General features: G+C 38.7%; 133 protein-coding genes, 8 tRNA genes, 1 other RNA gene and 2 pseudogenes. 91 read left to right on the forward strand and 53 right to left on the reverse strand.

Annotation, left to right across the window (positions count from 1 at the left end; all coding sequences use genetic code 11):
* Genes dnaA through CDOMF_RS00035 form a run of 7 tightly spaced genes read left to right on the forward strand, consistent with a single transcriptional unit; the run spans position 1 to position 8,156 of the window.
* Entirely contained in the window at positions 1 to 1,308 is a 1,308-nt protein-coding gene (dnaA, locus tag CDOMF_RS00005; protein ID WP_260951897.1) for a chromosomal replication initiator protein DnaA, read from the forward strand.
* An 11-nt stretch (positions 1,309 to 1,319) separates the two neighbouring features.
* Entirely contained in the window at positions 1,320 to 1,469 is a 150-nt protein-coding gene (locus CDOMF_RS00010) for a hypothetical protein (RefSeq protein ID WP_260951898.1), read from the forward strand.
* Complete coding sequence (gene dnaN, locus CDOMF_RS00015; RefSeq protein ID WP_260951899.1) at positions 1,466 to 2,533, forward strand: DNA polymerase III subunit beta; 1,068 nt, start codon at positions 1,466 to 1,468, stop codon at positions 2,531 to 2,533. The genes CDOMF_RS00010 and dnaN overlap by 4 nt, the downstream gene beginning before the upstream one ends.
* Positions 2,534 to 2,546: 13 nt before the next feature.
* The gene (gene gyrB, locus CDOMF_RS00020) at positions 2,547 to 4,856 is read left to right on the forward strand and encodes a DNA topoisomerase (ATP-hydrolyzing) subunit B (RefSeq protein WP_260951900.1); all 2,310 of its coding nucleotides are present in this window, start codon (positions 2,547 to 2,549) and stop codon (positions 4,854 to 4,856) included.
* A complete protein-coding gene (locus CDOMF_RS00025) occupies positions 4,856 to 6,244 on the forward strand; it encodes a GGDEF domain-containing protein (RefSeq protein ID WP_260951901.1) in 1,389 nt (462 codons plus the stop codon). The genes gyrB and CDOMF_RS00025 overlap by 1 nt, the downstream gene beginning before the upstream one ends.
* Positions 6,245 to 6,252: 8 nt before the next feature.
* Entirely contained in the window at positions 6,253 to 6,921 is a 669-nt protein-coding gene (queF, locus tag CDOMF_RS00030; protein ID WP_260951902.1) for a preQ(1) synthase, read from the forward strand.
* Entirely contained in the window at positions 6,921 to 8,156 is a 1,236-nt protein-coding gene (locus CDOMF_RS00035; RefSeq protein ID WP_260951903.1) for an HD domain-containing protein, read from the forward strand. Before queF ends, CDOMF_RS00035 begins: the two co-directional genes overlap by 1 nt.
* Positions 8,157 to 8,194: 38 nt before the next feature.
* Here CDOMF_RS00035 and ffs read toward each other — a convergent pair.
* Positions 8,195 to 8,292, reverse strand: an RNA gene (gene ffs, locus CDOMF_RS00040) — signal recognition particle sRNA small type.
* A gap of 52 nt (positions 8,293 to 8,344) precedes the next feature.
* On the opposite strand from ffs, the gene CDOMF_RS00045 reads away from it, so the two are divergent.
* Entirely contained in the window at positions 8,345 to 8,779 is a 435-nt protein-coding gene (locus tag CDOMF_RS00045; RefSeq protein WP_260951904.1) for a hypothetical protein, read from the forward strand.
* On the opposite strand, the gene CDOMF_RS00050 is transcribed toward CDOMF_RS00045, so the two are convergent.
* Together CDOMF_RS00050 and nrdD are read right to left on the reverse strand one after the other, a co-directional pair.
* Entirely contained in the window at positions 8,769 to 9,461 is a 693-nt protein-coding gene (locus CDOMF_RS00050; RefSeq protein ID WP_260951905.1) for an anaerobic ribonucleoside-triphosphate reductase activating protein, read from the reverse strand. The genes CDOMF_RS00045 and CDOMF_RS00050 overlap by 11 nt on opposite strands.
* Entirely contained in the window at positions 9,445 to 9,603 is a 159-nt protein-coding gene (nrdD, locus tag CDOMF_RS00055) for an anaerobic ribonucleoside-triphosphate reductase (RefSeq protein WP_260951906.1), read from the reverse strand. Before nrdD ends, CDOMF_RS00050 begins: the two co-directional genes overlap by 17 nt.
* 97 nt (positions 9,604 to 9,700) lie before the next feature.
* Here nrdD and tpx point away from each other — a divergent pair, with 97 nt between their 5' ends.
* From tpx to CDOMF_RS00070, 3 genes are all read left to right on the forward strand, one after another.
* A complete protein-coding gene (gene tpx / locus CDOMF_RS00060) occupies positions 9,701 to 10,231 on the forward strand; it encodes a thiol peroxidase (RefSeq protein ID WP_260951907.1) in 531 nt (176 codons plus the stop codon).
* 100 nt (positions 10,232 to 10,331) lie between these two features.
* The gene (locus CDOMF_RS00065; RefSeq protein WP_260951908.1) at positions 10,332 to 10,943 is read left to right on the forward strand and encodes a cyclase family protein; all 612 of its coding nucleotides are present in this window, start codon (positions 10,332 to 10,334) and stop codon (positions 10,941 to 10,943) included.
* Between the two features lie 86 nt (positions 10,944 to 11,029).
* Complete coding sequence (locus CDOMF_RS00070; RefSeq protein WP_260951909.1) at positions 11,030 to 11,917, forward strand: EamA family transporter; 888 nt, start codon at positions 11,030 to 11,032, stop codon at positions 11,915 to 11,917.
* Positions 11,918 to 11,966: 49 nt separating this feature from the next.
* On the opposite strand, the gene CDOMF_RS00075 is transcribed toward CDOMF_RS00070, so the two are convergent.
* The 4 genes from CDOMF_RS00075 to CDOMF_RS00090 all read right to left on the reverse strand — a co-directional run bounded on the left by CDOMF_RS00075 (position 11,967) and on the right by CDOMF_RS00090 (position 15,552).
* A complete protein-coding gene (locus tag CDOMF_RS00075; protein WP_260951910.1) occupies positions 11,967 to 12,869 on the reverse strand; it encodes a bile acid:sodium symporter family protein in 903 nt (300 codons plus the stop codon).
* A gap of 130 nt (positions 12,870 to 12,999) precedes the next feature.
* Entirely contained in the window at positions 13,000 to 13,560 is a 561-nt protein-coding gene (locus tag CDOMF_RS00080; protein ID WP_260951911.1) for a ribonuclease HII, read from the reverse strand.
* A complete protein-coding gene (locus tag CDOMF_RS00085; RefSeq protein ID WP_260951912.1) occupies positions 13,560 to 14,435 on the reverse strand; it encodes a hypothetical protein in 876 nt (291 codons plus the stop codon). Before CDOMF_RS00085 ends, CDOMF_RS00080 begins: the two co-directional genes overlap by 1 nt.
* Before the next feature lie 19 nt (positions 14,436 to 14,454).
* Positions 14,455 to 15,552, reverse strand: coding sequence for an ATP-binding protein (locus CDOMF_RS00090; RefSeq protein ID WP_260951913.1), 1,098 nt, complete (start codon positions 15,550 to 15,552; stop codon positions 14,455 to 14,457).
* A gap of 272 nt (positions 15,553 to 15,824) precedes the next feature.
* Between CDOMF_RS00090 and rpsJ the strand changes: the two genes are divergently transcribed.
* The 38 genes from rpsJ (at position 15,825) to CDOMF_RS00280 (ending at position 37,639) form a co-directional block, all read left to right on the forward strand.
* Complete coding sequence (gene rpsJ / locus CDOMF_RS00095; protein ID WP_002947121.1) at positions 15,825 to 16,136, forward strand: 30S ribosomal protein S10; 312 nt, start codon at positions 15,825 to 15,827, stop codon at positions 16,134 to 16,136.
* A gap of 19 nt (positions 16,137 to 16,155) precedes the next feature.
* Positions 16,156 to 16,734 carry a 50S ribosomal protein L3 gene (gene rplC, locus CDOMF_RS00100; RefSeq protein WP_172126833.1) on the forward strand — a complete coding sequence of 193 codons (579 nt, stop codon included), beginning with the start codon at positions 16,156 to 16,158 and terminating at the stop codon, positions 16,732 to 16,734.
* The gene (rplD, locus tag CDOMF_RS00105) at positions 16,731 to 17,345 is read left to right on the forward strand and encodes a 50S ribosomal protein L4 (RefSeq protein WP_260951914.1); all 615 of its coding nucleotides are present in this window, start codon (positions 16,731 to 16,733) and stop codon (positions 17,343 to 17,345) included. Before rplC ends, rplD begins: the two co-directional genes overlap by 4 nt.
* 1 nt (position 17,346) lies before the next feature.
* Positions 17,347 to 17,628 carry a 50S ribosomal protein L23 gene (locus tag CDOMF_RS00110; protein WP_260951915.1) on the forward strand — a complete coding sequence of 94 codons (282 nt, stop codon included), beginning with the start codon at positions 17,347 to 17,349 and terminating at the stop codon, positions 17,626 to 17,628.
* A gap of 1 nt (position 17,629) precedes the next feature.
* The gene (rplB, locus tag CDOMF_RS00115) at positions 17,630 to 18,460 is read left to right on the forward strand and encodes a 50S ribosomal protein L2 (protein WP_260951916.1); all 831 of its coding nucleotides are present in this window, start codon (positions 17,630 to 17,632) and stop codon (positions 18,458 to 18,460) included.
* A gap of 2 nt (positions 18,461 to 18,462) precedes the next feature.
* Complete coding sequence (gene rpsS / locus CDOMF_RS00120) at positions 18,463 to 18,744, forward strand: 30S ribosomal protein S19 (protein ID WP_169941760.1); 282 nt, start codon at positions 18,463 to 18,465, stop codon at positions 18,742 to 18,744.
* A gap of 10 nt (positions 18,745 to 18,754) precedes the next feature.
* Positions 18,755 to 19,087, forward strand: coding sequence for a 50S ribosomal protein L22 (gene rplV / locus CDOMF_RS00125; protein ID WP_260951917.1), 333 nt, complete (start codon positions 18,755 to 18,757; stop codon positions 19,085 to 19,087).
* Between the two features lies 1 nt (position 19,088).
* Positions 19,089 to 19,787, forward strand: coding sequence for a 30S ribosomal protein S3 (rpsC, locus tag CDOMF_RS00130; protein WP_260951918.1), 699 nt, complete (start codon positions 19,089 to 19,091; stop codon positions 19,785 to 19,787).
* A gap of 2 nt (positions 19,788 to 19,789) precedes the next feature.
* Complete coding sequence (gene rplP, locus CDOMF_RS00135; RefSeq protein ID WP_260951919.1) at positions 19,790 to 20,215, forward strand: 50S ribosomal protein L16; 426 nt, start codon at positions 19,790 to 19,792, stop codon at positions 20,213 to 20,215.
* Complete coding sequence (rpmC, locus tag CDOMF_RS00140) at positions 20,202 to 20,387, forward strand: 50S ribosomal protein L29 (protein WP_169941752.1); 186 nt, start codon at positions 20,202 to 20,204, stop codon at positions 20,385 to 20,387. Before rplP ends, rpmC begins: the two co-directional genes overlap by 14 nt.
* A gap of 10 nt (positions 20,388 to 20,397) precedes the next feature.
* A complete protein-coding gene (gene rpsQ / locus CDOMF_RS00145) occupies positions 20,398 to 20,649 on the forward strand; it encodes a 30S ribosomal protein S17 (protein ID WP_170019531.1) in 252 nt (83 codons plus the stop codon).
* Positions 20,649 to 21,017 (forward strand): 50S ribosomal protein L14, encoded by a 369-nt coding sequence (gene rplN, locus CDOMF_RS00150; RefSeq protein ID WP_260951920.1) that lies wholly within the window; start codon positions 20,649 to 20,651, stop codon positions 21,015 to 21,017. The genes rpsQ and rplN overlap by 1 nt, the downstream gene beginning before the upstream one ends.
* Positions 21,017 to 21,253 (forward strand): 50S ribosomal protein L24, encoded by a 237-nt coding sequence (rplX, locus tag CDOMF_RS00155; protein WP_260951921.1) that lies wholly within the window; start codon positions 21,017 to 21,019, stop codon positions 21,251 to 21,253. The genes rplN and rplX overlap by 1 nt, the downstream gene beginning before the upstream one ends.
* Before the next feature lie 2 nt (positions 21,254 to 21,255).
* Positions 21,256 to 21,801, forward strand: a complete 546-nt coding sequence (rplE, locus tag CDOMF_RS00160) for a 50S ribosomal protein L5 (RefSeq protein ID WP_260951922.1) — start codon at positions 21,256 to 21,258, stop codon at positions 21,799 to 21,801.
* A 1-nt stretch (position 21,802) separates the two neighbouring features.
* The gene (locus CDOMF_RS00165; protein WP_169941742.1) at positions 21,803 to 21,988 is read left to right on the forward strand and encodes a type Z 30S ribosomal protein S14; all 186 of its coding nucleotides are present in this window, start codon (positions 21,803 to 21,805) and stop codon (positions 21,986 to 21,988) included.
* A 9-nt stretch (positions 21,989 to 21,997) separates the two neighbouring features.
* Entirely contained in the window at positions 21,998 to 22,393 is a 396-nt protein-coding gene (gene rpsH, locus CDOMF_RS00170) for a 30S ribosomal protein S8 (protein WP_169975250.1), read from the forward strand.
* A 304-nt stretch (positions 22,394 to 22,697) separates the two neighbouring features.
* Positions 22,698 to 23,234, forward strand: a complete 537-nt coding sequence (gene rplF, locus CDOMF_RS00175) for a 50S ribosomal protein L6 (RefSeq protein ID WP_260951923.1) — start codon at positions 22,698 to 22,700, stop codon at positions 23,232 to 23,234.
* Positions 23,235 to 23,244: 10 nt separating this feature from the next.
* Positions 23,245 to 23,601, forward strand: a complete 357-nt coding sequence (gene rplR, locus CDOMF_RS00180; RefSeq protein WP_260951924.1) for a 50S ribosomal protein L18 — start codon at positions 23,245 to 23,247, stop codon at positions 23,599 to 23,601.
* Positions 23,602 to 23,616: 15 nt separating this feature from the next.
* Entirely contained in the window at positions 23,617 to 24,060 is a 444-nt protein-coding gene (gene rpsE, locus CDOMF_RS00185; RefSeq protein ID WP_169975256.1) for a 30S ribosomal protein S5, read from the forward strand.
* An 11-nt stretch (positions 24,061 to 24,071) separates the two neighbouring features.
* Positions 24,072 to 24,473 (forward strand): 50S ribosomal protein L15, encoded by a 402-nt coding sequence (gene rplO / locus CDOMF_RS00190; protein WP_260951925.1) that lies wholly within the window; start codon positions 24,072 to 24,074, stop codon positions 24,471 to 24,473.
* On the forward strand, positions 24,473 to 25,735 hold the full coding sequence (secY, locus tag CDOMF_RS00195; protein ID WP_260951926.1) for a preprotein translocase subunit SecY: 1,263 nt from the start codon (positions 24,473 to 24,475) through the stop codon (positions 25,733 to 25,735). The genes rplO and secY overlap by 1 nt, the downstream gene beginning before the upstream one ends.
* A gap of 1 nt (position 25,736) precedes the next feature.
* Positions 25,737 to 26,495 carry a type I methionyl aminopeptidase gene (gene map / locus CDOMF_RS00200; RefSeq protein ID WP_260951927.1) on the forward strand — a complete coding sequence of 253 codons (759 nt, stop codon included), beginning with the start codon at positions 25,737 to 25,739 and terminating at the stop codon, positions 26,493 to 26,495.
* A 133-nt stretch (positions 26,496 to 26,628) separates the two neighbouring features.
* A complete protein-coding gene (infA, locus tag CDOMF_RS00205; RefSeq protein WP_002943098.1) occupies positions 26,629 to 26,847 on the forward strand; it encodes a translation initiation factor IF-1 in 219 nt (72 codons plus the stop codon).
* Between the two features lie 159 nt (positions 26,848 to 27,006).
* Positions 27,007 to 27,120, forward strand: coding sequence for a 50S ribosomal protein L36 (rpmJ, locus tag CDOMF_RS00210; RefSeq protein WP_170019511.1), 114 nt, complete (start codon positions 27,007 to 27,009; stop codon positions 27,118 to 27,120).
* Positions 27,121 to 27,123: 3 nt separating this feature from the next.
* Complete coding sequence (gene rpsM / locus CDOMF_RS00215; protein WP_170019509.1) at positions 27,124 to 27,492, forward strand: 30S ribosomal protein S13; 369 nt, start codon at positions 27,124 to 27,126, stop codon at positions 27,490 to 27,492.
* 9 nt (positions 27,493 to 27,501) lie between these two features.
* A complete protein-coding gene (rpsK, locus tag CDOMF_RS00220; RefSeq protein WP_170019507.1) occupies positions 27,502 to 27,894 on the forward strand; it encodes a 30S ribosomal protein S11 in 393 nt (130 codons plus the stop codon).
* Between the two features lie 22 nt (positions 27,895 to 27,916).
* Positions 27,917 to 28,543: a 30S ribosomal protein S4 gene (gene rpsD, locus CDOMF_RS00225; protein WP_260951928.1), complete on the forward strand. Its 627-nt coding sequence runs from the start codon at positions 27,917 to 27,919 to the stop codon at positions 28,541 to 28,543.
* A 14-nt stretch (positions 28,544 to 28,557) separates the two neighbouring features.
* Positions 28,558 to 29,574: a DNA-directed RNA polymerase subunit alpha gene (locus tag CDOMF_RS00230; RefSeq protein WP_260951929.1), complete on the forward strand. Its 1,017-nt coding sequence runs from the start codon at positions 28,558 to 28,560 to the stop codon at positions 29,572 to 29,574.
* A gap of 11 nt (positions 29,575 to 29,585) precedes the next feature.
* Positions 29,586 to 29,942 (forward strand): 50S ribosomal protein L17, encoded by a 357-nt coding sequence (gene rplQ, locus CDOMF_RS00235; protein WP_170019501.1) that lies wholly within the window; start codon positions 29,586 to 29,588, stop codon positions 29,940 to 29,942.
* A 176-nt stretch (positions 29,943 to 30,118) separates the two neighbouring features.
* Complete coding sequence (locus tag CDOMF_RS00240; protein WP_170019499.1) at positions 30,119 to 30,388, forward strand: NifU family protein; 270 nt, start codon at positions 30,119 to 30,121, stop codon at positions 30,386 to 30,388.
* Positions 30,385 to 30,933: a histidine kinase gene (locus tag CDOMF_RS00245; protein ID WP_260951930.1), complete on the forward strand. Its 549-nt coding sequence runs from the start codon at positions 30,385 to 30,387 to the stop codon at positions 30,931 to 30,933. Before CDOMF_RS00240 ends, CDOMF_RS00245 begins: the two co-directional genes overlap by 4 nt.
* Positions 30,917 to 32,200 carry a UDP-N-acetylmuramoyl-L-alanyl-D-glutamate--2,6-diaminopimelate ligase gene (locus CDOMF_RS00250; RefSeq protein WP_260951931.1) on the forward strand — a complete coding sequence of 428 codons (1,284 nt, stop codon included), beginning with the start codon at positions 30,917 to 30,919 and terminating at the stop codon, positions 32,198 to 32,200. Before CDOMF_RS00245 ends, CDOMF_RS00250 begins: the two co-directional genes overlap by 17 nt.
* 42 nt (positions 32,201 to 32,242) lie before the next feature.
* Positions 32,243 to 32,590, forward strand: coding sequence for an aspartate 1-decarboxylase (gene panD / locus CDOMF_RS00255; protein ID WP_169975282.1), 348 nt, complete (start codon positions 32,243 to 32,245; stop codon positions 32,588 to 32,590).
* 91 nt (positions 32,591 to 32,681) lie between these two features.
* Complete coding sequence (locus CDOMF_RS00260; RefSeq protein WP_260951932.1) at positions 32,682 to 32,990, forward strand: YbaB/EbfC family nucleoid-associated protein; 309 nt, start codon at positions 32,682 to 32,684, stop codon at positions 32,988 to 32,990.
* Positions 32,991 to 34,067, forward strand: a complete 1,077-nt coding sequence (locus CDOMF_RS00265) for a DUF7488 domain-containing protein (protein WP_260951933.1) — start codon at positions 32,991 to 32,993, stop codon at positions 34,065 to 34,067.
* Complete coding sequence (locus CDOMF_RS00270) at positions 34,068 to 34,922, forward strand: polyprenyl synthetase family protein (protein WP_260951934.1); 855 nt, start codon at positions 34,068 to 34,070, stop codon at positions 34,920 to 34,922.
* Between the two features lie 9 nt (positions 34,923 to 34,931).
* Entirely contained in the window at positions 34,932 to 36,845 is a 1,914-nt protein-coding gene (gene tkt / locus CDOMF_RS00275) for a transketolase (protein ID WP_260951935.1), read from the forward strand.
* Entirely contained in the window at positions 36,845 to 37,639 is a 795-nt protein-coding gene (locus tag CDOMF_RS00280; RefSeq protein ID WP_260951936.1) for an undecaprenyl-diphosphate phosphatase, read from the forward strand. The genes tkt and CDOMF_RS00280 overlap by 1 nt, the downstream gene beginning before the upstream one ends.
* A gap of 25 nt (positions 37,640 to 37,664) precedes the next feature.
* On the opposite strand, the gene CDOMF_RS10820 is transcribed toward CDOMF_RS00280, so the two are convergent.
* The 3 genes and pseudogenes from CDOMF_RS10820 to CDOMF_RS00295 form a co-directional block, all read right to left on the reverse strand.
* Positions 37,665 to 38,183, reverse strand: coding sequence for a CZB domain-containing protein (locus CDOMF_RS10820; RefSeq protein ID WP_442863525.1), 519 nt, complete (start codon positions 38,181 to 38,183; stop codon positions 37,665 to 37,667).
* 3 nt (positions 38,184 to 38,186) lie between these two features.
* Positions 38,187 to 38,360 (reverse strand): annotated as a pseudogene (locus tag CDOMF_RS10825) (methyl-accepting chemotaxis protein); the annotation flags it as partial.
* A gap of 546 nt (positions 38,361 to 38,906) precedes the next feature.
* Positions 38,907 to 38,995 (reverse strand) — tRNA-Ser (locus CDOMF_RS00295).
* A gap of 155 nt (positions 38,996 to 39,150) precedes the next feature.
* Here CDOMF_RS00295 and CDOMF_RS00300 point away from each other — a divergent pair.
* A tRNA-Met gene (locus tag CDOMF_RS00300) sits at positions 39,151 to 39,227 on the forward strand.
* A gap of 900 nt (positions 39,228 to 40,127) precedes the next feature.
* On the opposite strand, the gene CDOMF_RS00305 is transcribed toward CDOMF_RS00300, so the two are convergent.
* The 7 genes from CDOMF_RS00305 to CDOMF_RS00335 all read right to left on the reverse strand — a co-directional run bounded on the left by CDOMF_RS00305 (position 40,128) and on the right by CDOMF_RS00335 (position 41,861).
* Complete coding sequence (locus tag CDOMF_RS00305) at positions 40,128 to 40,523, reverse strand: hypothetical protein (protein WP_260951937.1); 396 nt, start codon at positions 40,521 to 40,523, stop codon at positions 40,128 to 40,130.
* Between the two features lie 67 nt (positions 40,524 to 40,590).
* Positions 40,591 to 41,130, reverse strand: coding sequence for a hypothetical protein (locus tag CDOMF_RS00310; protein ID WP_260951938.1), 540 nt, complete (start codon positions 41,128 to 41,130; stop codon positions 40,591 to 40,593).
* Between the two features lie 156 nt (positions 41,131 to 41,286).
* Positions 41,287 to 41,376 (reverse strand) — tRNA-Ser (locus tag CDOMF_RS00315).
* 46 nt (positions 41,377 to 41,422) lie between these two features.
* Entirely contained in the window at positions 41,423 to 41,578 is a 156-nt protein-coding gene (locus CDOMF_RS00320; RefSeq protein ID WP_169975297.1) for a hypothetical protein, read from the reverse strand.
* Between the two features lie 19 nt (positions 41,579 to 41,597).
* Positions 41,598 to 41,671: transfer RNA gene (locus CDOMF_RS00325), tRNA-Cys, on the reverse strand.
* A 9-nt stretch (positions 41,672 to 41,680) separates the two neighbouring features.
* Positions 41,681 to 41,767 (reverse strand) — tRNA-Leu (locus CDOMF_RS00330).
* A gap of 19 nt (positions 41,768 to 41,786) precedes the next feature.
* Positions 41,787 to 41,861 (reverse strand) — tRNA-Gly (locus CDOMF_RS00335).
* Between the two features lie 108 nt (positions 41,862 to 41,969).
* On the opposite strand from CDOMF_RS00335, the gene CDOMF_RS00340 reads away from it, so the two are divergent.
* The 7 genes from CDOMF_RS00340 (at position 41,970) to CDOMF_RS00370 (ending at position 45,356) form a co-directional block, all read left to right on the forward strand.
* Positions 41,970 to 42,045: transfer RNA gene (locus tag CDOMF_RS00340), tRNA-Ala, on the forward strand.
* Positions 42,046 to 42,257: 212 nt separating this feature from the next.
* Positions 42,258 to 42,884: an Arm DNA-binding domain-containing protein gene (locus tag CDOMF_RS00345; protein ID WP_260951449.1), complete on the forward strand. Its 627-nt coding sequence runs from the start codon at positions 42,258 to 42,260 to the stop codon at positions 42,882 to 42,884.
* A complete protein-coding gene (locus CDOMF_RS00350) occupies positions 42,850 to 43,509 on the forward strand; it encodes a tyrosine-type recombinase/integrase (protein WP_260951448.1) in 660 nt (219 codons plus the stop codon). The genes CDOMF_RS00345 and CDOMF_RS00350 overlap by 35 nt, the downstream gene beginning before the upstream one ends.
* A 277-nt stretch (positions 43,510 to 43,786) precedes the next feature.
* Positions 43,787 to 44,014 carry a helix-turn-helix domain-containing protein gene (locus tag CDOMF_RS00355; protein WP_260951447.1) on the forward strand — a complete coding sequence of 76 codons (228 nt, stop codon included), beginning with the start codon at positions 43,787 to 43,789 and terminating at the stop codon, positions 44,012 to 44,014.
* On the forward strand, positions 44,011 to 44,337 hold the full coding sequence (locus CDOMF_RS00360) for a hypothetical protein (RefSeq protein WP_260951446.1): 327 nt from the start codon (positions 44,011 to 44,013) through the stop codon (positions 44,335 to 44,337). The genes CDOMF_RS00355 and CDOMF_RS00360 overlap by 4 nt, the downstream gene beginning before the upstream one ends.
* Entirely contained in the window at positions 44,325 to 44,861 is a 537-nt protein-coding gene (locus CDOMF_RS00365; protein WP_260951445.1) for a hypothetical protein, read from the forward strand. The genes CDOMF_RS00360 and CDOMF_RS00365 overlap by 13 nt, the downstream gene beginning before the upstream one ends.
* A gap of 264 nt (positions 44,862 to 45,125) precedes the next feature.
* Positions 45,126 to 45,356, forward strand: a complete 231-nt coding sequence (locus CDOMF_RS00370) for a ribbon-helix-helix protein, CopG family (RefSeq protein ID WP_260951444.1) — start codon at positions 45,126 to 45,128, stop codon at positions 45,354 to 45,356.
* Positions 45,357 to 45,936: 580 nt separating this feature from the next.
* Here CDOMF_RS00370 and CDOMF_RS00375 read toward each other — a convergent pair.
* The 9 genes from CDOMF_RS00375 to CDOMF_RS00415 all read right to left on the reverse strand — a co-directional run bounded on the left by CDOMF_RS00375 (position 45,937) and on the right by CDOMF_RS00415 (position 55,748).
* Positions 45,937 to 47,610 carry an ABC transporter ATP-binding protein gene (locus CDOMF_RS00375; RefSeq protein WP_260951939.1) on the reverse strand — a complete coding sequence of 558 codons (1,674 nt, stop codon included), beginning with the start codon at positions 47,608 to 47,610 and terminating at the stop codon, positions 45,937 to 45,939.
* A 124-nt stretch (positions 47,611 to 47,734) separates the two neighbouring features.
* Positions 47,735 to 49,852: a heavy metal translocating P-type ATPase gene (locus CDOMF_RS00380; protein WP_260951940.1), complete on the reverse strand. Its 2,118-nt coding sequence runs from the start codon at positions 49,850 to 49,852 to the stop codon at positions 47,735 to 47,737.
* Between the two features lies 1 nt (position 49,853).
* Positions 49,854 to 50,231, reverse strand: coding sequence for an ArsR/SmtB family transcription factor (locus CDOMF_RS00385; protein WP_260951941.1), 378 nt, complete (start codon positions 50,229 to 50,231; stop codon positions 49,854 to 49,856).
* A 153-nt stretch (positions 50,232 to 50,384) separates the two neighbouring features.
* Positions 50,385 to 50,828 carry a YkgB family protein gene (locus CDOMF_RS00390; protein WP_260951942.1) on the reverse strand — a complete coding sequence of 148 codons (444 nt, stop codon included), beginning with the start codon at positions 50,826 to 50,828 and terminating at the stop codon, positions 50,385 to 50,387.
* 90 nt (positions 50,829 to 50,918) lie between these two features.
* Positions 50,919 to 51,698 carry a pseudouridine synthase gene (locus tag CDOMF_RS00395; protein WP_260951943.1) on the reverse strand — a complete coding sequence of 260 codons (780 nt, stop codon included), beginning with the start codon at positions 51,696 to 51,698 and terminating at the stop codon, positions 50,919 to 50,921.
* Complete coding sequence (locus CDOMF_RS00400) at positions 51,698 to 52,660, reverse strand: KpsF/GutQ family sugar-phosphate isomerase (protein WP_260951944.1); 963 nt, start codon at positions 52,658 to 52,660, stop codon at positions 51,698 to 51,700. The genes CDOMF_RS00395 and CDOMF_RS00400 overlap by 1 nt, the downstream gene beginning before the upstream one ends.
* 8 nt (positions 52,661 to 52,668) lie before the next feature.
* A complete protein-coding gene (locus CDOMF_RS00405) occupies positions 52,669 to 54,825 on the reverse strand; it encodes a ribonuclease J (RefSeq protein WP_260951945.1) in 2,157 nt (718 codons plus the stop codon).
* Positions 54,785 to 55,633 (reverse strand): 16S rRNA (adenine(1518)-N(6)/adenine(1519)-N(6))-dimethyltransferase RsmA, encoded by an 849-nt coding sequence (gene rsmA / locus CDOMF_RS00410; protein WP_260951946.1) that lies wholly within the window; start codon positions 55,631 to 55,633, stop codon positions 54,785 to 54,787. Before rsmA ends, CDOMF_RS00405 begins: the two co-directional genes overlap by 41 nt.
* Entirely contained in the window at positions 55,590 to 55,748 is a 159-nt protein-coding gene (locus tag CDOMF_RS00415; RefSeq protein ID WP_260951947.1) for a hypothetical protein, read from the reverse strand. Before CDOMF_RS00415 ends, rsmA begins: the two co-directional genes overlap by 44 nt.
* A 79-nt stretch (positions 55,749 to 55,827) precedes the next feature.
* On the opposite strand from CDOMF_RS00415, the gene CDOMF_RS00420 reads away from it, so the two are divergent.
* The 7 genes from CDOMF_RS00420 (at position 55,828) to CDOMF_RS10830 (ending at position 61,476) form a co-directional block, all read left to right on the forward strand.
* Positions 55,828 to 56,661 (forward strand): ABC transporter ATP-binding protein, encoded by an 834-nt coding sequence (locus CDOMF_RS00420; RefSeq protein ID WP_260951948.1) that lies wholly within the window; start codon positions 55,828 to 55,830, stop codon positions 56,659 to 56,661.
* A 10-nt stretch (positions 56,662 to 56,671) separates the two neighbouring features.
* Complete coding sequence (locus CDOMF_RS00425; RefSeq protein WP_260951949.1) at positions 56,672 to 58,267, forward strand: DUF4857 domain-containing protein; 1,596 nt, start codon at positions 56,672 to 56,674, stop codon at positions 58,265 to 58,267.
* A gap of 60 nt (positions 58,268 to 58,327) precedes the next feature.
* Positions 58,328 to 58,795: a cupin domain-containing protein gene (locus tag CDOMF_RS00430; protein ID WP_260951950.1), complete on the forward strand. Its 468-nt coding sequence runs from the start codon at positions 58,328 to 58,330 to the stop codon at positions 58,793 to 58,795.
* 120 nt (positions 58,796 to 58,915) lie between these two features.
* Positions 58,916 to 59,671 (forward strand): imidazole glycerol phosphate synthase subunit HisF, encoded by a 756-nt coding sequence (hisF, locus tag CDOMF_RS00435; protein WP_260951951.1) that lies wholly within the window; start codon positions 58,916 to 58,918, stop codon positions 59,669 to 59,671.
* 79 nt (positions 59,672 to 59,750) lie between these two features.
* Positions 59,751 to 60,317 (forward strand): phosphorylase family protein, encoded by a 567-nt coding sequence (locus CDOMF_RS00440; RefSeq protein ID WP_260951952.1) that lies wholly within the window; start codon positions 59,751 to 59,753, stop codon positions 60,315 to 60,317.
* On the forward strand, positions 60,314 to 61,375 hold the full coding sequence (rlmN, locus tag CDOMF_RS00445; RefSeq protein WP_260951953.1) for a 23S rRNA (adenine(2503)-C(2))-methyltransferase RlmN: 1,062 nt from the start codon (positions 60,314 to 60,316) through the stop codon (positions 61,373 to 61,375). The genes CDOMF_RS00440 and rlmN overlap by 4 nt, the downstream gene beginning before the upstream one ends.
* A complete protein-coding gene (locus tag CDOMF_RS10830) occupies positions 61,372 to 61,476 on the forward strand; it encodes a hypothetical protein (RefSeq protein WP_442863512.1) in 105 nt (34 codons plus the stop codon). Before rlmN ends, CDOMF_RS10830 begins: the two co-directional genes overlap by 4 nt.
* A 168-nt stretch (positions 61,477 to 61,644) precedes the next feature.
* On the opposite strand, the gene CDOMF_RS00450 is transcribed toward CDOMF_RS10830, so the two are convergent.
* Positions 61,645 to 62,565, reverse strand: coding sequence for a pseudouridine synthase family protein (locus CDOMF_RS00450; RefSeq protein ID WP_260951954.1), 921 nt, complete (start codon positions 62,563 to 62,565; stop codon positions 61,645 to 61,647).
* Positions 62,566 to 62,620: 55 nt separating this feature from the next.
* Between CDOMF_RS00450 and purB the strand changes: the two genes are divergently transcribed.
* The 4 genes and pseudogenes from purB (at position 62,621) to CDOMF_RS00470 (ending at position 68,174) form a co-directional block, all read left to right on the forward strand.
* Positions 62,621 to 63,952, forward strand: a complete 1,332-nt coding sequence (gene purB / locus CDOMF_RS00455; protein WP_260951955.1) for an adenylosuccinate lyase — start codon at positions 62,621 to 62,623, stop codon at positions 63,950 to 63,952.
* Between the two features lie 30 nt (positions 63,953 to 63,982).
* Positions 63,983 to 66,355 (forward strand): ribonucleoside-diphosphate reductase subunit alpha, encoded by a 2,373-nt coding sequence (locus tag CDOMF_RS00460; protein WP_260951956.1) that lies wholly within the window; start codon positions 63,983 to 63,985, stop codon positions 66,353 to 66,355.
* Positions 66,352 to 67,185 (forward strand): annotated as a pseudogene (locus tag CDOMF_RS00465) (NgoPII family restriction endonuclease). The gene CDOMF_RS00460 and the pseudogene CDOMF_RS00465 overlap by 4 nt, the downstream one beginning before the upstream one ends.
* Positions 67,182 to 68,174, forward strand: coding sequence for a DNA cytosine methyltransferase (locus tag CDOMF_RS00470; protein WP_260951957.1), 993 nt, complete (start codon positions 67,182 to 67,184; stop codon positions 68,172 to 68,174). Before CDOMF_RS00465 ends, CDOMF_RS00470 begins: the two are co-directional and overlap by 4 nt.
* A 1-nt stretch (position 68,175) precedes the next feature.
* Here the strand turns inward: CDOMF_RS00470 and aroC are convergent, their stop codons facing one another.
* From aroC to CDOMF_RS00490, 4 genes are read right to left on the reverse strand one after another with little or no spacing between them, the layout of a single operon-like run.
* On the reverse strand, positions 68,176 to 69,243 hold the full coding sequence (gene aroC / locus CDOMF_RS00475; protein WP_260951958.1) for a chorismate synthase: 1,068 nt from the start codon (positions 69,241 to 69,243) through the stop codon (positions 68,176 to 68,178).
* Positions 69,240 to 69,917: a ribonuclease III gene (gene rnc / locus CDOMF_RS00480; RefSeq protein ID WP_260951959.1), complete on the reverse strand. Its 678-nt coding sequence runs from the start codon at positions 69,915 to 69,917 to the stop codon at positions 69,240 to 69,242. The genes aroC and rnc overlap by 4 nt, the downstream gene beginning before the upstream one ends.
* Positions 69,918 to 70,352, reverse strand: a complete 435-nt coding sequence (gene rnhA / locus CDOMF_RS00485) for a ribonuclease HI (protein WP_260951960.1) — start codon at positions 70,350 to 70,352, stop codon at positions 69,918 to 69,920.
* A complete protein-coding gene (locus CDOMF_RS00490; RefSeq protein WP_260951961.1) occupies positions 70,330 to 71,355 on the reverse strand; it encodes a hypothetical protein in 1,026 nt (341 codons plus the stop codon). Before CDOMF_RS00490 ends, rnhA begins: the two co-directional genes overlap by 23 nt.
* 60 nt (positions 71,356 to 71,415) lie before the next feature.
* On the opposite strand from CDOMF_RS00490, the gene dnaG reads away from it, so the two are divergent.
* The 3 genes from dnaG to CDOMF_RS00505 are packed head-to-tail and all read left to right on the forward strand — an operon-like array spanning position 71,416 to position 74,978.
* The gene (gene dnaG, locus CDOMF_RS00495) at positions 71,416 to 73,059 is read left to right on the forward strand and encodes a DNA primase (RefSeq protein ID WP_260951962.1); all 1,644 of its coding nucleotides are present in this window, start codon (positions 71,416 to 71,418) and stop codon (positions 73,057 to 73,059) included.
* A complete protein-coding gene (locus tag CDOMF_RS00500) occupies positions 73,056 to 74,042 on the forward strand; it encodes an argininosuccinate synthase domain-containing protein (RefSeq protein ID WP_260951963.1) in 987 nt (328 codons plus the stop codon). The genes dnaG and CDOMF_RS00500 overlap by 4 nt, the downstream gene beginning before the upstream one ends.
* Positions 74,043 to 74,054: 12 nt before the next feature.
* A complete protein-coding gene (locus tag CDOMF_RS00505) occupies positions 74,055 to 74,978 on the forward strand; it encodes a restriction endonuclease (protein WP_260951964.1) in 924 nt (307 codons plus the stop codon).
* Here CDOMF_RS00505 and CDOMF_RS00510 read toward each other — a convergent pair whose 3' ends face one another.
* Genes CDOMF_RS00510 through CDOMF_RS00520 form a run of 3 tightly spaced genes read right to left on the reverse strand, consistent with a single transcriptional unit; the run spans position 74,979 to position 77,301 of the window.
* Complete coding sequence (locus CDOMF_RS00510) at positions 74,979 to 75,533, reverse strand: flavin reductase family protein (protein WP_260951965.1); 555 nt, start codon at positions 75,531 to 75,533, stop codon at positions 74,979 to 74,981.
* A 41-nt stretch (positions 75,534 to 75,574) separates the two neighbouring features.
* On the reverse strand, positions 75,575 to 76,720 hold the full coding sequence (locus tag CDOMF_RS00515) for an iron-containing alcohol dehydrogenase (RefSeq protein WP_260951966.1): 1,146 nt from the start codon (positions 76,718 to 76,720) through the stop codon (positions 75,575 to 75,577).
* Between the two features lie 26 nt (positions 76,721 to 76,746).
* On the reverse strand, positions 76,747 to 77,301 hold the full coding sequence (locus CDOMF_RS00520) for a YbaK/EbsC family protein (RefSeq protein ID WP_260951967.1): 555 nt from the start codon (positions 77,299 to 77,301) through the stop codon (positions 76,747 to 76,749).
* 103 nt (positions 77,302 to 77,404) lie between these two features.
* Here CDOMF_RS00520 and CDOMF_RS00525 point away from each other — a divergent pair, with 103 nt between their 5' ends.
* The 5 genes from CDOMF_RS00525 (at position 77,405) to CDOMF_RS00545 (ending at position 82,192) form a co-directional block, all read left to right on the forward strand.
* Entirely contained in the window at positions 77,405 to 78,076 is a 672-nt protein-coding gene (locus tag CDOMF_RS00525) for a DUF2625 domain-containing protein (RefSeq protein ID WP_260951968.1), read from the forward strand.
* 1 nt (position 78,077) lies between these two features.
* Entirely contained in the window at positions 78,078 to 78,779 is a 702-nt protein-coding gene (gene ung / locus CDOMF_RS00530; RefSeq protein ID WP_260951969.1) for a uracil-DNA glycosylase, read from the forward strand.
* Between the two features lie 51 nt (positions 78,780 to 78,830).
* Complete coding sequence (locus tag CDOMF_RS00535; protein ID WP_260951970.1) at positions 78,831 to 79,343, forward strand: pyridoxamine 5'-phosphate oxidase family protein; 513 nt, start codon at positions 78,831 to 78,833, stop codon at positions 79,341 to 79,343.
* 152 nt (positions 79,344 to 79,495) lie between these two features.
* Positions 79,496 to 81,607: a TonB-dependent receptor domain-containing protein gene (locus CDOMF_RS00540; RefSeq protein ID WP_260951971.1), complete on the forward strand. Its 2,112-nt coding sequence runs from the start codon at positions 79,496 to 79,498 to the stop codon at positions 81,605 to 81,607.
* Positions 81,608 to 81,718: 111 nt separating this feature from the next.
* Positions 81,719 to 82,192: a GNAT family N-acetyltransferase gene (locus CDOMF_RS00545; protein WP_260951972.1), complete on the forward strand. Its 474-nt coding sequence runs from the start codon at positions 81,719 to 81,721 to the stop codon at positions 82,190 to 82,192.
* Between the two features lie 19 nt (positions 82,193 to 82,211).
* Here CDOMF_RS00545 and CDOMF_RS00550 read toward each other — a convergent pair whose 3' ends face one another.
* Positions 82,212 to 83,261, reverse strand: coding sequence for a tellurite resistance TerB family protein (locus CDOMF_RS00550; RefSeq protein WP_260951973.1), 1,050 nt, complete (start codon positions 83,259 to 83,261; stop codon positions 82,212 to 82,214).
* Between the two features lie 122 nt (positions 83,262 to 83,383).
* Here CDOMF_RS00550 and CDOMF_RS00555 point away from each other — a divergent pair, with 122 nt between their 5' ends.
* From CDOMF_RS00555 to CDOMF_RS00570, 4 genes are all read left to right on the forward strand, one after another.
* A complete protein-coding gene (locus CDOMF_RS00555; protein WP_260951974.1) occupies positions 83,384 to 84,571 on the forward strand; it encodes a replication-associated recombination protein A in 1,188 nt (395 codons plus the stop codon).
* A gap of 63 nt (positions 84,572 to 84,634) precedes the next feature.
* Entirely contained in the window at positions 84,635 to 84,895 is a 261-nt protein-coding gene (locus tag CDOMF_RS00560; protein WP_260951975.1) for an HvfA family oxazolone/thioamide-modified RiPP metallophore, read from the forward strand.
* Positions 84,896 to 84,901: 6 nt separating this feature from the next.
* Positions 84,902 to 85,714 carry a DUF692 domain-containing protein gene (locus CDOMF_RS00565; protein WP_260951976.1) on the forward strand — a complete coding sequence of 271 codons (813 nt, stop codon included), beginning with the start codon at positions 84,902 to 84,904 and terminating at the stop codon, positions 85,712 to 85,714.
* Positions 85,711 to 86,394 (forward strand): DNA-binding domain-containing protein, encoded by a 684-nt coding sequence (locus tag CDOMF_RS00570; RefSeq protein WP_260951977.1) that lies wholly within the window; start codon positions 85,711 to 85,713, stop codon positions 86,392 to 86,394. Before CDOMF_RS00565 ends, CDOMF_RS00570 begins: the two co-directional genes overlap by 4 nt.
* A 19-nt stretch (positions 86,395 to 86,413) precedes the next feature.
* Here CDOMF_RS00570 and purM read toward each other — a convergent pair whose 3' ends face one another.
* Positions 86,414 to 87,397: a phosphoribosylformylglycinamidine cyclo-ligase gene (gene purM, locus CDOMF_RS00575; RefSeq protein ID WP_260951978.1), complete on the reverse strand. Its 984-nt coding sequence runs from the start codon at positions 87,395 to 87,397 to the stop codon at positions 86,414 to 86,416.
* A 73-nt stretch (positions 87,398 to 87,470) separates the two neighbouring features.
* On the opposite strand from purM, the gene coaE reads away from it, so the two are divergent.
* The 3 genes from coaE to CDOMF_RS00590 are packed head-to-tail and all read left to right on the forward strand — an operon-like array spanning position 87,471 to position 89,497.
* Positions 87,471 to 88,082, forward strand: a complete 612-nt coding sequence (coaE, locus tag CDOMF_RS00580) for a dephospho-CoA kinase (RefSeq protein ID WP_260951979.1) — start codon at positions 87,471 to 87,473, stop codon at positions 88,080 to 88,082.
* On the forward strand, positions 88,063 to 88,806 hold the full coding sequence (gene dapF / locus CDOMF_RS00585) for a diaminopimelate epimerase (RefSeq protein ID WP_260951980.1): 744 nt from the start codon (positions 88,063 to 88,065) through the stop codon (positions 88,804 to 88,806). The genes coaE and dapF overlap by 20 nt, the downstream gene beginning before the upstream one ends.
* Complete coding sequence (locus CDOMF_RS00590; RefSeq protein WP_260951981.1) at positions 88,787 to 89,497, forward strand: glucosaminidase domain-containing protein; 711 nt, start codon at positions 88,787 to 88,789, stop codon at positions 89,495 to 89,497. The genes dapF and CDOMF_RS00590 overlap by 20 nt, the downstream gene beginning before the upstream one ends.
* A 296-nt stretch (positions 89,498 to 89,793) precedes the next feature.
* On the opposite strand, the gene rplT is transcribed toward CDOMF_RS00590, so the two are convergent.
* The gene (rplT, locus tag CDOMF_RS00595; protein ID WP_169975410.1) at positions 89,794 to 90,150 is read right to left on the reverse strand and encodes a 50S ribosomal protein L20; all 357 of its coding nucleotides are present in this window, start codon (positions 90,148 to 90,150) and stop codon (positions 89,794 to 89,796) included.
* A 90-nt stretch (positions 90,151 to 90,240) separates the two neighbouring features.
* Positions 90,241 to 90,432, reverse strand: coding sequence for a 50S ribosomal protein L35 (rpmI, locus tag CDOMF_RS00600; RefSeq protein WP_169975412.1), 192 nt, complete (start codon positions 90,430 to 90,432; stop codon positions 90,241 to 90,243).
* A gap of 187 nt (positions 90,433 to 90,619) precedes the next feature.
* Between rpmI and CDOMF_RS00605 the strand changes: the two genes are divergently transcribed.
* Positions 90,620 to 91,150, forward strand: a complete 531-nt coding sequence (locus CDOMF_RS00605; protein WP_260951983.1) for an isoprenylcysteine carboxyl methyltransferase family protein — start codon at positions 90,620 to 90,622, stop codon at positions 91,148 to 91,150.
* A gap of 98 nt (positions 91,151 to 91,248) precedes the next feature.
* On the opposite strand, the gene infC is transcribed toward CDOMF_RS00605, so the two are convergent.
* The 8 genes from infC to nhaA form a co-directional block, all read right to left on the reverse strand.
* On the reverse strand, positions 91,249 to 91,764 hold the full coding sequence (infC, locus tag CDOMF_RS00610) for a translation initiation factor IF-3 (protein ID WP_260951984.1): 516 nt from the start codon (positions 91,762 to 91,764) through the stop codon (positions 91,249 to 91,251).
* Complete coding sequence (gene thrS / locus CDOMF_RS00615; protein WP_260951985.1) at positions 91,761 to 93,581, reverse strand: threonine--tRNA ligase; 1,821 nt, start codon at positions 93,579 to 93,581, stop codon at positions 91,761 to 91,763. The genes infC and thrS overlap by 4 nt, the downstream gene beginning before the upstream one ends.
* A 471-nt stretch (positions 93,582 to 94,052) precedes the next feature.
* A tRNA-Val gene (locus CDOMF_RS00620) sits at positions 94,053 to 94,128 on the reverse strand.
* Positions 94,129 to 94,395: 267 nt separating this feature from the next.
* Positions 94,396 to 94,854, reverse strand: a complete 459-nt coding sequence (locus CDOMF_RS00625) for a DUF523 domain-containing protein (RefSeq protein ID WP_442863513.1) — start codon at positions 94,852 to 94,854, stop codon at positions 94,396 to 94,398.
* A 2-nt stretch (positions 94,855 to 94,856) separates the two neighbouring features.
* The gene (locus CDOMF_RS00630; RefSeq protein ID WP_260951987.1) at positions 94,857 to 95,630 is read right to left on the reverse strand and encodes an ABC transporter ATP-binding protein; all 774 of its coding nucleotides are present in this window, start codon (positions 95,628 to 95,630) and stop codon (positions 94,857 to 94,859) included.
* Positions 95,627 to 96,667, reverse strand: a complete 1,041-nt coding sequence (locus CDOMF_RS00635; protein ID WP_260951988.1) for a FecCD family ABC transporter permease — start codon at positions 96,665 to 96,667, stop codon at positions 95,627 to 95,629. Before CDOMF_RS00635 ends, CDOMF_RS00630 begins: the two co-directional genes overlap by 4 nt.
* Positions 96,657 to 97,811 (reverse strand): ABC transporter substrate-binding protein, encoded by a 1,155-nt coding sequence (locus CDOMF_RS00640; protein ID WP_260951989.1) that lies wholly within the window; start codon positions 97,809 to 97,811, stop codon positions 96,657 to 96,659. The genes CDOMF_RS00635 and CDOMF_RS00640 overlap by 11 nt, the downstream gene beginning before the upstream one ends.
* Before the next feature lie 140 nt (positions 97,812 to 97,951).
* Positions 97,952 to 99,142, reverse strand: a complete 1,191-nt coding sequence (nhaA, locus tag CDOMF_RS00645; RefSeq protein ID WP_260951990.1) for a Na+/H+ antiporter NhaA — start codon at positions 99,140 to 99,142, stop codon at positions 97,952 to 97,954.
* A gap of 94 nt (positions 99,143 to 99,236) precedes the next feature.
* Between nhaA and proB the strand changes: the two genes are divergently transcribed.
* The 3 genes from proB to proC are packed head-to-tail and all read left to right on the forward strand — an operon-like array spanning position 99,237 to position 102,438.
* Positions 99,237 to 100,355, forward strand: coding sequence for a glutamate 5-kinase (gene proB, locus CDOMF_RS00650; protein ID WP_260951991.1), 1,119 nt, complete (start codon positions 99,237 to 99,239; stop codon positions 100,353 to 100,355).
* Positions 100,356 to 100,364: 9 nt separating this feature from the next.
* A complete protein-coding gene (locus tag CDOMF_RS00655) occupies positions 100,365 to 101,612 on the forward strand; it encodes a glutamate-5-semialdehyde dehydrogenase (protein WP_260951992.1) in 1,248 nt (415 codons plus the stop codon).
* Between the two features lie 43 nt (positions 101,613 to 101,655).
* The gene (proC, locus tag CDOMF_RS00660; RefSeq protein ID WP_260951993.1) at positions 101,656 to 102,438 is read left to right on the forward strand and encodes a pyrroline-5-carboxylate reductase; all 783 of its coding nucleotides are present in this window, start codon (positions 101,656 to 101,658) and stop codon (positions 102,436 to 102,438) included.
* 33 nt (positions 102,439 to 102,471) lie between these two features.
* Here the strand turns inward: proC and hemJ are convergent, their stop codons facing one another.
* The 4 genes from hemJ to glmM form a co-directional block, all read right to left on the reverse strand.
* Complete coding sequence (gene hemJ, locus CDOMF_RS00665) at positions 102,472 to 102,906, reverse strand: protoporphyrinogen oxidase HemJ (protein ID WP_260951994.1); 435 nt, start codon at positions 102,904 to 102,906, stop codon at positions 102,472 to 102,474.
* A 12-nt stretch (positions 102,907 to 102,918) separates the two neighbouring features.
* Positions 102,919 to 103,281, reverse strand: a complete 363-nt coding sequence (locus CDOMF_RS00670; RefSeq protein ID WP_260951995.1) for an NINE protein — start codon at positions 103,279 to 103,281, stop codon at positions 102,919 to 102,921.
* Positions 103,282 to 103,390: 109 nt separating this feature from the next.
* On the reverse strand, positions 103,391 to 103,834 hold the full coding sequence (gene lspA / locus CDOMF_RS00675; RefSeq protein ID WP_260951996.1) for a signal peptidase II: 444 nt from the start codon (positions 103,832 to 103,834) through the stop codon (positions 103,391 to 103,393).
* Entirely contained in the window at positions 103,827 to 105,170 is a 1,344-nt protein-coding gene (gene glmM / locus CDOMF_RS00680; RefSeq protein ID WP_260951997.1) for a phosphoglucosamine mutase, read from the reverse strand. The genes lspA and glmM overlap by 8 nt, the downstream gene beginning before the upstream one ends.
* Before the next feature lie 181 nt (positions 105,171 to 105,351).
* Between glmM and rpsT the strand changes: the two genes are divergently transcribed.
* Together rpsT and prfA are read left to right on the forward strand one after the other, a co-directional pair.
* The gene (gene rpsT / locus CDOMF_RS00685) at positions 105,352 to 105,624 is read left to right on the forward strand and encodes a 30S ribosomal protein S20 (protein WP_260951998.1); all 273 of its coding nucleotides are present in this window, start codon (positions 105,352 to 105,354) and stop codon (positions 105,622 to 105,624) included.
* Between the two features lie 15 nt (positions 105,625 to 105,639).
* Positions 105,640 to 106,707 (forward strand): peptide chain release factor 1, encoded by a 1,068-nt coding sequence (gene prfA, locus CDOMF_RS00690; RefSeq protein ID WP_260951999.1) that lies wholly within the window; start codon positions 105,640 to 105,642, stop codon positions 106,705 to 106,707.
* A 9-nt stretch (positions 106,708 to 106,716) separates the two neighbouring features.
* On the opposite strand, the gene CDOMF_RS00695 is transcribed toward prfA, so the two are convergent.
* Positions 106,717 to 106,968 (reverse strand): replication/maintenance protein RepL, encoded by a 252-nt coding sequence (locus CDOMF_RS00695; protein ID WP_260952000.1) that lies wholly within the window; start codon positions 106,966 to 106,968, stop codon positions 106,717 to 106,719.
* Positions 106,965 to 107,324, reverse strand: a complete 360-nt coding sequence (locus CDOMF_RS00700) for a diacylglycerol kinase (RefSeq protein WP_260952001.1) — start codon at positions 107,322 to 107,324, stop codon at positions 106,965 to 106,967. The genes CDOMF_RS00695 and CDOMF_RS00700 overlap by 4 nt, the downstream gene beginning before the upstream one ends.
* A 90-nt stretch (positions 107,325 to 107,414) precedes the next feature.
* Here CDOMF_RS00700 and CDOMF_RS00705 point away from each other — a divergent pair, with 90 nt between their 5' ends.
* Positions 107,415 to 108,173 (forward strand): exodeoxyribonuclease III, encoded by a 759-nt coding sequence (locus tag CDOMF_RS00705; RefSeq protein ID WP_260952002.1) that lies wholly within the window; start codon positions 107,415 to 107,417, stop codon positions 108,171 to 108,173.
* 25 nt (positions 108,174 to 108,198) lie between these two features.
* Positions 108,199 to 109,071, forward strand: a complete 873-nt coding sequence (locus CDOMF_RS00710) for a pirin family protein (RefSeq protein ID WP_260952003.1) — start codon at positions 108,199 to 108,201, stop codon at positions 109,069 to 109,071.
* Between the two features lie 27 nt (positions 109,072 to 109,098).
* Here CDOMF_RS00710 and CDOMF_RS00715 read toward each other — a convergent pair whose 3' ends face one another.
* A complete protein-coding gene (locus CDOMF_RS00715) occupies positions 109,099 to 109,677 on the reverse strand; it encodes a manganese efflux pump MntP (RefSeq protein WP_260952004.1) in 579 nt (192 codons plus the stop codon).
* Between the last annotated feature and the right edge of the window lie 75 nt (positions 109,678 to 109,752).

Here is a 109,752-nt window from a genome sequence, read left to right on the forward strand (position 1 = left end):
TTGCTTGCAAACGAAGTTTTAGAGCTACTTGGACACGAAATTTTAAAATCAGAATATGAGTGTTACATAAAGCAGCTTAAATTTAACGAAAAAGCTTCAAATTCAGAAGTTATCGTATTTAACGCTCCAAACGAGCTTATAGCAAAATTTATCCAAACCAAATACGCAGGCAAAATAGCTCATCTTTTTGAAGTAAAAACAGGTGCAAAACCTCATATAAACATCACTTCTCAAAAGAGCAAGCCACAGATAAAAAACGCAAAAGTAGATGTAAATCAGATAAAGGCTCAAAGCAGCCTTTTAAATCCAAGCTATACCTTTGAAAATTTCGTTGTAGGCGATTCAAACCAATACGCTTATATCACTTCAAAATCAGCCGCCGAGCAGCTTGGAAAAGCGTATAATCCGCTATTTATCTACGGTCCAACTGGTCTTGGTAAAACTCACTTGCTTCAATCGGTCGGAAATTTCTGCTTAAATAACGGCAAAGTCGTAATTTGTATCACAAGTGAGCAGTTTATAACTGATTTTACATATCATATCAACAACCACTCAATGGAGAGATTTCGCGAGAAGTACCGAAACTGCGACGTTTTACTTATAGATGATGTGCAGTTTTTAGGAAAAACGGATAAAATTCAAGAAGAGTTTTTTCACACATTTAACGAACTTCATTCAAAAAACGGCCAGATCGTAATGACTTCAGATCGTCAGCCAAAGCACTTAAAAGGTTTTGAAGATAGGCTTAGAACGCGCTTTGAATGGGGAATTATAGCTGATATCACTCCTCCTGAGCTTGATACGAAGATAGCAATTATCAAGAAAAAATGTGAATTTGATAAAATTTATCTAACTAAAGATGTGATCGAATACATCGCAACTAACATGGGCGATAATATCCGCGAAATTGAAAGCGCGATTATAAATTTAAACGCTTACGCAACGCTTATGAGACAAGAGATAAGCCTTGAATTTGCTAAAAATATCTTAAGAGATCAGATAAAAGAGAAGCGTGAAAATATAAATTTAGAAAGCATAATCGAAATAGTAAGCAAAGAGCTAAATATAAAACCAAGCGAGATAAAAAGCAAATCACGCGTGAAAAATATCGTTGAAGCAAGGCGAATCGTAATCTATCTAGCTAAAAATTTAACACCAAATTCAATGCCTCAGATAGCAAGTTACTTTAACATGAAAGATCACTCGGCAGTTAGTCACAATATCAAAAAAATAAATGAAATGATAAATGAAGATGAGTATTTTAAGATAAAAGTTGAAGAGATCAAAAACAAAATTTTGACAAAGTGATAAAATTTAAGATGAAATATGTGAATAAATGTGAAAAATCAGATTTAGTTTTTAACTATCTAAATGCTGAAATTTCAAGCTTTGAAACTGTTTTTCACATATTCATGATACCTACTACTGATACTAAAATAAATTTAAAAAATAAAGGAAGAAAACTATGAAGGCGGTAATTAACAAAAATGCTCTTGAAAGCATAGTTACAAACACAAATCCTTACTTAGAAAAAAAGGATTTAAGCGCTATAACTTCTCACATATATATCTGCGCTAAAGATGGAATTTTAAATATAAAAGCCACAGATCATGAGATAGGTCTTGCATATAAACTAAGCAATGTAAAGATAATGGATGAAGGAAATGCAACCGCAAACGGTAAAAAACTACTTGACATCATAAGAAGCCTAAAAGATGAAGAGGTAACCCTTGAAACGGTAAATAACTACCTTTACATCAAGCAAAAAAACTCAAAATACAAACTTCCTATGTATAAATTTGAAGATTTTCCTAAATTTCCAACTGTAGAAGGAAAGAGTAAATTTGACATAGATGCGATAATGCTTGGACGAAGCCTTAAAAAGATATTTCCTAACATAGACACAAATAACCCAAAATACGAGCTAAACGGAGCTCTTATAGATATCAAACAAAACTACATCAATATCGTTGGAACCGATACAAAAAGGCTAAGTGTATTTAGATTTGAAACTCCAACTCAAAATGAATTTTCGCTGATAATCCCAAAAAAAGCGATAAGTGAAATTCAAAAGCTGTTTTACGATAAGATCGAAATTTACTACGATGAAAATATCTTAATAGCTCAAAGTGCAAATTTTGAGTTCTTTACAAAGCTTATCAACGGTAAATTTCCTGATTACGACAGAGTAATTCCAAAAGAGATCAAAAAACGCCTAAAACTAAGCAGAGATAAGATGATAGAAGGTATTAAAACTATCTCGATATTATCAGACAGTATGAAGATCATTTTTGCTCCTCAAACGATAACTTTTGAAAGCATTATCGAGGATAATTCAGAAGCTAGAACTGTGATTGATTTTCAAACCGGACTTGACGAGGAGTTTTTCGTAGGAGTTAGAAATAGATATTTGATAGACTTTTTAACAAATATCGAAGAAGATAGCTTCGAGCTTGGGTTTAACGACTCAAATATGGCATTTACAGTTAGTTCAAACGAGCTAAAAACGATAATAATGCCGATAAATTTATAATTAAGGTTAATTTATGCAACAAAATTACGGTGCGGAAAATATTAAAGTTTTAAAGGGGCTTGAAGCGGTTAGAAAACGCCCCGGAATGTATATCGGAGATACTCATATAAACGGACTTCATCATATGATTTATGAGGTTGTGGATAACTCGATAGATGAAGCGATGGCAGGATATTGTGATACGATAAACATTGAGATCACAAATGAAGGCTCGGCGATAATCAGCGATAACGGTCGTGGAATCCCTGTAGATATGCACCCGACCGAAAAAATTTCGGCGGCTACGGTTGTTTTAACTGTGCTTCACGCAGGCGGAAAATTTGATAAAGATACTTATAAGGTTTCAGGCGGTCTTCACGGTGTTGGTGTATCTGTCGTAAACGCTCTTTCAAAAAAACTTGTAGTAAATATCAAGCGTGACGGAAAACTTCATAGACAAGAGTTTGCCAAAGGAATTCCAACAAGTGAGATGGAGGTCATAAAAACTACTAATAGAACAGGAACTATGGTTGAATTTTGGCCTGATGATAGTATATTTGAAGTAACCGAATTTGATGATGAAATTTTAACTAAGAGATTTCGCGAACTTGCATATCTAAACCCAAAAATAACTATAAATTTTAAAGATCAACGCACGGGTAGAACTGAAAGCTATCACTTTGAAGGCGGACTTGAGAGCTTTGTAACCGATATGAATAAATCAAATCCGGTTAGTAAAGCAGTATCATTTAGCGGCGGCGAAGAGGATGTTATAGTTGATTTTGCTTTGATGTATAACGAAACATATAGCGAAAATTTACTAAGCTTTGTAAATAACATCAAAACTCCTGACGGCGGAACTCACGAAGCCGGATTTAGAGCGGGTCTTACTAGAGCCATCACAAATTACATCGCAGCAAACGCAGCAGTTCGTGAAAAAGATACGAAAATAACAGGCGATGATATAAGAGAAGGACTTATCGCTGTTGTAAGCGTGAAAGTGCCTGAGCCGCAGTTTGAGGGTCAAACTAAGGGCAAACTTGGCTCAAGCTATGTAAAACCTATCGTTCAAAAGATGACTTTTGAGGTTTTGGTTAAGTATTTTGAAGAAAATCCTATCGAAGCAAAAGCTATAATGAACAAGGCTTTGATGGCTGCAAGAGGAAGAGAGGCAGCTAAAAAAGCAAGAGATCTAACCCGTAAAAAAGAGGGTCTTAGCGTAGGAACTCTGCCTGGAAAATTGGCTGATTGTCAAAGTAAGGATGCAAGTATAAGCGAGCTTTACTTAGTGGAGGGTGACTCTGCGGGAGGCTCTGCAAAACAGGGTCGCGATAGAGTTTTTCAAGCTATTTTGCCTTTGAAAGGTAAAATTTTAAACGTTGAGAAATCACGACTTGATAAAATTTTAAAATCAGACGAGATTAAAAACATGATAACGGCTCTTGGTTGTGGTATCGGGGATGAATTTGATGCCGAAAAACTTCGCTATCATAAGATCATCATAATGACCGATGCCGACGTTGACGGAAGCCACATTCAAACTCTGCTTTTAACATTTTTCTTTAGATTTTTAAATCCAGTGGTTGAAAACGGCTACATCTATCTTGCTCAACCGCCACTTTACCGATACAAAAAGGGTAAAAAAGAAATTTATCTTAAAGATGAAAAAGCTCTAAATGAATTTTTGATCGAAACTGGAATCGAAGGGGTTGAATTTGAAGGAATCGGCAATAATGATCTGATTGAATTTCTAAAAATTGTAGCTGCTTATAGAAGCGTGTTAAAAGAGCTTGAGAAACGATTTAACGTGCTAAGTGCGATTAGATATATGATAGAAAATCCTGATATAGTTTCAAAAGAGTATGCTGAAATTTTTCAAATTTTAAAAAAATATCTTGAAAATGAAGGACACAATATCTTAAATTCATACGTAAATGAAGATGAAATTCGCATCTATGTCCAAACCAAAAGCGGTCTTGAAGAGCTTATCGTAAATGAAAATTTATTTACAAATCCTCTTTATGAAGAGGCGCTTTTCATCAGTAATAAGATAAAAGAGCGTGAATTTAACTTTGGAAAAGATGTGGTTGAAATTCTTGATGAAGTAGAGAAAAACGCTAAAAAAGGCGCATATATCCAAAGATATAAAGGTCTTGGCGAGATGAATCCAGAGCAGCTTTGGGAGACTACGATGAACCCTGAAAATCGTCGTCTGCTTCAAATAAGTATAAACGATGCTATGAGTGCGAGCGATACCTTTAACCTCTTCATGGGCGATGAGGTAGAGCCAAGAAGAAACTACATACAAGAGCACGCAAAAGACGTCAAACACTTGGATGTGTGATGTTGGATTCTGAAATAAAAGAAAGATCAAGAAGATTTATATCTGCTCTTGAAATATCTATTCCGTTTTTTGCAGTTATACTATTTTTTGCATACGTCTTTATAAAAAGAGACGAAGTAAATTTAGAAAATGATGAAATAGTACTTTTAATAGTTTTAATAATATGTCAAGTATATTTTACTACTTATAAAATATATCAAAGTTTCAATAATACAGTATTAGACGGCACTACCGGCTCTTTTAATAGAAGTGAAGTTTTAAAAGTAATTTCAAAAAAAGCAGATCAGTTTAAAAATCGACAAGATGGCAATATAGTAATGCTAAAAATACTAAATTTAAACGATATAAATGAGCGTTATAGCTTTGATATTACAGATGTTTTACTTAGAAAACTTATTGAGAGGTTAGATTTTTTTCTAAATAAAGAAGTATCAAAAAAAACTTTAATAGGCAGATATACTAACGATTGCTTTTTAATGTTTTGTGAGGGTAAAAGCTCTCAGTTAATACATTTTTTAAATATTTTTGAAAAAAGTGTTTTATCTCATGGAATAGATGATATAGAGCTTAAGATTAAATTCGAGTTAGTTAATATTAATTATTCTAAAAATATTGAAAATTCAATATCTGTTTTAATAGAGAGATTAAGCTTAGAAGAAAATGCAAAATTTGCAATTACAGATGAATTTGAACAATCTGTTTGTAAATCTATAAAAGATAAACAATTTTCGTTTCAATCTCAGCTAGTAAGTAGTCTAAAAGATGAAGAAAATTTAAAAAATATTCTTATCAAAATTGATACTAAAGAATTCGGACTTATATCAAAACAAAAAGCCCAAAATATAGCAAATAAAAATGGATATGAGATATTATTTGATATAAATGCCATTAAGAAATTTTCTGAGTCAAAATTTAATGATGAAAGTTCTTATATTATTGAAGTTTCATCAGTCTCGATTAGAAATTTACAATTTATAAATTTTATAAAAGAATTCGTAGAGTCTGGTCAAATTAATCCAAATAAAGTTATTTTAGAATTTAGTGAAAAGATCGTTTATAATGAGATAAATAGATTTAAAGAAATTCTAAATCAATATAAAAATTTAGGTTTTAGATTTGCGTTTAATAAATTTGGTGGAAATAACGCAGGATTTGAGTATTTTAAACACCTGCCTATAGATTTTTTTATCTATGATATTGAGTTTAATAAAAATTTAAATGATGAAAGATTTGAGAGTTTATTTGCTAATCTTAATAAAACTGCTAAAAAAATAGGAGTAAAAACAGCTGTTAGATTTGTAGATAAGGCTGATTTTTTTGAAATCGTAAGAAGTGGCGGAATCGACTATGCACAAGGGTTTTATATAGAAAAACCAAAAGAAATTTAAGGAAAAATATGCAAGAAATTAATGAAAATGATTTAGGACAAGAGTTAAAATACGGTGAGAAAATTTTAAAAGAGTTTGATGTCGAGCGCGACCTTGAAATTTGGGAAAACAAGCAAAGCAGAGATTATAAGATCAAGATCACTTTGCCTGAGTTTTGCTGCCTTTGTCCACGTTCCGGTTATCCTGATTTTGCGACGATTTATCTTGAGTATGTGCCGAACAAATTTGTAGTAGAGCTAAAGGCGATTAAGCTTTATATAAATAGTTTTATGAACAAAAATATAAGCCACGAAGATAGCATAAACGAAATTTACTCTGTTCTTGAAAGAAAGCTTGAGCCAAAATGGATGAAGATCGTGGGCGACTTTAACCCGCGCGGCAACGTTCATACGGTTATTGAGATAAGCTCTGATGAGATCATTAAAAAACCGGAAATCAAAGAACCTGCAAGCACTCTCATAACTCCAAGCTATGAAAAACGCGAAAGAAGCGGTGATAGAAGCGATAGAAAACCTGCTGCGCGGACAAATTCAAGAGGTTGCTCAAGAACAAAAGAATTTGATAAAAAACCAAGCAGAGAAAGATCAGGATCTGCTAAAAAACCTGCTAAAGAAGGGTTTAAAAAGCCTGAATTTTTAGGCGAAAAACGTGCAAGAGTAGTTAAAAAAGATAAATGATGATAAATGCAAATTTGATCGAACATATCTTCAAAGCCGCGTCCATATCGCGCTGGAACGACTATCCGAAGATGACAAATTTAGTCGAGCTTGACAAACAGGCGCATAAATTTGTCATTGCTTATTTTATAGCTAAACTTGAAAAAGATATCGATATGAACTACATCATCGAGGCGGGAATTTTTGAGTTTTTCGCACGCGTGGTGGTTACCGATATCCGTCCGGATGTATTTCATCAGATGCAAAAGCAAAAGAGCGAGCAGATAAACGGCTGGGTGCTAAGCATACTTGAAAATTTGATCCGCGATATCGACGGGGGCAAATTTTTAGAGCGGCTTAGAAACTACTTGCTCAAAAAAGATAAAAAGCACGCTAAAGAACGGCTTATCCTAAAGGCGGCAAGCTATCTTGCGACTCGCTGGGAGTTTTCTATCGTCTATCAGACAAGCCAGTTTTTAAGCGATATCGACGAGCTTAAGAGTAAGGTTGAAGAGGAGCTTGAGGATTATTACGAGCTAATCGGCGTGCGAAAAATCGTGATGAATCAAAAGCTAGCAAAGCTTGTGGATCTAAGCGGACGACTTCGCTTTCAAAAGCGCTGGGCTCAAACTCCGCGCATCCCTGAAACTGCGGTACTTGGACATATGCTTGTGGTTGCGATTTTAAGTTATTTTTACTCGCTTGAGGTTAAAGCTTGTGCAAAAAGACTCGAAAACAACTTCTTTTGCGCACTCTTTCACGACCTTCCTGAAAGCCTTACACGCGACATAATAAGCCCGGTTAAATACGGTGTCGAAGGGTTAAATGAGATCATAACCGAATACGAAATGAGACTCATTGATGAGCGAATTTTGCCGTTTGTGCCGGATAGCTTTAGAGATGAGTTTAGCTACATTTTAGGCATAAGAGAGCAGGGCGGAAAGTTCATAAAAAACGAGTTTGAAAATAGAATTTGCGAAAAGAAACCGGCCTATCACGAAGGCACGATGGAAAATGTAAATGAGGATAAATTTAACGCGATTGATGGCAAAGCTCTTAAATACTGCGACAAGCTTGCGGCGTTTATCGAAGCAGGCATTTCCATAAGCTATGGCGTAAAGTCAAAAGAGCTCATTGACGGGTTTAATAATATGGATAGTTTTTTTAGCAATAAACCAAGCGTTGATGGTGTAAATTTCGCTAAAATTTGCGAGGAATTTAAAGAGCATTTTTCTCTTTTGCAAGTAAAAATTTAAAAATTTGTGCGATAATCTGAGGAGTAAAATTTAAAAACCCCTTCTCAGATGACTGCGGCACACACCAAATTCAAGTGCTCTGCTGTGTTCCCACCCTGAAGCGGTGCCTGAAAGAGGCATTGCACAGGTCTAAGAAGAGGCGAGTGCAATTTTACTAAAGTATAACTTAAAACTAATTGAGGCATTTTATGGGAGTTGGGATAAAATCTAGGTTTTTGTCGTTTTTTCGCGAATTTTTTGTATACCATCATAGATCTTTGGAATTTCGTGCGAAAATTTTTGCCGCTATTATAGCTGCTAAACTTGATCCTGATGAAGATGATTTCATAATACTATATGAAATTTCAAAAGAGATTTACGATAATGACGAGGATAGAAAAGCTGTTTTAATACAGATTACAAAAGAGTATATATCAAAGGTAAAATGTAAGGATCATCTCACTCTTGATGCCCTACTTTTAAGTATAGATCAATCTATGAAAAGCCATAAAAGATATGCTTCTAAAATAGATTTTTCACACCTTAGAAGACTTATTAACGGAGAAGAGGAAGAGACATTAATTCAGCAAAGAGTTTATGATTTTTTACTTTATGAAGTAAAGCAATATTCATCTATTGGTTAAAATTCCTAAACTCTATTTTTAAATTGGATTCTATCTTACCAGAGTCAAATTCTCTTTGTGGAGTAGTTAAATTTCCGAAATTTTCGCCTGTGTTTAAAAAATTTTGCAGGTAGTAAGTTCTATTATAGCCATGATTTTCAAGTACTTTGCTCATATTTGATATATCATCTTCACAGAGCAGATCAGCATGCACGGTCGTTCGAACTTCGAATTTAAAGTTTATGGATATCAAAAACTCAAGCGTTTGGATGAAATTTTCATATAAATTTGACTTCGTTATATCATAAAATTTTTGGCTCGGAGCTTTAAAATCAAGCGCGATATAATCGATCAAATTTTCGCTTAAAGCCATTTTTAAAGCATTCAAATTTGAGCCGTTAGTATCAACCTTAAGCAAAAATCCTCGTTTTTTCACTTCACGTGCAAGAGGCAAAAAACTGCTTCTGATAGTGCACTCCCCACCGCTAAATACAACTCCGCTTAGCTTGCCTATGCGCCTATCTAAAAACTGCAAAAACTCATCTTCGCTCACAAAGCCTTCGCCAAGCACGACAGCTGTGTTGTAGCAGTAGGCACAGCGCATATTACACCCCGTAAACCACGCCACGCACGCGGTTTTATCGGGAAAATCAAGAGTGGTAAATGGAGTTATCGAGTGAAGCGGCTTATTTTGCGCACTCACAAAATTTCACTCGTTCTTTGTGTTCACCTTTTTTACCGAGATTAAAGCTTTCAACCGGTCTGTGATAGCCCATTACACGAGTATAAACCACGCATTTTGTGCGTTTTTCTTGCAATTTTTCTAAGATCTCTTTTTCGCTCATATTTACTCCTTAACTATTTATATTGTAGCCTATGCGAGGTTAATTGTTTGTAAAAATATAGTAATATTTGCGTTATATTTCAACCAAAAGGATAAAAATGGCAAAAGTAAATTTCAAAGGCTCGCCTGTAAATTTAAGAGGCGATGAGGTATGTGTAGGGCAGCGCGCTCCTGAGGTGACACTTGTGGGTGGCGATCTTGGTGAGTTTAAGGTGGGTGCAGACAACGCTAAAATCGAAGTTCTAGTCACAGTTCCTTCACTTGATACAGGAGTTTGCGCGACTGAAACTCGCAAATTTAACGAAAAAATGGCCGGCAAAAATGCGATAAAACTAAGCGTTATTTCGGCTGATTTGCCGTTTGCGATGGGTAGATTTTGCTCTACTGAAGGCATAGCAAATTTGCGCGTGGGAAGCGACTTTAGAGCTAAAGAATTTGGCGAGAAATATGGCGTCTTAATCGATGAAGGAGCGCTTAAAGGTTTGCTAGCTCGCGCGGTTTTTGTAGTAAAAGATGGAGTTATCATCCATAAGCAAATCGTGCCTGAAATCGCAGATGAGCCAAACTATGATGCCGTGTTTGACGCGATTAAGTCAAGCGGCGGTTGTGGCTGCGGTTGCGGACATTAATTAAAATTTTGGCTTTGAAATTTACCTCAAAGCCAAAACTCCCCTCTTTTTAATTTTAAGAAATTTTAGCTACACTTCTTAAAATCTCAAAAGGCAAAATTTGAAAATCATAGATCTAAGCCCGGTTTTAAGCTCTAAAATGCAAATTTATCCAGGCGACGCACCGCTTTTGATAGAGCAAAATTTAGACGGCGGATTTTGCACGGGAAACCTCTCTATGTCGCTTCATGTAGGCTCGCATACCGATTTTGCTATGCATTGCGGCATGAACACAGCAGCAAGCGAAGAAATTTCTCTTAGCTATTTTGTGGGCGAAGCGGTTTGTATCGGAGTGAAGGCAAATTTAAACGAAGCTATCAAATTTCAAATTCAGCCACATCCAAAAAACGCTCAAATTTTGCTTTTAAATGTGCATTGTGAATTTAAAGATGAGCAAGATTTTTTTATAAATTCTCCTTTTTTGGATGAGGATTTTTTAAATTTAGCTCAGCAAAACGGCTTTAAAACCATCGCTACAAATTTATCTACGATTGATGCTCACGGGTCAAATTTGCGTCACAAAGAGGCTTTTGAAAGAGGAGTTCAAATCATCGAATGCCTTGTAAATTTAAAGCCTTTGGAGGATAAAACTTTCTTTTTCTCGGCAGCTCCTTTAAAGATAGCAAACGCCGACGCAGCGCCTCTTAGAGCTTACGCGATTTTGCAAAGCTAATTTGCAAAAATAGCAAGCTAAAATTTGTTGCTCTAACCGTCTTTACGGCCATTTATTTAAATTTACTTTTTGGTTATAATCGCTCTATGGGTAAAAATAGTCAAAATTTCGGCATAGTTTTAACTCTTCTTGGCGGGATTTTCTGGGGATTTTCGGGAGCTTGTGGACAGTATCTTTTTGAGCACAAAGGCATAAGTGCCGAGTATCTCACCTCGCTTCGCTTGATACTTTCAGGTGTGATAATGCTTGCGATTTTATACGCAAAAAGCGGCAAATTTATCTTTAGTATCTTTAGCTCAAAGAAAAATATCTACGATCTGCTCTTTTACGCGCTATTTGGCATTATGGCGTGTCAATACACCTACTTTGTTACGATCGAGCTTTCAAATGCGGCGATTGCGACTATTTTACAGTATCTTGCGCCTGTTTTAGTGCTGTTTGTGCTTTGCATAGAAGAGAAAAGATTTCCTTATAAAAAAGAAAGTTTAAGCGTATTTTGCGCCATTTTTGGAGTATTTTTGCTTGCTACTCATGGAAATTTTACAAGTCTTGTTATCCCGACAAAGACGCTTATTATCGGCATAATATCGGCATGCACCATCGTTATATACACGCTTTCTCCGCGCCGACTAATGAGGAGCTATCCCGTCACGCTTATACTTGCGTGGGCGATGCTGATTGGCGGAGTGGTGCTAAGCCTTTATGCCAAACCTTGGCAGCTTAAAGGTGTAAGCGATATGAGCGGAATTTTAGCGCTTTGCGGTGTTGTCGTTTTTGGGACTATCTTTGCGTTTAGCCTTTACATGCAAGGAGTTAAAATTCTAGGCGGCGGCAAAGCTAGTGTGATATCTGCTATCGAGCCGGTTTCTGCTGCTTTATTTGCGGCGTTTTGGCTTGGAAGTAAGTTTGTAATGATCGATATAATCGGGTTTGCACTGATTATCGTTGCGATTATAATATTAAGAAAGAGCTAACTAAGTGCGAGTAAAACCGATAAATTTAAGTATTTATCGGTTTAAATATCTATTTTTGACTTTTTGAGCCCCAAATTCCAGCCAAAATCGAGCCTGATAAGTTATGCCACACGCTAAATAGCGCGCCAGGAAGTGCCGCAAGCGAGCCGAAGTATTTAACCGCAAGAGCAACGCTTAAGCCTGAATTTTGCATGCCAACTTCGATAGCAACGGTTCTTGCCGTCTTTTCATCAAAGCCAAAGAGTTTGGATAAAAAGTATCCGCAAAATAGCCCCGAGCTGTTGTGAAGTATCACGCCGATAGCTACTAGCGCGCCTACTGTTTGGATGTTTTTCGCGTTTAGCGCCACGACGATGGCTATGATCGTGATGATGGCTGCCATTGAGATGATAGGAAGCGCAGGCAGGATCTTTTTAACGAATTTATGAAAAAATGTATTTAAAAGCACGCCGACCACTATCGGTACAAGCATGATTTTAACTAAATTTAAGAGCATACTCATGGCAGGGACTAGAACCTCTTGTCCGATGTAAAGCCAGGTTAAAAACGGCATCAGCACTATGGAAAGCAAGGTCGAAAATAGCGTCATACTAACGCTTAGTGCGACATCGCCCTTGGCTAGATAGGTCATCACGTTTGAAGCAGTACCGCCTGCACTTGTGCCTACTAGCATCATGCCTGCGGTGATTTCGTTGCTAAAGCCAAACGCTTTTGAGATCACAAATGCAGCAAGCGGCATGATGAGAAATTGGATGAAAATTCCAAGTCCAAGTGCTTTTTTCTTGTGTAAAATTTGCTTAAAATCATCGATACTAAGCGTGATACCCATGCCAAGCATGATGACGACAAGAAGTGGAACGATGTAGCCTTTGATAGCTACAAAACCTGTCGGAAACGTGTAAGCGATAAATGATAAAACTATCGCTACTATAGGAAAAAGTAGTGCTTTCATGAGTTGATTGTATCTAAAAATTAAGATTTTTTATAAAAATAGAGCAAATTTTAGTGAAAATTTTATGAAACTGTTAAATTTCTACAAGGCTACTGCTAAAATTCTCAAATTTTTAGAGTGTTTTTGAAATTTAAGCTTCAAAAAGTGTCGGCTGAAACGACTTAACTATAAAGCTTTTTCGCGTTAGCTCGCACTCGCCTAAATTTCTGATTGCTGCAAGGTGCGCCTTTGTGCCGTAACCCTTGTGCGAGGCGTATCCGTAGGCGGGATAAATTTCGCCCCATGCGCTCATCAGCTCGTCTCTGCTTACTTTGGCTAATATGCTTGCCGCGCTTACTTGCGCTACCTTGCCGTCTGCTTTTATCATAGTTTTTACACCTGTGCCGTAGTTTGCGTTGCCGTCATAAAGCAGCTCATAGCCTGCAAAATGTTGCTTAAACAGCTTTAAAGCCCGCCTTAAACACTCGCTAAGTCCTAGTTCGTCGATTTGGTGATTTGAAAAATATACGATTAAAAATTGCGAATTTACAGCGATTTCATTAAAAAGCTCTTTTCGCCTTTTTGCGCTTAGTTTTTTAGAGTCGTTAAGTCCCTTTATCTCTTTTTTAAGCACGCAAGCAGCGACCGCCAAAGGGCCTGCAAGCGCTCCTCGGCCAGCCTCATCGATACCGCAAATTTTAACTTCACTCATCAAAAAAGCCCGAAACTATCTTTCATAAAAGGCTTTATTTCTTCTAGCAAAATGCTCTTTTCTGCGTCTTTGCTTTGAAATGAAATTCCAGCCGGAGTTAGCACGAAATTTTCACTTATCTTTATATCTTTGCTTTCAAAAAGTGCTTTTAAATTTTCATCATCTAAGTTTATAAAGAGATCCTCAGGCGAGATATCTTTGCCGGTTTTAAGAAATTTTGAACTGCAAATTTTGCCCTCCTTGCCAAGATTTCTGCAAGTGGTTTTAAAAATTTCGTTGCTAAACTCAAGCGTTAAAATGTCGTTTTTAAATAAATTTTGCTCGCTATCTTTAAATTCCTGCTTGAAATTTTCCAGTTTTTCTTTTAGATTATTTTTGTTTTTAGTAACAAAATCAGCCGAGAAGAAGTCGCTTACTATCGCTTCAAACTTCATATCGCCAGTTTTTATAACCTGCAAGCCAAGAGATAAAATTTCATAGCTGAGTTCCTCGGTTACCTCGGCTTTGTGAGCTTTGCCTTTTATGGCTAGCTTGCCGCTTAATTTGCCATCTTCATCAAATTTTACATCTAAATTTAGCCAGTCGGAGAGCGCGTTTAGGGCTGTTATGTTACTATCTGTTTTTTCGATCTTGCCTTTTGAAAACTCAAATTTTTCACCCTTGAAAAAGACGTGTCCGTAAATTTTAGTAGGGAGCTCAAAGCCTTTTTCGCCTTTGAAATTTTCAAATTCGTTATCAAAGGAGTTTAGATAAAGCTCAAATTTTTCTTCGTCCGCTAGACCTGTGAATTTATAAAATTTGCCCCAGTTTTCGTGATTTATCTCATATCCAAAGCTAAGTAAAACAGCAACTAAAAACGTTAAAATTACTCTCATGTACTCTCCTAAAATTTAGTTAAAAACTAAGTGCCCATCTTGAAAAAGGCAAAATTTCACACTTTATGCCTTCTACGCTAAGCTCGGCTTGATTTGCCACGCTGATAACTTGAAGTCTGTTTACTCCAAGAGCTTTTAAATTCGCGTGAAGTTTTTTAAATTTTAAAAATATCAGATCGCTATCGCTAAATGGTATGCAAAGTATAGCAAGTTTCCTTTTAGCAAGGAAAAAATCAAACTCTTTAGTGTAAAAAATCTCCTCTTTAAATTTAAAAAGCTCGCAAAAGATGATATTTGAAAAAAGTTTTACGAAATCTTTCTTTAGACTCAGCGCATTTCGCATCACAAAATCATTAAAATAAAGCCTCTTTGCCGCGCTTGGCTGCTCAAATTTCGCTACAAGACTTATAAAGCCTCTATTTTCTAGCTCAACAAGTCCTGCATAGACGCGGTCTTTTGAGGTTTTAGAGTGTGTTTTTAAATTTTTATATAGCTCATGCGCGCTTAAATTTGCCCCTTGAAAAGCGGCGCACTCTTTTATCAAATTTATATCGGCTTCATTTAGCTTGCTCTTAAGCCTTGCTTGGAGATTTTCTACGACTTCGCTTTGGTCAAGAAAGGCTGAATTTAGGCTGTTGCCGTGCGTAACAAAATGGCTAAATAGCTGATCTTGATCTAAATTTTTAGGGAAAAACGCTATAAACTCTTCGTAGTCCAAGTAGCTTAAATTTAGTTTTTTAAAGCCGATTAAATTTATGTTTTTTGACTCGCTAGTTACGACTATGTTTTGAAGGCCTAAACTTGAAAATTTTTCTATAGCAACTGTCTGCTCGTTTGAATTTACTCCTTCTATTGCTAGAGCTTTTATGGCTCTGTTATCTTTTAAAAACTGCTCTAAATCATCTAAAATTTTAGCCTCGCTTATCCTTATATCTTGCAGGTTTATATATAAAATTTCCTCATCTTTAAACTGCTTTAGATGATCTATCACGAGTGAAGTTTTACCGCTTCCATCGCTTCCTATGATGAGAGTTTTAGGCGAAGTTATGCTAAATTTTCTATCTATAAATTTAAGTGATTTTAAAGGAGTGTTGTAAAGCGATAGCAGTTCTTTCAAATTTAGCCTTTTAAAATTTGAAAGAATTATAACATTTTTTCCTTTTAATAAGGAAAAAACTAAAATTAAATATCAAATTTTTCAAATTTCGGATAAAAACTCTTTTGAACTATTAAAATTTTTCCTTACAAAAAGGAAATAAATTTCAAAAATTCTTACTAAAACAGCTCAAAACATTGACTTTAAAAGCTCATTTTAGTAAAATCTCAGTCTTTTATGTAAGTCATAAAAGGTCGTATGTTTGCGACAAGTTCTATTTTAAAGGAAATCAAATGGAGAGAATCAGGCTTAAGCTCAAAGCTTATGACCATAGAGTTCTAGACCGCACAGTTGCAGCAATCGTAGAAGCTGTCAAAAGAACTGGTGCTGACGTAAGAGGTCCAGTGCCAATGCCTACTAAGATCAAACGCTACACAGTCTTAAAATCACCACACATCAACAAAGATTCACGTGAGCAGTTTGAGATGAGAATTCATGCACGTATGCTTGACATCGTAGCAGCTACACCTGACACAGTCGATTCGCTAACAAAACTTGACTTGGCTCCTGAAGTTAACGTCGAAGTTCGTGCGATGGGCAAGTAATCAGGCGAAAGGTTAGATAATGGAATATATCGTAGAAAAAATAGGCATGAGTAGGACGATTTCGGTTCCTAGTACACCAGTTACACTTCTAAAACTTGTAGAGACTAAAGTTTGCGAAGTAGGTGAAAACAACCGCGCAATCGTTGCTTATGCAAAAGGTAAAGCAAAAAACAAAGCTATAGCAGGTCAGCAAAAGAAATACAATCTTTCAGCTGAGTACAACAAATTTGCCACTTTAACAGTTGCAAATAGCGAAGCAGGCGATCTTGACGTAAGCCCGCTAAGTTCAGCTGCTGTTATCAAAGTTAGCTTTGATTCAAAGGGTAGAGGTTATCAAGGTGTTGTTAAAAGACACGGATTTGGTGGCGGACCAAAAAGTCACGGTTCACGTTTCCACAGACGCCACGGATCAATCGGTAACTGCGAATGGCCGGGACGTGTTCAACCTGGTATGAAAATGGCCGGACACATGGGCGATGTGAAAGTAACTGTTAAAAACGAAGTTGTAAGTTTTGATAGCGAGAACGGAATTTTGGTTTTAAAAGGCTCAGTTCCTGGACACAACGGCGCAATGGGTAGAGTAAGGATAGTAAAATGAGTAAAGTTTGCGTATTAAACGAGAAATTTGAAAAGGCTGGAGATTTAGATCTTCCTGCAAATTATGCAGAGGTAAATCCACACAACCTTTATCTATATGTTAAATCTTACCTTGCAGGTATCCGCGCAAATACAGCTCACACTAAGACTCGTGCTTTTGTAAGCGGTGGCGGTAAGAAGCCATGGAGACAAAAGGGTCGTGGCGGCGCTCGTGCAGGTTCAACCAGAACTAACGTATGGGTAGGCGGTGCAGTATCTTTCGGTCCATTGAATAATAGAAATTATTTCCAAAAAATTAATAAAAAACAAAAGAGATTAGCTCTTGAGTGTGCACTAGCACAAAAGGCTAACGATGGCAAAATTTTCGCAGTTGATAGCATCAGCATCGATAGCGGAAAGACAAAAGATGCGGCAAAAATTATCAATAGCCTAAATTTAAGAGATGCGTTGATAGTTAAAGATTTGCTTGATGATAACACGCTTTTGGCATTTAGAAATTTATCAAACTGCTATCTAGTAGATGCAAGCGAGATAAATGCGTATCTAGTATCGGTATTTAGTGCGGTTATCATTGAAAAAGCAGCACTTGAATCTATAACAAAAGAGGGCTAAAATGGCAGATATAACTGATATCAAAACAATTTTATATACAGAAAAGACTCTTGGCCTTCAAGAAGATGGTGTAGTAGTTATCCAAACTTCACCAAAGATGACTAAAAATAGGCTAAAAGAAATTTTAAAAGAGTATTTTGGAGTAACGCCACTTCGCGTAAATTCACTTAGAATGGAAGGTAAAGTTAAGCGTTTTAAAGGACAAACAGGACAACGCAGTGAAGTTAAAAAATTCTACGTTAAGTTACCTGAGGGTTCAACTCTAGAAAGCATGGAGGCGTAAGATGGCAATTAAAACATATAAACCATATACACCAAGCCGTAGATTTATGACAGGTCTTAGCAGTGAAGATATCACGGCTAAACCAAGCGTTAGAAGCCTACTTGTAAAACTACCTGCATCAGGCGGTAGAAATAACAACGGTCGTATCACATCAAGACATAAAGAAGCAGGCGCTAAAAAGCTATACAGAATCATCGACTTTAAAAGACGCAAATTTGGCATCGAAGGTAAAGTTGAAGCGATCGAATACGATCCAAACAGAAACTGCCGTATAGCACTTATCGCTTATAAAGATGGCGAAAAACGCTATATCATCAGACCAAACGGACTAAACGTAGGTGACGTAGTAGCAGCTGCTGAATCCGGTCTTGATATAAAACCTGGTAACGCTATGAAACTAAGAAACATCCCTGTGGGAACGATCGTTCATAACGTTGAGCTAAAGCCTGGTAAGGGCGGACAGATAGCAAGAAGCGCAGGCGGATATGCTCAGCTAATGGGCAAAGAGGAAAAATATGTCATCTTAAGACTTCCAAGTGGCGAGATGAGACAAATTTTAGCAGAGTGTATGGCAAGCGTTGGCGTTATCGGTAACGAGGACTGGGCTAACGTAACTATCGGTAAAGCAGGTAGAAACCGCCACAGAGGAATTCGCCCTCAAACTCGTGGTTCAGCTATGAACCCGGTAGATCACCCGCACGGTGGTGGTGAAGGTAAGAAAAATTCAGGCCGTCACCCGGTAACTCCATGGGGTAAACCGACAAAAGGTGCTAAGACTCGCCGCAAAAAAGCTAGCGACAAGCTAATTATCTCAAGAAGGAAAGGAAAATAGAGATGGCTAGATCACTCAAAAAAGGTCCTTTCGTAGACGGACATGTAATGAAAAAAGTTGTTGCTGCTAAGAAAGCAAACGACAACAAGCCGATCAAAACATGGTCAAGACGCAGTACGATTGTACCTGAAATGATTGGACTTACATTTAATGTCCATAATGGTAAAAGCTTTATCCCTGTGTATGTAACTGAAAACCACATCGGATATAAACTTGGCGAATTTGCTCCAACTAGAACGTTTAAGGGTCACAAAGGCTCTGTTCAGAAAAAAATCGGCAAATAAGGGGAGATAAATGAGTAAAGCTATTATTAAATTTATTAGACTATCTCCTACTAAAGCAAGACTTATAGCAAGAGAAGTTCAAGGTATGAATGCTGAACTAGCGCTTGCAAGTTTAAGCTTTATGCCAAACAAGGGAGCTAAATTTATAGCAAACGCAATCAGCTCTGCTGTTGCAAATGGCGGTTTTGAACCTGAGGAAGTTATCGTCAGCTCTTGCAGAGTTGATGCAGGCCCTGTATTAAAGAGATTTAGACCAAGAGCAAGAGGAAGCGCAAGCAGAATTCGCAAACCAACTGCCCACATTTTGGTAGAAGTATCTAAAGCTGAAAAGAAGGACGCATAGTATGGGACAAAAAGTAAATCCGATTGGTTTAAGACTAGGAATTAACCGCAACTGGGAATCAAGATGGTTTCCTGCTAAAGGAAATTTGGTAGAAAATATCGGCGAAGATTACAAAATTCGTGCGTTTCTTAAGAAAAAACTATATTATGCAGGGGTTTCTCAAATTCTTATCGAAAGAACGGCTAAGAAGATCAGAGTAACTGTAGTAGCAGCTCGCCCTGGCATCATAATAGGTAAAAAAGGCTCAGACGTTGAGAAGCTAAAAGATGATATCCAAAAGCTAATCAACAAAGAGGTTAATGTAAATATCAAAGAAGAGAGAAAAGCTCAAGCTTCTGCTCAACTTGCTGCAGAGAACGTTGCAATGCAACTTGAAAAACGTGTTGCGTTTAGACGTGCTATGAAAAAGGTAATCCAAGGCGCTCAAAAATCAGGTGCTAAGGGTATTAAAATTTCAGTTGCAGGCCGTTTAGGTGGCGCTGAGATGGCAAGAACAGAGTGGTATTTGGAGGGTCGTGTGCCACTTCATACACTAAGAGCGAAGATCGATTACGGTTTTGCAGAGGCGCATACAACTTATGGAAACATAGGTATTAAAGTGTGGATATTTAAAGGTGAGGTTCTTCAAAAAGGCGTTCAAGCTGAGAAAACTGAAGAAGAAGCACCAAAAAAACCACGCAGAGCAAGAAGAGGTAAATAATCATGTTGATGCCAAAACGAACAAAATTTCGCAAGCAGATGAAAGGTCGCAACCGCGGTTATGCAACTCGTGGTACTGACCTTGCAATGGGAGAATTTGGTATAAAAGCTGTTGAAGCTGGAAGAATCAATTCTCGCCAAATAGAAGCGGCTCGTGTTGCTTTGACTCGTCATGTTAAAAGACAAGCAAAAACTTGGATTAGAGTTTTCCCTGATAAGCCACTAACTAAAAAGCCGTTACAAACTCGTATGGGTAAAGGTAAAGCAGGTATTGAAGAGTGGGTTATGAACATTAAACCGGGCAGAATCATTTACGAGATGGCCGGAGTTAATGAAGAGCTAGCACGTGAGGCACTTACGCTGGCTATGCATAAGTTGCCGTTTAAAACTAAAATTGTAACGCGAGAGAGTGAAAATGAAATATACTGAGTTAAAAGAAAAAAGCGTTGCAGAATTAAACGCGTTATTGAAAGAGAAAAAGGTGCTTTTATTTACATTAAGACAAAAGCTAAAAACTATGCAGCTAAGCAACCCTAACGAGATTCGTGCAGTTAAAAAAGAGATTGCACAAATCAACACTGCAATTAGCGCTTCAAAGTAAGGGGTGAAAAATGGCATTTAAAAGAGAAATTCAAGGTGTAGTTTTGCAAAAAGCTGGAGATAAAACAGCTACGATTTTGGTTGAAAGACGTGTTATGCACCCAAGATACCACAAATTTGTAAAACGCTTTAAGAAATATATGATTCACGATGAAAAAAATGAAACACAAGCCGGCGATACTGTTGTTGCTGTTGAGTGCAGACCGCTTTCAGCACGCAAAAGCTTCCGCCTAAAAGCTGTTTTAGCAAAGGGAGTTGAGTAATGATACAATCTTTTACAAGACTTGTAGTTGCTGATAACAGCGGTGCAAAAGAGTTAATGTGTATAAAAGTTTTAGGCGGTAGCAAAAGAAGATATGCAACACTTGGCGACGTTATAGTTTGCTCGGTTAAAAAAGCGCTTCCAAACGGCAAGATCAAAAAAGGTCAAGTTGTAAAAGCTGTTGTTGTTAGAACTAAAAAAGAGGTTCAAAGAGAAAACGGATCTTTGATTAGATTTGACGAAAACGCAGCCGTAATCCTTGATAACAAAAGAGAGCCGGTTGGAACTCGTATCTTTGGACCGGTTGGTCGTGAAGTTAGATATGCAAACTTCATGAAAATTGTTTCACTTGCACCGGAGGTGTTATAATGGCTAATATCAAATTTAAGATTAAAAAAGGCGATAATGTAAAGATTATTGCCGGAGATGATAAAGGTAAAACAGGAAAAGTTTTATCAGTATTAGCAAAAAAAGGACAGGTTATCGTTGAGGGCTGCAAAGTAGCTAAAAAGGCTATCAAACCAAGCGAAAAAACTCCAAACGGTGGCTTTATAAATAAAGAGATGCCGATTGATATTTCAAATGTGGCAAAAGTTGAGGGTTAAAAATGAGTAGATTAAAAGTTAAATACAATGAAGTTGTTAAACCGGGTTTAGCAAAAGAATTTGATATCAAAAACCCAATGCTTATCCCTGCAATTGAAAAGATCGTTATCAGTGTTGGCGCTGGCGAAGGTGCGAAAGATCAAAAGCTTCTTCAAAATATGGCCGATACTATTTCGCTTATCGCCGGACAAAAAGCGGTTGTAACTGATGCTAAAAAATCAGTTGCAGGCTTTAAAGTTCGCGAAGGCTTTCCTGTAGGTATCAAAGTAACTCTTAGAAAAGAGCAAATGTATGCGTTTTTAGATAAGCTAATAAGCGTTGCACTTCCAAGAGTTAAGGACTTCAGAGGTCTTCCAAAAGACGGATTTGACGGACGCGGTAACTATAACTTTGGTCTTGATGAGCAACTAATGTTCCCTGAGGTTGAGTATGATAAGATCATGCGCACTCACGGTATGAATATCGTAATTGTTACAACAACAGATAGCGACAAAGAGGCATTCAAATTGCTTGAGCTTTTTGGTTTGCCATTTGCAAAAGGAAAGTAATATGGCAAAAAAATCAATGATAGCAAAGGCAGCTCGCACTCCTAAATTTAAGGTACGCGGTTATACAAGATGCCAAATTTGTGGTAGACCACACTCTGTTTATAAAGATTTTGGAATTTGCCGAGTATGCCTAAGAAAAATGGCTAATGAGGGATTGATTCCTGGTCTTAAAAAAGCAAGCTGGTAAGGAAGAAAAATGTTGAATGATTTAATATCAGATGGACTAACACGCATCAGAAACGCCTCTATGAGAAAGCTTGAGACTACAAAGCTGCTTCACTCAAACGTTGTTGAGGCTACTTTGGCGATCTTGGCTACTAAAGGCTACATAGAAAGCTATAATGTAGTTGAAGAGGACAAAAAGAAATTTATAAACGTTGTTTTAAAGTATGATGAGCGTGGAAATAGCGTTATAAACGAACTTAAAAGAGTTTCAAAGCCGGGTCGTCGCGTCTATAAAGGCAAGGATGAGATCAAGAGATTTAAAAACGGTTACGGAACAATTATCGTTAGCACAAGCAAAGGCGTTTTAAGCAACGAAGACGCTCACAAAGCCGGTGTTGGCGGCGAAATTCTTTGTACTATATGGTAATGAATATAAACGATGTCACGACATTGTTTATAACACCTTATAATGGAGCTTGCACGATAGGCTAAGCTTATTAGCTTGCTGTTTTGCAACACTCCAAAATTTAGCGATTAAATTTGCTAAATTTATGAGCTAAATCTCAAATTTTGAGACAACAAAGAATTTAAAGGTTTAAAAAGGGCTTTTGCTCTTTTTAGTCGTTCAAATTTAACTTTGAACGAAGTGGAATTTAGTTTCTGCTTTTTATGGTATTGTGGTATCCATTCGTATAAAGTAGACATACCCTAGACAAGTAAAAAGGAAAAAAATGTCACGTATAGGTAAGCAGCCGATAGCTATTCCAAGCGGATTAGATGTCAGCGTAGAAGGAAATTTGCTTAAATTTAAAAAAGGCAATAATACAAAAGAACTTGACACAAAAGGTCATGTTGATGTTAAGGTAGAAAACGGCTCAATCGCATTTTCTCCTAAGGGCGAAGATAGACAAAGTAGAGCATACTGGGGCACATATAGAGCGCTAGCTAACAATATCGTTACAGGTCTTACGGAGGGCTTCGTTCGCAAGCTTGAGATCAACGGCGTAGGTTATAAAGCTGCAGCTAAAGGAAGTGTGCTTGAGCTAACTCTTGGATTTTCTCACCCGATCAACCACGAAGTACCAAAAGGTGTTGAAGTAAGCGTAGAAAAAAACGTCATCACTATTAAAGGCGATGATAAGCAAGTTGTAGGACAAATCGCAGCTCAAGTTAGAGGATATCGCCCACCAGAGCCATACAAAGGCAAGGGTATAAAATATGCTGAAGAGCGCATTATCCGCAAAGCCGGTAAAACATCTAAGAAGTAAGGGATAGGTAATGACAGCAAATGTATTAAAAAGAAAACTCGCTCTTAGAATAAAGAGAAAGAGAAGAATTAGAGCTAAAATTTCTGGCACTGCCTTAAAACCAAGAGTTTCTATTTTCAAATCAAACAGAACACTTTATGTTCAGGCTATAGAAGATGTTACAGCAACTACTATCGCAGCGGCTGACGGAAGAAAACTTGGTATAAAAGCCAACAAAGAGGGCGCTGTAGTTTTAGCAAAAGAATTTGCAAAAACACTTAAAGCAAAAGGCGTAGAGGAAGCTTTATTTGATAGAAACGGCTATTTGTATCACGGCGTTGTAGCGGCTTTTGCTGACGCTTTAAGAGAAAATGGCATCAAACTATAACCCAAAGGAAAATCGATGGAAAAATATAATAGAGAAGAATTTGAAGAAGTAATCGTCGATATCGGTCGGGTTACAAAGGTTGTTAAAGGTGGTCGAAGATTTAGATTTACAGCTCTTATAGTAGTTGGAAATAGAAACGGACTTGTAGGCTTTGGCTTTGGTAAAGCTAAAGAGGTTCCTGATGCGATTAGAAAAGCGGTTGACGATGCGTTTAAAAACATTATCAACGTTAAGCTTAAAGGCTCGACTATTCCTCACGATATAGAGGTTAAATACAATGCAAGTAAAATTCTACTTCGCCCGGCAAGCGAAGGTACAGGTGTTATAGCCGGCGGCTCAACTCGCCCTATTCTAGAGCTTGCAGGTATCAAGGATATCTTGACAAAATCACTTGGCTCAAACAACTCTGCAAACGTTGTTCGTGCTACAATCAAAGCATTAAGTATGCTTAAAAGCTAAGGAGAGGGAATATGGGACTTGAAAAATTAACTCCTGCTACCGGTTCAACTCGTGAAACTAAGAGATTAGGACGCGGTCAAGGTAGCGGTCAAGGTAAAACTGCAGGCAAAGGACATAAGGGTCAAAGAGCTAGAAAAGGCTACAATGAAAAGAGAGGTTTTGAAGGTGGACAACAACCGCTTCAAAGACGTCTTCCTAAGGTAGGCTTTGCTTCTAAATTTGAAAAACCTTATGTTATCAACGTTGAGAAAATTACAGTGGTAAAAGAGCTTGGCGAAATTACAATCGCTTCAATCGCTACTGTTCATAAAATTTCAAGAAGCGTTACAAAAATAAAACTAATTGGAGCGAGTGCAAAAACTCTTGTTTCAAAGATCAAAGACGAGAACGTTATCGTTAGCGGACGTGCATAATGAATAAAACATTGACCAACAAGATACTCATCACGTTGGCATTTTTGTTTGCTTACAGGATACTGGCCTATGTGCCGGTTCCTGGCGTTAATGCCGATGTAATTAAAGAGTTTTTTGATTCAAATAGCTCTAATGCATTAGGATTATTTAATATGTTTAGCGGTAAAGCCGCTGAAAGATTAAGCATAATATCGCTTGGTATTATGCCATACATTACAGCTTCCATTGTTATGGAGCTTCTGGCTGCTACATTCCCAAATTTAGGCAAGATGAAAAAAGATCGCGACGGTATGCAAAAGTATATGCAGATCATTCGCTATGCCACAATCGGTATAACAGTAGTTCAAGCAATCGGTGTTAGTATCGGACTTCAGGGCTTAAGCGGAAGAGGTGGTGAGCAGGCTATAATGCTGGATATGAATCTATTTATAGCTATTGCGGCAGCTTCAATGTTAGCTGGAACTATGATGCTTATGTGGATAGGCGAGCAGATAACTCAAAGAGGAATAGGAAACGGTATAAGTCTTATCATTTTTGCAGGTATCGTATCGGGAATCCCATCTGCTATTGGCGGAACTGTAAATCTTGTAAATACAGGCGAATTAAATTTCTTAGTTGTTATAGGAATTTTGCTTGTTATTTTGGCAACCGTAGGTATAGTTATCTTTGTTGAGATGGGCGAAAGACGTATCCCTGTCTCTTACTCCAGAAAAGTTGTAATGGAAAACCAAAATAAGCGCATAATGAACTACATCCCTATAAAAGTAAATTTAAGCGGTGTTATCCCGCCTATCTTTGCTAGTGCTATATTGATGTTTCCAAGTACGATTTTACAGGCAAGCACAAACAAATATATCCAGGCGATAAACGACTTTTTAAATCCGAACGGATACTTTTTTAACTTTTTAACATTCTTGCTTGTTGTGTTTTTTGCATATTTTTACGCTTCAATCGTATTTAACGCAAAAGATATCAGCGAAAATTTAAAAAGACAGGGAGGATTTATACCTGGAATTAGGCCTGGCGAGGGAACTGCAGGGCATCTAAATGAGATCGCTTCACGCTTAACATTTAGCGGCGCGATATACTTGGGCCTTATCTCAACTCTGCCTTGGGTTTTAGTTAAATTTATGGGTGTGCCGTTTTATTTCGGTGGAACATCAGTTTTGATCGTTGTTTCAGTTGCTCTTGATACAATGAGAAGGATTGAGGCTCAAATTTATATGAACAAATACCAAACTCTAAGTGCGGTAGGCTTGTAAAATGGCAATTTCGCTTAAAAAACCGGCTGAAATTGAAAAGCTTCGAGCGGCAAATCAAATTGTCGCTCGCACGCTTGATTATGTTGAAAGCATTATAAAGCCGGGAATGTCGCTTCTTGAGATTGATAAAATTTGCGACGATATGATATGTGCTGCCGGTGCAAAGCCTGCATTTAAAGGACTTTACGGCTTTCCAAATGCCGCTTGTATAAGCTTAAACGAAGTAGTTATCCACGGAATCCCTGATAAAACGATTCTAAAAGAAGGCGATATAGTAGGTGTTGATATCGGCTCAAATTTAAATGGCTTCTTTGGCGACTCTGCTCGAACTTTTGCGGTTGGGCAAATTTCAAAAGAGGATGAGGCGCTGATAGCTTGCTCTAAAGATGCGCTTTACTTTGCGATTGACATCATAAGAGAGGGCATGCATTTTAAAGAGCTTAGTTATGAGCTTGAGAAATTTATCCTTGCAAGAGGGTTTGTGCCGCTTAGAGGATTTTGCGGACACGGCATAGGCAAGCGCCCACATGAAGAACCTGAAGTACCAAACTATTTAGAAGGCAACAACCCAAAAGCCGGACCAAAGATCAAAAACGGAATGGTTTTTTGTATAGAGCCTATGATATGCCAAAAAGACGGAACACCGGTTGTCGGAGGTGACAAATGGAAGGTAACTAGCAAGGATGGTTTGAGAACTAGCCATTATGAACACTGTGTGGCTGTGATTAACGGAAGAGCTGAAATTTTAAGTAAGGCATAAATTTATCGCCTAAGTTTTTACAATTTGCAAATCAAATTTTGTGAATTGTAAAATTTTAATTTGTGGTGAGTTAAAATTTTAAATTATTTATGTTGCTATCTTGCAACTGAAAATTTATGAGAGGAGGTAAATAGTGGCAAAAGACGACGTCATAGAGATTGACGGCAACGTGATAGAGGCTCTGCCGAATGCAACTTTTAAAGTCGAGCTTGACAATAAACATGTGATTTTATGTCATATTGCGGGTAAGATGAGAATGCATTATATCAAGATAATGCCGGGAGATCGCGTAAAAGTGGAACTCACGCCGTATAGTCTTGATAAGGGTAGAATAATTTATCGCCATAAGTAAATTAAAAGCTAAATTTGGCTAAAATCAGCCCTTTGCAACAAATGCTGTATGAAGAATTGTTTTCAAAGCCTACCACTTGTTTTGAAAATAGTTGGTTTAATCACTTCTTTAAACCTGATGCAGCCCTAAAAAAGTGGAATAAATTTTTAGGAGACTAAGATGAAAGTTCGTCCTTCTGTAAAGAAGATGTGTGACAAATGCAAAATTGTCAAACGTAAAGGCATAATTCACGTAATTTGTGAAAATCCAAAACATAAACAAAGACAAGGATAAAGAATGGCTCGTATCGCAGGTGTAGATTTACCGAAGAAAAAGAGAATAGAGTATGGCCTAACTTACATTTATGGTATTGGCCTTCACAAATCAAGACAAATTCTTACTGCTACAGGAATCTCTTATGATAAAAGAGTTCATGAGTTAAGCGAAGATGAAGCGGCAGCGATTCGCAAAGAGATCCAAGAGAACCATATGGTTGAGGGTGACCTTAGAAAGAGCGTTGCTATGGATATAAAAGCACTTATGGATCTTGGTAGCTACAGAGGTCTTCGCCACAGAAAGGGTCTTCCTGTTCGTGGTCAAAAGACTAAAACAAACGCTAGAACCAGAAAAGGTAAGCGTAAAACTGTTGGCGCTGCAACAAAATAAGGATAGATGATGGCAAAAAGAAAAGTAGTTAAAAAGAAAGTAGTAAGAAAAAGTATTGCCAAAGGTGTTGTTTATATAAGTGCAACTTTTAATAACACTATGGTTACGGTTACTGATGAAATGGGAAATGCTATAGCTTGGAGTAGCGCAGGCGCACTTGGCTTTAAAGGTAGCAAGAAATCAACTCCATATGCAGCTCAACAAGCGGTTGAAGACGCTATGAATAAAGCAAAAGAACATGGAATCAAAGAGGTGGGCATAAAGGTTCAAGGTCCGGGAAGCGGTAGAGAGACTGCTGTAAAAAGCGTAGGTGCGATCGAAGGCGTTAAAGTTGTATTCCTTAAAGATATAACTCCGCTTGCTCACAATGGTTGCAGACCACCAAAACGCCGCCGCGTGTAATTAGAAATTTAGGAGAATTATTATGGCAAGATATAGAGGACCTGTTGAAAAATTAGAAAGACGTCTTGGCGTAAGTTTGGCACTTAAAGGCGAGAGAAGATTGGCCGGTAAGTCAGCACTTGATAAGCGCCCTTATGCACCGGGACAACACGGACAAAGAAGAGCAAAGATTAGTGAATACGGCTTGCAACTAAGAGAGAAGCAAAAAGCTAAATTTATGTATGGAATTTCTGAAAAGCAATTTAGAAAACTGTTCCAAGAAGCAGCTAGAAGAGAAGGCAATACCGGTGCGCTTTTAGTTCAACTTTTAGAGCAAAGACTTGATAACGTAGTTTATAGAATGGGCTTTGCGACAACTCGCAGATTTGCTCGCCAGCTTGTAACTCACGGACATATTTTAGTAAACGGCAAGAAAGTTGATATCCCATCATACAGAGTTGATGCCGGCGCTAAAATCGAGATAGTAGAGAGATCAAAAAACAACCCTCAAATCGTTCGCGCTATTGACCTTACAGCTCAAACCGGAATCGTTTCTTGGGTTGATGTTGAAAAAGATAAGAAATTTGGAATTTTTACAAGAACGCCAGAAAGAGAAGAGGTTATCATTCCTGTTGAGGAAAGATTCATAGTAGAGCTTTATTCGAAATAATAAGGGGTGTAATAATGAAAAAAATTACTACATCAGCCTATATGCCGACTGAGATTTCAGTAGAGAGTATAAGCGAGAATGTTGCTAGAATAACAGCCTATCCCTTTGAGACAGGTTATGCGGTGACCCTAGCTCACCCTCTTCGCCGCCTTCTTTACAGTAGTACCGTAGGATTTGCTCCTACTGGTGTTAAGATAGAAGGCGTTGCGCATGAGTTTGACTCTATGCGCGGTATGCTTGAAGATGTTGCTCAATTTATTATAAATTTGAAGAATTTGCGATTCAAGCTTAAAAACGACTCTGAAAAAGAGATTGTAGAGTACTCTTTTAAAGGACCAAAAGAGATAAGCGGCAGAGATCTTGGCAGTGATTTGGTTGAGATCGTAAATCCTGACGCTTATTTGGCTACTATAAATGAGGATGCTGAACTTAAATTTTCGATCATTATACAAAAAGGTATAGGATATGTTCCTAGTGAAGAGATTCGCGAGGAGATGGAAGATGATTATATAGCCCTTGACGCTTTCTTTACACCTGTCAAAAAGGCTGTATATGAGCTTGAGAATGTTTTGGTTGAGGATAATCCTGACTACGAAAAGATAGTTTTTACAGTGACTACCGATGGTCAGGTTGGTGCAATCGAAGCGTTTAAGCATGCCATTGAGGCTATGTATCACCAGATGTCTGTATTTAAAGGTGTTTTAGATATTGATATCTCTGCACAGACTAGCGGTGCTATGGCTTCAGGAGAGCATGCCAAACTTCTTCAAAGTGTTGAAGATTTAAATTTAAGTGCTAGAAGCTTCAATTGCCTTGATAGAGCAGATGTTAGATTTATCGGCGAGCTTGCTTTAATGGATGAAAATGAGCTTAGAGATCTTAAAAATCTAGGCAAAAAATCTCTTGAAGAGATAAAGGCCGTAATGGAAGAGATTGGATATCCTATTGGAAGTAATGCTTTAGGCAGTAGCAAAGATCAGCTCAAAAAGAAGATAGCCGAGCTGAAAACACAAACCAGCCCAAAAGAATAAAAGGACAATAAATGAGACATAAACATGGTTATAGAAAATTAGGTAGAACGGCATCTCATCGTTCTGCATTGCTTAAAAATATGGCAATTGCAATAATAAAAAGTGAAAAGATCGAGACTACGCTACCAAAAGCAAAAGAGCTTAGAAGCTATATAGAAAAGCTTATTACAAGAGCCAGAAAAGGTGACAGTAATGCACATAGGGCAGTTTTTGCAAATTTGCAAGACAAAGAGACTACAAATAAGTTAGTAACCCAAATAGCTCCTAAATTCGCAGGACGCAACGGCGGATATACCAGAATAGTTAAAACTCGCGTTAGACGCGGTGACGCGGCTGAAATGGCTTATATAGAGCTAATTAGCGAATAACATTAGAGAGCAAAAGCTCTCTAATACACTTTTTTGTCTGGTTGATTTAAAATTTTTACTTTTATATTCTTTAAGAATAGACTCAGATTTGCCTAAATATCGCAAATTATTTTTCTTCATTTAAAATTTAATTTTGTCAAATATTGTATAATAATCCAAAAAATAAAAGGTGAGATATGATACCGTTTAGTGATGAAGAGCTTTTAAAGCCTGTTTCTACAAGTTTACAAAAAGTTATGCCTATGCTTGAGCGAGATGGTGGAGGACTCGAGCTTTTAGGCATTAAAAATGGCAAAATTTATGTTCGACTTACAGGTCATTGTCACGGCTGTGCAGCAAGCGGAACTACTTTAAAATACGGCATAGAAAGACAGCTTAGGATAGATATTCACCCTGAACTTGAAGTGATAAATATTCCTATTGGCGAAGAGGTTAATTTAGATTGATAGATTATAAAAAACTTGGTATCAAGGCCTTTTATAAAGGGCGATTTGATGAGGCGATGAACTATTTTTCGTTGGCTTATAATAAAAAAGAGGACAAGAGACTACTGTTTTTTATTATGCTTTGCTCTCTTGCTAAAAATAGATATGATGAGGCTATGATGCTCTTTGAAATTTTTAAGGTCAAAGAGAATGTGGGAATGAGTGGTGAGGATTTGGATGAAATTTTAGCCACTCTAGAGTCTAAATTTGAAGAGAAAGATGAGCTTGAAAGTCAAAATGCGATCAGCTATCATGATTTTATGCAGGCGGTTGCCAAAGAGGGTAGCTTTAAGAGCGTATTTGAAGATATTATGTTTTCTACCAGAGTTATGATAAGTAGCCGAGATGACTTTTTGCAATTTTTAGAAAATTTGATTAAAAACGATTTTATTGAGATGGGATTAAACTACATAGAAAGCGCTGCCTCTATTTTTGCCGGCGACGAGAGACTAAATGCGCTAATCGGCGAAATAAACAAAAGGCGCAAAAGTGAAGATTTACACTAAAGACTCATTTATAACAGACAATTCAAAAGAGTGCGAAAAAGGATGCTTTTTTGTTCGCACTCATACAAATTCAAAATTTATAGACTTAGCTATTGCTAATGGCGCTAAAGTCATAAGTTTAAGCGAATGTAAAGAGATTTTGGGGATTGATAAAAATATAAAAATCATAGGCATAACAGGAACAAACGGTAAAACTACAACTGCCGCAGCGATTTACTCATTATTGCTTGATCTTGGTTATAAATGTGGGCTTTGCGGCACGAGAGGCGCATTTGTTAATGATAAAAGGATTGATGAAAAGGCACTTACTACAAGTGAAATTTTGCGTACTATTAATTATTTAAAAGTTGCAAGCGAAGAGAAGTGCGAATTTTTCGTTATGGAGGTTAGTTCTCACGCCATAGACCAAAACCGTATAGAAAGTCTTGATTTCGCGATGAAAATTTTTACAAATTTGACACAAGATCACCTCGACTACCACCACACCTTCGAAGAATACGCGCGTGTTAAAAGCAGTTTTTTTGATGATGACACTTTAAAACTTATAAATATCGATGATGGAAATTTAAAATTTAACGTTAAAAACGCGCTTACTTATTCACTTAAAAAGCATGCAAATTTCACTCCTATCGCTTATGGATTAAAAAATGGCATCAATGCCATTGTCAAGACTCCAAAAGGCGAGCTTGAGATCGGCTCAAATTTGCAGGGTGAATTTAATCTTTACAATCTAATTGCGGCGATTGGTTGCGTAATGAGCTTAACGGATAAGAGTTGTAATGAGATATCGCGTGCAGTTAGTAATTTTGGCGGTGTTGAGGGTCGTATGGAAGTTGTTAGTGACAATCCTCTTGTTATTGTTGATTTTGCGCATACTCCAGATGGAATTGAAAAAGTCTTGAATGCACTTTGTCACTATGAGATTGTGGCGATCTTTGGAGCGGGAGGAGATAGAGATAATACAAAGCGTCCTAAAATGGGTGCAATGGTGCAAAGATTTGCAAAGCTTGCGATAGTGACTAGCGATAATCCAAGAAGCGAAGAGCCTATGGAGATAATAAAGCAAATTTGTGCGGGTATGAAGATGGATGATAGTGTGATTTGCGAACCCGATAGAAAAAAAGCCATTAAAATCGGACTTGAAAGCTTAAAAGGCGGGCAAATTTTAGTGATTTTAGGTAAAGGCGATGAGAGCTATCAGGAGATCAAAGGGATAAAATATCCGTTTAGCGATAAAGATGTTGTTTTACAGACTTTATCTCGCTAATTTTATCTATGACAAATAAATTTAAAATACAAAAGGTATAAAATGAGAATAGAGATTTTGGCTAGTAAAATTCATAGGGCAACGGTAAGCGATGCCAATCTAAACTATGTAGGCTCGATAGGAATTGATGAAAAATTGATGGAAGCGGCAAATTTAATAGAAAATCAAAAGGTTGAAATTCTAAATATAAATAACGGTGAGAGATTTTCTACTTATGTAATAAAAAGCGAAAAAGAAGGCGATATTTGCCTTAATGGAGCCGCTGCACGCAAAGTTTGTATAGGTGACAAGGTTATTATAGTAGCTTACGCAACAATGAAATTTAAAAAAGCTAAAAAATTTGAGCCTAAAATCGTGCATGTAAATGAGAAAAACCAAACAATATCCTAAAGTTTAGATACTCTGCAAACAGATCAAAAAATAAAACAAATTTATATAAGCTCAAATTTGATATAATCAGCCAAAACCAAAAGGATTTTTTATGTTTGAAGGACTTGATTTTTCTAAAATGGGTGAAATGCTCGAAGAAGTTCAAAGGAAAGCTCGTGAGCTTGAAAATGAAACTGCAAATCGCGAATTTAGTGTAAAGAGTGGCGGAGGGCTTGTTAGCGTAAGGGCTAATGGCAAGGGAGAGCTTCTGGATATCACTATAGACGATAGTCTACTTGAGGACAAAGAGAGTTTGCAAATTTTACTAATCAGTGCCGTAAATGACGTAATGGCAATGGTTGAAGAGAGTAAAAAGCATATGGCTTCTAAGATGTTAGGCGGATTTGTCGGAGGTGTATAGATGAGAAAAATTTTTCTTATTTTAACACTTTGTGCGATTGTTTTTGCCGCTCCTAGACCTACACAAGATGATTTTAACGCTTGCTTTGAAAAAAACTTACCAAGTATTGTGAATGTAAGCGGGAATAAAGGCATCGCGCTTAGCCCGAATTTAATAGCCGTTCCTAAAAATAGTCAAATGCCTATCAAAAACTATATCAAATTCGATCCATTTTTGGGACTTTATCTACTTGCATCGGATATCAAGCTTGAGCCAATTAGGATGAGCGATGATAACAATACTAAAAAGAGCGATTGGGTAAGCGTTACTAGCGATCTTAACGCGACTGTTTACGGACATGTCAAATCTCTTGGCGAAAGACTTGGAGAGCTTGATACTCTTACTTTTGATGTAAATGGCACAGGAGCACTTCTTGGTGTTTGTTGTAATATGCGCGGTATCGCAGTGGGCGGTAATAAATTTGTGCCAAGTAGATATCTAAAGCATTTTATCGCCTATCCTGATTTGTATTACGGAGATGTTGGAGCTAGCTTTGAGGTCATTAAGGATAAAATTTACGTAAAAAGCGTAGAAAGATTAGGTAGAGGCGCTGCTTTGATGATGGGCGATGAGATAGTAAGTATAAATGGCCAAAAATTTACCACTCTAAGAGAGCTAAATGAGAGAATTTTATTTGCCAAAAAGGGCGAAATTTTAAATTTTGAAATCATCAGAAATGAAGTAATCGAGAGGTTTGATATACCAGTTTCTAGCGAGTCAAACGCTCAAAATACTCAAAAGACAAATTTTAATGTTGATAAAACAGAGATAAAAAAAGAGTCTAAAGTAGTTAATACCGCCAGAGATTTTTTTAAGGCGCAAGGAATAACTCTTGATGATAAACTTGTAGTCAAAAAAGTTGATGAAGATTCTCAGGCTGCCGGATTTGGGATAAAACCTGGCGATAAGCTTATACAAATTAATCAAAATGAGGTTAAAAACTATAAGGATATTTTGAAATTTACGTCAAAAGAAAAAGGCGAATATATACTGCTTTTTCGACGTGAAGGTTTTGACTTCTTTTATAAAGTGCGCTAAATGAATGAAAATTTATTAAATGATTTTAAGAGTTTCTTGGCGAAAAATTTGCCGAGTGCTCCAAGCTTTCATCCGTATTTTGATGAGGCTTTAAAATATATGTTGCTTGCCGGAGGCAAACACTTTCGTGCGATGCTTTTATTAGGAGTTGTGAAAGCGCTTAAGCCCGAAGTTTTAAAGGATGCGTTTGGTGTGGCGCTTGGGTTTGAGATGATGCACACTTACTCTCTTATTCACGATGATTTGCCGGTAATGGATAATTCCCGGCTTCGCAGAGGCAAGCCGACACTTCATGTAAAATTTGATGAGGTTACTGCTGTTTTGGTTGGAGATGCTTTAAATACTCATGCCTTTTATCAAATTTCAAAGACTAATTTAAGCTCAGAAATTCGTATAAGATGCGTTGAAATTCTAAGTCAGAATGCCGGCGTTAGCGGAATGGTTTTGGGTCAGGCATTGGATTGCCACTTTGAAAACCAGAGGCTTGGATTGCAAGAGCTTACGTTTTTGCATTTGCACAAAACCGCTAAGCTAATTGCCGCAAGTTTAAAAGCCGGATGCGTAATAGCCGATATGAGCTATGAAGATAGCGAAAAAATCTACAAAGTCGGGCTTGATTTGGGACTTGCTTTTCAAATAGCCGATGATATTATAGATGCGACAAAGAGTGCCACTGAGGTCGGCAAACCTACAAATAATGACGGTGTGAAAAACTCGTTTACTAATCTGCTTGGCGTTAAAGGTGCTAAAGAGGCAAAAGACGAACTTATAGAAAAAATAGAAAACGAGCTAAAAAGCACTCATCTTGGAATTAAAGAGATAGTTGTAAATTTAATAGATAGACACTTGAGATAAAGGAAAAATATGCTAAAAAAACAGGCCGATACTATAAGATTTTTATGCGCCGATATGGTGCAAAAAGCAAATAGCGGACATCCTGGTGCACCAATGGGGCTAGCGGACGTGATGGTCGTGCTTATGAAATTTTTAAATCACAATCCAAAAAATCCAAATTGGCTAAATCGTGATAGACTCGTATTTAGTGGTGGTCACGCAAGTAGTTTGGTGTATAGCTTTTTGCATTTAAGCGGATATGATTTAAGTCTTGATGAGCTTAAAAAATTCCGCCAACTTGGCTCGCTTACTCCCGGTCATCCTGAGATTCATACTAAAGGTGTGGAGGTTGCAACTGGTCCGCTTGGACAAGGTGTGGCGAATGCCGTAGGATTTGCTATGGCTGCAAAATACGCTGCAAATTTGCTAAACGAACCAAATAATGAGGTAATAAATCATAAAATTTACTGTCTTTGCGGAGACGGCGATTTACAAGAGGGCATTAGCTATGAGGCCTGTGCTATAGCGGGAAATTTGAGTTTAAATAATTTGGTTTTGATATACGACTCAAATAATATCACAATAGAAGGCGATACAAGCATAGCTTGGAGCGAGGATGTAAAGGTTCGTTTTGAGGCTCAAGGTTGGGATGTGGCTCGTATAGATGGGCACGACTATGATCAGATTGAATTTGCACTTGAACAAGCTAAGGAAAGAGAAAAGCCTTATCTAATCATTGCAAATACACGTATAGCAAAGGGTGCCGGTGAGCTTGAGGGAAGCCATCATAGTCATGGTGCTCCGCTTGGAGAAGAGATTATAAGAGCCGCTAAAGAGGCTGCGGGGTTTGATCCTGGCTTAAAATTTACTATCGATGAAGATGTGTTGTTGCGTTTTAGAGCGGCTATTGAGAAAGGCGATTTGGCTGAGGCTTTATGGAATAAACAGGTTGAAAATTTAAGCAATGAGGGCAAAAAGCTTTTAAATTCACTTCTTAATCCTGAAATATCAAAGATAAATTTTCCTGATTTTGCAGGCAAAAAAGTAGCAACACGCGATAGTAACGGTGTGATAATAAATGAGATTGCAAAGGCTCTTCCTGGATTTATAGGCGGTTCGGCAGATCTTGCTCCGTCAAACAAAACCGAGTTAAAAGGTATGGGTGACTTCCCGAACGGACGCAATATACACTTTGGAATAAGAGAACATGCGATGGCTGCGATAAACAATTCATTTGCTAGATACGGGCTGTTTTTGCCTTTTTCGGCGACATTTTTTATCTTTAGCGATTATTTAAAACCAAGTGCAAGAATTGCCGCTTTAATGGGCGTAAAGCACTTCTTTATTCTTACTCACGACAGCATCGGAGTAGGAGAAGATGGTCCCACTCATCAGCCTATAGAGCAGCTTAGCACTCTTCGTGCGATGCCAAATTTTTATACCTTCCGTCCGGCAGACGGAAACGAGAACGTAGAATGCTGGAAAGTAGCTCTAAATTTAAATGCTCCATCGGCTTTCGTGCTATCTCGGCAAGGACTCGAGCCTCTTAATAGTGGTGAGTTTGGAAGCGTAGAAAAAGGAGCTTATCTTTTAAAATCTACGTCAGATGCGAAAATAACTCTTGTGGCAAGCGGAAGCGAAGTAAGTTTATGCGTAAAAACGGCAGACACTCTAAACGCTCTTGGTATAGGCGTAAATGTAGTTTCGGCACCATGCTTTGATCTGCTTTGCGAACAGCCAAAAGATTATGTAGATAAAATTTTAGATCCAGCCACAAATATAGTAGCTGTAGAGGCTGCAAGTGCGCTAGAGTGGTATAAATTTGCAGATATTGTTTATGGAATGAAGAGTTTTGGCGAGAGTGGCAAAGCGGATGATCTGTTTGATTATTTTGGATTTAGCCCTGAAAAACTGGTCAAATTTATCAAAGATTTAGTTAAATAATGGATTTTTTGCAGGTTATTGTTCTTGCTCTTGTTCAAGGCATAAGCGAATTTTTGCCTATATCAAGCTCGGCACATTTGGTACTTGTACCAAAGTTGCTTGGTTGGCAAGATCAAGGCTTAGCCTTTGATGTGGCGGTTCATGTCGGAACACTAACCGCAATCTTATTTTATTTTAAAGATAGTCTCAAAAAGCTTTTGGCTGATTTTTTTGCTTCAATAATGCAGCGAAAAAAAGTTGGAGATAGTACTCTTGTCTGGTCTGTCGGCTTTGCAACATTGCCGGTAGGGCTATGCGGACTAGCTCTTAATGATATTATCGAACAGTATGCCAGAAGTGGCATTATTATCGCTATTACTACTATTTTATTTGCTTTAGTATTGTTTATCGCGGATAAAAATCACGGATTGAAAAGCGAATATGATATGACAATCAAGCTTGCATTTATCATAGGTTTGGCTCAAGCCATAGCTTTAATCCCTGGCGTTTCTCGCTCGGGCATTACTATGAGTGCAGCTTTGCTTTTAGGATTTAATAGAACCGCTAGTGCAAATTTCTCTTTTTTAATGTCCATTCCTGTTATTTTGCTTGCAGGATTGCTTGAAACCGTAAAGCTTGCAAACTCTCCTTGTCATATCTCTTGGAGTGATTTAATATTGGGGACTGTAATCAGTGGAGTTAGCGCCTATATATGCGTGAAACTTTTTGTGGTTTTAATATCAAAGATGAGTATGTTACCTTTTGTAGTATATCGCCTTGTGTTGGGCGTATTTTTAATAGCTGTTTTTGTATAGATTGGCGGCGATTATGCCGCCTAATTTATTTTTGTAGTTTTTCTTGAAGCATCTCGTCAAATAGATTAAATAGAATTTGAGAAGACTCTTCGGCTTTTTTGAAATTTTCTATAATTTGAGGGATTGTAATCTTATTTTCACTCATCGCAACTAAAGAGTTGTTTATCTGCTTATGGACATTTGCGTGAGGCTCTTGAAGCTTTTTAAATGATGTGGTTTGCCCAAAAATCTCTTTGCCGGCACTATCGTACCATTTACCAAGCCTACAATTAAAATGATCTGTCATTGCCGACCAATCAGCCTTAAGAATGTGGTCGTATCCATTGAATTTAAAAATTATATGGTCTGTTTTTGCTAGAGTTATGAAAATTTCATAGTATAGCTGCTCTGTTTCGCCTTGAAATTTAATAAGTTCGCCATGAAGTTCGTCAAATAAACTTTTAAAGCTATATATGCTTTCATTTGAATTTAAAGATATTTTTTCTATTTCTTCACTTTGAACAAACATATCGTTCGCATTTTGTTTTAACAAATTTACGTTCATCTCAACTTCTGCTGTTGCTTTTTGTGTTCTTTCGGCTAGTTTTCTTACTTCGTCCGCAACTACCGCAAAACCTCTTCCATGCTCCCCTGCTCTTGCCGCTTCTATAGCAGCATTAAGGGCGAGTAGATTAGTTTGATCGGATATATCTTTAATCAAATTTATAACACTTGTTATTTCGTCTACGCTTTTATGCAGTCCTTCTGCTGTCTCACGAGATTTATTTGAAGACTCTGTGATATGCGAAATTGAGTTAATTATTCCGTTTGATTCGGCTTGCAGCCTATCTATTGTTCTTGCATTTTTTATACTACTTTGAGATAGATCTTTAATCCTTGTTATCTCTTGAATATTTTTTTGCACTGCCGCTAGACCTACTTTTGCGCCATCGATAATACTTCTAGCCATAATATTGTCTTCATTATTTTCTTGGCTTGACGATTTGTTTACTACTGAAATTTCATCTCGCAATCTTGAGTTCTCTTCAGTAAGACTTTGATTTTCTTGTTGAAGCTTTTTAATTTGCTCCTTTAACACCTCTATTTCTTGTGTGTTTTTGTTTCCAAAAAACATAATTGCACCTTTCTATACGCAATAATGACTTTCGGTCTTTATTATTGTGTGGATTTATTTTTATTAATTTTATTAAATTTACTCTTATAAAATATTAAATAAAGATAAATAAAAATTGAAAATACGATATAAATTTGTTTTGTATTAGTAAAGTGGCAGACAGGATGGGATTTGAACCCACGAAGGCTATTAACCTTACACGCGTTCCAGGCGTGCTCCTTCAACCACTCGGACACCTGTCTATAAAAGCAAAAATTATAACAGAAAATTTATAAGTAGTAGCTTATGATATATATTTTAGTGAATCAATTATCAGTGTTTGTGACAAAAAAAATGCAGAATTTATATCCATATAAGCAATAGTGTAATATAATGCGCATTTCTAACTAAAATAAGTGTCAAGGTAGCTCAGCTGGTTAGAGCGCTGGTCTCATAAGCCGGAGGTCGAGAGTTCAAGTCTCTCTCTTGACACCAATAATACCCTATTTTTAGTGCTTTTGAACGCTAGCCTAGCATTTTCCTTTCTATTCTATTGAAATTTTTTAAGATATTGCAATAAATTTTCTTAAAGTATGAAAAAATTTTATAAAATAATGTATGCTTTTTATCAGAAATAATTGATTATGCAAAAACTACTAGATGTAACGAGCGTGCAGTTGTAATAAGATTATTATTAAAACTCTTGATAATACGATTAGCAATCTATATGATTTATTCATAATGATAGAAAAATGATAGAAAACTTTACTTCTTCTTAACGTATAATATAGAATTATGAAGCAAGTAAAAACTCTAATATATCTATAATATACTAGAGTTTTTTGGAACAAGAGAAATTACCGCTCTCAGCCAAAAGACCGCCGCTACACTCATCGCCTTTGGCGATATCGTTGCCCCCCCGCTGGTACTATTGCCTGCTACGCAGCCAAAGTAGCAAGGGTTCGCCGCTGGCTAAATATCGAACTTTCCTCCGTTTCCCTGCCGGGACATCGTAGCACTCTCTCAAAAAACGATCAAGGGCGTCGCTTTTTTTCAAAAAGCTCGTAGATAGCCTTACGGCCACCCTTGACATTCACTAAGCTCTCCACGAGAAAAACGCCTATTGTTGGTAATGTTTTTTAGTTTTTATCTCATTTATATTATAGTTTGGATCAAATATTATAATGGCTTTGTCTATAACAGACAGTTCATCTTGCAAAATAGATACAATCTCTTGATAATGTTTTATTTGTTCTTTAATTTCGGAGTATTTAGATACAAGAGCCGATATTGAGTGAGACTCTACTCCGCTTCTAGCCTTTCAAGAACTGCTATAATAGATTCTTTACAGTAAATATTTTTATAGCTTAAAAAGAAATATCTCTTATTTAAAAGCTATGACAGAATTTTAGCCTCTTTTGTAATGAAAGTCTTGTGTGTTCTGCTACATAATAGCGCTTTTTTGGACTCATTTTCTAATATACTAAAAAATCTATTAATCTCTTTTTTGGGCATTAGACTATAAGTTATGGCTGTCATTGCTAAAGAAGATGGATTAAGTTTTATAAAGTCGCTATGATTGGGTTTATAATAAATTCCTTTTTCATCTTTTCCTTTCATGAATAATTTTGGAAAAACTGACTCTATAGTATCAAAATACCTAACTATATTTCTTTCGCTCATATTCCAATTCATCTCTTCATTTAATCTTTTTACGTAAATAGTTTGGTTTTCATTTAGTTTTTTAAAAATATAGAGAATATTTTCTGCAGAAAGTATTTTACTAGACATTAAAATTTCCTTTGTCATAATTCTATCATATTATGACACAATATGTCTGTAAAATAGCTATTTTGAATTAACAAATACATAAAATTTCATATATAAAGACTTTCAAAAAATCAAAATGTATCCACAACACTACACGCTTATAGTACCTGCCATTTTTAGTATTTTGCTTCTTTGTTTCATTTTGTATATATCTAATTGCTATTTCCTTGAAGTTTGGTTCTTTTATGTATAAAGCTTTAGCCTCTTCTTTTTGTTTAGGCTCAATATATATTTGTTCTTTACTTGCTTCTTCAGGTGAATAAAAATTTCTAATAACTCTTTCAAATAGTTCCCTGTATTCAGTTATATAAAGAGGCTTTGTATCTTTGATACTTCTTTGCCTATTACGCATTTGGCTTCTTATTGCCCCATTATGATTATTATTAGTTTTACAACCACGCTTTTTGCCTGCTTGACTTTTTAGTTTTATGGTGATAGTTCTAGCTATATCGGCATCCTCTGTAAATAAACAGTATTTAACAGTTATTTTTTGGTCATCTTTTAATGCTGTATCAAAGTAGTAATAGTTTGGTCTATTTTTAATTTTAGTTATGAGTTTAGAATTCATAATGAACTCCTGATCCCAACTCAAGTTTATGTAGCAAAATAGCTGTTTTTCTGTAACAATTTTAAATTGTCCAAATTTTTAGGCGAATTTTTTAAATTGTAATAAAAAACAAAGTATTGAAAAATGGAGTATTTATTAAGTTTTTGTGGTAGTATATGGCCGGGAGATAGGGATTCGAACCCCAGGAGGCTTTCACACCTCAACGGTTTTCAAGACCGCCGCTTTCGACCGCTCAGCCATCTCCCGAAAATTAGATTGTAATTATAGCTAATTTTTCTTAAAATCGCTATAGTTATTCAGTTTTTTCCTTGACGTAAGTAGCACCTTCGTTTACTTTTTCTTTTGACCACTCCACTGCATTGTTTGTGTCTTGTTTAACGCCACTCCATGTGTTTGAGCAACCAGCCATCAAAAATACTGCAGATAAAAGAACTAAAAGATAACGCATATTTTCTCCTTATGTCGTTTGGAGGCGACACCCGGATTCGAACCGGGGGTAAAAGCTTTGCAGGCTTCTGCCTTACCACTTGGCCATGTCGCCCTTAGCTTATGGTGCCCGGAACCGGACTTGAACCGGTACAGTAAAAATTACCGAGGGATTTTAAGTCCCTTGCGTCTACCATTCCGCCACCCGGGCATAAATTTTAAAAAATTGATGGAGCGGGAAACGAGATTCGAACTCGCGACCCCAACCTTGGCAAGGTTGTGCTCTACCCCTGAGCTATTCCCGCATTTTAAAAGTGTAATTTTATCCCAACTATGCTTAAAAAAATATTTTATTTTGTTAAAAAATTAAATTTATTGTAAGTAAAATGTGTATATAATCTCAAAACACTTTTGGGGTTATAGCTCAGCTGGGAGAGCGCTTGAATGGCATTCAAGAGGTCGGCGGTTCGATCCCGCTTAACTCCACCATTTAAACTTTCTTTAAGTTTCAATCCCTTCTTTTTAATTCTGTTAAATGCCTTACTTAAGGGCTTTACAGCATTTTTGATTTCCAATTAGTTGCTTTGATTACCCTTTGTGCTATAATTGTTTCTGATTAATTTAGGGACTAATTAAGGGACTTTTTTAATTCTGGGACTTTTGTAAAAAACATAAGAAAACATGAAAACGAAAGGAATTAAATGGCAAACATCTCTAAGGCAAATCTTCAAGATAAAGATATTAGAAAACTGCAACCTCCAAAATCTAAAAAGAAAATAGCTGTAGGAAATCCCAAAGAGTTATATTTGTGGCTTAATCCAAGCGGTAAGAAAACATTCTTTATAAGAACAAAGGATGATAAGTCGCTTACAATAGGTGAGTTTAGAGAAGGTATTTATAGTGTAAGCGAAGCAAGGATAGACGCCGTAAAACTACTAAAAGAGCTTGAAAGCGGTAAGGATATAGATACCATTAAAGGCAAGAATGATAAGTATAAATTTAAAAGTCTATTTAATATATACATAGAGCAAAAACAGAAAAACGGTATTAGCCAGACTTATCTAAAAAAGATTATTCAGATGAACAATCTTTATATACTTCCTAAATTTGGCGAGAGAGATGTAAAAAATATAAAGTATAGCGAACTTTTAGAGGTCTTTAATGCCATTTTTAACCCTAGTAATCCTAAAACAAGTCGTCTTGAGACAATACACCGCCTTATAAACCACTTGCATAATGTTTTTTCAATGGCTATCAAAGATAGATATATAGATCATGATCCAAGCTTTAGACTTGAAAAAGAATTTCCTACAATCAAGTCGTTTTAATTTAAAAAATCAAATAGATACAAGATATGCCGCGCTAACTACTGATGATGGGATAAGAGAGTTTTTAAAAGACTTAAAATTAGATAATAAAATGCAGCTTCAAACTAAGCGTGCCATCTATCTTCAAATTTTATGTGTCAACCGTCCGATTAATACAGCTCAAGCAAAATGGGCTGATATTGATATGCAAAACGCAGTATGGACTATACAAGCAAACGAGATGAAGACAGGATTTATGCATAAAGTCGCACTAAGCAAGCAAGTAGTTGCTATTCTAAAAGAACAGCAACTTTTTAGCGGAGATATGAAATTTGTATTTCCAAGCCTAAATAAGGATGGTCATATCCATAGAGACGCAATCAGTAAGGCAATAAGAAATATGGGAGAAAAAGATAAATATAAATGTGTTGCTACCTCTCACGGCTTTAGGGCTACTTTTAGGACTATTTGCTCTGTAAATAAAGCAGAACTTTATAAATTAGGAATAACAGAGGAAGCTATAGAGAGTGTTTTAGCCCATAAAGAATTTAATCAGATTAAATATGCATATGAGAGAGAAAAAGCAACAATGGATCAAAAACATAAGCTAATGCAGTGGTACAGCGATTATTTGTTTAGTTTATAGCACCTTAAGCAAAAATTAAATTATCAATAAAATTATATAAATTTTAATAGTAAAGCCGAATTTTAAGGCTTTACTATACAAAAATACTTTCTTAAATTATAACTCAAATATTACTAATTTTTTAAAAAAATCTAATTATAATACAATCTTTTTAATTAAAAAATACTTAAATAATATTATATGTAACTAAATATATTCAATATGTTACATTTTGATTCAGGTTTTTAGGAAATAAAAATAATATACTTCTATCAAAAATCATTTAAAAGGAATTTTTATGACTTTAAAAGAAATTTATGCAAAAGATAACGAGGTAGCAGAGATGATAGGCGTAAGTAAGAATACTCTAGCTAAATGGAGAATGTTTAAAAGCAATGGGCCGAAGTTGGCTTTTGTCAAAATCGGTCGTAATATACTATATAAACGTGACTCAATAAAACAATGGCTGGAAGATAATGAAAGAATTGATACAAAGAATTTAAAACTGATAAAGGATTCTAAATGAAAAAATACAGTAAAGAACAACTTGAGAGAGAGCTTGAAGATTTTTTGTCTTTAGGCGCTAAGCATATTATCAAACAAAAATACTCGGAAATATTCTTTTCTAGACCTATGAGCCTTAAAAAACTCAAGGAGTTCATAGAGAGCAAGCTATCTTTGAAAGTATCAGAAAAAGAGTTAAAAGCATGGAAAGAGGAGTACGAAACAAATCGGTCAAAAAATCAAAATCAAAACATAGACAATCAGAATAGTAATACACAAAAACAACAGATATTAATAAATGATGATAGCACTAATCAAGAGGAGGTTGATTCATGGCAATCATAATGAATCAATCCTCAACCAAAGAGGCGGCAACTGCAAATTTTGCTCTAGAAAAATCTGTCCTTGAAGCTCAAAAAGCTAAAGAAGAAATCTTAAAAACAATCAATAAGATGGACCAAAAAGCAAGCAACATCACAAAAGAGATCGAAATAAAAACAAATGCTTCTGTTAAAAATATAATGGTGGCTAAAGACGAAATCGTAAAGGCTCAAAATTCATTCAATAAAACAAGCCAAGCAATAAAAAATACAATGCCCATATCAACTATCGTTGCAGGAGTTTTTGGTGGATTGGTTCTAGTATTAATGTTATCATCTTTTTGGATAGTGCCTATAGCGTACAAAAGTTTAACTTACAGCTCTCAGATTCAGGAACAAGAAGAGCAGATTAGCAATCTTATAATATATTTGAAGGCAGAAAAAGAAGATATTTTTAATATTGAACAATTTGTCATATATCTATTTGATAACGATATTGGTAGAGCCAAAGCTGAATATAAAAAATGGCTTAGCAAAAATGAAAAATAATCTATCAATTCTTGCATATAGGATAAATAGCCTGATACATATATGTGGGTACATCCGTCCTCCACATATATTCAGGCTCTTGCAGAGGGCTATTACAAAAAATAAGTCAAGTTTGCAGACTTGCTAACTATTTTTTGTAATTCATATGTGTTGTTTTATCCGCCTATGCTCGCGCATAAATGGATAAAACTTACCGGCTTGTCCATTTCTACGCTAACGCTACGAAACGGAACCTAAGCCTTAGTATATTTTTTTGGATATTATATGTTGAATAGTTTTACAAAAGACAGAGAAATTAAAATCAGAATTTCAAAACAATTCGATGAAATTTTAGCTGTAAAATGTAATAAATCAGGACCTACAAAGTCTGAGTTTATTCGTCAAAGCGTTATGAACTCAGACGTAAAAGTGATCCAAAGATCATCAAATCATGTATTGGATGACGAGACTAGATTTCTTTTTTTCGGAATAGCTAACATTTGTTATTTCATCTAAGACTTTTATATTGTTCTTTACCATAATTTCTTTTATATATCTTAGCATAATCGTTAAGTCATCAAGAACTTTAAAATCTTTTAATATATCATTACTCTTTAGTATTTTTTCGTTTAAATTAGAATAGTTGTCAAAGAGTTGAAAGCTTTTATTCTCAAAATATCTCAATTTTAAAAGCCTATTTCTTTTTATAAAGTTATCATTTGAGTTATTTCTAAAAAGATTACACATCTTTAAAAGTCTTTTTTGTAATGATTTTAATTCATCATATAGTTCATCTCTCGCTATATAGAAAGTAATAATTTTATTTTAATTATTCTTTGCGATTTCATCTTTGAGTGTTTTATCAATAGAGTTGAAAGAATTATTGTTGATATAGTTCTCTAGCTGGTATTTACTTTTTACTGTTTGAAAAAATCTATTTTTATTAAAATACACAACAAGAAAGTATCCGATTGCTAAAACTATAACTCCATACAAAACATAAATATACATTACTTTCCTTTCTTTATATAACTTATAATGGAAATTTAACATATTAATATGACAGGTTGTGGCATACCACCATTTCACAATAACACTAATCCATGCACACCACTTTATCCGCTATATTGATCAGTTCTTCGTTATTGCTATGCGTGCAAAATATAATAGCCCAGCCATCTTGTTTAAGCTCTTGTAATAGATCAATTACGATATTTTCATTATCTTTGTCTAGTGCCGAAGTAGCTTCGTCTAAGAATAAAATTTTAGAGTTTTTCATAACGGCTCTTAGAAATGCCATTCTTGATTTCTCTCCGCCTGAGAGTTTATTGCCATCATCTCCTATCGTTTCGTCGATGTTTAAGTGCTTCAAATTTAATTTCTCCAAATAAGCCAAAATGCCGTTTAAATCGCGACTTGAATTTGGATATAAGATATTATTAATAATCGTATCATCATGCAAAAATGTCCTTTGACCGCAATAAGATATAGCCGCTCTTAGCTCTTTATTAGAGTAAGAATTTATGTCTATTCCGTTAATATAAATCATACCATTTGAGACTTTATAAAGCCCCACAAACGCCCTAATGATCGATGTTTTACCGCTTCCGCTACGGCCCTTTATCAGGATCAACTCATTTTTATGGCATTTAAACGAAATTTCTTTTACTAACTCTACTTCATCCAAATAAATTTTTAAATTATTTACCACCACAGGGACATCTTTATATTTGATCTCTTTTTTAAGCAAGCTGGTTTGCACCTCTTCTTTTATGCTTAAAAATTCTATTATTTTGCCTATCGAAACAAGCGCTTTTTGAATGACTTGCAAATAATTAGAGATGTTTCGAATGGGTTGATAAAATTTGCGCGAGTAGTCGGCTATCACAACTATCATGCCGACTGCAAGAGCATGATTACTAACTTGATACACGGCATATAAAAGCACTAAGGCGATTCCTATAGTGCTTAAAGTTCCTTCAATAGGCATAAAGATAGAAAGGCTTTTGGTTCCTGCTTTTCTATTTTTGTATGACTCATCGGATAGTTTGTTGAAGCGTTCTTGCTCTTTAGCTTCGGCATTAAATGACTTGATAGTTTCATATCCGCCAAGAAGTTGCTCTATACTAACGGTTATTTTAGAATCCGCTTTTTGAGTGTTGGCGGATGTTTGTTTTTGGATCCTAGCTGTCTTTATGCTAAAAATATATATAAAAGGTGTTGTGATAAGCAGGATCAATAAGACTGCAGGCTCAATGTATAGCAAAAATCCTACTACGAAAATAAAATCAAAAATATCGCTAAAAATCGTATAAAACGGTCTTTCAAAGATATATTCAAGTCTTTGAGTATCATTCATCAAAGTGTAGATCACATCTCCTTTTGACATCTTAATGATCTCTTTAAAATCGATATTGGTTAGTTTTATAAATAGCTTTTTTCTAACGTTTATTATGATTTTTTGCGCGATGATAACGACTATATAGCAGAAAAAATTTCTAAATAAAATATATACGATTGATGAAGCAAAAAATAAAACAATGCCCGCAATTGCCAGATTATAACTGCTTGGCTCTAAATTTGTAGTTTTTGTGATGAGATCATATATCAAGCCGTTATTTGCGCCATTAGATATCGCACTTATTGTAAAGCCGAAAAATTGAGCCGGAGTGACGGCAAAAAATGATGACACGATAGCCATTACAAAGTATATTATTATGACCGGCTTTGGAATTTCTGCGATTTTAATTATCTCTAGTATGGACTTCAATCTCTTGACTCGGTTAAATTTAATAAGACTCTTCTTTAGGCAGCTTCTTAAATTTATCTAATTATATTTTAGAGATTTTATGATGAAAAATCTTAAAGCAAGATATATGAGATAAAATTTTATTTCACCTCATCGCCCTAACGGAATTTAGTATCGCTATAAGTGCCACGCCTACATCGCCAAACACGGCTTCCCACATCGTTGCGTATCCTAAGGCTCCCATTATCATGATGGCGGCTTTTACGCCGAGTGCGAAGATGATGTTTTGCCAAACGATCGCACGCGTTTTTTTGGCGATTTTAAGCGCGGTTGCTATCTTTGAGGGCTCATCGTTCATTATGACGATATCGGCTGCTTCTATCGCCGCGTCGCTTCCGACTCCGCCCATAGCTACGCCCACGTCGGCTCTTGCAAGCACTGGTGCGTCGTTTATGCCGTCTCCTACGAACATCACTTTGCCCCACCCTGCTTTTTGGGCTAAAATTTCTTCTAGTTTCTCGACTTTTTGTGTGGGCAAAAGCTCTGCAAAAACTTGCGTAATGCCAAGTTTATCCGCGACATCTTGTGCGATTTCTTTGCTATCTCCTGTTAGCATTACAGTGTCTTTTACACCTTCTTTTTTGATCTTTAAAATCGCCTCTTTGGCGTCTGTTTTTAACTCATCGGTTATTATAAATTTGCCTGCAAATTCTCCGTTTATCGCTATATAAACCACCGTTCCAAGTTCGTTTGAGGCCTCAAATTTAACTCCTTGAAGAGTCATAAATTTGGCATTGCCAGCAATTATATCCTTGCCGCTTATGCTTGCTTTTATTCCCTGCCCTGCTACTTCTTCAAATTTCAAGATATCTAATTCGTTGATTTTGCTTCCCTTGCTCTCGTACTCTTTTACGATGGAATTTGCGATCGGATGGGTTGAGAAAAATTCCGCATGGGCCGCTAGCTTTAGCAACTCTTCTTCGCTTTTTATTTGTAAATTTTTGCTGCATAGCTTGATCTTGCTTACTTTAAAAACTCCTTTTGTAAGCGTTCCTGTCTTATCAAAAACGACTGTATCGACGCTGTTTAATGCTTCTAGATAGTTTGCGCCCTTAATGAGTATGCCGTGCTTTGAAGCGCCACCGATACCGCCAAAAAACCCAAGCGGGATGGAGACAACTAGCGCGCAGGGGCATGAGATAACCAAAAATACAAGCGCCTTATAGGCCCAAACCGATAGCTCTTCGTTAAAGATAATCGGCGGGATAAATGCAAGCATAAGCGCGACGAGAACGACTGCGGGAGTGTAATACCTTGCAAATTTCGTGATGAAATTTTCCGTTTTTGATTTTTTAGAGCTTGCATTTTGCACGAGATAAAGTATCTTTGAGACCGTTGATTCGGCGAAAATTTTGCTTACTTTTATCGTTACCAGCGCGCTTTTGTTTATGTAGCCGCTTAGCGCACTTTCTCCTATGTCGATCTCTTTTGGAAGCGATTCTCCTGTAAGAGCCGAGGTGTCAAAAGTAGAAAATCCCCCTATGATCTCTCCGTCAAGCGGCACCTTTTCGCCCGGTTTTACGACAATGAGATCGCCCACTTTAACGCTTTCGGGCGAGACTTTTTGTATCTGTACGCCAAACTTTAAATTTGCAAAATCAGGTCTTATATCCATAAGCGAGGCGATCGATTTGCGCGATTTGTTTACCGCCATCTCCTGAAAGAGCTCGCCTATCTGATAAAAGAGCATAACGGCAACGGCTTCGGGATACTCTTTGATAACAAAGGCTCCAAGCGTGGCTATGCCCATAAGGAAATTTTCATCAAACACTCGTCCTTTTACGATGTTTTTAGCAGCACTTGCAAGCACGCTCCAGCCGATGATAAAGTAGCTTGCCAAAAATAGCGCAAATTTAAGCGTTTCGCTAGCGGGAGCCGTAAGTGCGATGACAAAGAGTACTCCGCCTGCGACAATTTTTGTGATTATGTTTTTTATGCTGCTATTTTCATGATTATGTGAAGCGCTTTTTTGCTTGTATTGAGTGACGATAACACCGTCTTCTATGCTGTCAACAAGGGCTTGAATTTCTTTGACAAACTTGTCTACCTGCAAGGTTTTGCTACTTTTTATAAAAATTTTTTGCCCCAAGAAGTCTAAATTCGCCTCTTTTATATCAGGCATTTTTGCTATCTTTGCCTCGATCTTCGCCGCACAGTTCGCGCAGGTTAGATTCCTAAGCGATAGGGTTATCTCGCTACTCATTTTATCTCTCCATGATGTGCGTAAGTCCTTGTTCGATGATGCTTTTTACGTGTTCGTCGTCAAGTGAATAATAAACTACCTTGCCCTGTTTTTTGTGCTTAACCAGTCTTCCTTGCTTAAGTATTCTAAGCTGATGCGAGATGGCCGAGTGACTCATGCCAAAAAGTGCTGCGATATCGCAGACGCACATTTGCGATTTGGATAGTGCGCTTAGGATTTTTATCCTTGTCGTGTCGCCTAAAATTTTAAAAAAATCCCCAAGATCGTATAAAATTTCTTCGCTTTTTAGCTCGCTTTTTACTTTTTCTATCACATCTTGATGTATGATCGTGCTTTCGCAAACCGCTTCTAAATCGCTATTTTGAATATTTTCTTGCATTTTTTGCCTTTATATATGAACAATTATTCATTTGAGCAAGTATATAACTTTAAAAATGGTTTGTCAAGGATGAAATTTGCTAAAATTTAAGGCTAAATTTGGCCTATTAACCCGCACGGCTTTATTTATCGTGCGAGTTTGAAAGTGTAAAATTTAGATGAAAGAGGCTTGATTGCGAGCTTTTTGTATTCTGGTTAGATCGTATTTTAGGATTATAAATCCAAGTGCGACCATGAAAATGTCTTTAAGTATGAAGCCATCCGGCTTGCCAAGTTGCGGCATGAGGCTAAGTGTGACAAGACCAGTTAGGATCACGATGAGCGCGCCTAGAATTCCGGCTTTTGGCTTTTTGTAACCGATTGCAAGTGCGATATATCCGATACTTTCAATAACTCCTAAAAAATAGCTAGCTCCGTGAAAGCCAAAAATAGCATAGAGAAAATTTAGCCAAGTTGCCGATATAATCGGCTTTAAAAGCTCGACTTCAAACTCAAACCACTTGTAGTTACCAAATAAAAATAGCACCAAGATGAGCGCAAATCTTGCGAATTTGATCTCAAATTCCGAATTTGTAAATTTGTGAATTAAATTTTGCATGTTTATCCTGTTTTTAAATTTGCAAAATTGTAACCAAAGAAGCGTTATGTAGTGTGAAATTTGAGATTTAGCCGAGAAAATCGGCTAAATTTAGTAGCGAATTTTGTTAGTTTTTAAAAAATTCCTTAGATCTTCGTATTCGCTGTTTTCAAAGTAGCGCCATTTGCCGGGCTTTAGCATGCCAAGATCGACACGTCCGTAGCTAACGCGCTTTAGATCCATGACTTCAAGGTCAAAGTAGCCAAAAAACCTTCTTAATTCGCGGTTTTTGCCTTCGTTTATGATGACTTTTAGTTTCGTGTATCCGCCGCTTGAGCCAAAAATTTTATATGCTAAAAATGGCTTAAATTCCATTGACTTTATCTCGGTTTTAGCGTGCGCGCCCTTGGTTGCATCCTCGGCGAAAAAGCCCTCTTGCATTGCGGTTATGACTTCTTGCCCTACTTCGCCTTTAACTTTTAGATAATACATTCTTTCTAAATCGCTATCCATAAGTGCAGTTGCGATAGCCGGTGCGTCAGTTAGCAGCAAAAGCCCTTCACTAGCGTAATCAAGCCTGCCTACGCTTACAAATTTAGCAAAATTTCGCGGCAAGCTATCGTATATCGTCTTTCGTCCGCGATCATCTTTTTTGCTCACTAGCTCGCCCTTTTGCTTGTGATAGACGATCACTGTAAAATCTTTTTTAAGCTTTACGAGGCGGCCGTTTATCTTAACCTTATCCTCATCGCTAACACTTGTTGCAAGCTCGCTAACAACGCGGTTATTTACGCTAACTTTGCCGTTTTTGATGAGCTCATCGGCCTCGCGACGCGAATAACTCGTGTTGTGTGAGATAAATTTATTAAGTCTTGTTTTTGAACTTTCCATTATAGCCCCAAACTCGATAAATCATGTATATGCAGCACTCCGATCGGTCTTTCGCCCTCGTCAAGCACTACTAAAATTTGGATCTTGTACTCTTCTATCAGCTTTAGCGAATCTATTGCTAACATCTCTTTGTTTGTTAGTGTTTTTGGCGTTTTAGTTGCGTAGGTTATCGCTTTTTCGTTGATGTCAAAGCTCTCGCTCATAAGCGCTCTACGCAAGTCTCCGTCGCTTAAAACGGCCTTTAGCTTGCCTTCGTTATTAACTAACAAGACGTTACCAAGCTTGCCGTGAGTCATCGCGTCAATCGCTGATTTAAGGCTAACATCATCTTTTATGATCGGTAAATTTTGCGTTTTCATTACGTCTTTAACCTTGACAAATAGCCTCTTGCCAAGGCTTCCGCCGGGATGGAAATTCGCAAAATCCTCTTTCTTAAACTCTCTTTTTTTCATCAAGCAAACCGCAAGTGCGTCGCCAAGAGCCAGTGTGAGAGTGGTTGAGGTTGTAGGAGCGATATTTAGCGGGCAGGCCTCTTTGATGATGTCTAATTTTAAAAGAGCGTCGCTAAATTTGCCAAGGCTACTTTCCTTGCTCTTTGCCATGCCGATTATCTTGATACCAAATCGCTTGATATGCGGCAAAATTCGCACGAGCTCATCGCTCTCGCCGCTAAAGCTAATCGCCAAAACAACGTCATTTTCATCTATCATCCCAAGGTCGCCGTGCATCGCCTCGGTCGGGTGTATAAAAAAGCTTGGCGTGCCCGTGCTTGCAAGCGTGGCAGCTATCTTAGCGCCTATATGCCCGCTTTTGCCGACTCCTGTTACGATTACCTTGCCTTTGGCGTTATATATCAAATTTACCGCCTCATCTATCTCGCTTCCAAGCTTGTTAGCTTGCCTAATGAGCTCGGCGGCCTCTTCTTTTAGCACTTCGCTTGCGATTTGTATCATATCTTGCATTTTAAACCTTACATCAAATAAATTATCGGAACGATGGTAGGGTATTTTTTAACCTTCCTAAATATATGCTTTCTTATCACTTGGCGCACCTGGCTTTCAAGCATGCGGCTGTCTTTTAACAGCTCTTCTTTTACGTTGCTTAAAAACTGCACGAGCACCTCTTCCATCTCTTTACTAAACTCCGCGTCTTGTTTGTCTGCAACGAGACCGTAGCTAACTACGCGCGGTTTGTTTATAAGCTTTTGGCTGTGGCGTGAAATTTGAGCGATGATCATGACTACGCCCGCTTCTGCCAAATTTTGGCGGTCGATAACGACATCGTCTGAAATTTGCTTGTTGATCTGGTTATCTATAAAGACTTTACCGGTCTTAACGGTCTTTGCTCGTTTCATATATTTTTGGCAAATTTCAACCTGATCGCCGTCACTCATAAGATATATGTTTCGCTCATCCACTCCGCAGCTTATGGCTGTCTCTTTGTGTTTTGCGATGTGGTTGTATTCGCCGTGAACCGGAAGGAAAAATTTCGGCTTCGTTAGGCGGATCATGAGCTTTTGCTCCTCTTGCGCGGCGTGTCCGCTTACGTGAATTTCGCTAAAATCCTGATACGCTACGCTTGCGCCTGATTTGATGAGGAAATTTAGTACCGTTGAAACGCTTGTTTCGTTGCCGGGGATTGCCTTTGAGCTGATTATGATCTGGTCGGTTGGCTTGATTTTTATGTATTTGTGCTCGTCCGTTGCCATGCGATATAGCGCACTCATCGTCTCGCCTTGGCTGCCTGTGGTTACGATTAGCACCTCGTTATCTTTAAATTTGCCGACCTCATTTGCGTCTATAAAAATTTTCTTATCGAGCTTTACGTAGCCTAGCTCCATTGCTGTATAGAGGTTTCTCTCCATACTTCTGCCGATGACGCAGACCTTGCGGTTGTATTTAAGCCCCCACTCGATAGCCTGATAGACGCGGTGGATGTTTGAGCTAAATGTGCTCATTATCACGCGTCCTTTGGCTTTGGCAAATATCGCGTCAAAGGTCTTTCCTACGCTGCTTTCGCTCTTTGTGATGCCCTCTTTGTAGCTGTTTGTGCTATCGCTCATTAGGCACAGCACGCCCCTTTCTCCGTAGTATGCGATACGTCCTAAGTCCGTCGGATAGCCGTCAATAGGCGTGTGGTCTATCTTAAAGTCACCCGTGTGCAAGATCGTGCCGGCTTTTGTCGTGATGGCAAGCGCGGATGAGTCGATAATGGAGTGAGTTATATGTATCCACTCAACTTCAAAATCACCGATCAGATAAGGCTTGCGCTTTTCAACCGAGCGAAAGAGCGAGCGTTCTTGCTTTAGTCCATGCTCTTCAAATTTGTTGTTTATCATTCCAAGCGGAAGCGGTGTGGCGTAGATCGGGAACTTAAACTCTTTGTAAAAATACGGCACCGCACCGATGTGATCCTCGTGCGCGTGAGTTATGATGACACCTTTTACCTTGTCTTTGATCTTTCTAACGTAGTCAAAATCAGGTATCAAGATATCCACCCCGTGCATGCTCTCGCTTGGAAAGCTCATGCCGATATCTACGATTATCGCGCTTGTTTCAGTCTCAAACACTGTCATGTTTCCGCCGATCTCGCCAAGCCCGCCAAGCGGAGTCACGCGGATCTTATGCTCACTTGAATTTAGGTATTTAAGCGGCTCTAGACGAAGCTCGTGAGTGGCTTTGTTCGCCTCTATCGCACTTGCGATATCTTGCTGCCACTGTTCGTTACCATTTAGTTTAGCAGGCAAATTTTTCTTTGCTTTTTTGCTCTTTTTTGGCTTTTGAGTATCATCATTTGAGCTGTTTTGAGCTACATTAGCGTTTTTGTTTTCAGTATTATGATTTTTTGCAGGGGCTTGAGAATTTTGCCCGCCGTTTTGCGAATGTTGCTTTTTATGCTGTTTTGAGTTGGATTTTTTGCCGTTTTGCTTGCTCGTGTTAGCTTGTTTTAAACCCTCTGCTTCGCCGTCAAATGGAGCCGCAAAGAAATTATCTATAACGTTATTGCTCGCCTTTTGCTCGGCACTTACCTCTGTGCTGATCTCGCCTTGGTTGTTCTTGTTTTTCGGGCGAAATCTTCGTTTTTTATTACTCTTTCCTTTTGAGACTACAACTTTGTCTTCGTTCATCGTTTACCTTTAGTTTTTTAAATATTTTTAGATAAACATTGGCGTCGATCTCGTGAGGACGTAAATTTTGGCTCAAATTTAGCTCGCCGTAAATTTCAGCCAGCAAGGATTTATCGAAATTTGCAGATAAATTTTTGCTAAGCGTCTTTCTCGGTGCGCTAAAAGCGGTTTTTAATAAATTTTTAAATTTTTCATACTCAAATTTAGTTTTAAAAACAGCGTTTTTGCCTATCAAATTTTTGCTTTTTTGAATTTTTATAACAGATGAGGTTACTTTGGGAGGCGGGTTAAAACACTCGCTTGGCACGTCAAAAAGCAGCTCGCAGCCGCCTTGAAGCGAAGCTAAAATCGCCAGCGCGCTAAACTCGCTTTCGCCGCCTTTAGCGCTAAATTTGACCGCGACCTCTTTTTGTATCATCACAACAAGCCCGCGACATCTCTCATCTTCGATAGCGTTTAAAATCATCTTTGTGGCGACGTAGTATGGCAAATTTGCCGTTAAAAAGTAGTCTGTCTCACTCAAACCGCTTTCGTCCCACTGACTTAACGCATCTACGCAAAAAAGTCTTAATCGTCCGTCTTTGATCTCTTTTGCAAACTTTTTTTCAAGCAGTTCGTAAAGCTCGCTATCTATCTCGTAGCTTGTAACTAAGCTTGAAATTTGCAAAATTTTTGACGTCAAATCACCTAAGCCAGACCCAATTTCTACTATGTTTTGCATATCTTTGGGAATCGATTGGATGATTTTGTTCAGCACATTTTGATCATGTAAAAAGTTTTGCCCAAAATGTTTCTTTGCCTTGATCATTTGGCAAATTTATCCAAACTTTGCTTATAAAAAGTTTATTTTGAAAAACAAATATCATTACGGCTATGTTTTCTATCGAAATTTGGATGAAATTTGAGCTATGAATTTTTAGCATATTTATGATAGTAACTCTTAAGATTGCCCTTATAAATAATGTAATAGAATTTCTAGTAATATTTTATATAAGGTTTTTTATGAACGCTATCGAGGTAAAAAACGTCACTCATTTTTACGGCAAAAAGCTGATTTATGAAAATTTGAGCTTTAGCGTGAAACAGGGCAGTGTCTTTGGAATTTTGGGCAGAAACGGAGTGGGCAAAAGCACGCTTATAAACATACTTATGGGCTACATCCGTCCAAAAAGCGGCGAGTGCAGAGTGCTTGGCAAAAATAGCTTTAACCTTGATAACGATACCAAGCGCGATATCGCCCTGCTGTTTGAGGGATTTACGAGCTTTGATCACCTTGGTATCGCGCAATACGAGGAATTTTTATCCGCATTTTATCCGCGCTGGGATAGCAAAATTTATAATGACTTGGCAAAGCTTTTAAAACTCAGCAAGGATCAAAAGCTAAATTCGATGTCCTTTGGGCAAAAATCTCAGGTTATCCTTGCCTCGCTCTTTGCGCAAGATGCGAAAGTGCTTATATTCGATGATTATTCCATGGGGCTTGATGCGGGATATAGGCGGCTTTTTGGCGATTATCTGAAGGACTATCTTGACGGCAAAGATAAGACCGTGATCGTTACAAGCCACGTGATGAGCGATCTTGAAAATTTGATTGATGAGTTTTTGATCGTCGAGCGAGGAGGGCGAATTTTTCAAAGCAAGATGAGTGAATTTATGCGCGAATTTAAGGTTTATAAGTTGCCAAAAGAGCTTGACGTGAGCAAAGAAAATTTTAAAAATGTAGATGAGTTTAAACATCACAAAATGGCTTACGGATTTGTAAATTTAGACGGCTTTGAAGCGCAAAATGCAAGCTTTGAGGATAAGTTTTTAGGCTTTGTAGGCAGATACGAGTAGGGGGGCGGACTTGAGAGCGATATTTTTAAAAGAGATCAGTAGGCTTGGGCTCTTCTTTGGATTTTTGGCTTTGGTTTTGGCTATCTTTTTTGCTTGGTTTAGCTTTGATATTAACTATAAATTTGGCGCTATCCATCCAGAATCAGTCATCTGGTACGGCTATGTGTTTTTTGATAACGAGCCTGAATTCGCGACCTTTGCAGCGATCTTGGCAAGCTTTATCTGTGTGGCTTTAGCGCAGTTTTTGCCGCAGCGAAACCGCATAAAATGCCTGCTTCATCTACCTGCCTCAAGCTTTAAAATTTTGCTTTGGCACTATCTTTTTGCGGCTATATTTTTTGCGATTATTTGGGCTGTTTTTGGGGCTTGGCTTGTGTTTTTGGCAAGCAAATTTTATCCTGTAGTCATCACAAAAGAGATTTTTATAAACTGGTGCTATTTTTGTTTAAGCGGAGCGGTTTTTTATATCTTTACAAGCTCGGTTTTGATAGACAAAAGAAGCCTTAGAGCTGCTATCTCAAGCGTGATTTTTGTCGTAGTTTGCTTTGCGCTTGTGTTTTACGTTAAGAGCTTTGCCCTACTTCTTGTTTTGCTTTTGGTCTCTATCTTGCTTGGATTTAACGCGCTCATCTCACACAAAGAAACTTCGATAAATTTAGCCTTTTTGTTAGCCATTTACGCTGGAATTTTAGCGGTGGCAGGAGTTGGCGGATATAAATTTTACGAGCAAAAATTCGCAAACAAATCCGAGAGATATTATATATTTTACTCGCCAAGCCTTAAGGAATTTGTATTTCAGGAGAATTTGGGCGGGCATTATTTTGCTTACAGAAGCGCTAGCGGCAGAGTTTTTAAAAACGAAACAGAGTATAAAAATGAGCTTGCCTTTAACTACTATATGGATTTAAAGCAGCAAGGCAAAATGCCCGTAAAGATCGGTGATGAGGTCTTTGACGAGGCGGCTATAAGGCAGGCTAGGATGTCGATAACCTATGCGCCAAAGGATGCCACGCCGCCTAAAATTCCTTTCTATCCGCTCTTTAATCCCGATCCGAAAATTTCAGCCATACCTTTTAGCGAAGATATGATCTATCTTGACGCGGATAAATTTCGTGTTTTTCATCATGACGGCGATGAGGAGGGCGAATTTAGCCAAATTTTAAATAAAGAGGCTAAAAATTTGGGTGTGAAATTCCCGATTAAAGCTGTCTTTGGAAGATTTACAAACTTAAAGCCGTTTGATGCGGGGCTGTTTTTTAAAGATAGTGCAGGAGAGTTTTTTAATGTGAGAATTTATGATGATAAAGTAAGTTTTGAAGCAGTTAAGAGCCTTAAAAATTTTCATTATCTACATATAAACGAGAGTAAAAATAGCGAGTTTTTAGGGCTTGGCTTTAATGAGGGCAAAATTTATCTATTTAGCAAAAATTACGAGCTAAAAGAGCTTGATACGGCGAAATTTGACCCAGTTACAATGCGCCTTAGAGTGAGTTTTGATCCTAAGTATTTGCAGGTTAGATTTGATGATGGCAAGGATTATCGAGCGTATGTTTTTGATAAAGATAGCTTTGAGAAAATCGGTGAAATCAATCTAAAAGCAAAGTAAAATAGTTACCAAATTTAGCTAAAATTTAAGTAGCCAAAACTTTTATCTAAGGAGATGATTATGAAAAATTTTAGTCTTGCTCTTTGCTCTATCTTGCTTGCATTTGGCTCTTTAAACGCTCATCCGCTCGTGCCTGAAGCAGATAGAAGCGTTCAAGTGTATAAAAAAGATGCGCTCGTGCCTTGGAACCGCGAAAACGCAGGCGGTGGCGTAGGTCCTTTGCTCGGAGATTTTGCGTATAATCGCCATCAAACCACCGATCAAGACGCCTTTAGAGAGATCGGTTGGCTAACCTTGCCAAAGGGTGCTTCCATCGGGCTTCATAAGCACATCGATAACGAGGATGTTTATATCATCATTTCAGGCAAAGGCGTCTTTACCGACTCTCACGGCAAGCAGACTGAAGTGGGTCCCGGTGATGTGACTATCGCTCGTCCGGGGCAATCTCACGGTCTAGCAAACACGGGCGAAGAGCCGTTAGTTTTTATAAATGTAGTTGCAAAAACTCAAATTTTAGATAAAAAATAAAATTTTTAGAGCAAGCTTGCTAAAATTTGGCTTGCTCTTGCCCGCTTTTCTTGTTTTAGCCCGCTGCGGTTATTAAGTGAAATTTTGATAAAATCGGCGAAAATCACTTAAAGGTAAGCCGTGAATAAATTTGCCAAACGTATAATCCCATGCCTTGATGTTAAAGATGGTCGCGTCGTAAAGGGCGTAAATTTCGTAGATTTAGTGGATGCCGGAGATCCTGTTGAGATCGCCAAAAGATACAACGAAGAGGGCGCTGATGAGCTTACTTTCCTTGATATTACCGCAACTCATCTTAGGCGAGATACGATCGTGGATGTTGTGGAGAAAGTTGCTCGCGAGCTATTTATCCCGCTAACCGTGGGCGGTGGTATCAAAACGCTTGACGATATTTCACGGCTTTTAAACGTAGGGTGCGACAAGATCAGCCTAAACTCAGCAGCCATTCACAATCCAAATTTGATAGACGAAGCGGCAAATAAATTCGGCTCTCAGTGTGTCGTGGTAGCGATTGACGCTAAGAGCTTTGAGAGCGGCTATCATGTGTTTATAAACGGCGGCAGGATAGATACGGGCAAGGATGCCTTTGCTTGGGCGAAAGAGGTTCAAGAGCGCGGCGCGGGCGAGATACTGCTAACTTCTATGGACAGAGACGGCACTAAAAACGGCTACGACCTTGATATCACGCGCATGTTTAGTAAGCTTAATATCCCTGTTATCGCAAGTGGAGGTGCTGGCAATATGGAGCATATTAAAGAGGCGTTTTTGGCGGGTGCTGATGCTTGTTTGGCTGCTTCTATCTTTCACTTTAGAGAAGTTGAGATCAAAAAACTTAAAGAGTATCTGCGTGAAAACGGTATTGAGATTAGGCTTTGAGAGTTAAATTTATGCTTTGTTTTGAACTTTGTTTCCTGAAAATTAAATTTAACGGCTGTGAATTTTTGGAGATTAGAGCGTGATAATCTCTGCCGGTCGTAATGAAATTTTTGATTTCGCTCTGCCGATGGGAGTAGGGCTTGTGGACATGAGTATAAATTTGACGAAATTTTTATGTGAAAATAGAGCAAATTTGCCTGATGAAATTATATTTATAGGTTCGGCAGGACTTTATAAAAGCGGAGAAATTTTTGAAATTTATGAGAGCAAAATAGCTGGAAATATCGAAATTTCAAGTTTAGAAAATAAAAGTTACACTCCGTGTGAAACTCAAATTTCATCAGTACAAATCTGTGACAAAAATTTAAATGCCAAAGTTCCACGTGAAACTATCCAAGTAAATTCATCAAATTTTATCACGACCGATGAAAATTTGGCATACAAGCTTGCAGAGCTTGGCTATACTTTGGAAAATATGGAATTTTTTGCAGTGTTAAAAGTGGCTAAGAAATTTAAAATTCCAGCTCGAGGGTTATTTGTCGCAACAAATTTTTGCGACCAAAACGCGCATGAAGACTTTATAAAAAATCATCAGAAGGCCAAAGAGAAACTTATAAATTCACTTAAAGAGAGAAAATTGATATGAGAAATTTGCTTGATTATACGCTTGAGGAGCTTGAGAGTGAGCTAAGCCCAAAATTTCGTGCCAAGCAAATTTACGAATGGGTTTATAAGAAAGGCGCAGATAGCTTTGATGAGATGTTAAATTTGCCAAAGGCTATGCGAGAACAGCTTGCACAGGAGTTTTACTTCGATCCGTTAAGTTGTGTGAAAGCCGAGCAGAGCAGTGACGGCTCGATCAAGTATCTTTTTGAGCTTAAAGACGGCTCGCGTATAGAGAGTGTTTTGCTACCGATGAAAGAAGAACAGACTCACGAAGACGGCAAAATTTCGCGCCATGCTCGATACACCATCTGTGTAAGTTCGCAGGTAGGCTGTCGCATGGGCTGTTCGTTTTGTCTTACTGCCAAAGGAGGACTAAAGCGAAATTTAACTCCGGGCGAGATCGTGGGGCAAATTTTATGGATAAAAAAGGCTAATAATATCCCTTATGAGAGGCGTATAAATATCGTTTATATGGGCATGGGCGAGCCGCTTGATAACTTAAATAACGTCTCAAAAGCGATTAAAATTCTTATGGAAAACGACGGACTTGCTATCGGTGCTAGAAGGCAGACTGTGTCCACTAGCGGGCTTGGTTCTCAGATAAAAAAGCTCGGAGAGATGGATCTGGGAGTGCTGCTTGCGATTTCACTTCATGCTGTTACTGACGAGCTTCGCACAAAGCTCATGCCGATAAACAAGGCTTATAATATTGAATCCGTAATGCAAGCAGTCAAGGAATTCCCCATCGATATGAGGAAGCGAGTGATGTTTGAGTATCTTGTCATCAAAGATATGAATGATAGTATAAAAGACGCAAAAAAGCTTGTGAAGCTGCTTCACGGCATCAAAGCAAAAGTAAATCTTATCTATTTTAATCCTCACGAAGGAAGCGAATACGGACGACCCGAGCTTGAAGATATGCTTAAATTTCAGGAATATCTGCGCGATCATGGTGTGACCTGTACGATTCGTCAAAGCAAAGGGCTTGATATCTCGGCGGCTTGCGGACAGCTCAAACAAAGAAGCGAGAGCAAATGAGCCTGCTTGATATCTCGCAAATCATCTTTATATCTATTGTGGTGATCGCGGGGCTCGCATTAGTTATAAAAGTTGCAATTTTTGATAAGGATGAAAGATAAAACTAACTTATTTATTTGTTAGCTTAAATTTGTTTGTATTTACCTCTTTTTTATCTGTTTTTTAGCTTTTAACTTCAACTAACTTTATTTACTAACAAGCTAAAATATTTTCATTTTATATATTTAAGTTTTTAAAAATTTTGCTAACGTTTTTGTGTTGTTAGCTTGTTAAGTTAGTTCAAATTTCTCTTTTGCAAATTTATAAAATTCGGTTTTTGCGTCAAATTTTGACTTAATATGATAGTTTTTGCCGTCTAATTCAAATAAAATTTCATCCGAATGAAGCAAAAGTCTGCTCGCGCCGGTTAAATTTATCCTGTCTATTTCGCTCATCTCTTTGTCTAAAATTTTGATTATCTGCTCTCGATCTAATCCATAAAGTGGTTCGCCTAAAATTTTGTGTTCTACGTGAAACAAATGTAAGCGAATTTGATGTTGCCTTCCTGTAAGCGGAACGGCTCGAACAAAGGTTGCATCTATGTCGGCAAAATACTCTATCGGTGAAATTTTAGTAACTGCATCCTTGCCGTCTTCACAAATTTGCATACGCATTTTTACATCGTCGTAGTTGTTTGCAAGATCCATTTTGGCTTCTATTGTCATGTCGTTTTTGATCTCGCCGCTTGTCATCGCGACGTAGCATTTTTTAACTTCTCTGCTTTCAAAAAGCTTTTTTAGTTTTATTTGAGAGGCTCTATTTTGTGCGACGACGATTAAGCCGCTCGTTTCAAAATCCAAGCGATGTGCCACGCTTGCCTCTCGACCATATAGATGCCAAATTTCATCGTTTAGTGAGTATTCGCAGTTTCTACCGTTTGGATGGCTTAAAACTCCACTTGGTTTATCAAAGACGGCAAACTGCTCGCATTCAAATATCGGCTCAAGTCCGCGCGGATTCGTTTCGTAGTCAATCAGACAAATTTCACCGTTTAAAACAGCGTTTTTTTCATTCACCACAACACCATCGCAAAGAAGCCTTCCTCTATCTATAAGTCGCTGCGCTTCTCTCATCTTAAAGCCTGAATTTATCAGTACTTCATAGGCTTTTTGGGAATCGGCAATGGTAATAAATTTATTTATATAAGGCAATTTTTACTCGTTTTTGGATAAAATCTATCCTTTATTATAACACAAAGGTGATTTTATGGTAGAGAGATACTCGCGCAAGGAGATGGCTGAAAAATGGAGTATGCAAGCAAAGTATGACGCATGGCTTAAAGTTGAGATTGCTGTGGTTAAAGCGTGGAATAAGCTTGGATTTATCAGCGATGAAGACTGCAAAAAGATAGCAAATAACGCCAAATTTGACATCGCTCGCATAGACGAGATAGAAAAGACGACCAAACATGACGTGATCGCGTTTTTAACGAGCGTGAGCGAAAGCCTTGGCGAGGAGAGCCGCTTCGTGCATTTTGGCATGACAAGCTCTGATTGTATCGATACCGCCGTTGCTTTGCAGATTAAAGAGAGTCTTGAACTTATCATAAAAGATGTTGAGAATTTGATGAGTGCTATTAAAAGACGCGCCTACGAGCACAAAGATACGCTTATGGTTGGTCGCAGCCACGGAATTCATGGCGAGCCGATAACTTTTGGGCTTGTGCTTGCGATCTGGTATGATGAGATAAACCGCGCTTTAGAGCTGATTAAGAGCGCTAAAAAAGTGATAAGCTATGGCAAAATTTCTGGTGCGATGGGAAATTTTGCGCATGCACCTCTTGAGCTTGAAGAGCTAACTTGCGCTGAGTTGGGGCTTACTCCTGCGCCTGCGTCAAATCAAGTGATCCAGCGCGACCGCTACGCACACGTGATAAACGCTATCGCTATACTTGCGGCAAGCTGCGAGAAGATAGCCGTAGCAGTCCGCCACTATCAGCGCACGGAAGTTTATGAGTGCGAGGAGTACTTCAGCGCCGGACAAAAAGGCTCGAGCGCGATGCCTCATAAGCGGAACCCGGTTCTAAGCGAAAATATCACAGGTCTTTGCCGTGTGCTTCGCTCGTATGTAACGCCTATGCTTGAAAACGTAGCGCTTTGGCATGAGCGCGATATCAGCCATAGTTCAGTCGAGAGATTTGTGCTGCCTGATGCATTTGTGACGGCTGATTTTATGCTGGTTCGCCTTAGTAATTTGATAGAAAATTTAGTCGTTTATCCTGAAAATATGATGAAAAATTTAAACCTTACGGGTGGGCTTGTATTTTCTCAGCGTGTGCTTTTGGAGCTTCCAAAACGTGGAATTTCTCGTGAGGATGCATATAAGATCGTACAAAGAAACGCGATGAAAGTTTGGGCTGATCTTCAGGAGGGTAAGCAGGCTATAAATGAAAAAGGTGAGAGCCTGTATCTTCAAAATTTACTAAACGATGAGGATCTAAACAAAGCACTTAGCGAAAAAGAGATAAGAGAGTGTTTTGAGTATAGCTACTATACGAAAAATGTCGATGGAATTTTTAAAAGAGTATTTGATAAGTAAAATTTGAGAAATAGAAATTTAAGGAATTAAGTGAAAGTCATAAAGCGTAACGGAAGAGCAGAGGAGCTTGATATAAGTAAGATCAAGAAATACACAGGTGCCGCAGTTGAGGGGCTAGAAAACGTAAATTTAAGCGAACTTGAGGTTGATGCGAAGATCCAGTTTCGCGATATGATAACGACCGAAGAGATCCAGCAGACGCTCATCAAAACGGCAGTTGATAAGATTGACATAGATCGTCCAAATTGGACATTTGTCGCGGCGAGACTGTTTCTTTACGACCTGTATCACAAAGTAACGGGCTATAACGGTTACAACCATTTGCGCGAATATTTTGAGAAGGGCGAGAAGGCAGGGCGCATCATCCCTGGTCTTAAGGACAAATACGACCTTGACGATCTAAACAACTACATAAAGCCTGAGCGCGACTTGCAGTTTGCCTATCTTGGTATCAAAACGCTTTATGATCGCTATCTTATCAAGGATAGCAAAGGCAAGCCTATCGAGCTTCCGCAGCAGATGTTTATGGCTATCGCGATGTTTCTTGCACAAAATGAGCTTGATAGCCAAGGCTGGGCGAAGAAATTTTACGACCTCATCAGCAAATTTGAGGTCATGCTGGCAACTCCAACCCTATCAAATGCAAGGACAACTCGCCATCAGCTAAGCAGCTGCTATATCGGTAGTACGCCTGATAATATCGAGGGAATTTTTGACAGTTACAAAGAGATGGCGCTGCTTTCTAAATTTGGCGGCGGTATCGGCTGGGACTGGTGCAAGGTGCGCGCCATGGGCGGAAGTATCGACGGACATAAAAACGCTGCCGGAGGTATAATCCCATTCCTAAAAGTAACCAACGACATAGCCGTAGCAGTCGATCAGCTAGGCACAAGAAAAGGTGCGATAGCCGTATATATCGAGCCTTGGCATATGGACGTGAGCGATTTTTTAGATCTTCGCAAGAACTCGGGCGAGGAGCGAAGACGCGCACATGAGCTGTTTCCGTCGCTTTGGATAAATGACCTATTTATGAAGCGCATTAAGGAAAATGGGCGCTGGACTCTCTTTGATCCTGCGCAAGTGGCTGATCTGTGCGATCTATATGGCGAAGAGTTTGAGAAGCGCTACATAGAGTATGAAAACGATGAAAATATCCAGAAAAACACTGTCGTAGCCAAAGAGCTTTGGAAGAAAATTTTAACCAGCTATTTTGAGAGCGGAATGCCGTTTTTGTGCTTTAAGGATAATGCTAACAGAGCAAATCCAAACGATCACGACGGACTTATCAGAAGCTCAAATTTATGCACTGAAATTTTCCAAAACACGGAGCCTAATTACTATAAGATCAAAATCACCTTTGAAGACGGCGAAGAGAGAGTGTTTAACGAGGAAGATGACGTTACTGTAGGTAGCGGTATAACGAAAAAAGCTAAGAAGTTAAGTGCACTCGATAGCATTGGCAAAAAGCAAATTTTTATCGTTGAAAAAGAGAGCGTCGAGGGCAAAACGGCGGTTTGTAACCTTGCGAGCATAAATTTAAGCAAGATAAACACAAAGGCTGACATCGAGCGCGTAGTGCCGATAGCGGTGAGAATGCTTGATAACGTTATCGATCTAAATTTCTATCCGCATAAAAAAGTAAAACACACGAACTTATCGTCCCGTTCTATCGGACTTGGCGTGATGGGCGAGGCGCAAATGCTGGCAAATCGCGGCGTAAAATGGGGCAGTTATGAGCATTTAGCGCTGATTGACAGCATAATGGAAAACATAAGCTATCAAGCCATTTATACAAGCTCAAATTTAGCCGTTGAAAAGGGCAAATATCCGACATTTGAAGGCTCAAAATGGAGCAAGGGAATTTTCCCGATAGATGTCGCGAACGAAAATGCAAAAGCTCTCGTAAATCGCGGAGGGCTGTTTGATGAGGATACTTGCGACTGGGATAAGCTGCGAGCTAAGGTTAAGACTGACGGTATGAGAAACGGCTATCTTATGGCTATCGCACCGACTAGCTCGATATCTATCCTTGTTGGCACGACTCAGACGATCGAGCCAGTTTATAAACGCAAATGGTTTGAGCAAAATTTAAGCGGTATGATACCGACCGTCGTGCCTGATCTAAGCCCTGATACGTGGCAGTTTTATACACCTGCTTACGAGCTTGATCAAAGAGTGCTCGTTAAAGCTGGGGCCGTGCGCCAAAAATGGATCGACCAAGGCCAGAGCCTAAATATCTTCATGAGCCTAGATAAGGCAAGTGGTGGTTATCTAAATGAAATTTACACGCTTGCATGGGAGCTTGGGCTTAAATCAACCTACTATCTACGCTCGGAAAGCCCTGATAGCAATAAAGTAAATAACGTAGCCGATCGCTCGATCGAGTGCGAGGGGTGCCAGTGAGCAATATTATAAATGCTATTTTGAATTTAGTAAATAATTCAAATTTTTCGCTAAATTTTCAAAGTGATAGTAAAAATAGAGCAAACCAAATGGGAGATGCTCTAGAAAACTATATCAAGGATTTGTTTGCTGGTAGCTTTGGGTTTAGTGAAAATGAAAAAATAGCAAGATATAGCGATATTTTCTCATACTTGGGCAACAATTCAAATCCTCCTGATGCAATGTTAAAAAATGGTGATGCGATCGAGATAAAGAAAATAGAAAAAATGACTCGCTTCTAGCTCTAAACAGCAGTCATCCAAAATATAAATTAAACTATGATTTCAAGTGATTGCAAAAATGCTGAAATTTGGCAAGAAAAAGATATTATATATGCAACAGGCGTAGTGAACAATAATAAAATTAGCAGTCTTTGCATGGTTTACGGAACTGAATTTTGTGCCAAAGATGAGTGCTATGCTAAAGTCAAGAATTTAATAAAAAATAGCGTTGAATCTTGTGCAGGGATTGAATTTTCACATACAAGAGAGCTTGGCAGAGTAAATAAAATAGATCCGCTCGGCATAACATATCTAAGAATTCGCGGTATGTGGGGCATAGAGAACCCTTGGAAAGTATTTAGTTATATCTACACTAGAAATTTAAATCAAAATTTTAATTTCATGTCGATAATTAGCCAAGAAAAATGGGATAGCTTTGATAATACACAAGAGCTAATAGATTTATCTACTAAAAATGAAAATTTAAAAATTGTCAATAAAAATGTCAAAAATCCCAATAATCCGGCTCTGCTTATCCCTGTGAAATTAGTAGAATTTTCAACCAAATGAAGCTTATTAGTCTTTTTAGTGGCTGTGGCGGTCTTGATTTGGGTTTTTTGAATGCCGGATTTGAGATAGAAGTCGCAAATGAATTTGATAAAGCAATCCATAAAACATATCAGATAAATCACGAAAATACAAACTTACTAAAAGATGATATTAGAGATTTAAAAGATAAAGATTTTCCTGATGATATATGCGGAATTATAGGTGGTCCTCCTTGTCAGTCTTGGTCTGAAGCAGGCTCTTTAAACGGAATAAATGACGCAAGGGGTAAGCTTTTTTATGAGTATATAAGGATTATCAGAGCCAAAAAACCAATGTTTTTCTTGGCAGAAAATGTCAGCGGAATGCTAGCCAATAGACATTCGGTAGCCGTTGGTGAAATTTTAAGCGCATTTGATGAGTGTGGCTATGAGGTTGCCTTACATCTTGTGAATGCTAAAGATTATAACGTTGCACAAGATAGGAAAAGAGTGTTTTATATAGGATTTAGGAAAGATTTAGACTTAAAATTTTATATGCCACAAGGCTCAAGTTTTGATGAAATATCAAAATTAACACTTAAAGATGTTATTTTTGATCTTAAGGATAGTGCTATTGAAAGTGCAAAAGGAAATAAAGCGAACCCAAATGCAGTAAATAATCACGAATACTTTACAGGCTCATTTTCGCCTATTTTTATGAGCAGAAACAGAGTAAGAGGGTGGCACGAACAAGCATTTACTATACAGGCTTCGGGAAGACAGTGTCAGATTCATCCAAATGCCCCAAAAATGATAAAAATGGCTACAAATTTATTTAAATTCCAAGACGGATTTGAAAAATTTTATAGAAGATTAAGTGTGAGAGAGTGTGCTAGAATTCAAGGTTTTAATGATGATTTTGTATTTGAGTATGAAAATATAAATGACGGTTATAAAATGGTCGGTAACGCTGTGCCTGTAAATTTAGCTTATGAGATAGCTCAGGCTATAAAAGATAGTTTAAATGGTTGATTTATCTATATATCTTTTTTAAATTCCCCAAATTTGCACTCAAATTTAAAAGCATAAAATCAGCTATCACAAGTCTTGCCATCGCGGTTGCCACGACACTTCCGCGGATCCCGATGCATGGATCGTGTCTGCCGCGAAGCTCGCAAATAACCTCTTTGCCGTGGATATCTTGAGTTTGTTGAGCTAGAAATATCGAAGGAGTCGGCTTAAAATGCGTAGTTATCAAAATTTCAGCCCCGCTACTCATGCCGCCAAGGATCCCGCCTGCGTGATTTGAGATAAGACCCGCCTCATTCATGCAGTCGTTATTTTCGCTTCCTCGCATCGCGCTTGCTTTTACGCCCTCGCCGATCTCTACGGCTTTTACGCCGTTTATGCCCATCATTGCGGCTGCAAGCCTTGCGTCAAGCTTATCATATAGCCCCTCGCCAAGTCCGCTAGGAGCGTTTAAAATTCGCGTTACGACGCTAGCCCCCACGCTGTCGTGAGCCTGCTTAGCCTTTAAAATTTCATCCATCATCAAATTTTCTTTATCAAGAGCAAAAATTTCAGAGCCTTTTGCCGCCTCAAAGTCAAATTTCTCAGCTTTTATAAGCCCCACCCCGCTTACTCCGCTCTCTACTTGCACGCCAAATTCGTTTAGTAAAATTTGAGCAAACGCCCCGCCTGCAACGCGCACGGCAGTCTCTCTTGCAGAGCTTCGTCCGCCGCCTCTGTGGTCGCGAATGCCGTATTTTTTAAAGTATGTGTAGTCGGCGTGTCCCGGGCGAAAGAGCTCTTTGATGTTGTCGTAATCTTTTGATTTTTGATTTTCGTTGTAGATCACAAATCCGATTGGTGTGCCGGTACTAACACCTTCAAAAACCCCGCTTAACACCTCTATCTTATCGCCCTCGCGTCTTGCGGTGGCAAATTTTGATTGACCCGGTTTGCGCCTATCTAGCTCAGCTTGCAAAAACTCCTCATCTATCCCAACTCCCGCAGGAAATCCGTCAAGAACCCCGCCGATAGCCACTCCGTGACTCTCTCCGAAGGTTGTTAAGATAAGCTTTCGTCCGAATGAATTCATGAGTTTTCCTTGATCTTTTCTATCGCAGTTTTGGCGGCTAGCTGCTGAGCCTCTTTTTTACTCTTGCCAATCGCTCGTGAGACCTCGACATCTTTTAGCAAAAGCGCGATCTCAAACTCCTTCTTGTGATCTGGACCAAATGAGCGCACGAGCTTGTATTCAGGTGTTACTCCAAGCCTTGCTTGTGTGATTTCTTGCAAAGTTGTTTTGTAGTCTTTCATCAAATTTTTAAGATCGATGTCCGGATAGCAAATTTCAAAGAGCCTTACCGCGATATCGTTTACCGCTTCAAAGCCGCTTTCTATGTAAATCGCACCCATCACCGCTTCAAAAGCGTCTGAAAGTATCGAAGCCTTTTCGCGTCCACCGTTGTTCTCTTCGGCTGCGGATATAAATATATGCTCGCCCAAATTTAGATAGCTTGCCAAATTTGCAAAGCTTTTTTCATTGACAAGTGCGGCGCGAAGCTTGCTCATATCGCCTTCGTCGGTGTTTTTAAATTTGCGAAACAGATAATCAGCGATCACCAGATCCATCACCGCATCACCCAAAAACTCGAGCCGCTCGTTATTTTTGCCCTTTTTGCAGCTTTTGTGCGTAAGCGCGTTTTTTAGGTTGTTTATCTCTTTAAATTGATATCCGAGCCTATCTTGTAGTGATTTTAAATTTTGCATTTATCTGTCGCTTTCATCTCTTATCTTGGTTGCCGCCTCTCTTGCGAGCGTGTCGCAGCGCTCGTTTTGCGGATGTCCGTTGTGAGCCTTGACCCACGTGGCACGGATCTTGTGAGCGCTTGAAACATCTAAAAATTCTTGCCAAAGCGGCACGTTTTTAACATTTTTAAAGGCTTTTTTGACCCAGCCGTCAAGCCACTCGTTTATCGCATTTGCCACGTATGAGCTATCGGTATAAAGCTCCACCTCGCAAGGCTCTTTTAGCGCTTTTAGCCCCTCTATCACGGCGCGAAGCTCCATTTGGTTGTTGGTCGTCATCGCCTCCGCTCCGCTTGCCTCTTTTGTGTGTTTGCCGTACTCTAGGATATACGCCCAGCCTCCTGCGCCCGGATTATTTAGGCATGAGCCGTCGCTAAAAAGGCATACTGTTTTCACAGGATTTTTCCGTGATGTGAGGCAAAATTTGAGCGCTTGCTAGCTCGTGACACATCGGACAGCGGTAAAAATGAAGCGGAAAGGAGTTTTTGCAATTTTTGCAGATGTAATTAAAGCTAAGATCGGCTTTGTTAAATCCCACTTTTCTTAAATTTGTCATCACTTCAAGCTCAAATCCAAGCTCCTTTGCGGGCTCGCTGCTTAAATTTTTAGCGTAAAATAGCGATTTATACTCATCATCGCTTAAATTTACGGCGCGCTCTTGCCTATAAATGATATCAAGTACATCTTCAAGCGGCGGGAAGTCAGGGAAATTTGCTATATCAGCGCCTCTTTGTAGCCAGTTTTCAAGCGCCATTCGCCTTGCAAGCGTAAAGCTATCCTTGAGCTTTAAAATTTCAGCTGTTTTTGCCTCTAGGCTCATATCTTTATCTATCAAAATTTTCATGATGTTGATATAAGCTTTTTGAGATTTTACGTCAAGTCCGAGCTCTTCAAGCGCGTCAAGTGCGTTTAGCGCCTCGTCATACTCTTTTAGTTTTTCATACACGACGGTTAGAAATTTAAGCGCAGTTTGGTTGCGCGGAGATAGCTTTAGCGCCTCTAAAAATATATCTTTAGCCTTTTGCAAAAAACCCGCCTTGAAAAAAACCTGCCCCAAGTCAGTAAATATAGGCTCTTTTTCGCTTTTGTTTTTGGCTTTATTAAGTGCGATCGCGTAGATGTTTATCGCCTTTTCGAAGTAGCCGCTTTTGGCAAATGTGTTAGCTAAAAAGCAAAGCGACGCGCTATCAACGTCAAATTTGACAAGCATCTCTTTATGCTCGCTGCTAAGCCCTTCGGTCTTATCAAATTTCTTTAAAAATTTCTCCAACTCCTGCTTTTCGTCTTTGTTTCTAAAAACACCCCAAATGTAGCTTAAAACGGCGATCATGAGGATAAGCGAAACAAACACGACAAGCCCGAAAATCGGATCTCTAAACTCTATAAAAAAAATTTCCAATGTAAATTCCAGCCCTAAATTTTAAGCCCATTATAGCAAAGTGATTGTATAATCTCGCTTATGATAGACCCAAAATCCATTGAAAAACTCAAAGAACAAGCCGATATAATCGACATCGTAGGACACTACATCCCGCTTAAGAAATCAGGCTCAAACTACGTCTGCGTTTGTCCGTTTCACGACGATAAAAACCCAAGCATGAGCGTGAGCCCAAGTCGCGGGATATTTCATTGCTTTTCGTGCAAAGCGGGCGGAGACGTCATAAAATTTGTCATGGATTACGAGAAGCTTACATATCCTGAGGCTATCGAAAAGATCGCGATGCTTTCAAATTTCACGCTTAATTACGTAAAAAACGAGCGTGAAAATGTGAAAGAAAATAAACACGTCCTTGAAAAAGCAAACGCCTACTATCGCAGTTTGCTTTACAAGACTCCTGCGGCGATAGAGTATCTATACTCGCGAGGCGTTACGGACGCGCTTTGCGCTAAATTTGAGCTTGGATATGCGCCTGATAGCATCCAGACGATAAGGCTGCTTGAAAACGAGCAAATTTTGCCAAACGAAGCGCTTGAATCAGGCATCGTCAAGCAAAACGAAAGCGGAATTTACGCAAGCTTCATTCAGCGTATAACCTTTCCGATCTACACGCACACAGGCAAGCTTGTAGGCTTTGGAGGCCGAACTTTAGGCGATCATCCCGCCAAATACGTAAATTCGCCTCAGAGTGAAATTTTTGATAAATCAACGCTTTTTTACGGTTACCACTTGGCAAAACGCGACATCCACGTCAAAAACCAAATCATCATCACCGAGGGGTATCTTGACGTGATGATGCTTCATCATGCGGGATTTACTAACGCTGTGGCAGTGCTTGGAACGGCTCTTACGCAAAAGCATTTGCCACTTTTAAAGCGAGGCGAGCTAAGCGTGGTGCTTTGCTTTGACGGCGATAGTGCAGGCATAAACGCAGCGGTTAAGTCCGCCCATCTGCTTGCACAAAACGAGATAGACGGCAGCGTCGTTATCCTTGAAGGCGGAGCCGATCCTGCCGATATGGTGGTCGCCGGCAAGATAAAAGAGCTTCATAATTTGTTTGAAAACGGAGTTGAGATTGGGGAGTTTTATATAAGAAATTTGATAGCCAAATTTGACCTAGCTCGCCCGGTGCAAAAGCAAAGAGCGCTTGAAGAGGTGCGCGAATTTACGATGAGTCTAAAGCCGATAATCGCAAATTCTTATGCGCCGCTTGTTGCAAGCTTGCTAAAAATCGACATAAATTCGTTTACTTTGGCAAATTTGCGCTCAAAAGTCGGCACTCAAACGCAGCAAGCTATACAGGTGGCGCCTAGTAAAATTTATCAAAAAGACAAGCTTGAACTTGAGCTTTTAAAGACGCTTGCCGAGGCAAACGGGCTTAGCGATATGATTTTGGATCTGGTGAAAAAAGAGTACTTTGCCCATCACGGCGAAATTTTTGAAGCTATTTTACGTAAAGCGCCTGAAGATGAGGTCATTTTGCGTGAAATTTCGCTTGAAAATGTCGATGTAATCGAAAGCGAGGAGCAAATTTTAGAGGCTGTAAAGATACTAAAGATCAGATTTTACGAAAATATGCGAAGAGAGTATCTAGCTTCAAATCGCAGTGATAAGATAGAAATTTTAAGAAAGATAGGGATAATTTTGGAGAAATTAAAACGATGAAGGCGCTGGTTTTGTTTAGCGGCGGGCTTGATAGTATGCTTGCTATCAGGCTTTTAAAAGAGCAGGGCATCGAAGTAACAGCGGTGCATATAGATATAGGATTTGGTGCAGGCGAGGGCAAATTTGACGTGCTTGAAAAGCGTGCGGCGATGGCGGGTGCTAAGCTAAAGATAGTAGATATCAGAAGCGAATACTTGCAAAATGTGCTTTTTAACCCGAAATTTGGCTACGGCAAGCACTTTAACCCCTGTATCGATTGTCACGCGTACATGTTTAAAACCGCTTTAAACATGCTTGAGGATGAGGGCGCTAGCTTCATCGCTACTGGCGAGGTTCTAGGGCAGCGTCCGATGAGCCAAAGGCGCGATGCGATGGTGCATGTAAAGACTTTGGCTAAGGATGAAGACGATCTTATATTGCGCCCGATGTCGGCACTTCTTATGAAGCCTACAAAGCCAGAGCGCGAGGGCTGGGTGGATAGAGAGCGTCTGCTTGGACTTAGTGGCAGAGACAGAAAGCCTCAGATAAAGCTAGCCAAAGAATTCGGATTTAGCGACTTTGAAAGCCCTGCAGGTGGGTGCTTGCTCACGGTTGAAGGCTTTGCAAACAAGATAAAGGACTTTTTAAAATTTGATAAAGATATGAGCCTAAAAGATATGCAGCTTCTTAGGATCGGGCGGCATTTGCGACTTAAAAACGGCTCAAAGATGGTGATCGGACGTGATGAAAGCGATAATGAAAAACTGCTCGCGCTTCAAAATCCAAAATTTGCTCAAATAGAGTTTGACGATAGCGTTGTGGGAGCGGTTAGTTTTATAAATTTAAATGCCGATGAAGAGGATCTTAAATTTGCCGTGCGTCTTGCGCTTGCCTACACGAGAGCTGATAAAGAGCGCGAATATAGCGCCAAAATCGGCGAAAAAACTATCATCGCAAAGCCGTTTGGGGATAAAAGCCCCGCTCAGGAGTGGTTTATAACGTAAAGGAGAGGTTTTATGGTGCCAAGTCACAAAGAGATGATGCTGCCGATACTTGGATTTCTTAGCACTAAAAGCGAAGCGGATAGAAAAGAAATTTATGAATTTGTGGCGAAACATTTTAAACTTAGCGATGATGAAAAGGAGCTTAAGATACCAAGCGGCAAAGTGCTTTTATACGTAAGCAGGGCTAGTTGGGCGTTAAGCTATCTTGCCTCTATACAAGAGATTATGAATTTGCCCAAAAACAAAAGGCCTGCTGAAAAAATAGGGCGAGGCGCTTTTAAAATAACAGAATTTGGTAGAAAAATTTGCGCCGATAAGAACTCTGAGGCTAAATTTAGCTCTTGGTATGATGAAGTTTACAATAAGAATAAAATCAACAAACATAACAAGCTGTTATCCGCAACCGATCAAAATTCCAAAGATACAACTCCGATAGAAGCTATAAATAGTGCCGATATCGCGCTCAAAGAGCTTCTAAAGACTCAAATTTTAGATGAGATAAACGCCAAGAGCCCTAAGTTTTTTGAAGACTTGGTGAAAAATCTTTTGGTTAAGATGGGTTACGGCGAAGGGACGCTTACAAAAGACGGAGCCGATGGCGGCATAGATGGAGTTATAAACGAAGACGAACTTGGAATTTCTAAAATTTATATTCAAGCTAAGCGCTGGCAAGGAAGTATCACTCGCCCCGAGCTTAACAAATTTGCGGGAGCGATTTTGGATAAGCAGACGAAAAAAGGCGTTTTCATCACTACTTCAAAATTCACTAAAGAAGCCGAGCAATACGCTAAAAATTTGCAGGATCACTCCATTGCGCTAATCGACGGTGAGCGACTTGCAGAGCTGATGATAAAGTATAAAGTAGGCGTTCAGGTCAGACAAAATATCGAAATTTGCGAAGTTGATAAGGACTTTTTCGATGAGTTTATGGAGTGATTAAATCTTTACGTTTATCCTTTTGCCAAGCGTGTAAAACTCGCCGCCTGCTACGTAGTGAAGGCTTCTTAACTCCTCCTTGCACTCGTCAAATTTCCACCTGCCATCCTCAAACGCTCGCACATCAGCCCATGCTCCCACGATCTTGCCAATAAACAGGTCAAATTCGCTCTGGTTTTGCTTGTTTGTTAGCACCTTGCAAACTAACCAAGCTATGCAGTCGCTAACTAACGGCGCGTCAAAGCCTTCTTGATAAAATAGCCTTACATCTTGCATTTTAGTGGCGTTTTGATGTCTTGAAACAAAGCCTAACTTCATAACCAAATTCGCCTGTTTGACGCATGGAATACTAACGGCAAAATATCCGCTCTTTTCTATCAGCGAGCGAGTAAATGCGCCAGAATCAACTACCACGCTTATCTTGTCATAATCCAGCGCGCAAACCCAAGACGCACTCATCGCGTTTTCTATGCCATCAAATTTGGCGCTTATCAGGCAGGTTGGGCCGGTATTTACCATTCTGTACGCCTTTGCAAGCTCTACTTCTCTTATCATTTTTGCTCCTGTTTTGCGCTAACACAGCTTGTTAGTTAGCGTTAGTTTGCCAAATTTAAAATTTCCTCTATCGTTTTTCTAGTGTAAATTTTATCCATTCTCCAAGCTACGGCATTTTGCGCGGCGACATCAAGGATCTCTTCTAGCGCACTTTTATCTATGTTTAGCTGTTTAAGGCTAGTTGGCGTGCCTATCTTATCAAACCATGCTTTAAGCGCTCTTATGCCATCATCTGCCGAATTTGCGCCAAAAATTTCTCGTCCAAACCGCTCAAACTGCGCCAAATTTTTATCTTTATACCACTTCATCCACGCAGGCATCACTACCGAAAGCCCCTCTCCGTGCGCACAGTCAGTTACTGCGCTCATGGCGTGCTCTATCATGTGGTTTGGGAAGCTTATGCCTTTAGTGCCCGCGCGCGTCATGTGATTTAGCGCCATCGTCGCAGCCCAGGCAAACTCGGCTCTAGCGTCGTAATCGCTAGGCTCTTCAAGCAAAATTTCAGTCGTTCTTATTATCGTTTTGATGTTAGCCTCAACTTGCAAATTTATGATCTGCGGATGGATGCTTGCGGTGAAATACCCCTCGATAGAGTGCGCGATCACATCGCTTGCCGAGTAGGCCAGATACTCGCTTGTGACGGTTGCTTGAAGCCTTGGGTTGATGACTGAAACCTTTGGGAAAAGCACCTCGCCGCTTATGGCGTATTTTTGTTTGGTCTCTTCTTTTGTCACGATCGCGCCGTTGTTCATCTCGCTTGCGGTCGCAGCCAAAGTTATGATGTCAAAGATTTTAAGGGCAGCTTTTGGAGTTTTGCCTGTGAAAAAGTCCCACACATCTCCCTCATAACAAGCTCCTGCCGCGATAGCCTTGGCTGAATCCAGCACCGAGCCGCCTCCTACGGCTAGCACGCTGTCTGCGCCAAATTCTCTTGCGAGCTTGATGGCTTCATTTACTTTGCTTAGCACAGGGTTGCTCTTAACTCCGCCAAGTGCGGCAAATTCTATCCCCTCTTGCTTAAGGCTTTTTGCTACTACGTCAAATAGCCCCGTGCGCTTTATACGCTCGCTTCCGTAGAGCAAAAGCGCCTTTTTAGCGCCAAATTCTCTCATGTAAGCGCCGATGTTTTGCTCTTTGCCTTCGCCAAATTCTATTTTAACAGGGTTATAAAAGCTAAATTGATACATCTTAACTCCTTTTATAGCTAAATTTTCTAAGCGGTCGCGAAATTGACGAGTTTTGGCTTTACTATTCGCTCGTAATCTTTGGCGTTTAAGACGATGGAGCGATCAAGCAAACCGGCGTTAAAAGCGATCTCTTCAAATCTCTCAAAAAGCTTGCTATCGACGATGAGCTCTAGCCTATCATGAAAACTAAACGGCGGAACAGAGCCGATAACGCAGTCTGTTAGCTCACTAACCTCCGCAGGGCTTGCTAAAGAGGTTTTTGTGCCGTGAAATTCTTGCGTGATAGCTTCTAAGTTTGCTTTGTAATCGGCAGGAAGCACGGCTAAAATGTAGTGTTTAGAGCTTTTAAGAAGGCTGCTTGATGAGGTTTGACTCGGGTTTTCGTTTTTATAGGCGGCTAAAATTTTAGGATCTATACCTTTTATCACGCAAACAAGAGCCTTAGCACCCTGTCCCATTATCGTGCCGCGAGCTTTGGCAACGGCTTCTGAGGTGTTGGCAGGCTCGTGGTTTATAACCTTAAATTTCGCGTCGTTTTGGCTTAGAAGAGTGTTAATCTTATTAAAAATTTGCTCGGACATAAGTTTCCTTTTTGATCTTAAGCTTATGCTAAATTCTAAATTTCGGTTTAGAAATTTTAGCTTAATTTAGTTATGATTTTAAGAATTTTATAGGTCAAAAGAGATGAAAACGCTAAAAGAACTTGTGAATTTAGACGAGCCCGGTATGAAGCTCATTAAAGAGTGGTCAAAGGATGCTAAAAATAGTTGTGAATTTTTGCCGTGCGATGAAAAAAGAGCCGAAAATGAGCTGTTAGCCTTGCAAGTAACTACTCGCTCGCCGATGGGCGCGCTTGTCTACGGTAGCGGTGGGCTTGTCATAAATAACGGCTGGATGAGGATATTTGGCTCGGGCTGTGAAAAGATGAAGCGCGGGATAGTTTCGTTTAACCAAGCGGTGCAAGAAAATTTTAGTCCGTTTAGCGCTCCTTATTTGCTGATAGCAGATGATGTGTTGGGCGGAAATTTCGCGATAAATGCGGGTGGGCTTGGTAAAGACGCGGGTAAAATTTACTATCTTGCGCAAGACACTTTAGAGTGGCAAGGCCTTAATGTCGGGTATTCTGAATTTTTAGACTTTGCTTTTAACGGTAATTTGGCGAAATTTTACGAAGGATTTTTCTTTGAAAATTGGCAAGAAGAGGTTGCAATGATAAGCCTTGATGAGGTTTTTGCTTTTATGCCGTTTTTATGGACAAAAGAAGGCGCTAACATAAATAGCGTTAGCAAACGCGCTGTTAGTGCGGAGGAAAATTTCCGATTAACGCTTGAATTTATGCAGAATTTAAAGAGGTAATATGCAGATAGATATCAACAAAGTTCAGATCGAAGAGGGCTGGAAAGAGGCGCTTAAAGAGGAGTTTTTGAGTCCGTATTTTGCAAATATCAAGCAAAATTTAATCATTGCTTTGCAAGCGGGCAGAGTATATCCTCCAAATTCGCTTATCTTTAACGCTTTTAACCTAACGCCTTTTGATAAGGTTAAGGTGGTGATCCTTGGGCAAGACCCGTATCACGGCGAAAATCAAGCTATGGGGCTTAGCTTTAGTGTGCCAAATGGAGTTAGAGTTCCGCCGAGTTTGGTTAATATCTACAAAGAAATTTATGATGATCTTGGGATCAGCGAGCCAAATTCGGGCGATCTTACTTACTGGGCGAAGCAAGGCGTGCTACTGCTAAACGCGACTTTAACGGTTGGGGCAGGGCAGGCAAATTCGCATGCAAATTTTGGCTGGCAGGAGTTTACGGACGCTGCCATAAGAGCTGTAAGCGCTCATAAAGAAAACGTCGTCTTTATGCTTTGGGGCAATCCCGCAAAGGCGAAAATTCCGCTAATCGATACTAACAAACATCTTGTCCTAACGGCGGCTCATCCAAGTCCGTTAGCGCGCGGAGCATACTTTGGCTCGCGTCACTTTTCAAAATGTAATGCCTATCTTGTTAGTAAAGGCGTTAGTGCGATTGATTGGGATTTGAATAATTATAAAATTGAAATTTAAGCGGGGGGGGGGAGGTAAAATCTCCTTTGAGTTTATATTCTAGGGAAAGAAATGAGAAGAAAAGATAGAAATTTAGACGAAGTCGCGGCTTTTGAGATAATCGATAAATGCGAATATGCGGTGATAAGCTGTGTGGATGATGATGGCAGCGTATTTTCTATACCTATCTCGATCGCAAGAGAGGGCATGAGTGTCTATATACACGGCGCGGTTGCGGGCTCAAAGGCTAGGCTTTTTAAAGACGGCAAAGATGTCGAGATGGTGTGCGTGTCGTATAACAAGGTGCCGGAGCATACAGAGGCTGAATTTGAAGCGATGAAGGATGACGGAGCCAAGCTTGGAAGCAGGGTTTTTACTACCGAATACAAAAGCGCGATAGCAAAAACCAAGGTTTATCCTGTGACTGATGATACAAAGAAAATCAAAGCTTTAAGGCTACTTTGCGAAAAATACACACCAGGATACATGAGCGCTTTTGAAACTGCGGCGATGCACGGACTAAAAGCGACTAGCATATATGAGTTTAAGATACAAAGTCTAAGCGCTAAGGCGAAAATTTTGTAGATTTAAAATATAAAATAAACTATCATTTTACTGTCATTAAAATAATATTTATAAACACTTAAAATTTAACTTATATCTAAGAAAAGAACTGCTAGTATTCAAATTTAATATAATACCGATTATTAATTTATATATCTAAAAAAGGAAATCAAATGCATAAATTTAGCAAGATGGCCGCCATTGTGCTTTTTGGCGCTTCTATTTCAATGCTTCAAGGCGCAGATACAAAGTCTAGCGCAAAGCGTATGGATGCAAACTCTACTGCAGCAACTGCGCAGCTGGATATGGTTTCAGTTACCGCAAACAGAAGCGAAACCGATGTGGCGAAGTATGCTGGACAGGTTAGTATATTAACACAAGATAATTTATCAAAATCTCCTTCAATCATTGAAAATTTGGGTCAAATTTCAGGAATTCAACTAGGTGATGATCTTGGCAGGCAAATAGCCCAATCTTATAATATTAGAGGATTTGATGATAGAAGTAATAATAGAGTTATTATAGAACAGGATAATATTAGGCGTTCTCCAACTATGTTTTCTAATCTTATCTCATCTTTTCGTGTTGATAACGACTTGCTAAAAAGGGCTGAAGTCGTAAAAGGAGCATCTTCGGTACTTCATGGTAGTGGAGCTATAGGGGGTATCATTAGTATGCAAACAAAGAGCGTAGATGACTTTATCATAGGGGATAAAAATTACGGCGTGATGATCGGGCATCGTCAAGAGAGCAATCATATGAACTCAAACCGTGGGGCACTTGCGTTTAAGCCTGTGGAAAATTTAGGATTTTTACTTTATGGCAAACATGCCGATTTTGGGAATACAAAATTTGCCGATAAAGGAAATGGAGAGACTTACGCTCTTGATGATGAGCGTATCAATACACTATTTGGAAAGATTGAGTGGGATATTACGGATGAGCATGAACTAGATTTTAGTGTATTTAATTATCATGAAAATTTAGTTACGGGCTGGCAATCTTTATGGCATAATGTTGATACTGTATCTGGAGTATTAAAGCAACGCGATTATAATGTAGTGTATAGATATTCTCCGATAAATAATCCTTGGATAAATTTTTCAGCACAATATTTTAATTCTTATGCTAAATATCATAGAGTAATGACTAATCCTACTCGTGTAGTAAATTATAAAAACGAAGATAGACGATGGGGAGTGGGAGTCAAAAATGAAAGTATGTTTAATACAGGATTTTTGGAGCATAGATTAGTTATTGGTTTGGATCATGAGCATCGTAAGGAGGATGCAGTATATAGAGCAAACGGGGTATTATCGGATTTTGGTTCTTTTCCGAATTTTTACAAAGACTATGGATTGTATATTCAAGATATTATTAATATAGGAAATCTTGAATTTACTCTTGGAGGTAGATATGATTACTTCAAAAGAGGTGTAAAATTATCAGGAAGAGAAGCTTATTCTGATAAAAGATTTTCACCAAAAATAGGACTTGCCTATGAAGTGTTTGATGGTATAAATTTGCTTGCCGGATATGCTGAGACATTCAGAGGACCTACTCCAAACGAAACATCAGCACAAGGTCCTTTAAATATACATTATTACTATTTGCCAAATAACGGTTTAAGGCCTGAGATAGCAAAAGAGTATGAGCTTGGATTTTCTATAGACAAAGAGAATTTAATCGGAAATGATAGGTTATATTTTAAAGCAACTTATTTTAATGGTTCTATTAATAATATGATTAATTTAAAAGAGCATCCTGAAATGGGCACACCTCCTGCGAGTCCAATGTATGCAAGATATGAGAATGTCGATAGTGCTAAACGCAATGGATATGAAATTGAGGCTAGATATAATATAAATAACTTTGCTTTTAATACGGCATATGATCATATAAAGGTTTATGATAAACAGACTAAAAAGAGAGTTAATGTTTATGCGGATAAAATTTTACTTGGTGGACAATATACGTATACGCCTTGGAATTTGACATTGGGTGCAAACATGTCCCATTGGTTAAAGCCGTCAAGGGACACCAAAAGTTTTGTGTCTAGGGGTAAGAAGTATTATTACGTAGACAAGAGCTTTACAATAGTAAATTTAAAGGGTAAATGGACTCCGACCAATTTTGAAAACAAGATTTTTGGTCGTGGCTTTAGCTTGAGTTTTGGTATAAATAATATATTTGATAAACAATATATTCATCCGAGAAGACATACTGAAACTACCTTAGTAGGCAAAGGTAGAAATTTCTACGTCGACTTTGAAAAGAAATTTTAACTTATTTTTAGAGGCGATAAACGTCGCCTCTTTTCTTTCTATTTACTAAATACAATTTCTATTATAAAATCGCTTTTGTTATAATACTTTAAAAATTTATATTGGAATAAAATGACGATAAGAAAAGCTACTAAAAACGATGCAAAGGCTATAATAGAAATGATAAATGAGCTTGCTCTGTATGAGAAGCTTGAAAGCGAAGTTAAAATAGACGAGAGTGTTTTTGTATCTCATATTTTTGAAAAAGAGCTTGCTAGCGCGTTAGTTGCCGTTAGTGGAGGTGGCGAGATAGTTGGCTACGCTATATTTTTTCACTCATTTTCTACTTTTTTAGGCAGAGCCGGCATCTATCTTGAAGACTTGTACGTAAAAAAGAAGTTTAGAGGACAAGGGATCGGTATGAAATTTATCAAAACCCTTGCCGAAATTTGCGAAGACGAGGGATTTGGACGGCTTGAGTGGGAGTGCCTCGACTGGAATGAGCCAAGTATTAAATTTTACGAGAGCTTAGGGGCTAAAAGGCAGAACGGTTGGCTAAAATTTAGAATGAGCAGAGAAGAGATAGAGAAGATTAGTAAAATTTAGGCTCAAAAAGAGCCTAAATTTAGATATTTTGCTTTGTTTGCTCTATTAGCTCCAATGCAGCATTTTCATTAAAATTTATCATTTTTGCGATATTTTTGATAAACATCTTTTCGGTTATGTGGATTTTCTCATCAACACTAGAGAGTGCTATCAAATCAATAATTAACGCCAAAGCTTCCTGTGGATCAGTCTTAAACAAAGCGTAGTTTATATCCATTTTTTCGTTATTTCCAAGATATCCTATCAGCTCCATTTCGTCGCTGCTTGCAAAATTTGATTTGGTTATAAAATTTGCGATGTATTCTTGCTCTTCATCCTCTATTTTGCCATCTATCCTCATTAGGCTTATTAAAATTTTAATCTTCTCTTTTAGTATCTTATCGCCATTTTTGATATCGTTTATAGCACTATCAATCTCGTTTTTGGCGTTTTCAAACTCAGCCTTAGCCACTCCAAGCATTTGTATATCCTCATTTGTATCGACCTCATCACACTCATAAATGATTTCTTTTTCAAAAATTTCCTGTGCCTTTTTACCGATTTTGCTGGTTGAGTATTTAGACCAAGCAGCCATAGCAGCCGCGCCTGCCAGAGGTATCCACTTTGCAGCCATTGACTTTAGCACCTGCTGTGTCACTCTGCCTCCAAGTGTTTTGATTACACTTTGCAGAACTTTAAGGCTGGTACGCTTTACGATTACTTTTTGAGCATGAACCGCCACAAGGCCAGAAGCCATATTGCCTACTGCGCCAAATAAAATTTCAAGCATAAGCTCATTGCTGGCTTTTTTACCATTAGCTCTTGCGATATCAGTTATCATAGCCATTTGATTTCTAATCACACTGATGATCTCAGGGATCGCCGCCGCCATACCCAAGGGACCAGGCACCAAGCCCGTAGCACCTGATATACCGGCATTTATGTTGCTGTATTTTGATATGATATTACTTACCTCATATTTGCTTGGCGCTTGATTTTTAGAATAGTATTCATCGCGACTGGCTTGCACTGACTCAAACGCGTCACCGATGCCTTGAGAAATCTTGCTCGAGATCTCTTGAGTTGTCATAAACACTCCTTTAATTTTAAGATATTTGATTTATTTTATCGTTTTTTTTTTTTTTGAAATTCTTAAAATTTGTCTGGAAATTTAACTTTTTGTATAATTTACAAAAATATCTAAGGAAAGCCATGTTTGCTTTAAAATTTCGCCCAAAAACTCTTGATGAAATTTGCGGACAGACCGAGATCGTGGAAGTTTTTAAAAAATTTATTGAAAATGAAAAAATCCCGCACAGTATATTTTACGGACCTGCGGGCTGTGGTAAGACGAGCTTTGCTAGAGCTGTGGCTGGAGCGATGAGTTATGATTTTTACGAATTTGACGGTGGAAATTTAAAGATCGAAGAGTTTCGTAAAATTTTAAAAAACTATGAAAACGCGCTAAATAAACCGCTTTTTTTCATTGATGAGATTCACCGTTTAAGCAAGACTCAGCAAGAAGCGCTTTTGGTTCCGATGGAAAATTATAATGCTATAATCATCGGAGCAAGCACGGAGAATCCATACTTTACTCTAAGTTCGGGTATCAGAAGCCGCTCGATGCTGTTTGAATTTACTCCGCTTAAAAGGGCTGATTTTGAGAAGTTGCTTAGCCGCGTTAGAGCTGAAGTCGAGTTTGAGATCGATGATGAGGCGCGTGAGTATCTGTTTAAAAGTAGCGGTGGTGATGCGCGCGGGCTTTTAAATTTGCTTGAATTTGCACTAAATTTAAGCCCCGATATAACTCTTGAAAATTTAAAAATACTTCGCGCTAACGCTGTTAGTGAAGGAGTTAGCGAAGATGATACGCACTACCACTTGGCAAGTGCCTTTATAAAAAGCATGCGAGGAAGTGACGAAAACGCCTCCATATACTACCTTGCAAGGCTCATTGATGCCGGCGAAAGCGCGGACTTTATCGCTAGAAGGATGGCGATATTTGCAAGTGAAGATGTGGGTAACGCTAACCCAAACGCACTAAATTTAGCCACTAACACACTACTAGCTGTTAGTAAAATCGGCTATCCTGAAGCTAGAATTATCCTAAGTCAGTGTGCTATCTATCTAGCCTGCTCGCCGAAGTCAAATTCAAGCTACAAGGCGATAAATTCGGCCTTAAAATATGTAAAAACTGAGACTCTTTTAAAAATTCCTCCATACCTTATAAATACCGCTCCTGAATCCAAAGACTATCTTTATCCGCATAGTTTTGGTGGCTGGGTTGAGCAAAAATATCTCGAAAAACCGCTTAAATTTTATGAGAGCAAGGGTGTGGGATTTGAAAAAACGCTTGAAGAGTGGATAGCGAAAATAAAATTCAAAAAATATCGTATTTAATCTGTATTAAAAAAGTTACTATAATATCACTTTCTCAAAATAAATTACCAAAAAGGAATTGTTATGAAAAAGTCTAAAAAAGTAGTAGGCGCACTTCTTGGAGTAGCTTTAACAGGCGCTACAAGCGTATTTGCAGCTAGTGCAAACTGCGGAACGGCAAAATGTGGCGGAAGCAAAAACGGTACAGAGGTTAAAAAGGACGTAAACGCTTCATGCGGAACAGCAAAATGCGGAGCAACTGATAAAAAAGCTGCACAAAGTGCTTGCGGAGCTTCAAAAGACGGCAAAGCTGCACAAAGCGGATGTGGCGCATCTAAACAATAATTAAAAATGCAAAATATCACAAAATGCGGACTCGGACTTAGACGTGAGCATCTAAGTGATATTATAAAAAGCGGATTTAAGCCTGATTTTTGGGAGGTAACTCCTGAAAATTGGTTTTTTATCCCGCACGCTCATCGGGCAAATTTTGAACAAATAGCCCATGACAATCTTCTTGTAGCCCACAGCGTAACGCTATCTATCGGCTCTGACATAAAACCAAGTAAGAAATATCTAAAAAATTTAAAAGCTTTTTTGGATAGATATGACATCAAATTTTACTCAGATCATATAAGTTTTTCTACGCTTAATGCTCATCATACGCACGAGCTTTTGCCACTTCCGCTTACTCATGAAATGTTAAATTTGCTTTGCGAGCGAGTTGAGTATGTGCAAAATGAGCTAAAACGCGAGATTATCTTGGAAAACGCTACTTACTATTACACTCTTGAATGCGAAATGAGCGAAACTGAATTTACGAATTTGCTAATGAACAAAAGTGGCGCCAAGCTGCTGCTAGACGTAAATAACGTCTATGTGAATTCTGTAAATCATAAATTTGATCCGTATAAATTCATAGATGAGCTTGATCTTTCAAGGCTTGGTTATATCCATGTGGCAGGACATATGGACGATCGTGACTATAAAATGCTTGTGGATACGCACGGCGGCGATGTTTGCGATGAGGTTTGGCAGTTGCTAGCTTACACACTTAAAAAGCAAAAAGCCCCTTGCATGATAGAGCGCGATAATGAAATCCCTCCTCTTGCCGAGCTTATTACAGAGTATGAAAAAATGCGTGAAATTTGGAAAAGCGCATGAGCACCCACAAGAGCCAAAGCAAATTTTTTAAAGAGATAACAGGGCAAGCTAAAGCCTCTTCAAAAGGCGCAAAGCTATATACCGAGCTTATATTTAATAGATTTTATGAGGTTCTTGCTAACACAAATCCGATCTTGCTTTCAGTGATAGGCGAAGATAAATTCAAAAAAGAAGTTAGCGAATTTATAGCTTGCGGTTATGCTAAAACTACGCTTATTTGGCAGCTGCCAAAGGATTTTAGAAAATTTATAAAAGAGCGAAAGAGACTTAAGGAATTTCCTTTCGCAAGTGATCTTTTGTGGCTTGAATTTAGCGAAGTAGAGCTTTTTATGCAAGATTTTTCGACTTTGAAATTTGATAAATTTAATTGGCAAAATAGATACAAAATCTCAAAAAGCGCTAAAGTAAAAATTTTAAATTACAAAGTGCATTTAAAAGAGTTTGATAAAAGAGAAACAAGCTATCTACTTGCGTATTATGATCTAAAAACCAATCAAGCCGTATATAGAGAAATTTCAAATTTTATGTATGATTTTTTAAGAAATTTAAAGAAATTTAGCGCGTCTGAGCTACTTAAAAATTTACAAAACGAATATGAATTTGATAAAAAAGCGATGAAAAAAGAGCTTGAAATTTCACTAAAAGAGCTTTGCGGGCTTGGAATTTTAGAGCAAATTTAAACTCTTTTTTGCAAATCTTTTATACTAACTCAACTCCCTTGCCTTTAACAACCTCTCCAATTATGTAACCATCAGAGTCAGCTAGCACGCTATCAGCCTTGTCTTTACTAACTACAAGCACCAAGCCAACGCCCATGTTAAAGGTTCTCATCATCTCTTCTTCGTTTACTTTTTGAGCGATGATTTTAAAAATTTCAGGCGTTTTTATGGCTGATTTTTCTACTTTCGCGCCAAGTCCTTCAGGAAATACCCGAGGCAAATTTTCGACCAATCCGCCACCTGTTATGTGAGCAAGCGCGTTTATCTTGTCTTTTAGTCGTAAAAAATCGCTCACATAAATTCTAGTTGGCTCAAGTAGCACATCGATAAGCGCTTTGCCTTCTATCTTGTCGTCAAATTTAAGCCCAAGTTCGCTCACTACTCTTCTCGCCAAAGAAAATCCGTTAGAGTGAAGCCCACTGCTTGGAAGCGCTATTAGCACATCGCCCTCTTTTACAAATTTGCTTCTATCTATCTCATCTATCTCCGCTATGCCTACCGCAAAGCCGGCTAGATCAAAGTCTTTACCTTCATACATCGATGGCATCTCGGCAGTTTCGCCCCCGATAAGTGCGCACTGAGCTAGTTTGCAGCCTTCGGCGATGCCTTTAACCACGGTTGCTGCGCTTTCTATATCAAGTTTTGCAGCTGCGTAGTAGTCGAGGAAAAAAAGCGGAGTTGCGAAGTTGCAGATGAGATCGTTTACACACATTGCTACGAGATCTTGCCCGACTGTATCAAATTTGTTTGCGTCTATTGCGAGGCGAAGTTTGGTTCCGACCCCGTCAGTTGCGCCTAAAATGGCAGGATTTTTATATCCGCTTGGCAGCTTTATAGCACCTGAAAATGACCCGATACCGCCTAAGACTAGCGGAGTAAAGGTTGATTTTACGTATGGTTTGATCTTCTCAACAAAGCTGTTTCCAGCGTCTATATCCACTCCGGCGTCTTTGTAGCTTATCATTTTATCCCTTTTTGAAATTTGCCTAATTTTAGCTAAAACTTGCTAAAATCGAATTAAAAACCGAGGGCAAAATTTGATGAAATTTAGCAATGCTTTTGTCGTTACCGGCACAATCGGAAGCGGCAAAAGCACATTTTTAAACCTTCTTAAGATGCACGGCTTTGAGGTAATCGATGCTGATGAGATATCTCATAAAGAGCTTGAAGTGTGCAAAGATGAGGTTGTGCGGAAATTTGGCGAGGAAATTTTATATCAAGGCAAGATCAATCGAAAAAAGCTCGGCGCAATCGTGTTTAACGATAAAGAAGCTCTTAAATGGCTTGAAAATTTGCTTCATTCAAGAATAAATGCAAAAATTTATGAGCTTTGCAGGAAGCTTGAAGCTAAAAATTTGCCTTATTTTGTGGATATTCCGCTTTATTTTGAAGGGCTTGGAAAGGCTGAATTTGAGCAAGTTGTAGTTGTCTATGCGCCTACAAAAACACTTATAGAGCGTGTGATGAAGCGAAACGGTTTAAGTTACGAAGAGGCTAAAAAGCGAGTAAAGCTTCAAATGGATATAGAAAAAAAGCGCGAAATGGCTGATTTTGTTATAGATAATAGCGGAAATTTAAGAGATTTGCAGGCGCAAACCGAGGAGTTTTTAATAAATTTGAAAGGCAGATATGAGAGTATCAAAGTATAACGCAAGCGGCAATGATTTTGTTATATTTCACACTTTTGTTAGCGAGGATCGAAGCGAGTTAGCTAAAAGGCTTTGCGATAGATTTAACGGCATAGGAGCTGACGGTCTTATCGTGCTACTTCCTTTTAAAAACGGCGCAAAATGGGAGTTTTATAACAACGACGGAAGTTATGCAGCGATGTGTGGTAATGGCTCTCGTGCAGCGCTTTTATATGCCGTTACTAACAAACTAACTAACGCAAATGATATAACGCTAGCTACGGGTGCTGGAAGCGTTAGCGGTAGCGTAAGCGGCGATATGGTGGAAGTTGAACTAACAAGCCCGGTTAAGTTAGCGGATAAATTTAGTGAGGAAGGGCGAGAGTGGTACTTTTATGATACGGGTGTGCCACATCTTGTTAGTTTTTGTGAGAATTTGAGTGAGTTTGATCTGAATTTAGCTCGTAAAATGCGTCAAAACCATAATTCAAACGTAAATTTTGCCAAAGTCGAAAGTGGAAATTTACTCGTTAGAACATATGAGCGTGGAGTTGAGGCTGAGACAAACGCTTGCGGAACAGGCATGGCTGCATGCTTTTATGCGGGAGTTAAAAATTTAGGCTTAAAAGAGCAAATTTCTGTCTTTCCAAAGAGTGGCGAAGAGCTTGGTTTGAGACTTAAAGATGAAAAGATATTTTTTAAAGGCAAGGTAAGACACTGCTTTGATGCGAATTTTATGGAGTAAAATTTGGTCTACTTTGCTTCTTGCTATTAGCCTGCATGCGGGCTTTAGTGATGAGTACTACACGCTAAAAGGCAAAGCGAAAAAAGAAGCTTTTATAGCTGAAATCAGACCAATTATCGTAAATGTAAATAGCGTTATAGCTTCAAAGCGTGCATTTTGCGTAGCTTTTGTCATACAAGCTTGGAGACAGGGTCTGCGTGAGCTTGATGAGGATAATTACAAGCAGCTAGCTAAAATCGCAAGCGAGTACAATATCAGGCATATTTTTAACATAAATGAATATCTCGTGCGTATGGGCGAAATTCCCGTTTCGCTAGCGATAGCTCAAGCGGCGATAGAGAGTGGTTGGGGCGAGAGCCGCTTCACGAAAGAGGCAAATAATATCTTTGGGCACTATACTTGGGGCGAAGTAGGGCTTGTGCCACTTGATAGAGAGCGCGGTAAGCGACATAAGATCAGGATTTTTAGTAGTTTGCAAGAGTCTGTCATGATGTATGCACTAAATTTGAACTCAAACGCTGCGTATGAAAATTTTAGATTGTCCCGTGCGGAATTTGCAAGAAGCGGAAAGCTCTTTAGCGGTATTAGTGCCGCTGAGACCATGCAAAACTACTCAGAACTTGGTGAAGAGTACGTAACAATGCTAAAAACGCTTATCAATCAGCTTGATTTGACGAAGTATGATTATTGATTTTGGTTTCTGTTTTTAGTGTGGTGCTAATACTGGAGAAAATAAAAGCGTATTTGCACCGCAGTCTTTAAAATTATCTGTAGTTAAAGAGCAGATGTTGTTCGCGTAGAGGATGCGTTGGACGTGGTGTGATTTTATTTGTTTCGCTACATTTGTAAATTGTAAGCAAGAGAGCTATTCAAACTCGCTTTGCACTTTAAGAAACAGAAAAATTTAGCAGTTTGTATCATTTTATTGGAGAGTATAAAAGTCAGAGTTAAAAGAATTTCCCGCCCAAATGAGCGAGAAATTTGAAATTATTTTAAAGCAGCCTTTGCTTGTGAAGCAATTTGTGCAAAAGCTTTTGGGTCATTCATAGCCATATCGGCTAAAATTTTTCTATCTAATTCGATATTTGCTTTCTTAAGACCGTTTATAAAGCGTGAATAGCTGATATCATTTAGTCTGCATGCAGCGTTGATTCTAACTATCCAAAGACGTCTAAAATCGCGTTTTTTCGCGCGTCTGTCTCTGTAAGCATATACTAAACTTCTTTCTAGCTGCTCTTTAGCTTTTCTAAAGTGTTTGCGTCTACCGCTGTAAAAGCCACGAGCTAGCTTCAATACCTTTTTATGGCGTCTTCTTCTAACTACGCCTGTTTTTACTCTTGCCATATTTATCCTTTTTAGAAATTGGCGTTCGCTAAGCGAATCTTGCCCCTAAATTTGGGGGAGCTTGAATGACCTTGTGTCAAAAACTTAAACTTACATGCAAAGCATTGATCTAACGCTTGCAACATTCGTGCTATCAACGTATTGAGGGCTTCTTAAATCTCTTTTTCTGTTGCGAGATTTTTTGGTTAAAATGTGGCTTCTAAATGCTGAGCCTCTTTTAATCTTGTTTTTACCCACTTTAAAACGTTTAGCAGCACCACGAACTGACTTCATTTTAGGCATACTAATCCTTTTAAAATTTTTCTTACTCTTAAGGTAAGAGATGGATTATACCTAAAATTTCTTTAAAGAATTTAAATTTTATAAAATTGTATTTGCAAAATTGATCTTATTTAATTCTTAGATAGTCTAAATTTAAGTGTAAATTTGTTATCTTTTGCGCTTTGATTTTATTTTAGGGGTAAAATTTATGGACTATAGTGTTGTTATTATCGTTGCCGTGATCTTTATCGTAAGGCTCGCGTTTCTTAAAGTTTCAAAGCAAAACGAGCAGGCGATACTTGCAAGTGGCGGCAAGGAGTATGGAGTGCAAAACTCAAAAAGACTTACGATCTTGCATATACTTTTTTATTTTTCATGCCTTGTTGAAGCCGTTTTAAGACGAGCCGAGCTTGATATACAAGGGCTTTTGGGGTGTGTGCTTGTAGCGTTTGCTTTAGTTATGTTATATGTGGTTACGCAGCTTTTAAAGGGAATTTGGACGGTTAAACTCATGATAGCAAACGAGCATAAATTTAACGATCACTGGCTTTTTAGAGTTGTGAAGCACCCAAATTATTTCTTAAATATCGTGCCAGAGCTTATAGGACTTGCCTTGCTTTGTCATGCGCTGTATTCGGCTGTGGTTATCTTGCCGTTTTATGCGTTTGTGCTTTATAAGAGGATAGAGGAAGAAAATCGCTTGATAGCCGAAGTCATCATTCCAAATGGTAAAATTTAGTGGATAAATTTAAATTTGCATAAGAATATTGCTTAAAATTTAATAAGTAAATTTGAAGATGACATAAGCCCTTTGGTTAGGGCTTATGTAGTATTTGACTAACCTTTTTTTGGTGTTACAAGCATATTGACATAGCGGCCTTCTATCATAGGCTCTTTATCTCTATTGCCTGCTTCTTTGATCATCTCCCAAACTTTTTCAAGCATGACGACACCGGCTTCCGGAGCTGCCATCTCGCGACCTTTTAGAAACACTCTAAATTTCACGTGCTTGCCCTCTTCAAGGAACTCAAGCGCATGTTTTACCTTGTAGTTTATGTCATTTTGAGCTATTTTTACCGATAGTTTGATCTCCTTAACATCGATAACTTTTTGCTTTTTCTTAGCCTCTTTTTGCTTTTTTTCTTGTTGGTAACGGAATTTTCCATAATCCATGATCTTGCAAACAGGCGGCTTTGCATCAGGCGCGATCAAAACTAGATCAAGCCCTTTTTTTTCAGCGATTTTTAAAGCCTCATCTCTTGAGATAACGCCATAGCTTGTGCCGTCATCACCGACACATCTTACTTCACTCGCTCTTATATCTTCGTTGAGCAATACTTCTTCTTTACTCAAAAATGCACCTCACTCAGTTTCTCCTTTAATAAATTGGTAAATTCGTCTAGTTTCATATCTTTTTGTTCTCTGCTTCTGCGATCTCTTAGCGCTACCGTGCGGTTTGTTACTTCGTTGTCGCCAAGTACTACGATCATTGGTACGCGTTGTTTTTCAGCGCTTCTAATGCGCTTGTTTAGACTTTCGTTTTTGCTTGAAATTTCGCTATCAACGCCTATTTTTCTAAGCTCTTTTACTATCTCTTTTGCGTAGTCTAAGTGCGTGTCGCTAATTGGCACGACCACAACCTGCGTAGGCGCTACGAAAAACGGCAACTCTCCGCTTGTATGCTCTATCAAAATTCCTATAAATCTCTCAAAGCTTCCAAGTAGCGCGCGGTGAAGCATTACAGGGCGTTGGCGCTCGTTATTGCTGTCGATGTAGCCAAGGTCAAACCTCTCAGGCAGGTTAAAATCAACCTGAATCGTTCCGCACTGCCATTTTCGTTTAAGCGCGTCTGTTATCTTGATGTCTATTTTTGGTCCGTAAAACGCTCCGCCGCCTTCGTCGATACCATATTTAAATCCGTTTTCATCAAGTGCGTCTTTAAGCGCCTGGGTTGCAACCTCCCAGATAGCGTCATCACCGATCGCTTTGGCTGGCTTTGTTGAAATTTCCATTTCGTATTCAAAGCCGAAATTTTGCATAATGTTATCAACAAAGCTTAAAATTTCGAGGATGTTTTCTTTTATCTGGCTTGGCATACAAAATATATGCGCATCATCTTGCGTAAATTCGCGAACTCTGAAAAGTCCATGCAAAACGCCGCTTTTTTCATGGCGATGCACTACGCCGTATTCAAAAAATTTAAGCGGCAAGTCGCGGTAAGAGCGAATTTCATCTTGATATACTTTGATGTGTCCGACGCAGTTCATCGGCTTGATGCCGTATTCTTGCTCGTCAATCACCGTAAAATACATATTTTCTTTGTAGTTTATGTAGTGTCCGCTCTTTTTCCAAGCATCGGCTTTTAAAATTTCAGGACCTCGCACGGGCTCGTATCCGCGCTCTCTGTGAGCTTTGTATAAAATTTGCTCGATCTTGCTTCTTAATCTTCCGCCGTTTGGTAGCCATAGCGGAAGTCCGCCTCCGATCTCATCATCAAACGTAAAGAGTTTCATCTCGGTTCCAAGCTTGCGGTGATCGCGCTTTTTGGCCTCTTCGATAACTCTTATGTGCTCTTTTAAACTCTCTTTGTCCGCGTATGCCGTGCCGTAAATTCTGTTTAGCATTTCGCGTGTTTCATCGCCGCCAAGATAGGCTCCCGCAACTCGAGTAAGCTTGAAAAATCTTAAAAATTTAGTGTTCGGCACGTGCGGTCCGCGGCAGATATCTTCAAAAATTCCTTGCGAATACATACTCACAGGCCCGTCAGGAATGCGCTTTAGAACTTCTTGCTTGAGGTCATCGTCCTTAAATCTCTCGCTTATCTCTTTTTTTGAAAAACAGGTTTTAACTATATCTTTTTTTGCTTCAACCAGCTCTTTCATCTTGGCTTCGATAGCCTCTAAATCAGCCTCGCCAAGCTTGGTTCCTGCCTCATCAACTCTAAAATCGTAGTAAAATCCATCTTCTATCGCAGGTCCTACGAAAAATTTCGCTTCAGGGTAAATGCTTTTAATCGCCTCTGCCATAAGGTGTGCGCAGCTGTGGCGAATGACGTTTAGAGCCTCTTTTGAATTATCAAAATACACAGGCTCGGCCGAATTTACATTATCTCCGATACTTTGCGTATCAACTATCTCTCCATTTAGTTTGTATGCGATTATATCGCTCATATCTTTCCTTTTTTACCGAATATTCTTTTAAACAACAAAAGAATGATGCAAGATTTTATCCAAAATGAATTTAAGCTTTACTTAATATTTTGTTTGCCGATGGTTTATCTGCGCCAAAATTTGATGCGTGAATTTGGAATTTTTGAGCTTTTGTAACACACTTGCTTAAGCCTTATAATTATTAATATACTTAATTATATTTTAAGAAATTTGATGTTAGTATTTGTCCTGTAAATGGATCGTGCAATATCTCGTCTTTGCATTGTTTTGATTCATTTTTCTCCCGATTTTTGCGGAAAGGGGTGGTTGCCTTTCCGCAAGCTTAATTTTTAAATTTCAAAATTTATTATCTATATTTAAAAATAATTTTACTTTAATTTTTAGTATTTGCAATATAAAAAATTGGAATTTAAATAACTGTACTATAAATTTAAATCCGGCATTGGTTTATGACTGTATTTTTATAGAAGATGGTGGCCACGAGAGGACTTGAACCTCCGACCACTACCATGTCAAGGTAGTGCTCTACCAGCTGAGCTACGCGACCGCTAAGTAAAGGCGTATTGTAGCAAGTTAAAGTTAAAATTTATTTGAAATTTTAAAATTTAGGCTAAATTGTCCGACTCTTTTGTAAAAAAACTGTCAGTAAACTCGAGATCACTGGCGGTACTCACGGAGCAAGCCGCTTAGGAAGCAACGCGATAACCGACTGCATAGTCTTTGGTATGATAGCGGGCGAGAATTTATAACTAAATTTGAGACGTCCAAGCGGCGTCTCAATCTCTTTAAATTTGTAGTTTAAATAGCCGCAAAACTACTTTGCTATATCATCTAAGCTGAAATTTTCATCTAAAATTTTTACGCCGAGTTGCTTTAATGCTTTTGCGGTAAAGCCGTCGCCTTTTTTAAGGGTCTTGCTAAAGCTTCCGTCATATATAAATTTGTTTCCGCAACTTGGGCTTTTGGATTTTAAAACGGCAAATTTACAGCCGTTTTGCAAGGCTATATCGGCGCAAATTTTAGCCCCTTTTAAAAACTGCTCGGTTACGTCCTTGCCGCTTTTTGTAAATACTTTTTGATCTTTTATCTCGGCTACCTCTCTTGGAGTTGTAAGCCCGCCAAGCTCTTCGGGACAGATGGATAAAATTTCATATTTTGAAGCAATGTGATTAAATTTGCGCTCAAGCTCGTCTGTTTGGTTGTTTGAGCCGTTGTATTTGCAATTTACGCCAAGCAGGCACGCACTTACTAAAATTTTCTCTTTCACTTCCAATCTTACAAATTCGGAAATATTATATCTCGCTCTTCAAGCCTTTTAAATTTGCAAGTATCGCCGTAAATTCTCTTTAAAAACTCGTTGTTTATGATATCTTTTACCTTGCCTCTGGCGACCACTTCGCCTTTGTCAAACGCCACGACTTCATCGCAAAACCACAAGATATGGTTTGGCTCATGCGTGCATATCATGATCGTTTTGCCCTCGCTTGCGATCTTTTGCAAAATTTTCCAAAGCAAAATTTGATTTTTAAAATCAAGCGCCGATGTCGGCTCGTCAAGTAGCATTAAAGGCGTTTCTTGCGCCAAAGCACGCGCGATAAATACAAGCTGGCGCTGCCCACCGCTAAGTTCGCTCATGCGCTTATCGGCAAGCTCTGATATGCCGATAAATTCCATCGCCTCGCGCACTATCTGCTTATCCTTTTTGCTTGGACCAAATATGCTTTTTATGTGAGGAGAGCGCCCCATGAGCACGATATCTTTTGCGTAAAATGGGAAATTTAGCTCCAAATTTTGAGCTACGTAAGCGATATTTTTAGCCAGCCAAGATGAGTCCTTGCCGTTTGAAACCTCCGAATTTATAAGGATCTCTCCGTCTTTAAGCTCTAAGAAATTCATACAGCAGTTAAAAAATGTGCTCTTGCCGCTTCCGTTTGCTCCAAGCAGTCCGCAGATGGTGCCTCTTTTAACGCTTAAATTTATATTTTTAAGCGCAAAATCCCCATAGCTAAACGATAAATTTTTAGCTTCAAGCATATTTGAAAAACTCATTTTAAAAGCTCCTTTGCCTTGCTTCTTAAAAGCACTATCAAAAACGGCGCGCCCACAAGCGAAGTGATGATACCAACGGGAATTTCGGCCATCGTTATCGTGCGCGCTAAGGTGTCGCATATAAGCAGATAAATCCCGCCCAAAAGCCCAGCTATCGGTAGCACCCAGCGGTTATCGGGTCCTATTAGAAGTCTTGCCACATGCGGCATGATAAGCCCTATCCAAGCGATTATGCCGACATTTGCCACGCAGGTTGCAGTCATAAGCGTGGCTATAACGATAAAGATAAATTTGTATGTTTCGGGATTTATACCGAGGCTTTTTGCTTGGTTATCCCCTAAAGAGAGCAAATTTAGCTTCCAAGAAAGCGCGGTTAAAACCGCAAAACACAACGCAACGACTGCTAAAATTTCGCCAAGTGCGTCCCATTTGGAGTAGTATAGCCCACCCATCATCCAAAACGTTATCTCGCGAAGTTGCGCATCCTCGCTTACATACTTGATGATAGAAACACCTGCGGAAAATATCGAGCCTACGATTACGCCTGAAAGTATAAGCCCCACCACAGGCACTATGCCGCCGTTTCGCGCTAATGTGTATGATAAAAATACCGCCAAAAGCGAAAACATAAACGCGCTTGCCGTTATGCTTAGGAAAAATCCAGCAAATATAATCCCAAATGCCGCTCCAAGCGCAGCTCCCGAGCTAGCTCCTAGGATAAACGGCTCGACAAGCGGATTTCTAAAACAGGCTTGATACACGGCACCCGCGTTTGATAGGGCAAAGCCGATGATGGCTGCGGTTAAAATTCGAGGCATTCTGATATCAAAAACCACGATCTGATCCATCCTGCTGATACCTGAAGCCTCTAAGTCAAACAGCTTAAGCCCAAGCACGCCGATTATCTTGCTGACGGAAATTTTATAATCCCCAAGCATGAGTGCCGCGACCATGCAAACGGCAAGTATCGCGACGAGAAATATTAAAAATAGATATTTTGATTTAAATTTTGACTTAGCATGCTCGCTAGAAGTCATCTTCCACGGTCCAGTCTAAAATTTGCTCGCTTCTTAGCGCCTTAGCCGTAGCGTCATCTACGCCGTAAACTTCTTGATAAAATTTAAGCACGAACTCATGAACCTTTATATCGCTAAATAGCTTTGGATACGCAGCTTTTGCGATGATTAACATGTCGATAGGGTATTCAACGCGTCTAGCGCAGTTCATCGGCGACCAAGGCATCGCATATACGCGCTTGTTTTGCACCGCTTTTAGCTCGCCTAGCTTTTCAAAGTCAGGAGAATCCAAAAGTTCGCTTACAGGGTGATAGCCGTTTGATGTAGGAAGCACGATCACGTCAGGATCTATCGCGTAAAGTTGCTCGGTGCTTAAGATCACGTTTGTTCCATCGCCCGTAAATGCGTTTTTAGCGCCTGCGACATTTTGTATGATGAAAGATTCGGGCGTATTTACTCCGTAAGCTGTCGCCATACCGCCGTTTTTGCGGACGTTTGGATTAAGCCCCATATAAAGCATGCTTACCTTTTCGCTCTCTTTTAGCTTGGCTGTTCGCTCCTCTATGAGCTTTTGAGTGCCGTCAAGATATTCAAAAAGCTTAAGCGCCTTTTGCCTTTGATTAAACACGTCGCCAAGAACTCTCATCTCCTCTTTCATCGTCGAAATTTCAGCTCCTTGAGGAGCGTAAATCACTACAAGCGGAAGACCAAGAGCTTCGATCGTTGAGATAGTCTTTTCGACTGCGTCTTTGTTTGAGCCTCTAAGCGTGCAGTCGCCGACGCGAAGGATGACTAGCTGCGGATTTTCGTTGGCTAAATTTTCAAAATTTATCACGTTTCCCTGCGGTGAATTTATGCAGGTTAGCTCATCAAGCCAAGGGTGAAGATACTTCATCGTGTTCCAGCCGCGAAGTGTGTAGCTCTCGCCTGAGCGCCTTGTGAAGGAGTATTTGTAGTCTCTTTTCATCGACCAAGAGCCGATAACCTTAACCTTGTCAATCACGCCAAGATGCGTCATCACGCCTTCGACAAAGCCATCATCGATAGTTGCTATCTTCGTAAGCGGTTCGGCTATTTTAACCTCTACGCCGCGCATATCTTTTACTAAAAAATCTTTAGCAAATGCCAGATTGAAAATCATTAAAATAGAAATGAAAAACTTCATCAAAAGCGCTCCTTTATTTTGAAATATCAAAATAGTAGCCAAAGTATGATAAAAAAATATTTAATATTATTTAAGAATATTGATTTATTATTTGTGTTATTTATAATCTGAGTAAACCTGCCATTTTTGGCAGGTTTAGATTAGTCATTATTGTTTGTATTTGCGCTAGTTGTGAACCTAAGCATTATGTAGCCTATAATGCCTGATATGAATGAACCTAGTAAAATAGCTAGCTTGTCTGTGTGTGCAAATGCGTCAGAGTCGTGGTATGCTAGTCCGTTTACGAATAGACTCATAGTAAAACCGACTCCACATAGTATCGCTACTCCGTATAGCTGCTTGTAAGTTGCCTTATCTGGTAGCCCTGAAAAGCCAAATTTGATAGCCATATAGCTAAAACCAAATACTCCAATTTGCTTACCGATGAATAGTCCAAGAATGGTTCCAAGTGGTACAGGTGAGAGTATATGCTCTATGTCTATGCCTTTAAGTGAAACTCCTGCGTTTACGAATGCAAATATAGGCAGAATGGCAAATGCTACCCAGCCATGAAGATCATGCTCTATATTTTTTAGCATTGAATGGTTTGGTTCATCTTTAAAGCTAAGAGGTATGAAAAATGCCGCCACAACACCTGCTATAGTTGCGTGAACGCCTGATTTTAACACACTTACCCACAGAATTAGACCAACGACCAAAAAGGCTATTTTGCTTTTAACCCCCAGCCTATTTAGTGCAAATAACACTACCAGACAGCTTCCCGATATAAGCAGGGAGGCTAAACTTAGTTTACTTGTGTAAAATAAAGCGATAATAACGATAGCACAGAGGTCGTCTATAATGGCTAAAGTCATCAAAAATACTTTGAGGCTAGTCGGTACTCTTGAACCAAGCAGGCTCAAAATTCCAAGAGCGAATGCTATATCCGTAGCCGTAGGTATAGCCCATCCTCTAAGTGCAAAACTATCATCTTTGGTAAACATCCAAAATATTATAGCCGGCAATATAACACCGCCAACAGCGCCTATTATAGGCAGTCCTATTTGAGCAGGATCTCTTAGCTCACCTTCTATAACCTCGCGTTTTAGCTCAAGTCCGATTAGAAAGAAAAATACCGCCATAAGTCCGTCATTAACCCAAAGAATTAATGGCTTATTTAGACCATATTCACCAAAACTTACACTAAAAGGAGTGCGTAAAAATTCATTATAAAAATGACTTAAAAAAGTATTTTGACAAATTAGCGCAAGTACTGTAGCGATCATCAATATAATGCCGGAACTGGCTTGATGTTGCAGAAATTTCTTTATTCCGCTCTTAATTCCACTCATTATTACCTCCTGGTTTTTTAATCTTTTATATTAACATTAAAAAATTAAAATAAGGCTTTTTTAGATATAATTTTTTTAAAATTTAAGGTAAAAAATGAGTAGAAAAGCATTAAAAGATATCAAAAGAGTTGTGATTAAAGTAGGCACATCTACTCTTACTAAATCAAACGGCAAACTAAACGAAGAGAGAATTAAACGCATAGTTGCAAGCATAGCCATGCTTGCGGATGACGGCTTTGAAGTCACTCTTGTAACCTCTGGAGCCGTTGGTGCCGGCATGGGAGAGCTTAATATAAATGAGCGACCAAAGACATTAAATGAAAAGCAGGCTTTAGCATCAGTAGGGCAGGTTGCTTTAATACATATGTATCAAGTTTTATTTTGGGCTCATGGTAAGACTATAGCGCAACTACTTCTAACCAGAGGTGATTTTAGCGATAGAAATAGATACTTAAACGCAAGAAACGTATGCAGCACACTTCTGGCTAAAAAAATAATTCCTATTATAAATGAAAACGATCCGGTAGTAAGTGACGAATTAAAAGTCGGTGATAATGACACTTTAAGCGCTCTTGTATCAGGGCTTATAGATGCCGATTTGTTAATAATTTTAAGCGATATAGATGGGTTATATGATAAAAATCCAAATGTTTATAAGGATGCTAAATTTGTCAATTTAGTTGAAGACATTAATGAAGATATTAAAAATATGGCTCAAGGCGAGGGTAGTAAATTTGGCACAGGTGGCATGATAACCAAGATAATAGCCGCTCAAATGGCTACTAAAATAGGCACAAATTTGATAATCGTAAATGGCAAAAATCCTGAAAATATAATAAAAGCTGTTAAAGGCGAAGAGATAGGAACTCTGTTTTTAAGACAAGATAAGAAAATTAGTTCGCGCAAGTATTGGTTAGGATATGGCACAAGTAAAAAAGGTACGATTATCATCGATGACGGCGCGGTTAAAGCGCTAAAAAGCGGAAAAAGCCTACTAAGTGTTGGCATAAAAGATGTCAGCGGAGAATTTGAGCGCGGACAGATAGTTGAAATATTAACTGCAAAAGACGAGCTTATAGCAAAGGGTATAAGTAACTACTCTTCAAGTGAAATTTTGCTAATAAAAGGCAGAAAGAGCGAGGAGATAGAGGAAATCTTAGGACATAAATATGACGATGATGTCGTGCATATTGATAATTTGTTGCTAGTTTAGGAGGGTAGCGTGGATGAAATTTTAAAAATTGCTAAAGACTCAAAAGCTGCCAGCAGAGAGCTTTTAATTCTTAAAAGCGAAGACAAAAATGAGATTTTAAGAGCTGTTGCAAATGAAATTTTAGCAAAAAGAGATGAGATAAAAAAGGTTAATTTGATTGATATCCAAAGTGGTAAAAAAGCAGGTTTAGCTCCTGCTTTGATTGATCGTTTGACACTAAGTGATGCCAGAATAGAGGCTATGGCTAAAGGTGTGATAGAGTTAGCAAGTTTTACAGATCCTATCGGAGAGATTTTGGACGGATGGAGACATAAAAATGGCATGCAAATTTCTAAAATCAGAGTGCCATTGGGTGTCGTAGGTATAATTTACGAATCTAGACCAAACGTAACCATAGATGCGGCTGCATTGGCTCTTAAAAGCTCAAATTCTGTTATTCTAAGAGGCTCTGCAAATGCGATAAATTCAAATAAATTTCTAGTAAATTTATTTAATGAAGTTGGGACAAAATTTAAGCTTCCAAAATTTGCAATTCAACTGATTGAATCAACGGATCGCGAAGCGGTAAATCAAATGATAAAGGTACACGAATTTATAGATGTTTTGATACCAAGAGGAGGCAAAAATCTCAAAGAATTTATTGTGCAAAATGCAACGATTCCAGTCATTGAAACCGGTGCAGGAGTGTGTCATATCTATGTGGATGAAAGTGCAAATTTAGATATTGCCGTAAAAATAATAAAAAATGCTAAAACTCAGCGTCCAAGTGTTTGCAACGCTGTAGAATGTATATTGCTTCATCGTAGTGTAGTAGATAAAATTTTACCAAATTTGATTAATGAGCTGGATGGGGTGGAGATTCGTTTGCAAGATTTACTGTTTGAAAATTATTATGGATTTAATAATGTAAAATTAGCTAGCAATGATGATTTTGGAGCGGAATTTTTAGATCTTATCTTATCTGTAAAAATGGTAAGCGGAGTAAATGAGGCGATAGAATATATAAATTCACATTCAAGCGGGCATTCAGACAGCATCTTAAGCGAAAATTACGAAAATATAGAGAAGTTTTTAAATGAGATAGATAGTGCAGTCGTATATGCAAACGTATCTACCAGGTTTAGTGATGGTGGGGAATTTGGCTTTGGTGGAGAGATAGGAATTTCTACTCAAAAACTGCACGCAAGAGGACCGATGGGGGTTAGAGAGCTAACTACTACAAAATATATTGTGCGAGGAACTGGGCAAATTAGGTAGTCAAATAAGCACAATATTTTTTAGCATAATTGAAAGGATTAATATGAAATTAGGATTTATAGGCGGTGGCAATATGGCATCTGCGATGATAGCCGCCATTACAAACTCTAAAATTTGTAGTTTAAGTGAAATTTTTGTTTATGATAGAAGTAAAAATGAGAATTTAAAGTTTAAATTTGGCATAACTCCTCTTGATAGTGAGCGTAAAATAGTTCAAAATTCAGATATTATCGTGCTTGCTATTAAGCCAAACAGCTATGAAAGTGTGCTAAATTTGATTAAAAAAGATGTCAAAAATCAAATTATCGTTACCGTTGCACCAAATTTTACTATAGAGATGGTTTCTGAGATTTTAGGGTCTGATAAAAAGATAGTGCGAACTATGCCAAATACTCCCGCGGCTATAGGTAAGGGTGTAACGGCTGTTTGTTTTAGTGAAAATTTAAATGATAATGAGCGCATGAGTGTGCTTAAAGTTTTGCAAAGTTTTGGAGCCACTCACGAGATAGAGGAGAAACTGATTCCAGTATTTACCGCTATCGCAGGAAGTTTACCGGCCTATGTTTTTATGTTTATAGAAGCGCTTGCCGATGGAGGAGTGTTAGAAGGGATGCCCAGGGCTAAGGCTTATGAAATAATAGCGGCTAGCGTAGCAGGAAGTGCTGATATGATTCTTAAAACAGGCAAACACCCTGCGCAGTTAAAAGATGAGGTTTGTTCGCCATCAGGAACTACGATAGAGGCTTTAAGAGTGCTTGAAGAGCATGGAATTCGCTCTGGCTTAATTGATGCTGTTAGAACCGCAGCCAGGAAGTCTAGAGCTTAATAGCTTAAATTTGACTCGAAAATCGAGTCAAATTTAAAACGGTTTATAGACCATCATCCAGATGATGATAACCATGGCTATAGTAGGCACCTCGTTGTATGCGCGAAAGAACATGCCTGATTTGTTACAGCGTTTTTCGCGAAGTAGCTTCATATATCTGCCAAGATCAAGATGATATATCGCTAGTAGCACTACAACGGCAAGTTTTACATGTACATATCCGCTTTTAAGTAGATCCGGGATCGCCACGAGTATCAAAATTCCCGTTAAAAACGTGCCGATGATAGAAACCCAGCCCACATAGTGATACATCTTATACTCTTGAACCTCGACGACCTTTACGAAGTCGGGTTTATCCATATGCTCTGCGTGATATACGTATAGGCGCGGTTGATAAAACAGCACAGCCATCCACGATATGAACGCCAAGTAGTGAAAATACTTAATCAGATTATAGTATTCCGCCATTTGTTCTCCTTTTTATCTAAATAAAATTTCTTTTCTAGCTTCAAATTCGGCTTTGCTTATCCTGCCCTCTTCATAGAGCTCATAAAGGCGCTTAAGCTGAGCCTCGAGATCTTGCTTTTTAAGCTCGTGTTTAAGCTCATCTTTTTGCATGTTTTTCTCTACATAAACACCCGTTAGGTAGATATCAAACAGCCACCAGATACCCCAAATCAGCCAAAACAGCCAACCTATCAGTATCCAATATGTCATCGAGCCCATAAAAAACAGCGTCATCATAAAAAATCCGCTGATAAATTTGCCAAGATATATACGATGCGCTCCAAACCAGCCGCAAAACAGCCAAAGCGCATAAGCGATATATACGTTATTTCCCATTTTTCACCCTTTTTTTAAATTTTATAAATTTAAGCGATTTTGCATCAAAATTTATAAAATTTAAATGTTCTTTTTGCCATTTTTAAGACCCGCACGGCTTCATTTGTTGCTACCTTTTTGGCTTTTTAAAGCTCTGCCACAAGATAATACAAACCGCAACATCAATCATAACATCTGCAAGGTTAAAAATAGCAAATTCAAACCACTTATGCCAATACACATAATCCACAACCCCGCCGTGCACGAAGCGATCAAGGATGTTTGAGCTTCCCGCACCAAGCAAAATTCCAATAGCTATAGTGTGATCTTTTAAAATCTCTTTTTGCCAGACAAGATATGCAAAAACGGCTACAATAAGAGCTACTTGGATAAATTTAAGCCACTCGCCAAGGCTTGCAAACATCGAAAATGCAACACCTTTGTTAAAAGCAAGGACTAAAGAGAAGTATTCGCCCTGCCAACTAAAGCCGCTTAAGAAAATTTGCTTAACAAGCTGATCGGCTATAAAAACGACAAAAAAAGCGGCAAAAAATTTGATCAAAACTCTATTCATTTAGAGCTTTTGTAAAAAATTTCTCAACCTCGTCCATTTGTTTTTGCACCTTTTCAGGGCATTTTCCTTCAAGTAAAAGGCGGATCAAATTTTCAGTTCCCGAGTAGCGAAATAGCGGTCTAATGCCATCTTTTTTAAGGCTTTCTTCAAGCTCTTTTAGCCCTTTTATGCTCTCAAGCGGTTTTTTGTCTGCGATTTTTAAATTTAGTAAAATTTGCGGATAAGGCTTGATTTTAGCTAAAACTTCGCTTGCTTTCTTGCCTTTAGTTAGCATGCAGGCGATAAACTGCATCGCAGCCACGAGCGCGTCGCCTGTTTTAGCGTAGTCTGAAAAGATTATGTGCCCGCTTTGCTCGCCGCCGAAATTTATACCGCTTTCTTGCATCATCTCAAGGACGTATTTATCGCCCACATTTGCACGAAGTAGCTTGATCTTGTGCTTTGCGAGATAGTCCTCAAGTGCTGCGTTACTCATCACGGTTGCTACGACTCCGCCGCCTTTTAGGGCTTTATTTTCATGAAGATACATCGCAAGCACACCAAGAAGCGCGTCTCCGTTTGCTACTTCTCCAGTTTCATCAACCACGACAAGCCTGTCTGCGTCTCCATCAAAAGCAAGTCCGATATCAGCTCTTAATCTCACTACTTCGCTTGCCAAATTTTGCGGATATAGCGCGCCGCAGTTTAAATTTATGTTGCTTCCGTTTGGCTCATCGTTTATCACGATAGTCTCTGCTCCAAGCTCGTTAAATATGGTCGGCGCCACCCTGTAAGCCGCACCGTTGGCCACGTCTAAAACGACTCTTAGCCCGTGAAGCGTTAAGGATTTCGGGAAGGAATTTTTGATATGAACGATGTAGCGACCGATAACATCATCGATCCTTTTTGAGGCTCCAATTTCAAGCATGTGCTTTTGGCTTTGCGCGATTAGCTCGTCGTTAAAATAGATTTTTTCTATCTCGGCTTCAGCCTCTTCGGTTAGTTTGTTGCCGTGTTTATCAAAAAATTTGATGCCGTTATCGTAGTATGGATTGTGACTCGCGCTTATCATTATACCCGCATCACAGCGCATATCTTCGGTAAGAAATGCGATCGCAGGCGTTGGCATAGGACCGATTTGGCGCACGTTATAGCCAACCGCCGTAAGCCCCGCAACGATGGCTGTTTCTATCATATATCCGCTTCTTCTAGTGTCTTTGCCAAGTAAGATGGTATTGGTAACTTGAGCAAATTTACGAAAGTAAATTCCAGCAGCCATCGCCAGCCTCATGGAAGTTTGTGCAGATAGCTTTGCTCCCGCCTTGCCTCTAACTCCGTCGGTACCGAATAGTTTCATATTTATCCTTCATGATTTAAAAGCTGTTTTGCCTTATCTGTGATAAAATTTGTTGTATTCTATCAAAATTTCACAAATTTAAATACGTGAATTTTGACTGCTTTAAATTTCACTTAAATTAAGCGCTATTTAAAACTAAATTTTATATAATCACGGACTAAAATTATGAAAAAGGTATATTATGGCAAACCATAAATCTGCTGAAAAAAGAGCTAGACAGACGATAAAAAGAACAGAGAGAAACAGATTTTATCGCACAAGACTTAAAAACATAACAAAAGCTGTGCGTGTAGCTGTTGAAGCTGGTGATAAAGAAGCTGCACTAAACGCATTAAAAGAGGCAAATAAAAGCCTACACAGCTTTGTAAGCAAAGGATTTTTGAAACAACAAACAGCTTCACGCCGTGTTGGACGCTTGGCGAAGCTTGTAAACACTCTAAACACAGCTGCTTAATCACTAAAATTTTAAATGTTAGCTGACAAACTGCAACCGTTTTTGGATCGCTACGACGAGCTATCTCGCCTGCTAAGCGATCCATCTATCACCCAAGACATCGCAAATATGACCAAGCTCTCCAAAGAGCAATCAAGTATAGAAGATATCAGAAATGCCTCTAAAGAGTATTTACAAATTTTAGCCGACATTGACGAAAACAAACTTCTACTTGATGACGACGAGCTTGGCGAGCTTGCTAAAGATGAGCTAAAGAGCCTTGAAATCCGCAAAGCCGAGCTTGAAGAAGAGATAAAAATACTTCTGCTTCCAAAAGATCCAAACGACGATAAAAACATCTTCCTTGAAATTCGTGCAGGAACCGGTGGAGATGAGGCGGCGCTATTTGTGGGCGATCTTTTTAACGCTTATGTGCGCTATACCGAACTTCGCGGATACAAATTTGAAGTAGTAAGCCAAAGCGAAGGCAACACAGGCGGCTTTAAAGAGATTATCTTGCTCGTAAAAGGAAACGGCGCATATTCAAGGCTAAAATACGAAGGCGGAACTCACAGAGTTCAGCGCGTGCCAGAGACTGAAAGCCAAGGCAGAGTGCACACTTCGGCCGTAACCGTTGCGATCATGCCAGAGGTTGAAGATAGCGAGATAGAGATAAATCCAAACGACTTAAGAATCGACGTTATGCGAAGCTCGGGGCACGGGGGACAAAGTGTAAATACAACTGATAGTGCCGTGCGTATCACACATATCCCAACGGGACTTGTCGTAACCAACCAGGACGGAAAAAGCCAGCATAAAAACAAAGATGCTGCGATGAAAGTACTTAAAGCTCGACTTTATGAGATGCAAGAGGCCGAGCGCCTTGCAAAAGAGACTAGTGAGCGCAAGAGTCAAGTAGGCACAGGAGATAGAAGCGGTCGAATTCGCACCTACAACTTCCCGCAAAATCGCATAAGCGACCACCGCATAAATTTAACGCTTTATAGACTGGATGCGATCATGGCCGGCGGGCTTTTTGACGAGATAATAGAGCCTCTTATCGCTCATCATCAAGCCGAAGCCATCGCCGCTGCAGGGCTTTAATAGCAAATTTTAATCAGAGTCAGATTTTAAATTCTTAAATCTATAAAGTCCGTTTTTAACTCGTTCGAAAATTTTTCTATTTTCAAGAAGTTTGATTGTCTCTATCACGGTTGGCTTGCTTGAGTTTGTAGCTTTGCAAATTTTGGAAATTGTGAAATTTATAAGTCCGTTTTCATCTAAATTCTGGATAAAAAACTCAATTATCTCAAATTTCTTTTCGCCCACCAAAATGCCAAAAATTTCTCTCTCAAGCGCGTTCAAAATTTATCCCAAATAGCATATATCCACACTCCTGCACAAAGTGTGTTGCATATCATTACAGCCGTGCTTCCGGCGTCTTTTGCCGCGCCTGCAAGCGGATGGATATCAGGGCTTGCAAGATCTACAACTCGCTCGATGGCTGAGTTTATACACTCGCAAACCAGCACCAAAACCATGCTAAAAATTAAAAACATATTTAAAACCGCGCCAAATTTCCAGAAAAAAAGCGAGATAAAAGCAAGCGAAAATATATAAATTTCAAGCCTAAAGCTACTTTCGTTTTTAAAAATTTCCTTTAGCCCCTTAAGTGCGTAACTCCAGTTTTTAAAGAATTTGTATTGCGGTTGATTTCTCAAATTTTGACCTTAAATTTTTGAGTTATTATATCAAAATAGGCTCTTAAATTTAGGTTTGATGCGTATAATTGCAACTAAAAAGGACTAAATTTGAAACTTGTTTCGTGGAATGTAAACGGTCTTCGTGCGGTTGCTAGTAAGGACGGATTTGGCTGGCTTAATGAGGTTAAGCCTGATTTTTTGGGACTTCAAGAGATTAAGGTAAAAGAATCAGACGTGCCTAGCGATATCTATAAGCTGGGCTTTAGCGATGTGAGCTTAAATTCAGCCGTTCGCGCAGGGTATTCGGGCGTGATGAGCCTTAGTAAATTTCCGGTAGCTACATTAAAATCGCAGTTTTTTAACGACGATGAAGGGCGAGTTTTGGAGCACAGATTTGGCAATATCGTGCTTTTTAACATCTACTTTCCAAACGGACAAAAGGACGATGAGAGGCTAGCTTACAAGATGGACTTTTACGCGAAATTTTTAGCCTACTGTAACGAGCTTGTGCGCAAGGGTAAGGACGTGATATTTTGCGGCGATGTAAATACCGCTCACCGCGAGATAGATCTTAAAAATCCAAAGGCGAATTCCAAGACTTCGGGCTTTTTGCCGATTGAGCGAGCGTGGATAGATGAGGTTATAAAACACGGATTTATAGATACTTTTCGCGAAATTCACGGCGATAAAGAGGATGCTTACTCGTGGTGGAGCTACCGCTTTAACGCTAGAGCTAAGAACGTAGGCTGGAGGATTGATTATTTTTTCATTTCGGCAAGTCTTAAAGAGCGCCTAAAAGATGCGTTTATACTAAGCGATATAACAGGAAGCGATCACTGCCCTGTGGGAATTGAGATAGATATTTAGGTTACCAAGCAATTAGTGATAAAAGATGAGAAAAGTTAATAAAATTTACAAGCCAAACGCAGCACATTGGGTCGGAGACGGCTTTTTGGTTCAGCCGCTTTTTACTCATATGGGTGAAAATCGCGGAACTGATCCGTTTTTGATGCTTGATTATGTCGCGCCTATGGTTTTTAAGCCAAATTTGACCGACCATCCAAGAGGAGTCGGACGCCATCCGCACAAGGGCTTTGAGACCGTTACTATCGCTTATAGCGGCGAGGTCGCGCACAAAGACTCAAGCGGTGGCGGCGGAGTGATAAGAGCGGGCGACGTGCAGTGGATGACTGCCGGTGCTGGTATCGTGCATGAGGAGTTTCATTCGCAGGATTTTAGGGCATCGGGTGGGCTTTTTGAGATAGTGCAGCTGTGGGTAAATTTGCCAAGCAGATACAAAAACACGCCGCCAAAATACCAGCATCTCTCGCGTGAAAATATCCCTGTAGTAAAATTTGCAGACGGTGCAGGTCAGGCTAGGGTAATAGCAGGAGAGTTTGAAGGTGTGCAAGGCGCGGCAAATACGTTTACACCGATAAATGTATGGGACGTTACTATAAATTCGCTCAAAGAAGCAAGCATAAATGTGCCTGCTACTCACACACTTTTTATAGTTGTGCTAAGAGGCGAAGTAACTTTTAACGGTAGCGAAAGTGCAAGCGAGGCAAGGCTCGTAAATTTTGAAGTAAACGGCGGCGAGGTGAAAGTAAAAGCGGGCAAAGAGGACGCTAAAATTTTGCTTCTTTCAGGCGAGCCTATAAACGAGCCCGTTGTCGGATACGGACCTTTTGTAATGAACACAAGAGATGAAATTCGCCAAGCGATTGAGGATTATAACAGCGGCAAATTCGGCGATATAAGCTAAATTTTAGCAGAACAATAAGCGTAAAATTTAAAGTAGCGCGTAAGCGGCCAAAAAGCCGTGATCTAAAAGGTGGGTTATGAGAATTTTTACGCTTATGCCTATGAGTATGACACCACCTAGAATGAGGGCTTTTTTCTCTAAAAATATGCCTAAAAATTTGCCCGCGTAGCAAGCCAAAACGCAGAGCGCAAAGCAGATGAGTCCTATCAAGATACAAGCGTAGATGATATCTATCTGCTCAAAGCTAAATGTCACGCCAACCGCCAAAGCATCGACACTCGTAGCGACCGCGCCTATGATTAAAACCTTAAGCCCAAGGTCGCTTAGGCAGGTTTCGTCCTTATATTCTCTTGCCTCAAGTATCATCTTAACGCCTAAAAATGAAAGTATGGCAAATGCGATAAAGTGATCTATGGAAGCTATAAAGCTCACAAACGCTAGTCCCAAAAAATAGCCCAAAAACGGCATCAGCGCTTGAAAAAATCCAAAGATAAAAGAGACTTTAACAACCTGCGCAATGCTTAGTGTACGGCATTTTGCACCGCTTGCGATACTGAGTGCTACGCTATCCATGGCAAGGGCAAAGGCTAAGAGTAAAAGCTCCATAAATTCTCCTAAAAAAAGGCTAATTTTACACCAAAACTAATTTTTTTAAGATTAAAATTTAGCTTTACTTTGGGT

It is taken from the genome of Campylobacter sp. RM16187 (genome assembly GCF_025319965.1).
In the GTDB taxonomy this organism is placed as follows: Bacteria; Campylobacterota; Campylobacteria; order Campylobacterales; family Campylobacteraceae; genus Campylobacter_A.

Bases quoted from the DNA above. Each gene is read 5' to 3' on its own strand.
- CDOMF_RS00010 (WP_260951898.1), top strand. From the start codon at position 1,320: ATGAAATATGTGAATAAATGTGAAAAATCAGATTTAGTTTTTAACTAT.
- dnaN (WP_260951899.1), top strand. From the start codon at position 1,466: ATGAAGGCGGTAATTAACAAAAATGCTCTTGAAAGCATAGTTACAAAC.
- gyrB (WP_260951900.1), top strand. From the start codon at position 2,547: ATGCAACAAAATTACGGTGCGGAAAATATTAAAGTTTTAAAGGGGCTT.
- CDOMF_RS00025 (WP_260951901.1), top strand. From the start codon at position 4,856: ATGTTGGATTCTGAAATAAAAGAAAGATCAAGAAGATTTATATCTGCT.
- queF (WP_260951902.1), top strand. From the start codon at position 6,253: ATGCAAGAAATTAATGAAAATGATTTAGGACAAGAGTTAAAATACGGT.
- CDOMF_RS00035 (WP_260951903.1), top strand. From the start codon at position 6,921: ATGATAAATGCAAATTTGATCGAACATATCTTCAAAGCCGCGTCCATA.
- CDOMF_RS00045 (WP_260951904.1), top strand. From the start codon at position 8,345: ATGGGAGTTGGGATAAAATCTAGGTTTTTGTCGTTTTTTCGCGAATTT.
- nrdD (WP_260951906.1), bottom strand. From the start codon at position 9,603: ATGAGCGAAAAAGAGATCTTAGAAAAATTGCAAGAAAAACGCACAAAA.
- tpx (WP_260951907.1), top strand. From the start codon at position 9,701: ATGGCAAAAGTAAATTTCAAAGGCTCGCCTGTAAATTTAAGAGGCGAT.
- CDOMF_RS00070 (WP_260951909.1), top strand. From the start codon at position 11,030: ATGGGTAAAAATAGTCAAAATTTCGGCATAGTTTTAACTCTTCTTGGC.
- CDOMF_RS00075 (WP_260951910.1), bottom strand. From the start codon at position 12,869: ATGAAAGCACTACTTTTTCCTATAGTAGCGATAGTTTTATCATTTATC.
- CDOMF_RS00080 (WP_260951911.1), bottom strand. From the start codon at position 13,560: ATGAGTGAAGTTAAAATTTGCGGTATCGATGAGGCTGGCCGAGGAGCG.
- CDOMF_RS00085 (WP_260951912.1), bottom strand. From the start codon at position 14,435: ATGAGAGTAATTTTAACGTTTTTAGTTGCTGTTTTACTTAGCTTTGGA.
- rpsJ (WP_002947121.1), top strand. From the start codon at position 15,825: ATGGAGAGAATCAGGCTTAAGCTCAAAGCTTATGACCATAGAGTTCTA.
- rplC (WP_172126833.1), top strand. From the start codon at position 16,156: ATGGAATATATCGTAGAAAAAATAGGCATGAGTAGGACGATTTCGGTT.
- rplD (WP_260951914.1), top strand. From the start codon at position 16,731: ATGAGTAAAGTTTGCGTATTAAACGAGAAATTTGAAAAGGCTGGAGAT.
- CDOMF_RS00110 (WP_260951915.1), top strand. From the start codon at position 17,347: ATGGCAGATATAACTGATATCAAAACAATTTTATATACAGAAAAGACT.
- rplB (WP_260951916.1), top strand. From the start codon at position 17,630: ATGGCAATTAAAACATATAAACCATATACACCAAGCCGTAGATTTATG.
- rpsS (WP_169941760.1), top strand. From the start codon at position 18,463: ATGGCTAGATCACTCAAAAAAGGTCCTTTCGTAGACGGACATGTAATG.
- rplV (WP_260951917.1), top strand. From the start codon at position 18,755: ATGAGTAAAGCTATTATTAAATTTATTAGACTATCTCCTACTAAAGCA.
- rpsC (WP_260951918.1), top strand. From the start codon at position 19,089: ATGGGACAAAAAGTAAATCCGATTGGTTTAAGACTAGGAATTAACCGC.
- rplP (WP_260951919.1), top strand. From the start codon at position 19,790: ATGTTGATGCCAAAACGAACAAAATTTCGCAAGCAGATGAAAGGTCGC.
- rpmC (WP_169941752.1), top strand. From the start codon at position 20,202: ATGAAATATACTGAGTTAAAAGAAAAAAGCGTTGCAGAATTAAACGCG.
- rpsQ (WP_170019531.1), top strand. From the start codon at position 20,398: ATGGCATTTAAAAGAGAAATTCAAGGTGTAGTTTTGCAAAAAGCTGGA.
- rplN (WP_260951920.1), top strand. From the start codon at position 20,649: ATGATACAATCTTTTACAAGACTTGTAGTTGCTGATAACAGCGGTGCA.
- rplX (WP_260951921.1), top strand. From the start codon at position 21,017: ATGGCTAATATCAAATTTAAGATTAAAAAAGGCGATAATGTAAAGATT.
- rplE (WP_260951922.1), top strand. From the start codon at position 21,256: ATGAGTAGATTAAAAGTTAAATACAATGAAGTTGTTAAACCGGGTTTA.
- CDOMF_RS00165 (WP_169941742.1), top strand. From the start codon at position 21,803: ATGGCAAAAAAATCAATGATAGCAAAGGCAGCTCGCACTCCTAAATTT.
- rpsH (WP_169975250.1), top strand. From the start codon at position 21,998: ATGTTGAATGATTTAATATCAGATGGACTAACACGCATCAGAAACGCC.
- rplF (WP_260951923.1), top strand. From the start codon at position 22,698: ATGTCACGTATAGGTAAGCAGCCGATAGCTATTCCAAGCGGATTAGAT.
- rplR (WP_260951924.1), top strand. From the start codon at position 23,245: ATGACAGCAAATGTATTAAAAAGAAAACTCGCTCTTAGAATAAAGAGA.
- rpsE (WP_169975256.1), top strand. From the start codon at position 23,617: ATGGAAAAATATAATAGAGAAGAATTTGAAGAAGTAATCGTCGATATC.
- rplO (WP_260951925.1), top strand. From the start codon at position 24,072: ATGGGACTTGAAAAATTAACTCCTGCTACCGGTTCAACTCGTGAAACT.
- secY (WP_260951926.1), top strand. From the start codon at position 24,473: ATGAATAAAACATTGACCAACAAGATACTCATCACGTTGGCATTTTTG.
- map (WP_260951927.1), top strand. From the start codon at position 25,737: ATGGCAATTTCGCTTAAAAAACCGGCTGAAATTGAAAAGCTTCGAGCG.
- rpmJ (WP_170019511.1), top strand. From the start codon at position 27,007: ATGAAAGTTCGTCCTTCTGTAAAGAAGATGTGTGACAAATGCAAAATT.
- rpsM (WP_170019509.1), top strand. From the start codon at position 27,124: ATGGCTCGTATCGCAGGTGTAGATTTACCGAAGAAAAAGAGAATAGAG.
- rpsK (WP_170019507.1), top strand. From the start codon at position 27,502: ATGGCAAAAAGAAAAGTAGTTAAAAAGAAAGTAGTAAGAAAAAGTATT.
- rpsD (WP_260951928.1), top strand. From the start codon at position 27,917: ATGGCAAGATATAGAGGACCTGTTGAAAAATTAGAAAGACGTCTTGGC.
- CDOMF_RS00230 (WP_260951929.1), top strand. From the start codon at position 28,558: ATGAAAAAAATTACTACATCAGCCTATATGCCGACTGAGATTTCAGTA.
- rplQ (WP_170019501.1), top strand. From the start codon at position 29,586: ATGAGACATAAACATGGTTATAGAAAATTAGGTAGAACGGCATCTCAT.
- CDOMF_RS00240 (WP_170019499.1), top strand. From the start codon at position 30,119: ATGATACCGTTTAGTGATGAAGAGCTTTTAAAGCCTGTTTCTACAAGT.
- panD (WP_169975282.1), top strand. From the start codon at position 32,243: ATGAGAATAGAGATTTTGGCTAGTAAAATTCATAGGGCAACGGTAAGC.
- CDOMF_RS00260 (WP_260951932.1), top strand. From the start codon at position 32,682: ATGTTTGAAGGACTTGATTTTTCTAAAATGGGTGAAATGCTCGAAGAA.
- CDOMF_RS00265 (WP_260951933.1), top strand. From the start codon at position 32,991: ATGAGAAAAATTTTTCTTATTTTAACACTTTGTGCGATTGTTTTTGCC.
- CDOMF_RS00270 (WP_260951934.1), top strand. From the start codon at position 34,068: ATGAATGAAAATTTATTAAATGATTTTAAGAGTTTCTTGGCGAAAAAT.
- tkt (WP_260951935.1), top strand. From the start codon at position 34,932: ATGCTAAAAAAACAGGCCGATACTATAAGATTTTTATGCGCCGATATG.
- CDOMF_RS00280 (WP_260951936.1), top strand. From the start codon at position 36,845: ATGGATTTTTTGCAGGTTATTGTTCTTGCTCTTGTTCAAGGCATAAGC.
- CDOMF_RS10820 (WP_442863525.1), bottom strand. From the start codon at position 38,183: ATGAACGTAAATTTGTTAAAACAAAATGCGAACGATATGTTTGTTCAA.
- CDOMF_RS00305 (WP_260951937.1), bottom strand. From the start codon at position 40,523: ATGTCTAGTAAAATACTTTCTGCAGAAAATATTCTCTATATTTTTAAA.
- CDOMF_RS00310 (WP_260951938.1), bottom strand. From the start codon at position 41,130: ATGAATTCTAAACTCATAACTAAAATTAAAAATAGACCAAACTATTAC.
- CDOMF_RS00320 (WP_169975297.1), bottom strand. From the start codon at position 41,578: ATGCGTTATCTTTTAGTTCTTTTATCTGCAGTATTTTTGATGGCTGGT.
- CDOMF_RS00345 (WP_260951449.1), top strand. From the start codon at position 42,258: ATGGCAAACATCTCTAAGGCAAATCTTCAAGATAAAGATATTAGAAAA.
- CDOMF_RS00355 (WP_260951447.1), top strand. From the start codon at position 43,787: ATGACTTTAAAAGAAATTTATGCAAAAGATAACGAGGTAGCAGAGATG.
- CDOMF_RS00360 (WP_260951446.1), top strand. From the start codon at position 44,011: ATGAAAAAATACAGTAAAGAACAACTTGAGAGAGAGCTTGAAGATTTT.
- CDOMF_RS00365 (WP_260951445.1), top strand. From the start codon at position 44,325: ATGGCAATCATAATGAATCAATCCTCAACCAAAGAGGCGGCAACTGCA.
- CDOMF_RS00370 (WP_260951444.1), top strand. From the start codon at position 45,126: ATGTTGAATAGTTTTACAAAAGACAGAGAAATTAAAATCAGAATTTCA.
- CDOMF_RS00380 (WP_260951940.1), bottom strand. From the start codon at position 49,852: ATGAGTAGCGAGATAACCCTATCGCTTAGGAATCTAACCTGCGCGAAC.
- CDOMF_RS00385 (WP_260951941.1), bottom strand. From the start codon at position 50,231: ATGCAAGAAAATATTCAAAATAGCGATTTAGAAGCGGTTTGCGAAAGC.
- CDOMF_RS00390 (WP_260951942.1), bottom strand. From the start codon at position 50,828: ATGCAAAATTTAATTCACAAATTTACAAATTCGGAATTTGAGATCAAA.
- CDOMF_RS00395 (WP_260951943.1), bottom strand. From the start codon at position 51,698: ATGGAAAGTTCAAAAACAAGACTTAATAAATTTATCTCACACAACACG.
- CDOMF_RS00400 (WP_260951944.1), bottom strand. From the start codon at position 52,660: ATGCAAGATATGATACAAATCGCAAGCGAAGTGCTAAAAGAAGAGGCC.
- CDOMF_RS00405 (WP_260951945.1), bottom strand. From the start codon at position 54,825: ATGAACGAAGACAAAGTTGTAGTCTCAAAAGGAAAGAGTAATAAAAAA.
- rsmA (WP_260951946.1), bottom strand. From the start codon at position 55,633: ATGATCAAGGCAAAGAAACATTTTGGGCAAAACTTTTTACATGATCAA.
- CDOMF_RS00415 (WP_260951947.1), bottom strand. From the start codon at position 55,748: ATGCTAAAAATTCATAGCTCAAATTTCATCCAAATTTCGATAGAAAAC.
- CDOMF_RS00420 (WP_260951948.1), top strand. From the start codon at position 55,828: ATGAACGCTATCGAGGTAAAAAACGTCACTCATTTTTACGGCAAAAAG.
- CDOMF_RS00430 (WP_260951950.1), top strand. From the start codon at position 58,328: ATGAAAAATTTTAGTCTTGCTCTTTGCTCTATCTTGCTTGCATTTGGC.
- rlmN (WP_260951953.1), top strand. From the start codon at position 60,314: ATGAGAAATTTGCTTGATTATACGCTTGAGGAGCTTGAGAGTGAGCTA.
- CDOMF_RS10830 (WP_442863512.1), top strand. From the start codon at position 61,372: ATGAGCCTGCTTGATATCTCGCAAATCATCTTTATATCTATTGTGGTG.
- purB (WP_260951955.1), top strand. From the start codon at position 62,621: ATGGTAGAGAGATACTCGCGCAAGGAGATGGCTGAAAAATGGAGTATG.
- CDOMF_RS00470 (WP_260951957.1), top strand. From the start codon at position 67,182: ATGAAGCTTATTAGTCTTTTTAGTGGCTGTGGCGGTCTTGATTTGGGT.
- aroC (WP_260951958.1), bottom strand. From the start codon at position 69,243: ATGAATTCATTCGGACGAAAGCTTATCTTAACAACCTTCGGAGAGAGT.
- rnc (WP_260951959.1), bottom strand. From the start codon at position 69,917: ATGCAAAATTTAAAATCACTACAAGATAGGCTCGGATATCAATTTAAA.
- dnaG (WP_260951962.1), top strand. From the start codon at position 71,416: ATGATAGACCCAAAATCCATTGAAAAACTCAAAGAACAAGCCGATATA.
- CDOMF_RS00500 (WP_260951963.1), top strand. From the start codon at position 73,056: ATGAAGGCGCTGGTTTTGTTTAGCGGCGGGCTTGATAGTATGCTTGCT.
- CDOMF_RS00505 (WP_260951964.1), top strand. From the start codon at position 74,055: ATGGTGCCAAGTCACAAAGAGATGATGCTGCCGATACTTGGATTTCTT.
- CDOMF_RS00510 (WP_260951965.1), bottom strand. From the start codon at position 75,533: ATGATAAGAGAAGTAGAGCTTGCAAAGGCGTACAGAATGGTAAATACC.
- CDOMF_RS00515 (WP_260951966.1), bottom strand. From the start codon at position 76,720: ATGTATCAATTTAGCTTTTATAACCCTGTTAAAATAGAATTTGGCGAA.
- CDOMF_RS00520 (WP_260951967.1), bottom strand. From the start codon at position 77,301: ATGTCCGAGCAAATTTTTAATAAGATTAACACTCTTCTAAGCCAAAAC.
- CDOMF_RS00525 (WP_260951968.1), top strand. From the start codon at position 77,405: ATGAAAACGCTAAAAGAACTTGTGAATTTAGACGAGCCCGGTATGAAG.
- ung (WP_260951969.1), top strand. From the start codon at position 78,078: ATGCAGATAGATATCAACAAAGTTCAGATCGAAGAGGGCTGGAAAGAG.
- CDOMF_RS00535 (WP_260951970.1), top strand. From the start codon at position 78,831: ATGAGAAGAAAAGATAGAAATTTAGACGAAGTCGCGGCTTTTGAGATA.
- CDOMF_RS00540 (WP_260951971.1), top strand. From the start codon at position 79,496: ATGCATAAATTTAGCAAGATGGCCGCCATTGTGCTTTTTGGCGCTTCT.
- CDOMF_RS00545 (WP_260951972.1), top strand. From the start codon at position 81,719: ATGACGATAAGAAAAGCTACTAAAAACGATGCAAAGGCTATAATAGAA.
- CDOMF_RS00550 (WP_260951973.1), bottom strand. From the start codon at position 83,261: ATGACAACTCAAGAGATCTCGAGCAAGATTTCTCAAGGCATCGGTGAC.
- CDOMF_RS00555 (WP_260951974.1), top strand. From the start codon at position 83,384: ATGTTTGCTTTAAAATTTCGCCCAAAAACTCTTGATGAAATTTGCGGA.
- CDOMF_RS00560 (WP_260951975.1), top strand. From the start codon at position 84,635: ATGAAAAAGTCTAAAAAAGTAGTAGGCGCACTTCTTGGAGTAGCTTTA.
- CDOMF_RS00565 (WP_260951976.1), top strand. From the start codon at position 84,902: ATGCAAAATATCACAAAATGCGGACTCGGACTTAGACGTGAGCATCTA.
- CDOMF_RS00570 (WP_260951977.1), top strand. From the start codon at position 85,711: ATGAGCACCCACAAGAGCCAAAGCAAATTTTTTAAAGAGATAACAGGG.
- purM (WP_260951978.1), bottom strand. From the start codon at position 87,397: ATGATAAGCTACAAAGACGCCGGAGTGGATATAGACGCTGGAAACAGC.
- dapF (WP_260951980.1), top strand. From the start codon at position 88,063: ATGAGAGTATCAAAGTATAACGCAAGCGGCAATGATTTTGTTATATTT.
- CDOMF_RS00590 (WP_260951981.1), top strand. From the start codon at position 88,787: ATGCGAATTTTATGGAGTAAAATTTGGTCTACTTTGCTTCTTGCTATT.
- rplT (WP_169975410.1), bottom strand. From the start codon at position 90,150: ATGGCAAGAGTAAAAACAGGCGTAGTTAGAAGAAGACGCCATAAAAAG.
- rpmI (WP_169975412.1), bottom strand. From the start codon at position 90,432: ATGCCTAAAATGAAGTCAGTTCGTGGTGCTGCTAAACGTTTTAAAGTG.
- CDOMF_RS00605 (WP_260951983.1), top strand. From the start codon at position 90,620: ATGGACTATAGTGTTGTTATTATCGTTGCCGTGATCTTTATCGTAAGG.
- thrS (WP_260951985.1), bottom strand. From the start codon at position 93,581: ATGAGCGATATAATCGCATACAAACTAAATGGAGAGATAGTTGATACG.
- CDOMF_RS00630 (WP_260951987.1), bottom strand. From the start codon at position 95,630: ATGAGTTTTTCAAATATGCTTGAAGCTAAAAATTTATCGTTTAGCTAT.
- CDOMF_RS00635 (WP_260951988.1), bottom strand. From the start codon at position 96,667: ATGACTTCTAGCGAGCATGCTAAGTCAAAATTTAAATCAAAATATCTA.
- CDOMF_RS00640 (WP_260951989.1), bottom strand. From the start codon at position 97,811: ATGAAGTTTTTCATTTCTATTTTAATGATTTTCAATCTGGCATTTGCT.
- nhaA (WP_260951990.1), bottom strand. From the start codon at position 99,142: ATGAGTGGAATTAAGAGCGGAATAAAGAAATTTCTGCAACATCAAGCC.
- proB (WP_260951991.1), top strand. From the start codon at position 99,237: ATGAGTAGAAAAGCATTAAAAGATATCAAAAGAGTTGTGATTAAAGTA.
- proC (WP_260951993.1), top strand. From the start codon at position 101,656: ATGAAATTAGGATTTATAGGCGGTGGCAATATGGCATCTGCGATGATA.
- hemJ (WP_260951994.1), bottom strand. From the start codon at position 102,906: ATGGCGGAATACTATAATCTGATTAAGTATTTTCACTACTTGGCGTTC.
- CDOMF_RS00670 (WP_260951995.1), bottom strand. From the start codon at position 103,281: ATGGGAAATAACGTATATATCGCTTATGCGCTTTGGCTGTTTTGCGGC.
- lspA (WP_260951996.1), bottom strand. From the start codon at position 103,834: ATGAATAGAGTTTTGATCAAATTTTTTGCCGCTTTTTTTGTCGTTTTT.
- glmM (WP_260951997.1), bottom strand. From the start codon at position 105,170: ATGAAACTATTCGGTACCGACGGAGTTAGAGGCAAGGCGGGAGCAAAG.
- rpsT (WP_260951998.1), top strand. From the start codon at position 105,352: ATGGCAAACCATAAATCTGCTGAAAAAAGAGCTAGACAGACGATAAAA.
- prfA (WP_260951999.1), top strand. From the start codon at position 105,640: ATGTTAGCTGACAAACTGCAACCGTTTTTGGATCGCTACGACGAGCTA.
- CDOMF_RS00710 (WP_260952003.1), top strand. From the start codon at position 108,199: ATGAGAAAAGTTAATAAAATTTACAAGCCAAACGCAGCACATTGGGTC.
- CDOMF_RS00715 (WP_260952004.1), bottom strand. From the start codon at position 109,677: ATGGAGCTTTTACTCTTAGCCTTTGCCCTTGCCATGGATAGCGTAGCA.